Below are 115343 nucleotides of genomic sequence, written 5' to 3' on the forward strand. Positions count from 1 at the left end.
GCCTTAAGGATCACATGCGCAAGCACACCAACGCGCAACTGGACATTCTCAAGATGACGGAAAACCGGATGCGCGACGCACATGGTCAACTGGAGAGGATGGGCTCTGGTGCAGATATCGCACTCGCTTCAACACGCAGAACACTGGTGCTGGTACTCGGGAACGCGATCAGTTGGGGAGTGGGACTGGCTGTCGGTATCGGCAGTCAGGCGCTGGGGGCGGCAGCGCCTGGCGTGGGCAATGTGCTAGGTGTTGGTCTGGGATTTGGTGCCAAGTTTGCTGTAAGCGCGGCGTTTGATTATGTCGCGGACAGATCCGGCATGAGTGCATCAGTCAATCTGAAAACATCAAAACTGACGTCGACGAAAATCATAAAAAAGGCGGAATACAAGCAGATGGACTTTGGCGATTACGTCCAGGCCAAATTGGTCAACATGAATTTCACCAATCAGAAATCTGTGTTGAAGGGCGTTAAGGAGACCACAAAAATAGGCTCCGGGTTGCTCCTCAAAAAATTGCTTACCGAGGTGGGTGCAGAAGGGCTAGGCGCGATCAACAGTGGAATAGGCGTGTTGTTGGGCCTGCCGGAAATCGTTGATGAAACGATCGGCGCCACAAACGAAAAATCAATTGAAAAAATGGAAGCATTCGAAATCGAAGTAGGGAAACTCGCTCAGGATATTGATATGCATATGTCAAAAATCGAGGACTTTGCCACAGCGCTTGATGTCACCCGCATCAGCGGTGTCGACATTCATGAACTGCGTGAGCAGAGCAACAGGGTGATCGGTGCCCTCAACGATCTGTCAGACACGATTCGCACTCATCGAATCGGCCATAGGCACGCGGCATGAGCAAGCCCATCGTTGCATGCTACCTTGCCCCCCCGTCCTGCCGACCCTTCGCCCGGCATGCTGACGACTTCCCGTACCTTGCGTCTGTCGTTGCATACCCTGCTGATCATCGCCGGCGCGGCGCTGGCCGGGCCGGTCGATGCCGGCGCGCGAAAAAAGTGTCTGAAACCATTGAGTCATTTGTACTTGGCAAAGCAGGCGTTCCCGCTGCAAGTGAACTTCTGGCCACCCGCCAAACGATACTGGATGCAGGGTCGGCATTGGCCGGTATACCGGGCATGGATAGCGATGCCCTGGACAACGGCCTGATTCTGATAACTGAACTCCTGGAACGGGATCGCAGCTACGTGAACGCTGCATGCGCCAACCTTGAGATCAACGAATTCTATTCCGAAGGCGTGATGGGCACTCTCAAGCTGGCCTTTGACCTGGCCAATGACAACGTGGGCACCGACAAAGCCCGCACAATAAGCCGCGAACAGATACAGAAGGACATAACGCTGCGTCTGGCTCAAGCCAATCGAGGCCGCGAACTGCTGGCAAGGTATCGCCAATACAGCAAGGAAAAAGCCGCTTAGTCCATGACGAGACATGCGCATGAGCAGATTCGACATTCATGACCTTGAGGGTCGACGCATGAATAAATCAATGCATTTGCGTTCACCTGACCTGGTTGCAAACGACGCTCGTGGATTGCCGGTGCGGCAGGTCGCCTATTTGCGGAGTATTGACGAAGACACTCCAGTGCCGCTCTCATCCCGTCAGCATTACGATGCGAGTGGACATCTGGTGATGCAGTGGGCCCCGCGTCTGGTGGTGCCCAGCCTGACAACGATTTACCGCCTCGACGGCGAAGCATTGAAAACTGACAGCGTCGACGCCGGCTGGCGCCTGCACTTGCCAGGTCTGGCCGGCGAACCGCTGCAACGCTGGGGCAAGGGCGACAACCATTGGCGCACGACCTTCGACACTCAGCTGCGCGTGGTGGCGGTTGCAGAAAACGGCGAGGCCGATGTCGATCTGTTCACCTACGCCGACGCCAGCGCCGACGCTGGTCACAACCAGCGCGGCCAGTTGCTGGAACAGAGCGATCGCGCCGGCACGCTGCGCACCGACAGCTTCGCCCTCAGCGGCGAGCCGCTGTGCGAAACCCGCACCTTCCTCGATGGCCAGGCCTTCACCAGTCGGCGTCTGTTCAGTCCGCTGGGCGCGGTGCTGGAGCAGACCGATGCCGGTGGCCATCGCCAGCAATCTCGCTATGGTCTGGCTGGCCAGCTCAGGCACCTGCAGTTGTTGATCAAAGGCGATACCGACTGGCGAACCGTGTTGCGCGACGCTCATTACAACGCCACTGATCAGCTCATCGAACAACACGCCGGCAACGGCGTGCGCAGTCAGTGGACGTATGATCCGGCCGATGGTCGATTGCACACCCAGTCCAGTCGCAAGGACAACGGTGAAGTGCTGCAGGACTTCGAATATGTTTACGACCGCGTCGGCAACATCACCCGCATCGAAGACCACGCCTTTGCGCCAAGCTGGTTTGCCAACCAGAGGGTCGATGACCATCGCGATTTCAGCTATGACTCGCTCTACCGCCTGATCAGCGCGACCGGCTACGACGACGGCCCGCTGTCGGATATTCCCGGTCTGCCCAAGCCGACCGATCCGGAAGACCGGCGCAATTACACCCAGACCTTCACCTACGACTACGGCGGCAATCTGAAGAAACTGGTGCACGTGCGCGCCGGCGCCGATCACACCGTGCAGATGTGCATCGATTCACTCAGCAACCGCGGCGTGCGCTGCAAACCGGGGGATCCGCCACCGGAGTTCGACAACCTGTTCGACCGCCACGGCAACCTGCTGGCCGTGCAACCGGGCCAGCCGTTGCACTGGAATGCGCGCGACGAGTTGCAGGAAGTCACGCTGGTGACCCGGGACGATGGCCGCAACGACGCCGAGTATTACGCCTACAGTCAGGGCGAGCGGGTGTTCAAACGCCACGAATGGTATGGCGAAAACATCCTGCACTTTCATCAGGTGCGCTACCTGCCGGGTCTGGAAATCCACAGCAAGGACAACGGCGAAGAACTGCACATCATCCAGCTGGGCAATGCGCGCTGTCTGCATTGGATCACGCCGCCGCCCGCGGCTGTCGAGAACAATCAACTGCGCTACAGCCTCGACGACCACCTCGGCTCGTGCACGCTGGAGCTGGATCAGAACGCGCACATGATCAGCCACGAAGGCTATTACCCGTTCGGTGCGACGGCGTGGATGGCTGAAAAACCGGAGACCGGAATCAGCTACAAATTCATCCGTTATTCGGGCAAGGAAATGGACGTCAGCGGCTTGTATTACTACGGCGCACGCTATTACGCGCCTTGGTTGCAGCGCTGGGTCAGTGCCGACCCGGCGGGGGATGTGGATGGGTTGAATCTGTATGCAATGGTGTCGAACAACCCGATGATTTATGTCGATACCGATGGGCGCGGACGGTTCGATTTCTCGCAGCTCGTCGGTGCCTTACGCACCACTGCCAACGTCGCCAGCCAGGCCCATGATGCAGCGACTGAATTTGATGGTCCCGATGACGAAGCCAATGTCAGCCAGGAAACCCGGGAGGGTATGACCTTCCGCCGCTACCTCTTCAACAAAAACGGGATGGCAGCCTTCAGCCTGGGATTCGGAGTCGGATTAGCTGTTGGTGGGGCGGCCGGATCATTCGCGCCGGGAATTGGTAACACGATTGGCGGAATTGTCGGCGGTCTGCTTGGCGGATTAGGAGCTGCCTATATTCGTTATCGCTTTTTCAAGCGCGGCATTCGCGTAACCGAAGCGCTGCACACGGCTGAAGTCCGCGACGCCACACAAACCATTGCGCAGGGTGCAAATGATCTGGCCAATGGCACGCTGCCACAGTCCATTCAGGACGGAATCAACCAGCTCCGGCAAACAGCCACAGAGGCCATTTTGCAAGAGGTTCAGATGATGGCCCCCCTCGATCAGCTTGATTTCGCAAAAATGGTGGACGAGGGCACTTCCGTCGCTGACGCTTACCGCACGGTAATGGCTCAAACCACCGCGCTCATCAACAACACCCGGAACGCACTGGAAACCACTCAAGACATGCTTGATAACCTAAGTGAAGCCGACGGTGTGACTGAACGCCTGCAACAACTGGCACAGTCAATTGCTGACGAGCCACGTCCCAGACCCGTGCCGAAACCACGGCTGAATCTACAGCGTCGACATCAGGTGCAGGAAACGGCCGTATGACCAACGTGGCCGGCGCGAACAGCACGCCGGGCCACCTCGGCCCATGCTATCGTGCCCCCCCGTCCTGCCGACCCTTCGCCCAGCATGCTGCCGACTTCCCGTACCTTGCGTCTGTCGTTGTATACCCTGCTGATCATCGCCGGCGCGGCGCTTGCCGCCACGCTTGCGATCCGCCACGCCGAACGTCAGGCGCTGGAGGAAGACGCCGCCCGCGCCAACCAGCAACTGGCGTTGTACGCCAATTCCCTGCACACCCTGATCGACCGCTACCGTGCCCTGCCCGCCGTGCTGGCGCTCGATCCGCAATTGCGCGCGGCGCTGGCCGGCCCGGTCGATGCCGACGAACAAGCGGCGCTGAACCTCAAGCTGGAAAAGATCAACGGCGCGGCGCAATCCTCGACCCTTGAATTGCTCGACCACACGGGCCTCGCCGTGGCGGCGAGCAACTGGCGCCTGCCCAGCAGTTACGTCGGCCATAACTACGGCTTCCGCCCCTACTTCAGCCAGACCCGCACCCAGGGCACCGGGCGTTTTTACGCGGTGGGCGTGACCAGCGGCATTCCCGGCTACTTCCTCTCCAGCGCGGTGCTCGGCGACCACAACGAGTTTCTCGGCGCGATGGTGGTCAAGCTGGAATTCCCCGAGCTGGAACGCGAGTGGAGTCAGGGCAACGACACGCTACTGGTCAGCGATGCGCGCGGGATCATCTTCATCGCCAACCAGCCCGGCTGGCGGTATCGCTCGTTGCGGCCACTGAGCGCCCGCGACATGGATGAAATCAAAGCCACCCGGCAGTACGACAAGCAGTCGCTGCAGCCCTTGACTCATTTGTCGCTGCGCAGCTTCGATGACAACAGCGATCTGCGCCGCGTCGAAGGCCCGCAAGGCACGGCGGATTATCTGTGGGAATCGCTGCCCCTGAGCGCCGAAGGCTGGACCCTGCACCTGCTGCGCCATCCGCAAGTGGCGTTCGAAGACCTGCGCAACGCCGGGCTGGCCGCTGCCGGGGTGTGGCTGGCGCTGGTGTTTCTGTTGCTGTTTCTCAACCAGCGCTGGCGCCTGTCGAAAATCCGCCAGCGCAACCGCGAAGAACTTGAACAATTGGTGGAAGAACGCACCCGCGACTTGCGCACCGCGCAGGACGGTCTGGTGCAATCGGCCAAACTCGCCGCGCTCGGCCAGATGTCCGCTGCGCTGGCCCATGAAATCAATCAACCCCTGACCGCTCAGCGCATGCAACTGGCGACCTTGCGCCTGCTCCTCGAACATGGCCGTGTCGACGATGCCTATAAAGCATTGAAACCGGTGGACGAGATGCTCACGCGCATGGCCGCCCTCACCGGCCACCTCAAGACCTTCGCGCGCAAGAGTCCCAGCGGCTTGCGCGAACGGCTGGATCTGGCAACCGTGGTCGATCAGTCGTTACAGTTACTCGATGCACGCCTGCGTGACGAGCAGGTCAGTCTGGTGCTGCACCTGACCCGTCCGGCGTGGGTACGCGGTGATGCGATTCGTCTCGAACAGGTGCTGATCAACCTGCTGCGCAACGCCCTCGATGCGATGCAGGGCAAACCGTGCAAGCGCCTGGAAATTCGCCTGGAAGCCGATGAACAACTGTGGCGCCTGAGCGTCAGCGACAATGGCGGCGGGATTGCCGAAGACCACTTGGGCCAGGTCTTCGACCCGTTCTTCACCACCAAACCGGTGGGTGACGGTCTGGGCCTCGGCCTGGCGGTATCTTTCGCTATCGTGCATGAATCCGGCGGACGTCTGAGCGCCGAAAATGGCGACAGCGGCGCCGTGTTCAGCCTGACTTTGCCGATCGATCTGGAGGCACACATCTGATGCTCAATTCAGTGATGGTGGTCGATGACGAAAGCAGCATTCGCAGCGCCGTCGAGCAGTGGCTGAGCCTGTCCGGCTTCGAGGTGCAGTTGTTCAGCCGCGCCGAAGAATGCCTCGCCGCCCTGCCCGCGCACTTTGCCGGGGTGATCCTCTGCGACGTGCGCATGCCCGGCATGGGCGGCCTGGCGTTATTGGCCGAAGTGCAGAAACGCGATGCCGATCTGCCGGTGATTCTGCTCACCGGCCATGGCGATGTACCGATGGCCGTCGAGGCGATGCGCGACGGGGCCTACGACTTTCTGGAAAAACCGTTCAGCCCGGAAACCCTGCTCGGCAGCTTGCGCCGGGCGTTGGACAAACGCCGGCTGATTCTGGAAAACCGTGCGCTGCACGAGCAGGCTGACAACCGCGCGAAACTCGATGCGACGTTGCTCGGCGTGTCCCGTGGTTTGCAGACGCTGCGTCGGCAAGTGCTGGACCTGGCGGCGTTGCCGGTCAATGTGTTGATCCGTGGCGAAACCGGCAGCGGCAAAGAGCTGGTCGCCCGTTGCCTGCATGATTTCGGCCCGCGCTCAGCCAAGCCGTTTGTGGCGCTGAACTGCGCGGCGATTCCTGAGCAGTTGTTCGAGGCGGAGTTGTTCGGTCATGAAAGCGGTGCGTTTACCGGTGCCTCGGGCAAGCGCATCGGCAAGCTGGAATATGCCGATGGCGGCACCTTGTTTCTCGACGAAATCGAAAGCATGCCGCTGGCGCAACAAGTGAAACTGCTGCGCGTGTTGCAGGAGCAGAAGCTTGAACGGCTGGGGTCGAACCAGAGCATTCGCGTCGACCTGCGCATTGTCGCAGCGACCAAACCCGACCTGCTCGATGAGGCCCGGGCCGGACGTTTCCGCGAGGATCTGGCCTATCGCCTGAACGTCGCCGAACTGCGTTTGCCGCCGCTGCGCGATCGCCGCGAAGACATTCCATTGCTGTTCGAAACCTTCGCCCACAATGCCGCTGAACGCCTGGGCCGTACCTTTCCCCCCTTGAGTGGCGCGCAATTGAGTCATCTGCTCAGTCACGACTGGCCGGGCAACGTGCGCGAACTGGCGAACGTTGCCGAACGCCAGGTGTTGGGCCTGGATGAACCGGCGCCGGGGATTGATCCGGGGCAATCGCTGGCGGCGCAGCAGGAAGCGTTTGAGGCGCAATGTCTGCGCGCGGCGCTGACGCGGCACAAGGGCGATGTGAAAGCGGTGCTGGAAGAACTGCAACTGCCGCGCCGCACCTTCAATGAAAAGATGCAGCGGCATGGGTTGAGTCGGGAGATGTTTCTGAGCGAGTGAGTCGGGCTTGGGATTTTCGGTGTGGCTGAGATCTTTCCCCCTCACCCCAGCCCTCTCCCCCAAGGGGTAGAGGGGAAAGGGAGCCGATCTTCGTGCCATTCAAAACCTGAGTTCGACTCAATGTCTCAGGTCGGTGCAACTCGAACAATCCACTCGGTCAGTCCCCTCTCCCCTTGGGAGAGGGTTAGAGTGAGGGGCTTTTGATCTTCGCTCCAATAAGCGGAAATCCGCTCATCAAACCAAATCCTTCGGCGATATTCCGCTCACCCAATCCCGTCTCCCCCTCTAAACCGGCCCTCCCCCCGTTGGCACACCTCCTGCTATAGCCCTCGCAGGCTGCGTTTCGACGCGCTCCACAAAAACAATTAAACGAAGGATCCTTCAATGGATAACTCCAACGCCCTGCCACTTGGGTCGGCTGCTGCGCCGGCCAAAGAAAGAACCACCGCCAGCCGGATCAAATCGATCTTCAGCGGTTCCGTCGGCAACATGGTCGAGTGGTACGACTGGTACGTGTATGCCGCCTTCTCCCTGTATTTCGCAAAAACCTTCTTCCCCGCCGGTTCCACCACCGCCCAACTGATGAACACCGCCGCGATTTTCGCCGTCGGCTTTCTGATGCGTCCGATCGGCGGCTGGCTGATGGGCATGTACGCCGACAAGGTCGGCCGTAAAAAAGCCTTGATGGCGTCGGTCTACCTGATGTGCTTCGGCTCGCTGCTGATCGCCCTCAGCCCGAACTACGAAACGATCGGCATCGGCGCGCCGATCCTGCTGGTGTTCGCCCGTCTGCTGCAGGGCCTGTCGGTCGGTGGCGAATACGGCACCTCGGCGACCTATCTTTCGGAGATGGCGACCAAGGAACGTCGTGGCTTCTTCTCCAGCTTCCAGTACGTGACCCTGATCTCCGGCCAGCTCATCGCGCTGGGCGTCCTGATCGTGCTGCAGAACGTGCTGACCACTGAACAACTGTACGCGTGGGGCTGGCGTATTCCGTTCGCCATCGGCGCGCTGTGTGCGGTCGTGGCGCTGTATCTGCGTCGCGGCATGGAAGAAACCGAGTCGTTCACCAAGAAAGAGAAGTCCAAAGAAAGCGCCATGCGCACCTTGATGCGCCACCCCAAAGAGCTGTTGACCGTGGTCGGCCTGACCATGGGCGGCACCCTGGCGTTCTACACCTACACCACCTACATGCAGAAGTACCTGGTGAACACCGTCGGCATGAGCATCTCCGACTCGACCACCATTTCTGCCGCCACGCTGTTCCTGTTCATGTGCCTGCAACCGATCATCGGCGGCCTCTCGGACAAGATCGGTCGTCGTCCGATCCTGATCGCCTTCGGCGTGCTGGGGACGATCTTTACCGTGCCGATCCTGATGACCCTGCACACCATCCAGACCTGGTGGGGCGCGTTCTTCCTGATCATGGCAGCGCTGATCATCGTCAGCGGCTACACCTCGATCAACGCGGTGGTAAAAGCTGAACTGTTCCCGACTGAAATCCGCGCCCTGGGCGTTGGCCTGCCGTACGCACTGACCGTATCGATCTTCGGCGGCACTGCCGAATACATCGCGCTGTGGTTCAAGAGCATCGGCATGGAAACCGGTTACTACTGGTATGTAACGGCGTGCATCGCGGTGTCGTTGCTGGTGTACATCACCATGAAGGACACCCAGAAGCATTCGCGGATCGTCACGGACTGATCGCGTTTCACAGCCACTGCAACGGTGGCTGTTCCGGCCCTTTCGCTGGCAAGCCAGCCCCCACAGGTTTCGCGTCGTACCCAAGGTCTGTGAACGGCGCTGTCATTGTGGGAGCTGGCTTGCCAGCGATTGGGTCACCGCGTTATCCAGACCTGCATGAAAAATTCCTCACCTGCGCCGCACAGCGATTAATCGCTAATTAATGCTGCCCCCTCATCCTGCAATCACCTGATCGATGACCTGCGCGACGCTCGCTCCGACGACGAAAGCGAATATTCGCGCCGCCCTTAACATCAAGTTAATCGATTGTTTTTAGCATTAATTTGCGCTTTTTAATCAATTTAATTGGCGTAGCATGAAACCCATGCAAGACACACCCGCCAACGAATCCGGAGTAACCGCCATGAAAACCAAACTGATCCTCGCCCTGACCCTGTCCGTACTGGCCGCCAATACCTTCGCTGCCGACGGCTCGGATCGCACCAAATCCGCCGACTTCATCAACGGCGCCAGCGCCGCCATCGAAACCAGCCACTCAAGCGCTTATGCCGCTGACGGTTTTGATAAAACCAGCCTGGGCAAAGCTGTTGCTGCTGATGGTTTCGACAAAACCAACCTGGGTAAAACCGTCGCAGCTGACGGCTTCGATAAAACCGGTACTGCCGCTGCCATCAGCTGAATATCAGCAGCCTTCTCACAGCCCGGCCTCGGCCGGGCTTAGTCATTTCCGGGGGGGAATAATTTTTTGAAACCCACGCGAAACCCTGTGGGAGCTGGCTTGCCAGCGATGACATTTTGTCATTCAAAATCATTGTCGACTGACAGGCCGCCATCGCTGGCAAGCCAGCTCTCACAGGTTTTCCATTGGATGGAATATCAGTGACTGACTGGAAATTGTTTGACTGCACTTGCACTATTGCCCACTGACTCATGCCCTCCAGGAACTTCAGACATGCCCGATGACATCCACTTCTACGAACCCGCCAACGGCCACGGTCTGCCCCACGATCCGTTCAACGCCATCGTCGGCCCGCGCCCGATCGGCTGGATTTCCTCGCAGGATGCCAACGGCCAGTTGAACCTGGCGCCGTACAGTTTCTTCAACGCCTTCAACTACATTCCGCCGATCATTGGTTTTTCCAGCGTCGGGCGCAAAGACAGCCTGAACAACATCGAGCAGACCGGCGAATTCGTCTGGAACCTCGCCACCCGCCCGTTGGCCGAGCAGATGAACCAGAGCTGCGCGATGGTCGCGCCAGAGGTCAACGAATTTGAATTGGCGGGCTTGACGACAGTGGCGTCAAAAGTGATTTCGGTGCCACGGGTCGCCGAAAGTCCGGTGTCCTTCGAATGCAAGGTCACGCAGATCATTCAGTTGCAGCGCGCCGATGGCGAAACCGTGCCGAGCTGGCTGGTCCTCGGCGAAGTGGTCGCCGTGCACATCGCCAAGTGGCTGTTGAAGGACGGCATCTACGACACCGCCGCGGCAGAACCGATTCTGCGCGGCGGCGGGCCGGCGGATTACTTCCAGCTGGGGCCTGAGGCCCTGTTCAAGATGTGGCGTCCGGGCGCAAACAAGTAACGCGTTACCAGATCAACTCGGCGTCGTCAGTGACGCCCTTGAGGTTATCCAGCTCATTGATGGCCGCTTCATCGGCAGCAATCGCGCCGGGGAAGATCTGCTCATTCAACAGTTTGTGAAAGCGTGGTGCACCGCCATCGACCAGGGCCTTGACCGCGATTGCCGCGTGATAGCCCTTGTTGCCGCCCAACTCGACGGGGACGACTGCGGAAACTGCTTCGAAGTGCTCGAACTCTTTACGTGCCATGTCACATATCCCGGCTCAGACAAACAAGCCGGACATTAAACCTTCAACCGACGAGTTTGTGTACCGGTGCCGCGCATTGACCGAGGGCTTGCGCAGCCGTCACGTCTTTGAAGGTGTGGAAATCGAGGCTGTTGACCACCAGCTCCTGCACCAGCTCGGCGAAGATTTCCATCGCCGGGCTGTTGAAATAGTTGGTCATCATTTGCTGGCTGCTCCAGAACCCGCAGACCAGCCACAACTCGGGATCACACTGCGAATGCTGCAAGGCAAAGCTCAGGCAACCGGGGGCGGCGCGGGACGGCTCGATCAACGCGCTCAGGCGTATACCGAGTTCCGCCGAACGCCCGGCGCGCGCTCGAACGAAGGCCATATGACTGACGGGAATCTGCTTGGACATGTTCAACCCTCCCAGGGAGTCGCGTGGCAGCCGGGGGACGGGCTGCGACAGGATCAAAGGTTAAGGGCCGCACGCCAGCCACCGTTAGTCGATTCCTGCCGCCGCGTTGCACAATCCTGCGAGACTGCGCAGAAGACCTGTAACAACCTGTAAAACTGCGTCACACGTCTGTCATGCGCGTTTTGTGTAGGAGCTGCCGAAGTCTGCGATCTTTTGATTTTGCCTTGAAGATCAACAGATCGCAGCCTTCGGCATCTCCTTCAGGGTTGGATCGCGGCAGGCGCGGAAACACCCCGGGGCAGAATCAGGCAAGCATTTCGCAGGATGTGTCTACCGCTGGCGCTTGCACAAACATATGCTCTGCTCCATTCCACCTCCCCTGCCGAGGATGCCGTGCATGACGTCATTCGATCGTTTTCAAGCCGAACCCACCGCTGACATGGAAAAACAGCGCGCGGAACTGGCGGCGATCATCCGCCGCAACACCACCGACGATGGCAGCTACGAGACCGCCATCGGCTCGCTGTTCATGTCGCGCCACACCCGATCCCACGACTTTGCCCCGGTGCTCGCGCAACCAGCGCTGTGCATCATGGCGCAGGGACGCAAAGAGGTGCGGCTGGCCGACGAGTTCTTCAATTACGATCCGCTGAATTACCTGGTCGTCTCGGTTTCGATGCCGCTGAGCGGGCGCGTGGTCAATGTCTCGCCGGAGGAGCCGATCCTCGCCGTGCGCCTGGATATCGACCCGACAGAAATCACCGCGCTGATCGCTGACGCCGGCCCGATGGGCGTACCGACGCGGCCGACCGGGCGTGGTTTGTATGTCGAGCAGATCGACAGTTCGATGCTCGATGCCGTGTTGCGTCTGGCACGTTTGCTCGATGCGCCGAAAGACATCGCCATGCTCGCACCGCTGATTCGCCGGGAGATTCTCTATCGTTTGCTGCGCAGCCCGCAGGGCCATCGTTTGTATGAAATCGCGATTGCCAACAGTCAGAGCCATCGCATCAGCCAGGCAATCAAATGGCTCAACGGCAACTTTGAACAGCCGCTGCGCATTGATGATCTGGCGAAAGAAGTGAACCTCAGCGTGTCGACCTTGCATCACCGTTTCAAGGCGATGACGGCGATGAGCCCGCTGCAGTACCAGAAGCAATTGCGCCTGCAAGAGGCGCGGCGGTTGATGTTGACCGAAGGGCTGGAAGCGTCGGCGGCAGGGTATCGGGTGGGATATGAAAGTCCGTCGCAGTTCAGCCGTGAGTACAGCCGGTTGTTTGGTGCGCCGCCGTTAAGGGATTTGGCGCGATTGAGACTTTCGGTGTGAACTTCAAGAGCCCCACCCTAACCCTCTCCCAGAGGGAGAGGGGACTGAATGGGGAATATTGGAGAGGTTCACCGACCTGAAAGTGCTTTACCGAATCCATAATCAACTGGATTTTTCAGGTCGATGGATAGCGCCTGCTTTGCCGAATCCATAATCGACTCGATCTCTCAGCGCCAGACACCTCGGTCGGCTCCCTCTCCCTTTGGGAGAAGGCTGGGGTGAGGGTTTCTAAGCCCCCAACACCCGACAAGCCTGCGCCGGTAACGTCACCGACACCGGATGGCCAATCCCCAACCCGATCCCCTGACATGGCGTACTCAACGCCGTAAACGTCACTCCGGAACACTCCACCGTCGTCTCGATGGTCGCGCCGATATCACGCACAAACGTCACTTTGCCGAGCAATCGATTGCCCGCCGTCGCTTGCGGTGCGGACAGTTGCAGGTCTTCCGGGCGAATCAGCATCTTCACTTTCTGCCCCACAACAATGCTGCTGCAGATCGGCACTTGCAGCGCGTCGCCGCCCGGCAGGCTGACCTTGCCGTCGCCCAGTGCCGTGGCCGGGAAGATGTTGCCCGAGCCAATGAAGTCAGCGACAAACTCGTTGGCCGGATGCCGATAGATTTCGATCGGCGTACCGACCTGCTGCACCTTGTGTTCGCCCAGCACCACGACAATATCCGCCATGGTCATCGCTTCGCGCTGATCGTGGGTGACCATGATCGTGGTGATGTTCAGGCGCTGTTGCAGTTGGCGGATTTCCACCTGCATCGATTCGCGCAGCTTGGCGTCGAGCGCCGACAGCGGCTCATCGAGCAGGAGGATTTTCGGGTGCGCGGCAATCGCCCGGGCAATCGCCACGCGCTGCCGCTGGCCGCCGGAAAGTTTCGCCACCGGGCGATCGATCATCGCTTGCAGCTGAATCAACTCCAGCAACTCCACCACGCGTTTGTGCTGATCAGCCTTGCTGACGCCGCGCAGTTTCAGCGGGTAGGCGATGTTTTCGCCGACGGTCATGTGCGGGAACAGCGCCAGCGACTGGAACACCATGCCGAAGTTGCGCAGGTGCGCCGGGGTCTGGCCGATGTCTTCGCCGTCCAGGCGAATCTCACCGCCAGTGAGGGTTTCCAGCCCGGCGATCATCCGCAGCAAGGTGGTTTTTCCGCAGCCGGACGGGCCGAGGAAACACACCAGTTTGCCTTCCGGCAAATGCAGGTTGACGTCGTGTACCGCGCACGCCGAGCCATAGAATTTCTCGACGTTTTCCAGAATCAGACCAGTCATGTTGCACCTCAAATCAAAAGGAAACGCCGCCCTCGCCCACCAGCTTCTCCAGCGCCCAGATCAGAACGAAGTCGATCAGCACGATCAGCACGGCAAACGAGAACACGGTAGGGTCGAGCGATGACACGGTGCGGCTGTACATCCAGATCGGCACGGTCATGACGTCGATGGTGTAGAGGAAATAGGTCACGGTGAATTCGTTGAACGAGACGATGAACGCCAGCAGCATCCCCGCCAGAATCCCCGACTTCATCAACGGCACCACCACATCGACAATCGCGCGCAATGGCGAGGCGCCGAGCATCCGCGCCGCTTCCTCGACTTCGCTGCCGATGGAAAGCATCGCCGCCGTGCAGTTTTTCACCACGAACGGCAGCGCCAGAATCACGTGGGCAATCACCAGCCGCGAGGTGGTCAGGTGGAACGGCAGGCTGTCGAACACCAGCAGCAAGGCCAGGCCCAACACCACCATCGGGAACACCAGCGGCAGCGACATCAGTTGCAGCGCCACAGCTTTGCCACGGAACTCGCAGCGGGTCAGCGCATAGGCGGCAGGCACCGCGATCAGCGTGGCAAAAACCATGGTCAGGCACGACACCAACAGGCTGGTGGCCATGGCCTGACCGAGGCTGAGCACGTCGCTGGCGTCCGGCGAAACAAAGGTGTGCCAGGCCGCTTTGTACCATTGCAGGCTGTAGCTGCTCGGCGGGAAGTCGAGGTTCGACGCACCGCTGAACGACATGACGATCATGGTCAGGATCGGCAACACCGCCAGCAGCAGAATGAACCCGGAGAGGATCCCGGCGAACTTGCCGGTTTCGCCGGGCAACAGCGCCATGCGCTTTTTGGTCAGAGCACTCATTGCGAAGCCTCCAGCAGACGCCGACGGCGGCCAGTGATGTATTCGGACAGGGTCATGATCGCCAGCGTGGTGATAATCAGCACGACACCGGCTGCCGACGCGGCGGGCCAGTTCATCAGCGGCGCGATCTGGTCATGCACCATCACCGCCAGCATCGGCACGCGACGACCGCCGAGCAGCAACGGCACCACGAAGCTGCTGGCGTTGTAAGCGAACACCAGCGTTGCGCCAGTGATGATCCCGGGCAAACTCATCGGTAACACCACTTGGCGGAACACCTGAAAACGGCTGGCGCCGAGGGTCGCGGCAGCTTCCTCGTAAGTGCGGGCGACGCCGCGCATGGCACTGGCGATCGGCAGCACCGCGAGCGGAAACGCGGTTTGCACCAGGCCCATCAACACGCCGTTCTGGTTGTACAGCAACATGATCGGGCGCTTGATCAGGCCCAGCCCCATCAGCGCCTGATTGAACATGCCGGCCGGGCCGAGAATCACCAGCCAGCCATAGCTTTGCAGCAACAGGTTGACCAGCAACGGCAGCAGTACCGCCGCGAGGAAAATCCGCCGCAGGAACGGCGAGGTCAGCCGCGACATGGTGTACGCCACCGGGATCGCCAACACCACAGCAATCACCGCGCTGATCAGTGCCAGACGCAAGGTCAAAAGCAAGGATTTCAGGTAATAGGGTTCGAGCAACTGGGCATAACTGGCCAGGCTGAAACCGCTCCACTCCGCGCCTTTGGTGCCGACGCTCATGCGCAGCACCAGCAGGCTGGCGGCGATCAGCACGCCAAGAAACAGCATCGACGGCGTGAGGAAAAACCACGCCCGCGCGGTCGGCGAAACACCGCGCACCGGGCGCACGGCAGTGGCGCCGACCGGTTGGGTCAGGGATTGATGTTCCATAGCAATGATCTCGTCAATGGAAAGCCAAACAACACATCCCTGTAGGAGCTGCCGAAGGCTGCGATCTTTTGATCTTGCTGTTGATCCTCATCTGCTCAGAGAAGATCAAACGCAAAAGATCGCAGCCTTCGGCAGCTCCTACAGGGGGAGTCCGGGTCAGGAAGAAAAGATTTCCGTATAGCGACGAATCCATTGGTCATGCACGGTGGCCAGGAAGGCGTTGTCGTGCATGATCGCCTTCTCGGCAATCTGCTCCGGCGTGAGGATGAACGGACTCTTGCGCGCTTCGGCGGAGATGATCGCCTTGGCGTTGACCGGGCCGTTGAAGATGTCTTCGGCCATCTTGCCCTGCACCAGCGGGTCGAGAGAGTGGTCGATAAACGCGTAGGCCAGATCGGTATCGCCCGGACGGTTCTTCGGCATCACCGAAAGCATCAGGTCGGTGTAGAACCCTTCCTTCATGCCGAACGTGGCACCGAGGCCGTAGTTCGGATCGCGAATCTGCTTGGGGAAAAATGCCGGCGCATACAAGCCGCCCATGTCCAGCGAACCGGTGCGGAACAGCTCGGCAATCTGGTTCGGGTTTTCGCCCAACGTCACCACGCGATCCTTGAGTTCGGCGAGCTTCTTGAAGCCCGGTTCGATGTTGTGTTCGTCACCGCCGGCCAGTTTCGCGGCGATGATGATCAGGTCCATCGCCTCGGTCCAGTTCGGCGGCGGCAGGAAAATATTTGGTGCCAGATCGGCATCCCACAACGCGGCGTAACTGCTCGGCGCTTCTTTCTGGGTGCGGGTGCTGTAGACCAGACTGTTGCACCACAACAGGTAGCCGATGCCGTGACCATTGGCGCCGGTGCGGTATTGTTCCGGGACGTCGATCAGGTTGGGAATGCGGTTGAGATCGGGTTTTTCCAGCAGCCCGGCGGCGGCCAGACCTTCGGCGCCGACGCCTGCCAAGGTGATGATGTCGTACTGCGGACGATCACCGCCGGCCTTGAGTTTGGCGACCATTTCCGAAGTGCTGCCGGTGCGGTCGGCAATGACCTTGGCGCCAGTCTTGGCTTCGAACGTGGCGGCGATGTTGCGCAGTGCCGCGAGGCCGGTGTCATCCGACCAGGTCAGCAAACGCAGGGTCTTGCCGGCGAACCGCGTGTCGCTGGCGCTGGCCCGGATGAAGGGCATGCTCAGGGCGGCCGCCGCCACCGAGGCGACGCCGACGGTTTTAATGAATTGACGCCTGTTCAGATCGTGCTCGCCCATGACGGACTCCCTTTGTTCTTTTAAGTATGAGGTTGGTCGCAACCGTTGCATCCGCGCGGCCGGATCCGCTGCAGGCCTTGTTTTCAAAGGTCTGCAGCGCTGCCGACGGGTTCATCCTGAGGTCGTGCAAAACACCTGACTATCGATAAAAACTCATTGAAGCCATGACGCCGACGCATGCCTCGTTGCGAGGCATGCGCTCACCTTTTTCGGGCGTTCAGAGCGCCCGGATCACGTGTTTGATTTCCTGAAACGCGGCCAGGCCCCACGGCCCCAATTCGCGGCCGATACTGCTCTGCTTGTAACCGCCCCACGCCGCCTGCGGGAAGATCACTTGCGGCGCGTTGAGCCACACCAGCCCCGCCTGCAGGGCATTGGCGACCCGCTCGGCGGTCTCGGCGTTACGCGTCACCACACTGGCGACCAGGCCAAATTGACTGTCGTTGGCCAAGGCGATTGCCTCGGCTTCGCTGCTGAAACTGCGCACGCATAGCACCGGGCCGAAAATCTCCTCGCACCACAGCGCACTGTCGAGGGGCACGTCGGTGAACACGGTCGGCTGCAAAAAATAACCGCGCGGCAGATCAGCCGGACGATTGCCGCCGCACACCAGCTTCGCGCCAGCGCTCAGACCCCGGTCGATGTGACCGAGCACACGCTGGTATTGCGCTTGATTGACCAGTGCGCCCATCTCCACATCCGGGTCGAACGGATCCGCCACACGAATCGCCCGCGCACGCTTATGCAAACGCTCGAGAAATTCCCCCGCGAGTTCCTCGGCGACCAACACGCGACTGGTGGCCGAGCACATCTGCCCGGCGTTGAAGAAACCGCCACCGCAAGCCAACTCGACCGCGAGTTCCAGATCGGCATCGTCAAGCACCAGCAGCGAAGATTTGCCGCCCAGTTCCAGGCTCACGCCCTTCACCGTTTCGGCGGCGCGCTGCATCACCTGGACACCGACGGCGTTACTGCCAGTGAAGGAAATCCTGGCGATGCGCGGATCCGCCGATAGCGGCGCCCCCACCGCCAGACCGGTGCCGCAAACCACGTTGAACACGCCTTTGGGCAGGCCGGCTTCGGCGATGATCGCCGCCAGCTCCAGTTCCGGCAGCGGCGTGACTTCCGACGGTTTGAGCACCACGCAACATCCGGCGGCCAACGCCGGCGCGAGTTTCCACGCGGTGGTGACCATGGGGAAATTCCACGGCACGATCAGCCCGACCACACCACACGGTTCGCGGCGCAGACGTGCGCTGAAATCATCGCTGGGCAGCGGCACATTGCTGTCTTGGCTGGCGTCGAGGCCTTCGGCGAGTTCGGCGTAGTACTCGAATGTGGCGATCACATCGTCGACGTCGATGGCCGCTTCGAACTGCGGTTTGCCGTTGTTGCTCGACTGCAGTTTCATCAAGTGCTCGCGACCGTTGCGCACGCCATTGGCGATGTTGCGCAGAATCGCGCCGCGCTCGACACCGCTGGTTTGTGACCAGTGCTTGAACGCTGCGGTGGCCGCGGCGACGGCTTGATCGACGGCGTGCTCGTCACCGCCATTGACCGTGGTCAGCAGCGCTTCGGTGGCCGGGTTGATCACGCGCAGATGTTCACGGCCGGCCGACCATTGGCCGTTGATGTAGAGGCCGTCGAGTGTGGTTGGAAAATTGATCATTGGGCCACCGCCTGCATCCATTGGTTCTGGTCGATTTCGATCACGGTCGGGCCTTGGCGATCGGTGGCGGCACGCAGCGCAGAGCGCAGTTGGTCCACCGAACGGATCGCTTCGGCGGCGCAGCCGAGGGCCTTGGCCACACCGATGAAATCCGGGGTGTAGATGTCGACACCGACCGGCTCGATGGCGCGGTTAACCATGTATTTCTTGATCTCTTCGTAGCCCTGGTTATTCCACAGCAGGACGATCACCGGGGTACGCGCTTCGACGGCGCTGGCCAGTTCCGGCAGGGTGAATTGCAGACCGCCGTCGCCGATCAGGCACACCACCGGTGGCCGTGCACCTTTATCGGGTTGACCACCGAGCCATGCGCCAATCGCTGCCGGCAACGCATAGCCGAGCGTCCCGTAACCGGTCGACGAGTTGAACCAGCGACGCGGACGCTCCGGATTAAAGGTGAGGTTGCCGGTGTACACCGGTTGCGTGGAGTCGCCGACGAACACCGCGTCAGGCAATTCGTGCAGCACGGTTTCGAGGAAACGGGTTTGCGCCAACGTCGGTGCATCCCAGGTCGCGGCCAGATCCTCACGCAGACGCCCGGCGCGCACCTGCCCCCAATCGTTACGGCGCTCGGCCAGCGCTGTGTGCGACAAGGCACTGAGCAGTGCTTGAGCGGCGTTGCGCGAATCGGCAACCAGCGCAATGTGTGGCGGATAGTTGCGCACGGTCTGATCGGCGTCGATGTCGATGCGCAGCAGCTTGCCGGGAATCTCGAAGCCACCGGCGAAGGTCACGTCGTAATCGGTTTCCGCCAGTTCGGTGCCGATCGCCAGTACCACATCGGCATCGGCGACCAATGCGCGGGTGGCGACCAGGCTTTGCGTCGAGCCGATCAACAGCGGATGCGTCGACGGCAACAGGCCTTTGGCGTTGATGGTCAGCGCCACGGGGGCGTCGAGCAGTTCGGCCAGCTCAGTGAGTTCGGCAGCAGCATCAATCGCACCACCACCGGCGAGAATCAACGGACGCTGGGCGCCGGCCAGCAACTCACTCATGCGGCTCACGGCAGCGGGCGCGGCACCGGCGCGGTCGATGTTGACCGGAACGCTGGCGAGCAGCGCATCGGCGTCCTCCACCAACACGTCCAGCGGAATTTCGATGTGCACCGGACGCGGACGCCCGGCCTGGAACAAGGCAAATGCGCGAGCGAGCACGCCGGGCAATTCCGACGCCGACATCAGGGTGTGGGAGAACGCCGCGACGCCTGCGACCAGTGCGCTCTGGTTCGGCAACTCGTGCAGCTTGCCGCGCCCGCCGCCCAATTGGTTGCGGCTCTGCACGCTGGAGATCACCAGCATCGGGATCGAATCAGCGTAGGCCTGGCCCATCGCGGTGGTGATGTTGGTCATGCCCGGGCCGGTAATGATGAAGCACACACCCGGTTTGCCGCTGGTGCGCGCATAACCGTCAGCCATGAAACCGGCGCCCTGTTCATGCCGTGGGGTGACATGGTTGATGCTCGAACGGGCCAGCCCGCGATACAGCTCCACGGTGTGCACCCCGGGAATGCCGAACACCTGCTCGACGCCATAACCTTCGAGTAACTTGACCAGTACTTCGCCACACGTCGCCATGTCATTGCCCTTTTGTCAGCTAAAAACACAGATTCCTTGTGGGAGCGAGCCTGCTCGCGGAAGCGCTGGATCAGCCAACATCAATGCTGAATGTGAAACAGCCTTCGCGAGCAGGCTCGCCCCCACATGACCTGAACATGGGCTCATTGAACGGTCGGCAGGTAGCGGCAACAATCGATTAAAAGTCATACTAGCCATGTCCTCACGTCATACCTTGGATCCACATGAAACGACTGCCTCCCCTGCCCGCCCTGCATACGTTTCTGATTACCGCGCAGTGCTGCAACTTCACCCGGGCCGCCGAGCAGTTGCACATCACTCAGGGCGCGGTGAGCCGGCAGATCGCCGGGCTGGAAGATCATCTGGGGTATGAACTGTTCATTCGTCTGGCACGCGGTCTGGAGCTGACGGCCGAAGGGCGTGAATGGTTGCCACGGGTGGAGAAGGTCTTTGGCCTGATCACTGAGGCCACCGAGCAGATCGGCCTCAAGCGCGAAACCCTGCAACTCAAAGCGCCGAGCTGTGTGATGCGCTGGCTGGTGCCACGCCTGCTGCAATGGCAAAAGGAACGCCCGGACGTGCCGGTCAAACTGACCACCACCCTCGCCCATGGCGTCGACTTTCAGCGTGAGCAATTCGATGCGGCGGTGATCTACGGAACGGCGCCGGACAACTCCTCCACTGCACTGCATCTGTTCGATGAACAACTGACACCGGTCTGCTCACCGGCACTGTTGAAAGGCCCGCCGACACTGTCCGAACCGGCTGATCTGCAACAGCATCTGTTGTTGCATCCGACCCGCGATATCCACGACTGGAGCGTGTGGCTGACGGCCGCTGAACTGCAATTGAACAACGTGAACATGGGCCAGCATTTCGAAACGCTGGATCAGGCGATGTCGATGGCGTCTCACGGCACGGGGGTGGCGATTGGTGATTGGTCGTTGATCGGCGACGACTTGCGTGCGGGACGGCTGGTGATGCCGTTTGAATTGAAGGTGAAGACGGGGCTGGCGTATTACGTGGTTATGCCGCCGGGAATTGAGGCATTGCCGCCGCTAGAGGAATTGATGATTTGGCTGGTAGAGCAGGCGCATTTGCGGTGAGGCTATTGCCCTCACCCTAACCCTCTCCCAGAGGGAGAGGGGACTGACCGGGTTGTTTGTTCAGGGTACGCCGACCTGCGATACCGAGCCGAACTTCAGTTTTGAAAGGCTTGAAGATCGGCTCCCTTTCCCCCTCGCCCCCTTGGGGAGAGGGCTGGGGGAGGGGAAAGATCTGAAGCCAGACCAATCTCTCAGCATCACCTCATTCAATACCCGACAGTAAACCGCTGACGCGAATGCTTCGGCGTTTCCACTTCATCGATCAGCGCAATCGCGTAATCAGCAAACGTGATCCAGCTACGCCCCTCGGCACTCACCAGCAAATGATCCTGGCCGACACGGAAACTACCCGTGCGCTCACCTTCAACGAATTCCGCCGACGGCGACAGGAAGGTCCAGTCCAGCTCGTTCTCCGAACGCAACGCATCGAGAAACGCCGCGCCAGCGCTGGCCTCGGCTTTGTACTCGGCGGGGAAACCGGCGCTGTCGATCACCCGGGTGTCGTCCGGCAGCAACAGCGAACCGGCACCGCCGACCACCAACAGACGCTTCACGCCTGCCTGCTTCATCGGGCCGACCACGGCACTGGCGGGCACGGTGGCGAAATGCGCGGCGCTGATCACCAGGTCGTGACCGGCCACGGCGGCTTGCAGCGCTGCCGAATCCAGCACGTCGACATTCTTGCTGACCACGCCGGCACGGCTGCCGATCTTCGAGGTGTCGCGGGCGATAGCCGTAACGCTATGGCCGCGACGCAGGGCTTCTTCCAGCAGTTGGCTACCGGCACGACCGGTGGCACCAATGATTGCGATCTTGCTCATGACATTCTCCAGTTGGCTTGAGAGTGCTGCGTTTTCAGATTCGGCTTACCACTGCATTTCGCCCTTGGCGACTTTCGCGCTCAGCTCCAGCGAGCTTTCTTCGCCGAGTGTCGGGTAGCGCTTTTTCATCGCGGCGATCAGTGCAGCGGAATCTTTGGCCTTGGCGGTTTCCGCGTCGAAAGCCTTGATGTAGTCGGCGGTGAATTTCACGCTGGCCAACGAGCGGCTGCTGTCACCCAGGTAATGACCCGGCACCACGGTGTTCGGTTTGAGGGTTTCGATCGAGTGCAACGTTTCCAGCCAGTCGGCGTGGGATTGCGCGGTCTGGGTATCGGCCATCCACACATGGATGTTCTCGGCGACAACCACACCACCGACCACGGCTTTGAGTGACGGGATCCACACAAAACTGCGATCCGGCTGTTTGCCATCGAGGCCGACGACCTGCAATTTCTGCCCTTCGAGCATCAGGCTGTCACCCTTGAGTACGCCCGGCACGATGGTCTTTGCCGGAACGTCGGCGCCCATTTTCGGGCCCCAGAAGGCCAGTTTGCCGGCGACGGTTTTATTGATGTGATCAACCGTCGGTTGCGAGGCCAGTACCTTGGCCTCCGGGAATGCTTGAGTCAGGGTATCGAGACCGAAGTAGTAATCCGGGTCGCCATGGCTGATGTAGATCGTGGTCAGGTGCTTGCCGCTGGCGCGGATCTTTTCCACCACCTGTTCAGCCTGGGACTTGCCGAATTGCGCATCGACGAGAATCGCGTCTTTCTCGCCGCTGACCAGCACCGAGGTCACCGGAAAAATCGCGTTTGTCCCTGGGTTGTAGACGTCCAGGGTCAGGTTGGCAGCCGCTGCGTGCGCGGCGAAACCCAGGGAAGCGGTGGCGAGTAGAACGCGTTTAAGTGTGGTGAAGCCGATCATCTGTTGCTCCGTTGTCCGAATGCCGTGTTTGGCGATGGGACAAAGCTTAGTTGCCTGACTCAGTACAAAAAATGCGATGCTTGGACATAGTTTGTTTCTGAAAGCGGGCAAATCATGGATCGTCTCCAAGCAATGCGGGTGTTTGTCACCGTGGTGGATCTGGGCAGCCAGTCGGCAGCGGCCGATCATCTGGACCTTTCGCGGCCGGTGGTTTCACGTTATCTGGCAGAGCTGGAAGACTGGATCGGCGCACGCCTGATGCACCGCACCACGCGCAAGTTGAGCCTGACCGCCGCCGGCAGCGAAATCCTGCCGCGCTGCCGGCAAATGCTTGAACTGTCGACCGACATGCAGGCCGCCGTCAGCGAACCCCACGACGCCCCGCGCGGGCTGCTGCGGATCAGCGTCAGCACTTCGTTCGGCCAGGCGCAACTGGCCGATGCGATGGCCGCCTACGTCAAACGCTATCCGGGTGTGAGCATCGATCTGCAAATGCTCGATCGCACGGTAAATCTGGTGGATGAACGCATCGATCTGGCGATTCGCACCAGTAATGATCTTGACCCCAATCTGATTGCCCGACGCCTGACCGTTTGTCGTTCGGTGGTCTGCGCCGCCCCGGCCTATCTGCGAGAACAGCCGGCGCCGTTACGGGTCGAGGATCTGAGCAGACACAATTGCCTGACGCACTCGTATTTCGGCAAAAGCCTGTGGCATTTCGAGGAGGATGGCGAACCGGTGTCGGTGCCGGTGCAGGGCAATATCAGCGCCAACGAGGCCAGCACGTTACTGCGCGCCACCCTGGCCGGCGCCGGGGTGGCGATGCTGCCGACCTATCAGGCCGGGGTGCATATTCACAGCGGTGAGCTGGTTCGCCTGTTGCCCCATGCCGAGCCGCGGCAGATGAGCATCTATGCGGTGTACGCCTCGCGCAAACACATGCCGGCGGCGCTGCGCAGCATGCTGGATTTTCTCGTGGAGCGCTTTCCTGACAGTCCGCAATGGGACGTTGATCTGTAAACGGATCCAAAGCGGGAGCGAGCCTGCTCGCTCCCACAAAAGGTTCATCAGCGTGCTGAATGCCGTGGTAAATCCTCAAACGCCCTCGCTGGCAACTCCCCGCCGCTGACCTATGCTGAAAGTAATACCGCAGGGTATGTCGTTCAGAGGTCTACGCCATGAACATCAAAACAAGAAGGTACGTCGCGATTTTCATCACCTGCGCCGCCACGCTGGCGCTGTACGGCACCGCTGCCTGGCGGGTCGAACAGCTGCGACAGCTGCCGCGCGAGTATGCGAGCTGCAACTTCGATCGCTGCATTCCGCACAATGCCACGCTGAACGCGTTGCGCTGAGGCTGGGGGGTGACTCATTACCTGTGGGAGCTGGCTTGCCAGCTCCCACAGGTTTTTGTGGTGTTTATGAAACTACTGTTCGGCCTTCAGACGGTCGCGGAAAGCCTTCGGTGAAATCCCCACCCGGCGCCGGAACAAACGCGTGAAGTTGGTCGGATCGGAAAACCCCAACAACTCCGACATCTCGTAAATCGTCATGCTGGTGTAGGTCAGCAAGCGCTTGGCCTCCAGCAACTGACGCTCGTGCATGATCTGCAGCGCCGGCTGCCCCGCCAGTTCACGGCATGTGCCGTTGAGGTGCGATACCGAAATCCCCAGCCGATGCGCGAGGTCTTCAACCTTGACGTGCTGGCGATAAGTCTCCTCGACCAACTGAATAAAGCCATTGAGGTATTCGCGCTGACGCTGCGGCCGCTGACTGGCTTTGTGCCGCACGATCGCCTGCCGGCTGACCCAGACCATGATCACGCTGACCAGCGAATGCATGAGCATTTCCCGCGCCGGTTGGTGGCCGTTGTACTCGGCCTGCAACGCCGAAAACAGGCTGTTGAGGTAATCACCGTCGTTGCCTGCCGGGTAGTTTTGCGCGCTGGCCAGCGCGTGCACCGAATCGCCCAGTTGCGCCTGCAAGTGATTGATCAGCGGTGTGGCGAGGGTAACGATGAACCCTTCGACGTCTTCGGAAAAACGAAAGCCATGCACCGATAGCGGTGGCAGCACTTGAATCGCCGGGGTCTGGAGTTGCGTGCGCTGCCCTTCGATCTCAAGCTCTGCCTGACCTTTGAAGACGAAGAGCAACTGGCATAAATCAGCATGGCGGTGGGGTTTGATTTCCCACTCATGTTCGCGACTGCGGGAGGAAATGGTTTCACAGTGCAGCAAGTCAGGGGTCGGCCAGTCCAGGCTTTCACCGTAGAGCTTGAACACTGGAATCGAAGGCAGCTCAGGCTTGTTCATCACTTCAATCCAGGCCTCGGGGTTGTGGGCGATAATCGCACCGATTGGCAGAATGTACAGGTATCGGCTCAGTTTTCACCTTCAATTGACAGACCCGCAAGGGAAAAATGCAAGCACTCGATCCATAAAAAACATTCACCGGCGCTTGTCGCGTGAAGCTTGCGAGCCATAAAAACAATGAAAACGCTGAAAACCCAAGTCGCCATTATCGGCGCCGGTCCATCCGGATTGCTCCTCGGCCAGTTGCTGCACAACGCTGGCATCGACACCCTCATCCTCGAACGCCAGACGCCCGATTATGTCCTCGGCCGCATCCGCGCCGGGGTGCTTGAACAAGGCATGGTAGAGCTGTTGCGTCAGGCTGGCGTGAGTCAGCGCATGGACGCCGAAGGGCTGGTGCATGGCGGTTTCGATCTGGCCCTGGACGGGCGTCAGGTGCACATCGATCTGCACGCGCTGACCGGCGGCAAGAGCGTGATGATCTACGGTCAGACCGAAGTTACCCGTGACCTGATGGCCGCTCGTCGGGAGGCTGGCGCGCCAACGATTTACCAGGCGAGCCAGGTCGTTCCTCACGGCATGAAAAGCGACGAAGCGTTTATCACTTTCGAGAAGGACGGCGAAACCTGGCGCGTCGATTGCGATTACATCGCCGGTTGCGACGGTTTCCACGGTGTCGCGCGGCAGTCGATTCCGGCCGATTGCCTGAATGTCTTCGAGCGGGTTTATCCGTTTGGCTGGCTGGGCATTCTCGCCGACACGCCGCCAGTGCATGACGAGTTGGTCTACGCCCGCCATGAACGCGGCTTCGCCTTGTGCAGCATGCGTTCGGCGACCCGCACCCGCTATTACCTGCAAGTGCCGGCGGATGAAAACGTCGACGACTGGAGCGATCAGCGCTTCTGGGACGAGTTGAAAAATCGCCTGCCGGTGGCGCTTGCCGAGAAGCTGGTCACCGGCCCGTCGATCGAAAAAAGCATCGCGCCGCTGCGCAGTTTTGTCGTCGAGCCGATGCAGTACGGGCGGATGTTTCTGGTCGGCGACGCTGCGCATATCGTCCCGCCGACCGGCGCCAAGGGTTTGAATCTGGCCGCCAGCGATGTCAGCACGTTGTTCAATATTCTGCTGAAGGTTTACCGCGACGGCCGCACCGATCTGCTGGCGAAGTACTCGGAAATCTGCCTGCGCCGCGTGTGGAAAGCCGAGCGCTTTTCCTGGTGGATGACCTCGATGCTGCACCGCTTCGATGATCACGACGCTTTCAGCCAGCGCATCAGCGCCTCGGAACTGGACTACTTTGTCAGTTCAGAGGCAGGGCGAAAAACCATTGCAGAAAATTACGTCGGACTTCCTTATGAGGCTATCGAATAGCCTGCTACCGACTTACACTGGCGAGCATCCACCCGCGCGCAATGGCCGCGCGGGTTCATCACTGCCCGCAGGCTCGCCCGTGACCAATCTCAATCACCCCGAAACGCCCAAACCGGCCATTCGCAGCGTGCTGGTCGCGCTGATGATGGCGATCTTTCTCGGCGCGCTCGACCAGACCATCGTCGCCGTGTCGATGCCGGCCATCTCGGCTCAGTTCAAGGACGTCAGCCTGCTGGCCTGGGTGATTTCCGGATACATGGTCGCGATGACGGTGGCCGTGCCGATCTACGGCAAGCTTGGCGACTTGTATGGGCGGCGCAAACTGATGCTGTTCGGTATGGGCCTGTTCACCCTTGCCTCACTGTTTTGCGGCATGGCGCAAAGCATGGAGCAACTGGTGCTGGCGCGGATCCTTCAGGGTATCGGTGCCGGCGGGATGATCTCGGTGAGTCAGGCGATCATCGGCGACATCGTGCCGCCGCGTGAACGCGGGCGTTATCAGGGTTACTTCAGCAGCATGTACGCGGTGGCCAGTGTCGCCGGCCCGGTACTCGGTGGTTACATGACCGAGTACCTGTCATGGCGCTGGGTATTTCTGATCAACCTGCCGCTGGGCCTCGGTGCCTGGTGGGTGGCGCGGCGCAATCTGCGTGGCCTGCCGATTCCGCAGCGCAAACCGATCATCGACTACCTCGGCACGCTGCTGATGATCATCGGCCTGACCGCCCTGCTGCTGGGAATCACTCAGGTGGGTCAGGGCCATTCGTGGCGCAGCAGTGAAGTGCTCGGTCTGTTCGCGTGTGCAGTGGTGGTGTTGGCGCTGTTTGTCTGGCACGAACGCCGGGCGCGGGAGCCGTTGCTGCCGATGCACCTGTTTGCCAATCGCAACGCCCTGCTGTGCTGGTGCACGATTTTTTTCACCAGTTTCCAGGCGATTTCGTTGATCGTGCTGATGCCGCTGCGCTTTCAGAGCGTCACCGGCGCCGGTGCTGACAGCGCTGCATTGCACTTGCTCCCGCTGGCGATGGGGCTGCCGATTGGTGCGTTCTTCGCGGGCCGGCGTACGTCGATCACCGGGCGTTACAAACCGCAGATTCTGACCGGCGCGATGCTGATGCCGGTCGCGATAGTCGGCATGGCGTTCAGCCCGCCCGAGGCGACGCTGGTCAGTGGTCTGTTCATGTTGCTCTGCGGTATTTCCAGCGGCATGCAGTTCCCGACTTCGCTGGTCGGCACGCAGAATTCGGTGGAGCAACGCGACATCGGCGTGGCCACCAGCACCACCAACCTGTTTCGCTCTCTCGGCGGTGCAGTGGGTGTGGCGTTGATGTCGGCGCTGTTGCTGGCATTGTTGCAGGATTCCAGTTTCGCCCAGTTGGCGAGCAGTTCGCTGATGAGCGAAGGGCATTCGGGCAACGTCCTGCTCGATGGTTTGAACGCCGCGCCAGGGGATGCGCAGAACGCCTTGCGTGCGGAACTGCTGGTGACATTCCGGCATTTGTTGTGGGTGAGTGCTGCAGTGTCGTTGCTCGGGCTGGCGGCGGCGATTGCCATGCCGAACAACCTGCTGCGCGGGCGTGAGCACGGCGCCAAATAACCGAAGGCTGCGATCTTTTGATCTTCAAGGGCTGTAGTAACCGACTGCAACGAGGAAATGCCCGGCTTTCTTCAGGTAGGCATGCTTGTCCTCGACCTTGCCGGTTACCGGGTTCTTCCAGCGGTATTCATATTCGCCCTCATCCTGCTTGCCGATCAGCGCCAGAATCGGCTCGCCCACCGGTTTGCCTTCTGGGTCCTTGACCTTGCCGAAGTCGGTGTTGATCAAGCGCAGATTGGTGCCGTGGGCAACGTAGCGCTGGGTGTTCAGATCGACCACAAACACATACAGGTCATCCTGCAAGTAGCCACCCTTGAGCGAATTGATCGCGGTGAGTGTGCCTTTCTCGTCTTTGCCCAAATCGCTGGCCGCTTTGTCCAGCAGTGCTTTGGCCTGCTCCGCCGATGCTCGCGGCAAGTAGTACCCCACCGCCAGAATCCGCTGGCCGATGCGCTGGTAATACACGTGCTTGCGCTCGACCTTGCCGTCGGACCAGTTCTGCCAACGGTATTCGGCCTGCTGGATGCCATTGCCTTCCGGCACTTTCAACGCGTCCTTGAAGGTTTTCTGCAGATCCGGGCCGAGTACTTCACTGACGTCACGACCGATCAACGCCGACGAAGGCCCGCCGCTGGCGAGCATCACACCTTTGGTGTCGACCACGAAAACGTAGCGATCCTTGTCGACGAACTCGCCCTGCCGGCTGAACGCAGCGAACGCCTTGTCGCCGTTGTCGTGGTAATAAGCCAGGGCTTTTTCCAGCAAAGCAATGGCGGCCTGACTGTCATCCTTGGCGGTAGTAGCGGCGCTGGCCTGGCCGAAACCAGCCAGTAACATCACGCCGAGCCAGGCCACTTTATGCAAAAACCCCATAGCGCATCCCTCGTTCTTGTTGGTGTTTCAAGAGCGTAGACGGCTTGGGGTGATGTACGAGTATTCAGAATGATGCAGGGGATTACAGAGCCCCCCTGTGACAAAGGATATCCCCTCGCCACAGGGTTCTCTGTCGACGCAAAGAACCCTGTTTTTCGCTATGGGCGGGCGTTGATCTGCTGCTGCAGGTTCTGGATCTGCGCCTGCAGCGTATTGATGTTGCGGGTCATCTGCCCACGGAACGCATCGAACTCAGCGGTATTACCGCCACCCTGCGGGGCTGCCGGGCGGTTGTCCTGCTCGCTTTTCAATACGACGATTTCCTGTTCGAGGCGATCGATTGCCGCGCTAGGATTGCCCTGCTTCTTCAACGCCGCGATATCAGCGCCGAGGCTTTTGAACTGCGCGTCAAAGGCCTTCAATTGCGTGTCGACCTTGCTGGTGTCGGCCGGTGTGTTTTTCAGCGTCGCCAGTTCCGCGCTCAAGGCTTTGACCTGTGCCTGCAACTGAGTGTTGGCGTTCTGTTGTTCGGTGGTCTGCGCAGTCATCTGCGCCAGACGCTTGTCCAGATCAATGGCTTGCCCCGCGACGCCTTGCTGCTGTTTGCTCTGATCGAGCAGCTTGCCTTCAAGTTGCTTGATTTGCAGCTTAAGGGCTTCGCTGTCGCTGGTAACGTTGGACTGGCTGGCGACAACCTTGCCGGAAATGTCCTGCAAGCGTCCGGCGGCTTCCTCACTGATGCGCGCGAAGCTTTCCTGAGTGGCGACCAGTTGCTGTTCCATCAGCGAAATCTGCTGAAAGCTCCACCAGGCCAGGCCGATGAAGGCGAAAAACAGTGCGCCGACCAAAGCCCACAACGGACCGGTGCTGGCCGCCTTGACCTTGACCACCGGCGGCGTGCGCGAGTGCACGGAGGTGCGGGCGGTGGTCGGAATGTCATCGTCGTCGAAGGTGTCGGCACGCAGGCTCGGGACATCATCGAAATCGTCGTGGGCATCATTACGCATGGACATTGAGGCAACCTTTGTGAAACGCGGTGATGGCTAAATGCTGTGAAGTATAACCGCCGCAGCCGCAGGGATTGACCCCCAACCTGCGGAGCGGTTCATTGCCGCCCGGCCGAATCGTTTCAACGAATGTTCTGAGCTTTCCACCAGGCGCAGAACTCATCCAGCGCCGACCACAGGCTGACTTTCGGATCGTAGTCCAGATAATGCCGGGCACGGCTGATGTCGAGGGTGAAATTTTTTTTCATCACCTGCATGCCCAGCCGCGACAAGGTTGGCTCCGGACGCCCCGGCCAGAGCTTGCAGGCGCCCTCGTTGAGCGCCGCGACGCTGTAGGCCAGACCATACGAGCGATATTGGGTGACTTGCGGCACTTCCATCTTGCGCATCACGTAATTGACCACATCCCACAGCGGCACCGGCACGCCGTTGCTGATGTTGTAAGCCTTACCCAGCGCGGAGCCGGCGGCCAGCAAACTGCTGAGCATCGCTTCGTTGAGGTTCTGCACGCTGGTGAAATCGACTTTGTTCAAGCCATTGCCGATGATCGCCAGACGGCCTTTGCGCTGCATGTTGAGCAGGCGAGGGAAGATACTCATGTCGCCAGCGCCGGTGACGAAGCGCGGGCGCAGGGCGATGGTTTCGAGGCCGAACTCCTGCGCGCCGAAGACCTTTTGCTCGGCCAGGTACTTGGTCGCGGCGTAGGGATGCTTGAAGCGCTTGGGCACCTGCTCTTCAGTCAGATTGAGATGATCGCGACCATCGAAATAGATCGATGGCGAGGAAAGATGTACCAAACGCCGAACGCGCTGCTTCAGGCAGGCTTCGACGACGTTTTCCGTGACCTGCACATTGCCCTGATGAAAGTCCTGATAGCGCCCCCACAGCCCGACGGCGCCCGCGCAATGCACCACGGCTTCAACATCGGAACACAGCTCGCGGACCAGATCAGGATCAGTCAGATCGCCGGGGACAAATTCGGCACCACGGCGCACCAGATGTTCGACGCTCTCGGCCCGGCGACCGTTGACCCGCACGTCCAGGCCTTGCTCCAGGGCGAAACGCGCAAAGCGTCCGCCAATGAAGCCGCTTGCGCCGGTGACCAGAATTTTCATGCAAAACTCCAACAGAAAAGCAGCTACGAACTTCAAGCCCCCAGCTGCAAGTTAAAACGGTGCGCAGCGCTTGTCTTGCCGCTTGCAGCTTGACGCTCACAGCTGCTTTCAAGCCACCAGCCATTGCGCCGATGAACGCACCAATTGCTCAGTCAGCAAGCCCAGCAGCTGACCGCCATTGCGCCAATGATGCCAGTACAACGGCACGTCGATCGGTTTATCTGGCAACAGTTCGCGCAATAACCCGCGTTGCAATTGATCGCGCACTTGCAGTTCCGGCACCAGGCCCCAGCCGAGTCCGGCTTCGGTCAAGCGGATAAAACCTTCCGAGGACGGGCACAGATGGTGCTCGAAACCGCCATCGACGCCCAACGAGGCGAGGTAGCGATGCTGCAGGAAATCGTCCGGCCCGAACACCAGCGCTGGCGTGCGCGGCAATTGTTCGGCGCGTACGCCATCGGGAAAATGCCGTTCAATGAACGCCGGGCTGGCCAGCGCGCGATAGCGCATCGCGCCGAGCAACACACTGCGCGCGCCGGCCACCGGTCGCTCGCTGGCGCAAAGACACGCGGCCACTTCACCGGCGCGCATGCGTTTGAGGCCGACCGTCTGATCTTCGACGATCAGATCGAGCAGCAAATGTTGTTCGGCACAAAAGTCGCCAACCGCTTCGGCCCACCACGTGGCGAGGCTGTCGGCATTCAGCGCGATGCGCAAACGCTCCGGCAGACCCTCTTCGTCCAGCGCCGGCACCAGGGTTTGCAAGTCCCGCTCAAGCAAACGCACCTGCTGCACATGGTTGAGCAGGCGCCGGCCAATCTCGGTCGGCGACGGCGGCGTGCCGCGAATCAACACCGGCTGGCCGACCCGCGCTTCAAGCAGTTTGATCCGCTGCGAGATCGCCGACTGCGACAAGCCCAGCACCTGCGCGGCGCGTTCAAATCCTGCCTGCTCGACCACGGCGGCCAGAGCGGAGAGCAATTTATAGTCGAACATCAGTTTTCCTAATGAGCGATCAGCACTATTGGTTTTTCTTATACAGGTTTCGCCCGGAGAATAGCCAGCAAGCACTCTTTCTCAAGGATCACCCTCATGGCTGGCGAAACCTCTCTCACAACCTTGTTGCGCAGCATGAGCCCGCAACTCAACGCCGGCGAATACGTGTTTTGCACCCTGCGCGACGGTGTGTTGCCAAGCGGTCTGGAGGTTGTCGGCAGCTTCCGCGAACAGGAAGGCTTGACGGTGATTCTCGAACGTTCCCACGCCGAACAGGCCGGCCTCAGTTTCGATTACGTCGCCGCGTGGATCACCTTGAACGTGCATTCGGCGCTGGAAGCCGTTGGCCTCACCGCCGCTTTCGCCACGGCACTGGGCAAGGCCGGGATCAGTTGCAACGTGATCGCCGGCTACTACCACGACCATTTGTTTGTCGGCCAGGCCGACGCCGAACGCGCCATCCAAGTGCTGCGCGATCTCGCAGCCAACGCGGAGTGAATGTTATGTGGCAAAGCTATGTGAACGGCCTTCTGGTGGCCTTCGGGCTGATCATGGCCATCGGCACGCAGAATGCGTTTGTGTTGGCGCAGAGTTTGCGCCGTGAACATCATTTGCCGGTGGCAGCGTTGTGCGTGGTCTGCGATGCGCTGCTGGTGGCGGCCGGGGTATTCGGCCTGGCGACGATTCTGGCGCAGAACCCGACGCTGCTGGCGATTGCCCGTTGGGGCGGTGCGACATTTTTGATCTGGTACGGCAGCCAGGCGTTGCGTCGGGCCTGCTCGAAACAAAGCATGGGTCAAGGCGAGAATCAGACCGTGCGCTCCCTGCGCGCGGTGATGCTCAGCGCTTTGGCGGTGACGCTGCTCAACCCGCACGTTTACTTGGATACGGTGTTGCTGATCGGTTCTCTCGGCGCGCAGCAATCGGTGCCGGGCGCTTATGTAGTGGGCGCGGCGAGTGCTTCACTGCTGTGGTTTTTCACCTTGGCATTGGGCGCTGCCTGGTTGGCACCGTGGCTGGCCCGTCCGAGTACCTGGCGGATCCTCGATCTGGTGGTGGCGTTGATGATGTTCACGGTCGCGGGGCAATTGATATTGGCATCCTGATTTATTCCAAAAGGCTCTGGAACCTCTATCCCACACAGTTGTTGCGTGGTTATGGCGCAACCCCGGTGCTATGATCGAAACCCTGCGCCGCAAAGAGTAAAAACTCGCCGGTGCATTTCTGGCCGCCCGTGATCGGCCTTGCGCTCACCGCAACAGACCTGATTAGGAGAATCATCATGGCTTTCGAATTGCCGCCGCTGCCTTACGCACACGATGCCCTGCAGCCGCACATTTCCAAGGAAACCCTGGAATACCACCACGACAAGCACCACAACACCTATGTCGTGAACCTGAACAACCTGGTGCCAGGCACCGAGTTCGAAGGCAAGACCCTGGAAGAAATCGTCAAGACTTCCTCGGGCGGTATCTTCAACAACGCCGCTCAGGTCTGGAACCACACTTTCTACTGGAACTGCCTGGCGCCAAACGCCGGCGGTCAACCAACCGGCGCACTGGCAGAAGCCATCAACGCTGCTTTCGGTTCGTTCGACAAGTTCAAGGAAGAGTTCAGCAAAACCTCGATCGGCACCTTCGGTTCCGGCTGGGGCTGGCTGGTGAAAAAGGCTGACGGTTCCCTGGCCCTGGCCAGCACCATCGGCGCCGGCAACCCGCTGACCAGCGGCGACACCCCGCTGCTGACCTGCGACGTCTGGGAACACGCTTACTACATCGACTACCGCAACGTTCGTCCTAAATATGTCGAAGCGTTCTGGAACCTGGTCAACTGGAAGTTCGTTGCTGAGCAGTTCGAAGGCAAAACCTTCACCGCTTAAGCTGCGCGCCAGTCAAAAAACCCGGCTTTTGCCGGGTTTATGAGCTGGCCCCGGACACCCTGTAGAGACGATGTCTTTACAGGGTGTTTTGATTTTGGTGTGGGATCACCACAATCGGGTCAGTATTGAACGACGGCATATGCCAGAAAAAACTTTTCTTTCGCAAACACAGTTCCCGCAAAACGCGCCTAAAAATCTCTATATACAAGAAGAACGTCCGCAGCAAGCAGACGCTGATCTGTGTCACTGACTAGAAGCAGAATGGTCATCGCAACTCGATCAAGCGGTCGAGCGCGCTGCTCAACAAGGAACTGCAGATCTACATCTCTTGTAAGCATTCTCTTACACTGAGAAGTCGCGATAACTTACAATTCTTGGCCTGATATTTTCCTGCGAACTGTTGCGGCTAACCGACTGTCGGAGATACGTCATCCTTAGCCATTCCACCCATTGGATTCAGTGTCAATCGGCCATTATCCGTTGACAACAGGGTTGACATGCCGATAATTCGCATCCAAATTTGACTGCATGCGCGAAGTGAAATCTGCTTTGATCGCTGAGTCGTCCAAGGAGGATTTATGACTACAACTGTAATGCAACCCAAAGGAACTTGGGCAAGCCTTACCCTCGCAGCAGCCATCGCGACAGTCTGCGTTGGTATTGCTTATGAACACGATATGCTTGGCCCAAAACCACCACAACCTTTGAACGCTTCGATTGATGAAGAATCTCTTAAAGTTCAATTGTTGGCCGACACCATTAATAAAAAGCTCGCTGAACTTACAACAGCGCTGGAAAAATACACACTTATACTGACACATAATGACGCACCAGAAAGTTTATTTGAAATTAATCACTTTAGTTTGATTGCGGACAATCTTCGATGCGCCGAGCGCACTCTTAAAAATGATAAAATTTCCGCTGATTATAAAACCGAAAGCAAATCAATTTTAAGATCTATCGCAAAAGCGAGGTCCGCAGCTTCTCTAAATGCATCAATTGTAAACCAGCGCTCCGCAGTGCCTGAGTATTACGAAAGCGATGTTGATATGGATGCATTAAAAGCACTGGTGGTGCGCTCGACTGATCGACTCATTCTGTCAGTCAGTTAAATGTCGGTAATTGTCTCCATTCACCCCGAAACTCGGGGTGAACTCTTCGACGACGTCCTGAAAGACTACCCATCACTAGAAAAGTCAATTCTTCAAGACTTTCGTATCTGCATGGAGAGCAAAGGATTAAGGCTGGCTGATTATTTTGGCTGTGATCAACCTTATAGCCATCCTCCGGCGGCACGGTCAGGTCAGTTGCGGCACATACATATTGCGCTACCTCCGCAGACATTTGATCCGAGGAAGGCCCAATGTTATCGAAAGTGTTCTAAAGATCTACCTGAGTTAGATGCAGCACTTGTGTATGTCCAAGGTGTCATGGAAGAAGATCACTATATGATCCTAGCTTTTTTTGCTCCCAACGGTCACGACAAAGCCAAGGTAGAAAAGGTCATGACCAAGTTAGGTATTCTGGCCAAAAAATTTCGAGATGAGCATTGAACCGTAGCGATCTCATATCAAACACCTCGTCTGCGCTCTAGGTATCCCTAATACCCTGTGAAAGCCCTCACTCACAGGGTATTTTTGCTTTCTGAGGACGTCGGCAGTCACAATTCAACAGGCTGTGTACACACTGAAGTGCCGACTGATCGATTAATCTCTGCAGTGTCCCAACATTAATAGTCTCGGCCGATCGATGACCCAGTGCTGAATTGAAAAGTTCTTGATGCATCGGCCCGCTTGGGCGAATGCTGCGCAAGCATTCCCCTCACCCGCAACCTTGAGGACCTATTGCTGGGGTCTATTGCATCGACGCGACCGAAGATTTTTCGCCGCCGTATTCGGCTACGGCGAAACTCATCCGAATTCAAAACGCGCCTCCCAAGCAAATGTAAGCTCAGGCCGCTTGCCGACATGCCACCGCGGGCTACCATCAAAAAGAGGAAAAAATGCTGCGAACCGCTCAAGTTGAGGGGCGAAACTACCGACATAGTACAAATTAGGGCTAATACTCCAGACAGCCGCATTTCGGCCAAGGCCATGGGCAAACCATCCCCGGTCTGATTGTCCCTTTGACTGCCAACTCGGGATTGCCAATACTCATGGCAACTTGACGCTACCCGCACGGAACAAGGAATAACCCTTTGAAGCTGGAACTCAAGAACAGCTTGTCGGTGAAGTTGCTCCGGGTCGTGCTCCTGTCGGCATTGATCGTCGGCGTGGTCTTGAGCTGCGCACAGATCGTTTTCGATGCCTACAAAACCCGCCAGGCCGTTGCCGGCGACGCCGAACGCATCCTCGACATGTTCCGCGATCCCTCGACCCAGGCGGTTTACAGCCTCGATCGGGAAATGGGCATGCAAGTGATCGAAGGCCTGTTCCAGGACGATGCCGTGCGTCAGGCCTCCATCGGCCATCCCAACGAAGCCATGCTCGCGCAGAAATCCCGCGAATTGAAGCAGTCCAACAGCCGCTGGCTGACCGACCTGATCCTCGGCCAGGAGCGCACGTTCACCACGCAGTTGGTGGGGCGCGGGCCGTACAGCGAGTATTACGGCGACCTGAGCATCACCCTCGACACCGCCACCTACGGCGAGGGGTTTATCGTCAGTTCGGTGATCATCTTCATTTCCGGGGTTCTGCGCGCACTGGCGATGGGCCTGGTGTTGTATCTGGTCTATCACTGGCTGCTGACCAAACCGCTGTCGCGGATTATCGAACACCTCACCGAGATCAACCCGGATCGCCCCAGCGAGCACAAGATTCCGCAGATCAAGGGTCACGAGAAAAACGAACTCGGCATCTGGATCAACACCGCCAACCAGTTGCTTGAGTCGATCGAACGCAACACCCATCTGCGCCACGAAGCAGAGAACAGCCTGCTGCGCATGGCCCAGTACGACTTCCTCACCGGCCTGCCGAACCGCCAGCAACTCCAGCAGCAACTGGACAAGATTCTGGTCGACGCCGGCAAGCTGCAACGCCGGGTCGCGGTGTTGTGCGTGGGGCTGGATGATTTCAAAGGCATCAACGAGCAGTTCAGTTATCAGACCGGCGATCAATTGTTGCTGGCACTCGCCGATCGCCTGCGCGCCCACAGCGGCCGACTCGGCGCCCTCGCCCGCCTGGGCGGTGACCAGTTCGCGCTGGTGCAAGCGGATATCGAGCAACCTTACGAAGCAGCGGAACTGGCGCAAAGCATCCTTGATGATCTGGAAGCGGCGTTCGCCCTCGACCATCAGGAAATCCGCCTGCGCGCGACCATCGGCATCACCCTGTTCCCGGAGGATGGCGACAGCACCGAGAAGCTGTTGCAGAAAGCCGAGCAGACCATGACCCTGGCCAAGACTCGCTCGCGCAACCGTTATCAGTTCTATATCGCCAGCGTCGACAGCGAGATGCGCCGCCGTCGCGAGCTGGAAAAAGACCTGCGTGACGCGCTGATCCGCGATCAGTTCTACCTCGTCTACCAGCCGCAGATCAGCTACCGCGATCACCGCGTGGTTGGCGTCGAAGCGCTGATTCGCTGGCAGCACCCGGAACACGGTCTGGTGCCGCCAGACTTGTTCATCCCGCTGGCCGAACAGAACGGCACGATCATCGCCATCGGCGAATGGGTGCTCGATCAGGCCTGCAAACAACTACGCGAATGGCACGATCAGGGCTTCGCCGATCTGCGCATGGCGGTGAACCTTTCCACCGTGCAGTTGCACCACGCCGAGCTGCCGCGAGTGGTCAACAACCTGCTGCAGATGTACCGCCTGCCACCGCGCAGCCTGGAACTGGAAGTCACCGAAACCGGCCTGATGGAAGATATCAGCACCGCTGCGCAACACTTGCTCAGCCTGCGCCGCTCTGGCGCACTGATCGCCATCGATGACTTCGGTACCGGCTATTCATCCCTGAGCTATCTGAAAAGCCTGCCGCTGGACAAGATCAAGATCGACAAGAGCTTTGTGCAGGATCTGCTCGATGACGACGACGATGCGACCATCGTTCGCGCGATCATTCAACTGGGCAAAAGCCTCGGCATGCAGGTGATCGCCGAGGGCGTGGAAACCGCCGAGCAGGAAAGCTACATCATCTCCGAAGGCTGCCACGAAGGTCAGGGTTATCACTACAGCAAGCCCTTGCCGGCACGCGAGCTGGGCGCCTATCTCAAACAGGCACAACGCACTAACGCGGCCATTCTCTAGAAGGTCAAAAGATCGCAGCCTGCGGCAGCTCCTACAGACGAACGCATTTCAAATGCAGGAGCTGCCGCAGGCTGCGATCTTTTGTTCCTGATGCGCGAATAAGAAATATTTCCAAGTACGCCCTTTACACATAATGCGAAAGATTTGCATTATGTCGCAGTTTTGCGCACCCCCGCGCCAGTCCAATCAACTACCGAAGCAGGATGTTCGCCATGATTCGTATGCCTCTGGCTACCGCCAGTCTGCTGGCCATCGCTATTTCCCTCGCCGGTTGCGGCGAAGGCAAAGACAAGGCCGCCGCTCCGGCCGCACCGACGCCAGCCGCCAGCACCACCGCACCTGCGGCGGCGCCTGCCGCTGCCGGTAAAGTCGACGAAGCCGCCGCCAAGGCTGTGGTCGCGCACTACGCCGACATGGTCTTCGCCGTCTACAGTGATGCCGAATCCACCGCGAAAACCCTGCAGACCGCCGTCGACGCCTTCCTCGCCAAGCCGAACGCCGACACCCTGAAAGCCGCCAAGGCTGCATGGGTCGCTGCGCGCGTTCCGTACCTGCAGAGTGAAGTGTTTCGCTTCGGCAACACCATCATCGACGATTGGGAAGGTCAGGTTAACGCCTGGCCACTGGACGAGGGTCTGATCGACTACGTCGACAAATCCTACGAGCACGCACTGGGTAACCCGGGCGCCACTGCCAACATCATCGCCAACACCGAAGTTCAGGTCGGCGAAGACAAGGTCGACGTCAAGGACATCACCCCGGAAAAACTCGCCAGCCTCAACGAGCTGGGCGGTTCCGAAGCCAACGTCGCCACCGGCTACCACGCGATCGAATTCCTGCTCTGGGGCCAGGACCTCAACGGCACCGGTCCTGGCGCCGGCAACCGTCCGGCGTCGGACTACCTGGAAGGCGCCGGCGCCACTGGCGGTCACAACGATCGTCGCCGTGCCTACCTGAAGTCGGTGACCCAACTGCTGGTCAGCGACCTGGAAGAAATGGTCGGCAACTGGAAGCCGAACGTGGCTGACAACTACCGCGCCACCCTGGAAGCCGAGCCGGGCGAAAGCGGTCTGCGCAAAATGCTCTTCGGCATGGGCAGCCTCTCCCTGGGTGAACTGGCGGGCGAGCGCATGAAGGTTTCCCTGGAAGCCAACTCCCCTGAAGACGAGCAGGACTGCTTCAGCGACAACACCCACAACTCGCACTTCTACGATGCCAAAGGCATTCGTAATGTCTACCTGGGCGAGTACACCCGTGTTGATGGCACCAAGATGACCGGCGCCAGCCTGTCGTCGCTGGTGGCCAAGGCTGACCCGGCTGCCGACACCGCACTGAAAGCCGATCTGGCCGCTACCGAAGCGAAGATCCAGGTCATGGTCGATCACGCCAACAAGGGTGAGCACTACGACCAGTTGATCGCTGCCGGCAACACCGCGGGCAACCAGATCGTTCGTGACGCCATCGCATCGCTGGTCAAGCAGACCGGTTCGATCGAAGCCGCCGCCGGCAAACTGGGCATCAGCGACCTGAACCCGGACAACGCTGATCACGAGTTCTGATCACAGCGTCCGATTCAAAAAAGGCGACCTTCGGGTCGCCTTTTTCATGCCTGCCCTACACGGCCCATTGTAGGAGCTGCCGAAGGCTGCGATCTTTTGACTTTGCTTCTAAAAAAGACAGATCAAAAGATCGCAGCCTTCGGCAGCTCCTACAGGGGTTTTGCATTGCTCTTCAGATTTGCGCGATATCAAGCAAACGATAATTCCTCTTATTCAAACTCCTTCGCCCTGTTAGACTTTGCGCCTTCATTTTCGCCCGTCCGCAGGATGTCTGATGCCCTCGCTGCCTCTTCGCTTGTCCGCACTGTTGCTGGCCCTGGGCCTGAGTGCCTGCGATGACGCCCCGCGTTTCACCAAGGCTGAGCCGGGTGAAGCACGTTCGGGCGGTGCAGCGACCGTGCGCAAGACCGATCAGAACGCATTCTCCCTGCCCTCGGCCAACCTGCCACCGTCACGGCGAGTGGACTTCAGTGTCGGCAACAGTTTCTTCCGCAGCCCATGGGTGATCGCACCGTCGACCACCACTGCGCGCGATGGTCTCGGCCCGCTGTTCAACACCAACGCCTGCCAGAACTGCCACATCAAGGACGGTCGCGGCCATCCGCCAACGCCGGATGCCGCCAACGCGGTGTCGATGCTGGTGCGCCTGTCGATCCCTGATGCGCCGCAATTCGCCAAACTCATCGAGCAGGTCGGCGTAGTGCCCGAGCCGGTCTACGGCGGCCAGTTCCAGGACATGGCCGTGCCCGGCGTAGCCCCCGAAGGCAAAGTGCGCGTCGATTACACGCCTGTGCCCGTGCGTTTCAAGGACGGTACCGAAGTCGAATTGCGCAAGCCAGTGTTGCAGATCACCCAACTGGGCTACGGCCCGATGCACCCGGACACGCGTTTCTCGGCCCGCGTTGCCCCGCCGATGATTGGTCTGGGCCTGCTCGAAGCGATCCCCGAAGAAGCGATTCTGGCCAACGCCACCGCGCAAGCCAAAGACAACAAAGGCATCAATGGCCGTCCCAATCAGGTCTGGGATGATGCGTTGCAGAAGACCGTCATGGGCAGATTCGGCTGGAAAGCCGGACAACCGAACCTCAATCAACAGAACGTCCACGCGTTTTCCGGTGACATGGGCCTCACCACCAGCCTGCGCCCCTTCGATGACTGCACCGACGCCCAAACCGCCTGCAAACAGGCACCGAACGGCAACGGCCCGGATGGCGAGCCGGAAGTCAGCGACAACATTCTGCGTCTGGTGCTGTTCTACAGCCGCAACCTCGCGGTACCTGCGCGGCGTGGCGTCAACGATCCTCAAGTGCTGGCCGGCAAGAACCTGTTTTTCCAGGCCGGCTGCCAGTCGTGCCATACACCGAAATACAACACCGCCGCCGACGCAGCCGAACCGGAACTGGCCAATCAGGTGATTCGCCCGTACAGCGATCTGCTGCTGCACGACATGGGCGAGGGTCTGGCTGACAACCGCACAGAATTCCAGGCCTCCGGTCGCGACTGGCGCACCCCGCCGTTGTGGGGCATCGGCCTGACGCAAGCGGTCAGCGGACACACCCAGTTTTTGCATGATGGCCGTGCCCGCAATCTGCTCGAGGCCGTGCTCTGGCATGGCGGCGAAGCGCAAGCCGCACAGCAACAGGTTTTGTCTTTCAATGCCGAGCAGCGCGCCGCGCTGCTGGCGTTCTTGAACTCACTTTAAACACTGAAAAAGAATCGGGAGCCCGACATGTTCCGTCCCAAGCTACTGTTCACCAGCCTTGCCGCGCTCGCCCTCGGTGCCTGCTCGCCGCAGGATCCGCAAGCGGTCACCTCGGCAGCCATCGCCAAATCAGTGATCCTGCCGACCTACACCCGTTGGGTCGAAGCCGACAAGCAACTGGCGGTCAGCGCCCTCGCCTACTGCCAGGGCAAAGAAACCCTGGAAACCGCGCGCGCCGACTTCCTGCATGCGCAGAAAGCCTGGGCCGAGCTGCAACCGCTGCTGATCGGTCCGTTGGCCGAGGGCAATCGTTCGTGGCAAGTGCAGTTCTGGCCGGACAAGAAGAACCTGGTTGGCCGTCAGGTCGAGCAACTGGTGGTCGCCCAGCCGCAGATCGACGCCGCCGCCCTGGCCAAGTCGAGCGTGGTCGTGCAAGGCCTGTCGGCTTACGAGTACATTCTGTTCGACGCCAAGCCTGACGTGGCCAACGCCGAACAGAAAGCCAAGTACTGCCCGCTGTTGATCGCCATTGGCGAACGGCAGAAGCAACTGGCCGAAGAGATTCTGCAGAGCTGGAACAACACCGACGGCATGCTCGCGCAGATGAGCAAGTTCCCCAACCAGCGCTACGCCGATTCCCACGAAGCGATCGCCGATCTGCTGCGCGTGCAGGTCACCGCACTGGACACTCTGAAGAAAAAACTCGGCACGCCAATGGGCCGCCAGAGCAAAGGCGTGCCTCAACCGTTCCAGGCCGATGCCTGGCGCAGCCAGTCCTCGCTGACCGCACTGGAAGCCAGCCTCGCCGCTGCCAAAACCGTCTGGGAAGGTGTCGACAACAAAGGCCTGCGCGCTCTGTTGCCGGCTGAGCAGAAGCCACTGGCGGACAAAATCGACGCTGCCTACGCCGCTTCGCTGAAACTGTTCGACAGCACTCAGCGTTCGCTCGGCGATATGCTCGAAGACGACGCCGGTCGTCAGCAACTGAACGACATCTACGACAGCCTCAACGTCGTCCATCGCCTGCACGAAGGCGAACTGGCCAAGGCGCTGGGCATCCAACTGGGCTTCAACGCCAACGACGGTGACTGATGAGGGCAAGTGCCATGCTGCGACGTCAGGTGCTGACTTTAGGTAGTGCACTGCTGGGAGCAGTGACGCTGGGCGGCTGGACGCTGTTCAAACGCAAGGATCAGAGCCCGCTGTTGCTGTCGGCGCGCGACGACACCGACGGCAAGCACTACGCCGTCGGCTATCGGCTGGATGGCACGCGGGTGTTCGCCACCGAAGTCGGCCAACGCTGCCACGACATCATCAACCATCCGACGCAGCCGATTGCACTGTTCGTCGCACGTCGCCCGGGCACCGAGAGTTACCTGATCGACCTGCGCGACGGTAAGTTGCTGCAGACGGTAACCTCGCAGCCGAACCGGCACTTCTACGGCCACGCCGTGGTGCACAAGGACGGCGAATACCTGTACGCCACCGAGAACGACACCACCGATCCTGGCCGTGGTTTGCTCGGCGTGTACAAGTTCGAAGGGGCGCGGCTGATACACACGGGCGAGATTTCCACCCATGGCCTCGGCCCGCATCAGGTTTCCTGGATGCCTGACGGCGAGACGCTGGTGGTGGCCAACGGCGGGATTCGTACCGAGGCGGAAAGCCGCGTCGACATGAACCTCAATGCCATGGAGCCGAGCCTGGTCTTGATGCAGCGCGACGGCACCCTGCTGAGCAAGGAAACCCTCGCCCAGCAGATGAACAGCGTGCGTCATTTGGGCATCGCCAGCGACGGCACCATCGTCGCCGGTCAGCAGTTCATGGGCGCCTCCCATGAGCGTTCGGAGCTGCTGGCGATCAAGCGTCCGGGGCAACCGTTCGTGGCATTCCCGGTGCCGGAGCATCAGTTGCAGTCGATGGGGCACTACACCGCCAGCGTCGCCGTGCACAGCGATTTGCGTCTGGTCGCGCTGACGGCGCCGCGTGGCAATCGCTTCTTTATCTGGGATCTGGACAGCGGCGAAGTACGCCTCGACGCGCCATTGCCCGATTGCGCAGGCGTCGGTGCGGTGAAGGACGGTTTTGTCGTGACTTCCGGGCAAGGGCGTTGCCGTTACTACGATTGCCGTCAGGATGAGCTGTTGGCCAAGCCGCTGGAATTGCCGGCGGGGCTCTGGGACAACCATCTGCACTTGATGGCGTAAAACAGCCTTAAAAGATCGCAGCCTGCGGCAGCTCCTACATTGGAATGCACTCCTCTTCAGGAGCTGCCGCGGACTGCGATCTTTTTGCGCCTCCTGTAAAAACTGCCAGTTGGAATCCCCCCTGTACTCGGAGTAATGTGCCCGCCTGTCTCACCTGATTTATCCAAGGAACTGGAAATATGCTGCGTCGCCGCATGCTGATCATGTTGGGTGTTGTTTTGTTGATCGTCCTGGTGCTGGGCGGATACAAAGCCTTTTCGATCTACACGATGATCCAGGGCTTTTCCAAGCCGAAACCGCCGATCAGCGTTGCCGTGGCCAATGCCACCGAACAGCCGTGGCAGATGCGTTTGCCCACCGTTGGCTCTCTCAAGGCGCTGCAGGGTGTCGAGCTAAGCCTGGAAGTGGCCGGCACCGTCACCGAACTCAAGTTCGAATCCGGCCAGAAGGTCAAGGCCGGGCAGCCGCTGCTGCAACTCGACAGTGGCGTCGAAACCGCCCTGCTGGAAACCGCCAAGGCTGATCTGGGTCTGGCACAACTGGACTTCGGCCGTGGCGCGCAATTGGTCGACAGCCGCGCGATCTCCAAAGGCGAGTACGACCGGCTCTCCGCCGTGCTGCAAAAGAACAAAGCCACGGTCAATCAGCTCAACGCTTCGCTGGCGAAAAAACGCATCCTCGCGCCGTTCAGCGGCACCATCGGCATCCGTCAGGTCGACGTCGGCGACTACCTCGCCAGCGGCAGCAAAATCGCCACACTGCAGGACTTGAGCAGCCTCTACGCCGACTTCTACCTGCCCGAACAATCGGTGCCTAAACTGGCCATCGGTCAGCCGGTGCAGATCGCTGTCGCCGCGTATCCCAAGCAGAACTTCGCCGGCAAGATCAGCGCGATCAACCCGATCGTCGAAAGCACTACGCGCAACATTCTGGTTCGCGCCACGCTGGCCAACCCGGACGGCAAATTGCTCCCGGGCATGTTCGCCAGCCTCGAGGTGTTGCTGCCCGATCCGCAGAAACACATCGTCGTGCCGGAGAGTGCGATCACCTACACCCTCTACGGCAACTCGATCTACGTGGTCGGGCAGAAGAAAGCCGAGGACGGCAGCGTCGAAAAGGATGACAAGGGCCAACCGGTGCTGATCGCCGAACGCCGCTTCATCGAAACCGGTGAGCGCCGCGATGGCCTGGTGATGATCAACAAGGGCGTGCAGAGCGGCGAACAAGTGGTGACGGCCGGCCAGATCAAACTGGACAACGGTGCTCACATCGCCATCAGCGACGACAAGACCCTCGGCGAGCAGAACAGTCCGCCCCGCGCCGACTGATCAAGGAATTCCCATGGCTTTTACCGATCCGTTCATCCGCCGCCCGGTGCTCGCCACCGTGGTCAGCCTGTTGATTGTGCTGCTGGGCTTTCAAGCCTGGAGCAAGTTGCCGCTGCGCCAATACCCGCAAATGGAAAACGCCCTGATCACGGTCACTACGGCTTATCCCGGGGCCAACGCCGAAACCATTCAGGGCTACATCACCCAGCCGATGCAGCAGAGCCTGGCCAGCGCCGAGGGCATCGACTACATGACCTCGGTCAGTCGCCAGAATTTCTCGGTGATTTCGATTTACGCGCGCATCGGTTCCAACACCGACCGCTTGTTCACCGAACTGCTGGCCAAGGCCAACGAGGTGAAAAACAAGCTGCCGCAGGACGCCGAAGACCCGGTGCTGAGCAAGGAGTCCGCCGACGCCTCGGCGCTGATGTACATCAGCTTCTTCAGCAAGGATCTGAGCAACCCGCAGATCACCGACTACCTGTCACGGGTAATCCAGCCAAAACTGGCGACTCTGCCGGGCATGGCCGAGGCGGAAATTCTCGGCAATCAGGTGTTCGCCATGCGCCTGTGGCTCGACCCGGTGAAGCTCGCCGGTTTCGGCCTCAGCGCCAACGATGTGACCAACGCGGTGCGCCAGTACAACTTCCTCTCCGCTGCCGGCGAAGTGAAAGGCGAGTACGTGGTCACCAGCATCAACGCCAACACCGAACTGAAATCCGCCGAAGCCTTCGCGGCGATTCCGCTCAAGGTCAGTGGCGACAGCCGCGTGCTGCTCAGCGATGTCGCTCGGGTGGAAATGGGCGCAGAAAACTACGATTCGATCAGCTCGTTCGGCGGCACGCCATCGGTATACATCGGCATCAAGGCCACCCCCGGCGCCAACCCGCTGGATGTGATCAAGGAAGTGCGCAAGCTGATGCCGGAGCTGGAAGCGCAACTGCCGCCGAACCTCAAGAGCGAGATCGCCTACGACGCCACGCTGTTCATTCAGGCGTCGATTGATGAAGTGGTGAAAACCCTGTTCGAAGCGGTGCTGATCGTCATCGTTGTGGTGTTCCTGTTCCTCGGCGCATTGCGTTCGGTGGTGATCCCGGTGGTGACCATTCCGCTGTCGATGATCGGCGTGATGTTCTTCATGCAGATGATGGGCTACTCGATGAACCTGCTGACGCTGCTGGCAATGGTGCTGGCCATCGGTCTGGTGGTGGACGATGCGATTGTCGTGGTGGAAAACATCCACCGGCATATCGAGGAAGGCAAAACGCCGTTTGATGCGGCGCTGGAAGGTGCACGGGAAATCGCCATGCCGGTGGTGTCGATGACCATCACCCTGGCGGCGGTGTATGCGCCGATCGGCTTTCTCACCGGGCTGACCGGGGCGTTGTTCAAGGAATTTGCGTTGACCCTGGCCGGCGCCGTGGTGATTTCCGGGATCGTCGCCCTGACCCTGTCACCGATGATGTGCGCGTTCTTGCTGCGCCACGAGGAAAACCCCAGCGGCCTGGCGCATCGCCTTGATCGTATTTTCGATGGCCTCAAGCGCCGCTATCAAAGCATGCTGCACGGCACACTGAACACGCGGCCGGTGGTGCTGGTGTTCGCGGTGATCGTATTGTGCCTGATCCCGGTGTTCCTCAAGTTCACCAAATCGGAGCTGGCCCCGGACGAAGATCAGGGCATCATTTTCATGATGGCCACTGCGCCGCAGCCAACCAACCTCGATTACCTGAGCACCTACACCGACGAATTCATCAAGATCTTCAAGGAGTTTCCGGAGTACTACTCGTCGTTCCAGATCAACGGCTACAACGGTGTGCAGGCGGGCATCGGCGGCTTCCTGCTCAAGCCGTGGAACGAACGCAGTCGTACGCAAATGGAAATCCTCCCGGAGGTGCAAGGCAAGCTGGAAGGTATTCCGGGCCTGCAGATTTTCGGTTTCAACCTGCCTTCCCTGCCCGGCACCGGCGAAGGCTTGCCGTTCGAGTTTGTGGTCAACACCGCCAACGACTACGAACTACTGTTGCAAGTCGCCGACCGGATCAAGAAACGCGCCATGGAGTCGGGCAAGTTCGCCTTCGTCGACCTCGATCTGGCGTTCGACAAACCCGAGGTGGTGGTCGACATCGACCGCGCCAAAGCAGCGCAGATGGGCGTATCGATGCAGGACCTCGGTGGCACCCTCGCCACCCTGTTGGGCGAAGCGGAAATCAATCGTTTCACCATTGAAGGGCGCAGCTACAAGGTGATCGCTCAGGTCGAGCGCCCCTATCGCGACAACCCGGACTGGCTGAACAATTACTACGTGAAAAACACCCAGGGTGAGTTGCTGCCACTGTCGACACTGATCAAGGTCAGCGACCGCGCCCGACCGCGCCAGCTCAACCAGTTCCAGCAACTCAACGCGGCGAAAATCTCCGGTTTCCCGTTGGTGAGCATGGGTGAAGCCATCGACACCGTGTTGCAGATCGCCCGCGAAGAAGCGCCAGCCGGATTTGCTTTCGACTACGGCGGCGCTTCACGCCAGTTCGTCCAGGAAGGCAGCGCCTTGTGGGTAACCTTTGCGCTGGCGCTGGCGATTATCTTTCTGGTGCTGGCGGCGCAGTTCGAGAGTTTCCGCGATCCGCTGGTGATTCTGGTGACGGTGCCGTTATCGATTTGTGGCGCGTTGATTCCGCTGTTCCTTGGCTGGTCGAGCATGAACATCTACACCCAGGTCGGGTTGGTGACGCTGATCGGGCTGATCAGCAAGCATGGGATCCTGATCGTCGAGTTCGCCAACCAGTTGCGTAAGGACAAGGGCCTGACGGCGCGTGAAGCCGTTGAGGAAGCGGCGGCGATTCGCTTGCGGCCGGTGTTGATGACCACAGCGGCGATGGTGTTTGGCATGGTGCCGCTGATTCTCGCCACGGGCGCGGGTGCGGTCAGCCGTTTTGATATCGGCATGGTGATTGCCACGGGGATGTCGATTGGCACGTTGTTTACGCTGTTTGTGCTGCCCTGCGTTTACACCCTGCTGGCGAAACCCGATAAGCCTTGAAAGCAAAAGATCGCAGCCTTCGGCAGCTCCTACACCGCCCCATGTAGGAGCTGCCGAAGGCTGCGATCTTTTGATCTTGCTTGCATAAAAAAAGGCCTCGCATCTGCGAGGCCTTTTATGTGGGCTTCAATCTGCTCAACTTTGTGGCCTCATCCCTTGAGAAAGTCCGAACATGAACAACAACAGATCATGATCAGGTTTGGTCGCCACGGAGGCTTTCGCCACCCGTGGGACTGCGCAGTGGGCGTCGTCTACGGACGCGCCCACCACCTGCATGCGGGGCTGCTCCCAGGCAGCCACCGCCAATGAAGCAACTGCCAAGGCTCCAACCAAAAACAAACCTCGTGCAATTTCTAGTTTCATCGCTATAAACCTTTGATAGCGCTGCCAAACGCCGTCTCATAAAAGTAGACGAGTTTTTTCCAGTCCGCGTCGCGGAACGACGAGTGGCGGCGCAATTGCTTCATGTCGTGGGAAGCGGCGCGATAGGCGGTCAGACGCTGGCGGCATTTCTCCAGATCGATCAAGGCGACCTCGACCTTGGCCGACTCGCCTTCGCCCGTCACGCGCACAAACACGTGTTTGATGTAGATGCAGCTGTGCTGCCAACGGCCCTTGTGCATGCGCGCCAGGTTTTCGGCGAGGTCCTTGAGCACACGCTCATACACCACATCGCCGCACTGATCACGACCGCCGGCGGCCGCCAGCCAGTGTTCCAGTTCCTGGAAACCGTCCAGGGACTTGGTGACCAAAAGTGCACGCCACTTGTGTTGCGGATCAGGCTGAGCGCCGCAGAAAACGATCTCCGGCACGCGAACACCGAGCTTGCTCACGCCGGTCAGCGCGTCAAGCTCACGCAAAACGGTAGGACGGCCAAAAGGGTGCAACCAGCTGCGGTAGATATGACCGGTCTGGCGCTTGGCATACAGCAGTTGACCATCGCGCCCCACGACCCTTTGCACGCCACTTTCCCCGCCACGTCGAACATTGGGTTCTTCCACCCACTCGCCGCGCTGGTTCCAGTAAAAGTCAAAGCGATCTTGCGGAGCGACATCCGTTTCTGCTGCAAATTGCACTGCCATCCTGTTACCTCTTGCGTAATACGTAAACCCGCCACATGGCGTAGAGCGGAATAAAGTCCAGTTGTTCCTGAATCCGAAAACCTGCTTCCTCGAACTCCTTTTCCACCGTAGCGGCCGGTAACACAAAGCGATTCTGATACTCGCGTTTGTCACGGTTGCGCTCGGCTCGCTGGCGTTTCCAGGCTTTGAAATTGCCATCAACCCACAACGAAACGATCACACTGTCGCGGGTGACGCGCTCGAATTCGCGCAGAATCGCCCGGCGATGCTCGGCTTCACCGATGTGGTGGAGCAGACGCATGCAGAAAATGCTGTCGACGGCGTTGTCAGGCAAGGCAATGTCGAAGGCAGATGTGTGCAAGGGTTGTACCCGTTTCACCACATCGGCCGGTTGCGACTGCATGGCCGTCTTGATCATCGATTCGGAATTGTCCGCGCCGATAATCACCCGGTTGGCTTTTTCGCCCAACAGGGGCCAGAAGCGCCCGGCACCGCAAGGCAGATCCAGCACCAGCCCCGGATCGCCAACGGACGCCAGCGCCTTGCGGGCCATCTGTTCGTCACGCCAGTGGGAGAGCCGCCGTCCAAGGCTTTCTTTGTGCTTGCGCAGGTATTTTTGCGCGTGTTGATCGTCGTACTTCTCGGAAAAATCGAGTTTGATCGGACCGGCCATCACCTGAACTCCTGAATTGCTGATGTCACCACCTTAAGGAGCGGTGTGTCAGCGTCAGGTCATCCATTTGTGAAAAAAATGTCCGGTAAACAGACAAATTATTACAGCGTTATACAGGATTTAGACAGGAAGGAGGGAGTAGCATCGAGCCACTCCGTGCGTCAGATTTTGCCCAGATCCACCTCGAAGCGGCAGCCATTGGGTTCCATCGTGCTGAGACTGACGGTCCAGCCCTGGTTCTCGCAGATCCGCTGAACCAGCGACAATCCCAGGCCCAGCCCCTCGCCGCGCTTTTCGCTGCCACGCACGAAAGGCTCGAACATGGCTTCACGTTTTTCTTCCGGAATGCCGACACCGGAGTCTTCCACCACAAAGCCGTTGGCCGTGAGTGTCAGGCGAATAAAGCCCTTCTCGGTGTAGTGACAAGCGTTGCGCAACAGGTTGCCCATCACCGCGGTCAACAACGTTGCGTTGTAGCAGGTGTGTGGCGGATTGCCCGGTTCGAACTGCAAGGTCAGCCCTTTGCTTTCGATCGACTCTCGCCACACACACAACAGGCTGTCCGCGACTTGGGCGAGATTCTGTTGCGGTGCCGAACCGGCATCTTCGCGCTGGGAGCGGGCGAGCATAAGGAAGGTCTGCACCAGTTCGCGCATTTCTTCACTGGCCCGGGCAATGCGCTGGACCTGGTTGCGCCCACGCTGATCGATGGCCGGGTTTTCCATCAGCAATTCGCATGAGCTGGCCAAGACCATCAGCGGCGTGCGCAATTCGTGACTGACATCGCTGGTGAACAGTCTTTCACGCGTCAGCGCCTGACGCAGGCGCCCCAGCGTGGCATCGAACGCCACCGCCAGCTCGCCAACTTCGTCAGCCGCGTAATCCGGCGCCAACGGCGGCGCCAGGCCGAGCAACTGATCGCGATGGCGCACCTGCCGGGCCAGGCGCACCACCGGTGCCATCACCTTGCGTGCGAGCACCCACCCGAGGAATACCGCCAGGGCCAGGCTGAGCACAAAGCCGACCAGCACCACGGCAAACAGTACGCGCTCGCGCTCTTCGAAATCACTTTGATCCTGCAGCAGCACATAACGTCGACCGTCAACGACCTCGACCATCGCGTGATACGACAGCTGCTCGCGGAACACTTCATGGAAACCGGAATCGAGGTGGCGCAGGTCCTTGGGCAGCTCGAAATCCCCCGGCCCGCCACTGAAATAGAACAACTGGTCGGGTTCCGGGCGATGGCTCCAGTCCGAGACGTTGTCCATCAGCAGAAGCCGTTGCAGATCGCCGCCCAGCCCCGCCGAAATCAACTTCTCTTCCACCAGGTGCACGGTCGCGACGATGCCCATCGCGAAGGCGCCGGCCACAAGTGCGCTCATCAAGGCAAAGGCAATGATGATCCGCTGGGAAAGACTTTGCCTGAACTCCATTACACGTCGGCCAGCCGGTAACCCACCCCGTGCACGGTGTGCAGCAGTGGTTTGGCAAACGGTTTATCAATGACTTGTCGCAGTTGGTGAACGTGGCTGCGCAGGCTGTCGCTGTCGGGGCAATCATCGCCCCACAGCGCTTCTTCGAGAATTTCCCGGCGCAGCACGTGCGGGCTCTTCTGCATCAAAACGGCCAGCAGCTTCAGGCCGACCGGGTTGAGCTTAAGCAATTTGCCCTCACGGGTGACCTCCAGCGTATCGAGGTCGTAGCTCAGATCACCGACCTGCAACGCCCGACGACCGCCACCCTGGGTGCGGCGCATCACCGCTTCGACGCGCGCGGCCAGTTCGGACAAGGCAAAAGGTTTGACCAGGTAATCGTCCGCCCCGGACTTGAAACCCTGCAAACGATCGTCCAGTTGATCGCGAGCGGTGAGCATGATCACCGGTGTGTCCCGACGGGCATCTTCACGCAGGCGTTTGCACAGGGTGTAGCCATCGATGCCCGGCAGCATGATGTCGAGCACGATCAGGTCGTAATGCTCGGTGGCCGCCAGATGCAGGCCCGACAGGCCGTCCTGAGCGCAATCGACGGTATAGCCCTTGAGGCCCAGATAATCGGCCAGATTGGCCAGGATGTCGCGGTTGTCTTCGACCAATAGAATTCGCATGGGCACCTCCTCCGTACGGGGTAACGGCCGTCTTGGCCCGCGCAGCTTACGGCCAAGTGTGGCTCAGGGCTAGGCGTGCGTCGGGTTGTCTGGCAAGAAAAACGCTCATTGCGCCTGCCAACGTTTTTTTCACCTTCGGTTAACAAATCGGCGACGCCAGCGCGCGTAGACTCCGCGCGGTTGCGCTCTTCAGACTCCACTTACGACCAAGGAATTGCCCATGGTGTCGACTTCTGCCCGCCCTGCTTCCAGACCGCTGAACCTGTGGCTGTGCCTGGGAATACCCACCATTGCGGCGATCGTTCTGGTGCTGCTTGAACTGACCGACCTGGATATGGATCTGGCCCGGCTGTTCTATGACCCGGTGGCTGGCGACTTTATTGGCCGCCACAGTTTTTTCCTGGAAGACATCCTGCACGATCGCGCCAAACAAGTGGTGATCGCGTTTTCGGTGTTTGCGGTGCTGGGTTTTCTCGGCTCGTTTTTCATCGCCAGACTGAAGCCCTTCAAACGTGAACTGGGCTGTCTGGTGCTGTCGCTGGGCCTGGCAACCTCATTCGTTACCCCTGTCAAAGCCGTGACGGCGGTGCAGTGCCCATGGAGCCTGGAACAATTCGGCGGCCATGAAACCTACAGCAAACTGATGGAACATCGTCCTCAGACCGACAAGCCCGGACGTTGCTGGCCCGGTGGTCATGCGGCGACGGGGTTCACCTTGTTTGCGCTGTTCTTTGTCCTGCGTGATCGCCGTCCGCGTCTGGCCCGTCAGGCGTTTATCTTTGCCTTTGCGCTGGGTTCGGTATTTTCGATCAGCCGGATGATGCAGGGTGCGCACTTCTTTTCGCACAACGTGTGGACGGCGATTTTCTGCTGGCTGATTTGCCTGGGGTCGTATTACTGGGTGCTGTATCGCCCGGCGGTGAAAACCGAGGGTGTCGTCCAGGCACAACCGGTCAGCGTCTGATCTGACGCGATCGCTGGCAAGCCAGCTCCCACAGGATTGGTGTCGAGCACACATTTTGTGAACGCCTGAATCACTGTGGGAGCTGGCTTGCCAGCGATGAACGATTACTCGGTCTTGCGCCAACACTGAATCAAAGGCAATAAAAAACCCCGCTGGCTTGCGCCTGCGGGGTTTTTCGTTACAGGGACAAGGCTGGCTTACATCATGCCGCCCATGCCACCCATGCCGCCCATGTCTGGCATACCGCCGCCAGCTGGTGCATCTTCTTTGATCTCAGCAATCATGGCTTCAGTCGTAATCATCAGGCTGGCGATTGACGAGGCCGCTTGCAAAGCCGAACGAGTCACTTTTGCCGGATCCAGGATGCCCATTTCGATCATGTCGCCGTATTCACCAGAAGCCGCGTTGTAACCGAAGTTACCCGACCCCTGCTTGACCTTATCGACAACCACGCTCGGCTCGTCGCCGGAGTTGGCAACGATCTGGCGCAGAGGTGCTTCAACAGCGCGACGCAACAACTGGATACCAACGTTTTGGTCTTCGTTGTCACCTTTCAGGTCAGCAATGGCTTGCAGCGAACGCACCAACGCGACACCACCGCCCGGAACAACGCCTTCTTCAACGGCTGCACGGGTCGCGTGCAGAGCATCTTCAACGCGGGCTTTCTTCTCTTTCATTTCTACTTCGGAACCAGCGCCAACCTTGATCACCGCTACGCCGCCGGACAGCTTGGCCAAACGCTCTTGCAGTTTTTCACGGTCGTAGTCCGAAGAAGTTTCAGCAACCTGGGCACGGATCTGAGCAATACGCGCCTGGATGTCTGCTTCAACGCCAGCACCGTCAACGATGATGGTGTTTTCCTTGGACAGGGTTACGCGCTTGGCGTTACCCAGGTGCTCCAGGGTGGTGCTTTCCAGGCTCAGGCCGATCTCTTCGGAGATAACGGTACCGCCGGTCAGAACAGCGATGTCCTGCAGCATGGCTTTGCGACGGTCGCCGAAGCCTGGTGCCTTGACGGCAGCAACTTTAACGATGCCGCGCATGTTGTTCACAACCAGCGTCGCCAGGGCTTCGCCTTCAACGTCTTCAGCCACGATCAGCAGTGGACGGCCGGCTTTGGCAACGGCTTCCAGCACTGGCAGCATTTCGCGGATGTTCGAGATCTTCTTGTCGACCAGCAGGATCAGCGGGCCGTCGAGCTCGGCAACCATGGTGTCCGGCTTGTTGACGAAGTACGGGGACAGGTAGCCACGGTCGAACTGCATGCCTTCAACAACCGACAGTTCGTTTTCCAGGCCCGAGCCTTCTTCAACGGTGATCACGCCTTCTTTACCGACTTTTTCCATGGCTTCGGCAATGATGTCGCCAATGGAATTGTCGGAGTTGGCCGAGATGGTGCCGACCTGAGCGATCGCTTTGAAGTCAGCGCATGGCTTGGACTGGGCTTTCAGCTCTTTGACGATCGCGATGGTCGCTTTGTCGATACCGCGCTTGAGGTCCATCGGGTTCATGCCGGCAGCGACGGCTTTCAGGCCTTCGTTGACGATGGCCTGAGCCAGAACGGTCGCAGTGGTCGTACCGTCACCGGCGTCATCGTTGGCACGGGAGGCAACGTCTTTGACCAGCTGCGCGCCCATGTTTTCGAAACGATCTTTCAGCTCGATTTCCTTGGCAACGGAAACCCCGTCCTTGGTGATGGTCGGAGCGCCGAAGCTTTTCTCGATGATCACGTTACGGCCTTTCGGGCCCAGGGTCGCTTTTACCGCGTCAGCCAGAACGTTGACACCAACAAGCATTTTCTTGCGGGCGGAATCGCCGAATTTAACTTCTTTAGCAGCCATGATCGATATTCCTTAAATACTTTGTAGTAGCGGGAAAATGAACGGGGTTATCAGCCTTCGATAACAGCGAGGATTTCGTTCTCGCTCATTACCAGCAGGTCTTCGCCGTCGACTTTCACTGTGTTGCTGCCGGAGTAAGGACCGAACACAACCTTGTCGCCTTCCTTGACGGACAGTGCGCGCACTTCACCGTTTTCCAGAGCTTTGCCCGGGCCTACAGCGAGAATCACACCGTGGTTGGCTTTTTCAGCAGCCGAACCTGGCAGGACGATACCGCCAGCGGTTTTCTTTTCTTCTTCGCTGCGACGGATAACGACGCGGTCATGCAGAGGACGAAGCTTCATTGTCGATCTCTCCTAATTGTGGTTTTCATCGGCCGGTGTAGTCCCGGCGGGTTTAACAAATCCGGCCTGCGCCGGTTGCGATTCGTCGAGCGAACCGCGGAAGTCTGTCCGGTTCAATACCGGAAACCTTTCGGTGACCGATACATAAGGGCGCATAAGCTTATTACAAGGGCGGGGCGAAAAATTTTTCACTGATGTTCTGCACAAAAGCAGTCCATAAACGAACACGGCACCCGAAGGTGCCGTGTAGAGAGAGGCGTTACTTGCTGTCGCGATGTTCGAACTCGCCTTCGATCACATCACCCTCGCGGCCCAGAGGCTGACGCGGTGCGGGACCGCCACGGGGTTGCAGGTCGTCGGCGAACGCACGCTGGCGCATGGCCTGTTCTTCGGCGCGCTGGCGCATCTTGTTTGCCAGCAACCGGCGGCTGATGGGCAGCAGCATGACCAGACCGACCACATCGCTGATGAAGCCCGGCAGGATCAACAGGCCACCGGCCAATGCCAGCATCAGCCCTTCGAGCATGGTTTGCGCGGGCAATTCGCCGCGGTTCAGGCTTTCACGGGCACGCAGGGCCGTGGCCAGACCGGCGACGCGCAGCACGAACACGCCGAACATCGAGCCGAGAATGATCAGCAGCAGGGCCGGGAAAAACCCGATAGAGCCTGCCACTTTGACGAATACGAACAGCTCCAGCACTGGAAACAGCAGAAAGAGCAACAGAAAAGGGCGCATCAAAGTTTCCTCAACGCAAGAAATGCCTTGCAGTAAGCCCTAGATGACGTCGCCCTTTCGTGAATTCAAGCGTCGGCCACTTCATTTTTTGGCCAGACCTCGGCGTGAGCCAATGAAACCAAGGCTTCGCGCACTTGTATCGGCGTATGACAAGGCGCCGGAAACGGCAGCCAGTACAGCGCCTGACCGATGCGCAGGTGCATGCCTTCGGTGTCGATCCCGGCCAGTTGCGCCGGCACGCTTTTCGGCAGACCGGCGAGGTCGACGTAGTGCGCGATGGCTTTGGCGTGGTCACTGTTCATGTGCTCGACCATGCTGATTTCAGCCTTGCCGGCGAACGGGTTGGCCAAGGTCAGTTGATCGACCCAGTGAATCGCGCCGAAACCGCCGATGTAGCGGTGACGCACCGGGTTCAGCACCCAGAAGTCGAAATCGTGGGCCTTGTGGTAATTCTGCGAATCCGGGAAATAACGGTAGTAACGCTCGGCGGCGGCTTCGATGGCAGCCGCGTCTTCAAGCTTTTGCGCTTCGGCCAGATAAGTGAGGCGCCCCACCGCTTGTACGTCGTCAGCCTCGCGCTCGCCGACGAGCATCGAGCACTTCGGGTCTTTTTGCAGGTTGTGGGTGTGCTGTGCAATGCGGCTGATCAGGATCAGCGGCCGGCCCTGCTCGTCCAGGCAGTAAGGCACCACGGAGCCAAAGGGAAAACCGGGCATCGATTTCGAGTGCGTCGACAGCACTCCACGGTATTCCTTGAGAAGCAATTCTCGGGCATTCTTGGCCACTTCAACGCTCAATTTATGACTCCTTAAATAGAATCCGTCGAAAAAACGGACAGGCGCCCGGGATCAAGTCCCCGTCACGCCGGCGGGCAATTCTCATGTGCACTCCAGCCACGGCCGGTGCAGATCGGGCGTTGCTGAAAACAAAAACGACTCAGACCAGCTATCGGGGCATGCAAATGCAACTCAACGACAAAGTAATCATTATCACTGGCGGTTGCCAGGGTTTGGGCCGTTCCATGGCCGAGTATTTCGCCGGCAAAGGCGCCAGACTCGCGCTGGTCGACCTCAATCAGGAAAAGCTCGACGACGCGGTCGCGGCCTGCAAGGCCAAAGGTGTCGAGGCGCGCAGTTACCTGTGCAACGTGGCCAATGAAGAGCAGGTCGAGCACATGGTCGCTCAGGTCGCCGCCGACTTTGGCGCGATCCACGGCCTGATCAACAACGCCGGAATCCTCCGTGATGGCCTGCTGCTCAAGGTCAAGGACGGCGAAATGACCAAGATGAGCCTGGCACAGTGGCAGGCGGTGATCGACGTCAACCTGACCGGCGTGTTCCTTTGCACCCGTGAAGTGGCGGCGAAAATGGTCGAGCTGAAGAATAGCGGCGCGATCATCAACATCTCGTCGATCTCGCGTGCGGGCAACGTTGGCCAGACCAATTACTCGGCGGCCAAGGCTGGTGTGGCAGCAGCCACGGTGACCTGGGCCAAAGAGCTGGCGCGCTATGGCATTCGTGTGGCGGGCATTGCACCGGGCTTCATCGAAACCGAGATGACCCTGGGCATGAAGCCGGAAGCGCTGGAGAAAATGACGTCGGGAATCCCGCTCAAGCGCATGGGCAAGCCGGAAGAGATCGCCCATTCGGCGGCGTACATCTTCGAGAACGACTACTACACCGGGCGGATTCTGGAGATGGATGGCGGCTTGCGCATCTAACCCCCCCCACTACAAAACCAAATGTGGGAGCGAGCCTGCTCGCGAATGCGGTGTGTCATTCAACCCTTTGGTTGTCTGATCCACCGCATTCGCGAGCAGGCTCGCTCCCACAGTTTTTTTCAGTGTTGCTGAGTCATCAATCGTCGCTGATGGTGATATTCGGCATCGCCGGCGTCGCCGCTTCCTGCAACACGATCCGCGCGCCAACGTGGCGGGCCAGCTCCTGATAGACCATGGCAATCTGGCTGTCCGGCTCGGCGATCACCGTCGGCTTGCCGCCATCGGCCTGCTCGCGGATCAGCATCGACAGCGGCAGCGAGGCCAGCAGCTCAACGCCGTACTGGGTCGCCAGCTTCTCGCCCCCGCCTTCACCGAACAGATGCTCGGCATGCCCGCAATTCGAGCAGATGTGCACGGCCATGTTTTCCACCACGCCCAGCACCGGAATGTTGACCTTGCGGAACATTTCTACGCCTTTGCGCGCGTCGAGCAAAGCCAGATCCTGGGGTGTGGTGACGATCACCGCGCCGGCCACCGGGACTTTCTGCGCCAGGGTCAGTTGAATGTCGCCGGTGCCTGGCGGCATGTCGATGACCAGATAATCCAGATCGCCCCAAGCGGTTTGCGTGACCAATTGCAGCAGCGCTCCGGAGACCATCGGCCCGCGCCAGACCATCGGCGTGTTGTCGTCGGTGAGGAACGCCATCGACATGACTTCAACACCGTGGGCCTTGAGCGGCACGAACCACTTCTGGTCCTTGACCTCCGGGCGGGTGCGTTCAGGGATGCCGAACATGATGCCCTGGCTCGGACCGTAGATATCGGCGTCGAGAATACCGACCTTGGCGCCTTCGCGGGCCAGAGCCAGAGCGAGGTTGGCGGCGGTGGTCGATTTGCCCACGCCGCCCTTGCCGGACGCCACGGCGACCACGTTCTTGACGTTGGCCAGCCCGGGAATCTGCGCCTGGGCCTTGTGCGCGGCGATCACGCTGGTCACTTCAACCTTGGCGATAACCACGCCGTCAAGGTTTTCGATGGCCAGTTGCAGCAGTTGCGCCCAGCCGCTCTTGAACAGACCGGCGGCGTAACCGATTTCCAGCTGCACGTTGACGCGGTCACCGACGATCTCGATGTGCTTCACGCAACCGGCGCTGACCGGGTCCTGGTTCAGGTAAGGGTCGGTGTATTGGCTGAGGACGGCTTCCACCGCTGCGCGAGTGACGGCGCTCATGGGCAACTCCGATAACAAGACTGGGAATAGATGGCGGGTATCGTACCTGAAAAAGATCGCCGTCTTCGGCAGCGCCTACAGGGGATCATGTGCAGGAGCTGCCGAAGGCGGCGATCTTTTGATCTTTGCTGTTGCTCATCCAATGAAACAGGCGCACAGGGTGAAAATTATGCGCCAGCGCTTTATAGTGGCCGACCTCCGTTTCATCAAGTAGCGAAGCCCCACATGTCCGAACCACGCAAGATCCTCGTCACCAGCGCCCTGCCCTACGCCAACGGTTCGATTCACCTTGGCCATATGCTGGAATATATCCAGACCGATATGTGGGTGCGCTTCCAGAAGCATCGCGGCAACCAGTGCATTTATGTCTGCGCCGACGACGCCCACGGTTCGGCGATCATGCTGCGCGCGGAAAAAGAAGGCATCACCCCGGAACAGTTGATCGCCAATGTGCAGGCTGAACACAGCGCCGACTTTGCCGAGTTTCTGGTCGACTTCGACAACTTCCACTCCACTCACGCTGAAGAAAACCGTGAGCTGTCGAGCCAGATCTACCTCAAGCTGCGTGACGCCGGGCACATCGCACAGCGCTCGATCACCCAGTATTTCGACCCGGAAAAGAAAATGTTCCTGGCCGACCGCTTCATCAAGGGCACCTGCCCGAAATGCGGCACTGAAGACCAGTACGGCGACAACTGCGAAAAATGCGGTGCGACCTACGCCCCGACAGACCTGAAGGATCCGAAGTCGGCGATCTCCGGCGCCACCCCGGTGCTCAAGGATTCCCAGCACTTCTTCTTCAAGCTGCCAGACTTCCAGCAAATGCTGCAGACCTGGACCCGCAGCGGCACTCTGCAAGATGCCGTGGCCAACAAGATCGCCGAATGGCTGGACGCCGGCCTGCAGCAGTGGGATATCTCCCGCGATGCGCCGTACTTCGGTTTCGAGATCCCGGGCGAGCCGGGCAAATATTTCTACGTGTGGCTGGATGCGCCGATCGGCTACATGGCCAGCTTCAAGAACCTCTGCGACCGCACGCCGGAGCTGGACTTCGACGCGTTCTGGGGCAAGGACTCCACCGCCGAGCTGTACCACTTCATCGGCAAGGACATCGTTAACTTCCACGCGCTTTTCTGGCCAGCCATGCTCGAAGGCGCGGGCTACCGCAAGCCCACCGGCATCAACGTGCACGGCTACCTGACCGTCAACGGTCAGAAGATGTCCAAGTCGCGCGGCACCTTCATCAAGGCCCGCACGTATCTGGATCACCTGTCGCCGGAATACCTGCGCTACTACTACGCGGCCAAGCTGGGCCGTGGCGTTGATGACCTCGACCTGAACCTCGAAGACTTCGTGCAGAAGGTCAACTCCGACCTGGTCGGCAAAGTGGTCAACATCGCCAGCCGCTGCGCCGGTTTCATTCACAAGGGCAACGCCGGCCTGCTGGTCGACAACAATGCCGCGCCGGAACTGACCGAGGCCTTCCTCGCTGCTGCGCCAGGCATTGCCGATGCCTATGAAGCCCGTGACTTCGCCCGCGCCATGCGTGAAACCATGGCCCTGGCCGACCGCGCCAACGCCTGGATCGCCGACAAGGCGCCATGGTCGTTGAACAAGCAGGAAGGCAAGCAGGATGAAGTCCAGGCGATCTGCGCCACCGGCATCAACCTGTTCCGCCAATTGGTGATCTTCCTCAAACCGGTACTGCCGTTGCTGGCCGCCGATGCCGAGGCGTTCCTCAACGTCGCGCCGCTGACCTGGAACGACCACACCACGCTGCTGGCCAACCACCAGTTGAACGAATTCAAACCGTTGATGACCCGCATCGACCCGGTAAAAGTGCAAGCCATGACCGATGCCTCGAAAGAAGACCTGACCGCCAGCCAGACCGACACCGGTGCAGCCGCCCCGGCGGGCAATGGCGAACTGGCCAAGGATCCGCTGTCGCCGGAAATCGACTTCGACGCCTTTGCGGCGATCGACCTGCGCGTCGCCCTGATCGTCAAGGCTGAACACGTCGAAGGTGCGGACAAGCTGCTGCGCCTGACACTGGACATCGGTGACGAGCAACGCAACGTGTTCTCCGGGATCAAGAGCGCTTACCCGGATCCGTCGAAACTCGACGGGCGCCTGACCATGATGATCGCCAACCTCAAGCCACGGAAAATGAAGTTCGGTATCTCCGAAGGCATGGTGATGGCGGCCGGCCCTGGCGGTGAAGAAATCTACCTGCTGAGCCCGGACAGCGGCGCCAAGCCGGGTCAACGCATCAAGTAAGGCCCTGCAACAAATCGATCCCACCGGCGTGTCCCGCATGCCGGTGGGATTTTTCATATCTGGCCCACCCTTCGCGGGTGCCGGATAATGCCTAACCTTATGACACAGCCGCCCGTTTCCCTGGCAGAACCATGACCGAACTCGTGCTTACGCTGATCAGTACTGCGCTGCTCAACAACTTCGTGTTGCACTGGCCGCTGGGCGTCGATCCGCTGCTGGCGGGCAGTCGTCGTCAGGTGCATGCGTTGGGGTTGGCGACGTTGTGTGTGATGCTGGTCGTCGGTGTAGGCGGTTACGTGATCTGGCATTGGTTGCTGGTGCCGTTTCACCTTGAAGCCCTGCGATTGTTCGTATTTCTGCCGTTGAGCGTTTTGCTGATCGCGCCACTGCTGAAACTGTTGGCGCGCGGCTTGCCTAATCTGCCCTTCGAAGGTTTGTGGCCGTTATTGCTCGGTAACGCCGGTGTCCTCGGGCTGACGCTGATCAACGCGCAAAACGACCGAGGTCTGCTGCAGGCGACAGCGCTGAGTCTCGGTGCCGGGCTGGGTTTCTGGCTGGTGCTGAGCCTGTTCAGCGATTTGCGCGAGCGCACAGCCGACAACGATATACCCCTGCCCTTTCGTGGCCTGCCGATTGATCTGATCGGCGCTGGACTGATCGCAGTGATTTTTCTCGGATTCAGTGGATTGATCAAAACATGAGTCTGATTCAACGCATCGATGCCCTCCTGCCGCAGACCCAATGCGGCAAGTGCGGCCATCCCGGATGCAAACCTTACGCGCAAGGCATCGCCGAGGGCGAGCCAATCAACAAGTGCCCGCCGGGTGGTGACGAAACCATCGCCGCGCTGGCCGAGCTGCTGAAAGTGCCGGCGCTGGAGCTGGACATCAGTCGCGGCTCGGCACCGCCGCAAGTGGCATTCATTCGTGAAGCCGAATGCATTGGCTGCACCAAGTGCATTCAGGCCTGCCCGATCGACGCGATTGTTGGCGCGGCGAAACTGATGCACACGGTCATCATCGACGAATGCACCGGATGCGATCTGTGTGTCGCACCGTGTCCGGTGGATTGCATCGAAATGCATCCATTGCCGCCGAGTACATTGCCGGTCGTCGGCGGCCTCGCCTTCAGTCTCGACGAACAACGTGCTCGCGCAGCCAAACGCGATCACGCGCGTCAACGCTTCGAGCGCCGCAACGAGCGCTTGCACCGCGAAGAACAACAGAAACAGGCGGAACGTGAAGCGCGGGCGAAACGGGCAGCGCAGCCTGAAGTGACCGCGACTGATCCAGTGCAGGCAGCATTGGAACGAGTGCGGGCGCAGAAAGCCGCCACCGTCGACGCGGCGCTGAAGAAAGCCAAGATCGATGTAGCGATGAGCCGTGCGCAATTGCACAAATCGTTGAAAGCTTTCGGCCATCCGCCGACCTTCGAGCAGCAGACACAGTTGATGGTGTTGCAGCAGCAGTTCGAAGCGGCCGAACAGGCCTTGGCGAAACTTGAAAGCAGCGCAGCGCCTGCCCCGGCAGTCACGGTCCCGGCGAAGGACGCCGACTTGAAGCGGGCTAAAATCCAGTTGGCCATGCGCCGCGCTGAACTGAAAAAAGCCCAAACCGCCGAAGCAGCACCCGAGCAGATCGCCGCGCTGGAACAAGCACTGCGCGATGCCGAGCAGACTCTGCACGCCGCCGAAGCCACAAGTGATCAGCCATTGCCTGACCTGGTGCGCGTCGAAAAACGCCCGATCGACAGCCAGCTTCGCCAGTTGAAAACCGAATTGGCCTACGCCCGCGCGGACCTCAACAAACTCGAACGGCGTGCCGACACCCCCAACGAAATCCTCGACAAGGCCCGCGCCCGCCTGCAAGACGCCGAGCGCCAGGTGCAAGATCATGTTGCCCCTTGAGGCACCGGACAATCGCCTGCAACAGGCAATGAAGCTGGTGCTGCTGGCCGCTTTGCCGGGGCTGCTCGCACTGTTCTGGCTATACGGTTGGGGCGTGTTGATCAATCTGCTGCTGGCTATCGTTACCGCGCTGATGGTCGAGGCAGCCGTCCTGCGTCTGCGTCGACAGCCCCCGCAGCCAGCGCTGAGCGACGGCAGTGCGCTGGTCAGCGCGACATTGCTGGCTGCCGCCCTGCCACCTTATTGCCCCTGGTGGCTGACGGTAACGGCCATTGCTTCGGGTCTGCTGTTCGGCAAGCACGTGTACGGCGGCGTCGGCAAAAACCCGTTCAATCCGGCCATGCTCGGGTTTGCCTTGGCCATGGTGATGTTCCCGCAACCGATGACTCAATGGCCGGCCCACGGCCTGGATCTGTCAGCAGCGTTTCAACAGGTATTCGGCGCAGGTCAGGCACCGGATGCCTGGGCGCAGGCGACGGTGCTGGATAGCCTGCGCATCAACAAAAGCCTGACCATGGACGAATTGTTCGCGAGCAATCCGGCCTTCGGTCGCTTTGGCGGACACGGTGTGGAATGGGTGAATCTGGCATTCCTCGCCGGCGGAGTGTTTTTGCTGCAGCGCCGGGTCTTCAGTTGGCATGCGCCAGTGGGCATGCTCGCCAGCCTGTTTGTCATCAGCCTGCTGTGCTGGAACGGCTCAGGGTCGGACTCGCATGGGTCACCGCTGTTCCAACTGCTCAGTGGCGCGACGATGCTGGGGGCGTTCTTTATCATCACTGAACCGGTCTCTGGCGCTAAAAGCGCACTTGCCCGTCTGCTGTTCGGAGTCGGCGTCGGGCTACTGACTTACGTGATTCGAACCTGGGGCGGATACCCGGATGGCGTGGCGTTCGCGGTGCTGCTGACGAATCTTTGCGTGCCGGCGCTGGAGCGATTTGCCGCGGCCCGTCAGTCAGAGGTGAGCGCATGAATCGCACGGCCAGCGCGTTTATTGTGCTGCTGTTGGCGATCATCGGTGTTGCTGCGACCTATGCTGTATACCGCAGTACTGCCGCGCAAATTGCCAACGAGCAGCGCATTATCGAAAGCCGCAAGCTGCTCGACCTGCTCCCGCTCGATGCTTACGACAATCAACCGCTCGAACAGCCCCTGGCCCTTGCAGAGATGACCTTAGCCCATAGCACCTTGACGAGCGGCTATCGCGCGACCAACCGCGGCCAGACCGTAGCGATCCTGCTGCGCAGTCAGACCCAGGGTTATGCGGGCGCCATCGAACTGTTGATCGCTATTGATGCCAACGGCAAATTGTTGGGGGTCAAAACCCTCAAACAAAGCGAAACACCAGCACTCGGCGGGCATCTGGGGGACTGGCCGAATGCCTGGCTGCAATCGTTTATCGGCACATCGAGCAATGAGCCGACAGATGCCGGTTGGGCGTTGAAAAAGGATCAGGGACAATTCGATCAGATAGCCGGTGCGACCATCACCTCGCGCGCAGCCATCAGCGCGATCCATGATGCCCTGCGCTACTTTGATGAACATCGCGCGGCACTGCTGGGGAGCGGGTCATGAACCGAACGGCAGCCCTCTCGAACACGTTGATGCTGACCCTGCTGCTTGGCACCACTGACTCATTGGCAGGTGCACTGGGGACACTATTGATGTTCGCCACTGTCGTCGGTGTTTATGGTTTGTGCATGTCTGTTTTGCGGCCACGACTCACAGAAAACAGCGTATTGCTCGCCAGCGTGTTGCTCGCTGCGACCTTCAGCGGTTGTGCAGACCTTTTCACGCAACGCTGGTTTCTGTCCTGGCAGCAGACCTTCGGCCTCTATACCAGCCTGATCGCCTTGCAATGCGTGATGCTGGAGCACAATGGTTTCTGGCGCCAGTCGCGGGCCGAGCGCTTCAAACGCTGCGGCATGTTCGGCGGACTCATGCTGGGGCTCGCCGGGCTGCGCGAACTCATCGGCCACGGCAGTCTCGGCCGGGGACTGTTCGAACACTGGTCAGGTTTTGTTGTATTTAGCGAAGGGCTGCACCTGATCACGTTGATCCCCGGTGCTTTTATTTTGTTGGCGCTGCTGTTGGCGGCGCGTCAGGCGATGATTCGCCCGAACTCGATATCCAAGGAAACGCATCGCCCATGAATGCTGCAAAACGTCTGGAGATTTTCCGCCGCCTGCACGAAGACAACCCGGAGCCGAAGACCGAACTGGCCTACTCCTCGCCGTTTGAATTGTTGATCGCGGTGATTCTTTCGGCGCAGTCGACGGACGTTGGCGTGAACAAGGCCACGGCCAAGCTGTTCCCGGTTGCCAACACGCCAGCGGCGATCCATGCACTGGGTGTCGAAGGTCTATCCGAATACATCAAGACGATCGGCCTCTATAACAGCAAGGCCAAGAACGTCATCGAGACCTGCCGCTTGCTGGTCGAACGCCATGGCAGCGAAGTCCCGCAAACCCGCGAGGAGCTCGAAGCCTTGCCGGGAGTCGGGCGCAAGACCGCCAACGTCGTGCTCAACACGGCTTTTCGCCAACTGACCATGGCCGTCGACACTCATATCTTTCGGGTCAGCAACCGCACCGGCATTGCACCGGGCAAAAATGTGGTCGAAGTGGAAAAGAAGCTGATGAAGTTTGTACCCAAAGAATTCCTGCTCGACTCTCATCACTGGCTGATTCTTCACGGCCGCTACGTGTGTCTGGCCCGCAAGCCACGCTGCGGCAGCTGCCGGATCGAAGACTTGTGCGAGTACAAAGACAAAACATCGGACGATTGACCCGCTATTGGAATAATTGATACGTCGATTGAAAAAATCTTTTTTACCCGCCGCAGGAATGTCGATATAAGGGGCGCCAAAGGCATTCTTAGCCGGGAGTTAGCTGATGAGTAGCGACAAAGAACCACTGGATGTAGATGACGATATCGCTGCGGAAACTGATGACGCCGAACCTGTGATCGAAGTCGCCAAGACCAATCTCAGCAAGCGCCGTACCATCGATAACCTGCTTGAGGAGCGCCGACTGCAAAAGCAATTGGCCGATTACGATTTTGATGACTGATATCTGAAAGCCTCCCGAAATGGAGGCTTTTCACTTTCTGCGGCTAGCTGAGTTCGACCGGCCCATGACGCTGTCAGCTATCAATATATTCAAACCAGACCATTACGCTGCGCCAACTCGATCAGATCAACCAGAGAGCGTGCATTGAGTTTCAACAAAAGGCGTGTCTTGTAGGTGCTGACGGTTTTGTTGCTCAGAAACATGCCATCGGCGATTTCCTTGTTGGTCTTGCCCCGCGCCAACTGCTGCAACACCATCATTTCCCGACCGGACAGACGATCGACCATGTCGGCTTCACTGGCATTACCCAAACTGGTGCGCACGGTGTGCAACGCCTGATTGGGAAAATAACTGTAGCCGGACAATACCGCTTTGATTGCACTGAGCAGTTCGGTCAGGTCCTGTTGTTTACAGACATAACCCGCCGCCCCCGACTGCATGCAGCGCATTGAAAAATGTCCAGGCGCTTGAGAGGTCAACACCAGCACTTTAATAGGCATGGCCGTTGAAGTCAGGCGCGCAATAACTTCCAACCCATCGAGTTTCGGTATTCCAATATCCAGAATGACAATATCCGGCATTTGTTCGCGCGCAAGTTGTAACGCATCCACACCATTATCAGTTTCTGCGATGACTTCGTAGCCATGACGTTCCATCAGCATACGTACCGCAAGACGAATGACAGGGTGATCATCCACGATCAGCACTTTATTCATGGGCAAGTCCAGTTTCGCTGTTCGAATTTTTAGAACACGCACAATAGCCCAGTCACTTGCTCTATGGCATATCAGGGTTTACACGCACTTGCATCGAGAGACATACCCTACAGTCATTGCGGATTAATCCTACAAAAAGCCTCTACCCGCACTAAACATCCGACGTTACTCCTTCCTCATCTCGCAAAAATATTTCACTTTTAACTTGTTACAGACTACGACTGACGACGCATGAATCGTGACTCGCCCATCAGACGATCCACGCAGAGCGCACCTGACACCTTTGAATCTGCGCCCCGCAGAAGACATTGATTATCGAAATGGAAATACACGGCAACAGCTCACGCACACATCCTATGACACCGAGCAAAATATAAACACTTGAAACAAGATATTTATACCCGACCTAATACTTTTGCTATAAACATAAACAGGCACAACCAACTACCAAAAAACTTAAATCAACATAAACTTACCAACCATGAGAAAGATCAGAAAAAAGAGCACAAACATGCTGAAAATAAAAAACAAAATCACTAACCCGATGACAGTCATTGCCATATTCGCAGCCATCTCGGAAACATCAGCCGCCATTTCCCTGCCTTTCCTCGACAACAAAGACAGAGAGATCTACGTATGGTTTCTAATCAGCTTTCCATTTTACTTGCTGTTTCTCTTCTTTATAACTTTAAACTTTAACTATCGCTCCCTCTACTCACCCTCGGATTTCGGCAAGGACAAAAACTTTCTTAAAGTAATCGACAACAACGATCGCGAAAACAAACGAAATACCCCGTCCCCAGAGCCAGCGACGCAGGGCACATTTGGACTATCAAGTTGTATCGTGCCCAGCGAATCAGGTACTGCCGAATGCAAAGACGCGTGCAAAGTCCACAACGCGCCTGACCCGCCCTCGGCTATCAACTCAAAATCGAACCTGATTATTCAGCACAACATTCAGTTGCCCGCGTGGGTCAGTGACCTGCACCTCATCGACGTTCGGGATGTCGATGCATCGAGAGAGTTAGCCACGATTCTGGAAAACATCCGGAACCTGGATCGGAAAACTCCCCGGGTGGTGGTGTTTCTTTCCAATCATGTATCGGACGTTTTACTGACGCAGCATTCATTGCTGAAGATCAGACACGTCAGGAAAGGCTCAGGCAAAACGCTTTGTATTGTTTATAACCTTTGCGCACAGGCGGTAACGCTGCTGGGACGGGCATGAAAGATGAGTCGTAGCCACAGGTGCCAGGACCAGGCTTCAATCAGACGCAGACAAAGAATCATGCAAAAAGGGCGACCTTGTCTCGATAGACAAGGCCGCCCTTTTCATTACGCGTCAGACAGGGACGCTTAGAACAACTTGCGGCCCTTGTTGGCAGCAATACGCATGCGCAGCGCGTTGAGCTTGATGAAGCCCGCCGCGTCAGCCTGGTTGTAAGCACCGCCGTCTTCTTCGAAGGTCGCGATGTTGGCGTCGAACAGCGAATCGTCGGACTTGCGGCCGGTGACGATCACGTTGCCCTTGTACAGTTTCAGGCGCACAACGCCGTTCACGTTGACCTGCGAAGCGTCGATCATCTGTTGCAGCATCAGACGCTCAGGGCTCCACCAGTAACCGGTGTAGATCAGGCTGGCGTATTTCGGCATCAGCTCGTCTTTGAGGTGAGCGACTTCGCGGTCCAGAGTGATCGATTCGATGGCGCGGTGAGCGCGCAGCATGATGGTGCCGCCCGGGGTTTCGTAGCAGCCACGGGACTTCATGCCGACGTAACGGTTTTCGACGATGTCGAGACGTCCGATACCGTGAGCACCACCGATCTTGTTCAGCGTCGCCAATACGGTGGCCGGGGTCATCTCGACGCCGTCCAGCGCAACGATATCGCCGTTACGGTAGGTCAGTTCCAGGTACTGCGGGGTGTCGGGAGCCTTCTCCGGGGAGACGGTCCAGCGCCACATGTCTTCTTCGTGCTCGGTCCAGGTGTCTTCCAGCACACCGCCTTCATAAGAAATGTGCAGCAGGTTGGCGTCCATCGAGTACGGGGACTTCTTCTTGCCGTGACGCTCGATCGGGATCGCATGCTTCTCGGCGTAGTCCATCAGTTTCTCGCGGGACAGCAGGTCCCACTCACGCCAAGGAGCAATCACTTTCACGCCTGGCTTGAGCGCGTAGGCACCCAGTTCGAAACGCACCTGGTCGTTACCCTTGCCAGTGGCGCCATGGGAAATGGCGTCAGCGCCGGTTTCGTTGGCGATTTCGATCAGACGTTTGGCGATCAGCGGGCGCGCGATGGAAGTACCCAGCAGGTACTCGCCTTCGTAAACGGTGTTGGCGCGGAACATCGGGAACACGAAATCACGCACGAATTCTTCGCGCAGGTCGTCGATGTAGATTTCTTTGACGCCCATGGCCTGAGCCTTGGCGCGGGCCGGCTCGACCTCTTCGCCTTGACCGAGATCAGCGGTGAAGGTCACCACTTCACAGTTATAAGTATCCTGCAGCCACTTGAGGATCACCGAAGTGTCCAGGCCGCCGGAATACGCCAGAACGACCTTGTTTACGTCCGCCATGCCATCACTCCACGGGGTTCTACGGAAAGCCGAGGAGTCTACCGCTCAAACGCGATAATTTACAGAGGCGCGACAGCTTAAGACGACAAAGCGACAGAATCTGTCGAGAGCGCGACGATGACCCGTGGGTCAGGAAGTCGCCGCAGTACTGGCTGGCGTACTCGCTTGCGGTGCCGGCACCGTGACTGGAGTCACCCGCGCCAGTTTGACATTGACCCGGCGGTTCTTCGCCCGGTTGGCCGCATTGGTGTTCGGCACAATAGGATATTGCTCGCCATGGAAACGCACGGTGATCTGCGATTCCTGAATACCGTTGGCCTTGAAGAAGTCGACCACCGCCAGCGCCCTGCGGCGCGACAGTTCACGGTTGGTCAGGCGATTGCCGCTGTTGTCGGAATGGCCGTCGAGTTCGATGTGATTGACCGTCGGATCGGCCTTCATGTATTCGAGCATCACTTGCAGCTTGGCCTTGGCAGCGGCGTCCAGGTCAACGCCCTCGCCGGGAAAGCCGATCTGCGACTGCTTGATCTGATCGAAATTCTGCGGCAGCAGTTTCGCCACACATGTCTGGTAATCGTTGAACGCTTTGCTGAACTTGACCGGCAACAGGCGCACTTCCGAGACACGGCCATCGCCAGACGCGCGGCGCACCACCGGGCTGCGACCGTCCAGCAGACCACTGATCAGACCACCGGCCTGAGACTGCGAACTGTTGAACAAGACGTTACCGCTGCCGAGTCTTACAGACCCCAGGTTGATATCACCACGGCCCGGCTGCCAAGGCGCAGCCGCCGCCAGCAACGTCGCTGAACCGCCGCCGAGCATGGCGTTGTAGGCGTTCAGACGGAATATCGCCTGCTCGCCCGCCTTGCGCACGAACTCGCCCGAGCCGAAATCAGTGATCGGCTGGGTCAGACGACATTCGAACTTGTCGCCGGCGACCGTCCACTCAATGTTCTCCAGACGGGTCTGGTACGTGAGCGCCATCGCCGGAAGGCTGGCAAACACACTGAGCAAGGCTAAATAACGCTGGCGCACGGGAGGCTCCATTGGCTTCTGAAACACAAAGACCGATTCACACTATGTTTACGGCATACCTACGGGATATCGGAAGGTTCCCGTAAAACTTGATAGCGAGTGCCTGCAAGAGTCTTTTCCGGTAGCATTCGCCTCAGTTTGACCCGCCTGGAATCCCCTCATGTCCGACCGCCTGACCCTGCTGCGTCCCGACGACTGGCACATTCATCTTCGCGATGGTGCCGTGTTGACCAATACCGTTGCCGATGTAGCGCGCACTTTTGGCCGCGCCATCATCATGCCCAACCTGGTACCGCCGGTGCGCAACGCCGCTGAAGCCGACGGCTATCGCCAGCGGATTCTCGCTGCCCGCCCGGCCGGCAGTCGCTTCGAGCCGCTGATGGTGCTGTACCTCACCGACCGCACCCAGCCCGAAGAAATTCGTGAAGCCAAGGCCAGCGGTTTCGTGCACGCAGCCAAGCTGTACCCGGCCGGCGCGACCACCAACTCCGATTCCGGTGTGACCAGCATCGACAAGATCTTCCCGGCGCTGGAAGCCATGGCCGAAGTCGGCATGCCGCTGCTGATCCACGGTGAAGTCACCCGTGGCGACGTCGATGTGTTCGATCGCGAAAAGATCTTCATCGATGAGCACATGCGCCGTGTGGTCGAGCGTTTCCCGACGCTGAAAGTGGTGTTCGAACACATCACCACCGGCGACGCCGTGCAGTTCGTCAACGAGGCTTCGGCCAACGTTGGTGCAACGATCACCGCGCATCACCTGCTCTACAACCGCAACCATATGCTGGTGGGCGGGATTCGGCCGCACTTCTATTGCCTGCCGATCCTCAAACGCAATACGCACCAGGAAGCCCTGCTCGACGCGGCCACCAGTGGCAGCGCGAAGTTCTTCCTCGGCACCGACTCGGCGCCGCATGCCCAGCACGCCAAGGAAGCCGCTTGCGGCTGTGCCGGCTGCTACACCGCATACGCCGCCATCGAGTTGTATGCCGAAGCCTTCGAACAGCGTAACGCGCTGGACAAACTCGAAGCCTTCGCCAGCCTCAATGGCCCGCGCTTCTACGGCCTGCCGGCGAACACCGATCGCATCACCCTGGTTCGTGAAGAATGGACTGCCCCGACCAGCCTGCCGTTTGGCGAGCTGACCGTTATCCCGCTGCGCGCCGGTGAAAAACTGCGCTGGCGCCTGCTGGAGGAACACGCGTGAGTGAAGACCATTTCGACGACGAACTGGACGGTCAAAGTGGTGGTGGCGGCTCCCGTCACCCGATGGCAGCACGCTTTCGCGGCTACTTGCCGGTTGTCGTTGACGTAGAAACCGGTGGCTTCAACTCGGCCACCGACGCTCTGCTGGAGATTGCCGCGACCACCATCGCCATGGATGAAAAGGGTTTTGTTTACCCGGATCACACCTACTTCTTCCGTGTTGAGCCGTTCGAAGGCGCCAACATCGAGGCGGCGGCGCTGGAGTTCACCGGGATCAAGCTGGACCATCCACTGCGCATGGCCGTCAGCGAAGAAACCGCACTGACCGATATCTTCCGTGGCATCCGCAAGGCGCTGAAAGCCAACGGCTGCAAACGCGCGATTCTGGTCGGCCACAACAGCAGCTTCGACCTCGGCTTCCTGAATGCTGCGGTTGCGCGCCTGGACATGAAACGCAACCCGTTCCACCCGTTCTCCAGCTTCGATACCGCGACGCTGGCCGGTCTGGCATACGGTCAAACCGTACTGGCGAAAGCCTGCCAGGCCGCCGACATCGATTTCGACGGCCGTGAGGCGCACTCCGCGCGTTACGACACCGAGAAAACCGCTGAGCTGTTCTGCGGCATCGTCAATCGCTGGAAGCAGATGGGCGGCTGGGAAGATTTCGACGACTGATGGATGGTCGTCGGGTAACTCCCGCGCATGAAAAAACCGGCCACGTGGGCCGGTTTTTTTGTACCTCGACGTTGCGCCTTACAGGGCAGCAGCGTTCTCGGTCAGGTAAGCCGCAACGCCTTCTGGCGAAGCGTTCATGCCTTTGTCGCCTTTTTTCCAGTTGGCAGGGCAGACTTCGCCGTGCTCTTCGTGGAATTGCAGAGCGTCGACCAGACGGATCAGCTCTTCCATGTTACGGCCCAGCGGCAGGTCGTTGATGATCTGCGAACGGACAACGCCTTTGTCGTCGATCAGGAACGCGCCACGGAAAGCCACGCCGCCTTCGGACTCAACGTCGTAAGCCTTGGCGATGTCGTGCTTCATGTCGGCAGCCATGGTGTATTTCACCTGGCCGATGCCGCCATTGTTCACTGGAGTGTTGCGCCAGGCGTTGTGAGTGAAGTGCGAGTCGATCGACACAGCGATCACTTCAACGTTGCGTGCCTTGAAGTCAGCCATACGGTTGTCCAGAGCGATCAGCTCGGACGGGCAGACGAAGGTGAAGTCCAGTGGGTAGAAGAACACCAGGCCGTATTTGCCTTTGATGGCCGAGGACAGGGTGAAGCTGTCAACGATCTCGCCATTGCCGAGTACGGCCGGGACGGTGAAGTCAGGGGCTTGTTTGCCTACGAGTACGCTCATTGATATCTCCTGGTGTAAAAACTTGAAGTTCAGGGTCCGCGCCAGCCTGCCACCCTCAGGCGACAGCCCTGTGACACGAACCCCCTTCGCAAGGGCCGACCATCATACACTGCGAATTTCGCCTGTCCTTAACGGTTTTTCAAAGCAGGCGAAGAACGGCGCTGCATTTACGGGGCCAGGCAAATCGCCAGCAAATACCGTTCGTCAGTCACGGCTGAGAATCAGCAGAAGCCTTCCGAAAGCACTTTGACAATCATTCTCGTTAACATTAAGATCCATCGCAATTGAGTCACAACCAGCGACGGTTCTCACTTATGTATGTTTGTCTCTGCACTGGCGTCACCGACGGACAGATCCGCGATGCGATCTATGAAGGTTGCTGCAGCTATAAAGAAGTCCGCCAGGCCACCGGCGTCGCCAGCCAATGCGGCAAATGTGCGTGCCTTGCCAAGGAAGTCGTTCGCGAAACCCTGACCAAGCTGCAAACCGCTCAGGCTGCGATCCCTTACCCTGTAGAATTTACCGCTGCTTGATTGCCCCCATTTCAAGGAACCGGACTTATGTCCGGTTTTTTTATGCCTTTAAATCAACTGCTTAGCGCTCAGACGCGGAACACAAACATTCTTATTCCGATTAATTTTCATATATTATTCAATAACTTAGGTTTGACACTTATAAGTACGAAGCTCAAACTCCGCCGTATATACAGTTAATACAGGGCAGGACTCCGATCATGAAAGGCGACATTACAGTCATCCAGCATCTCAACAAGATCCTTGCCAATGAGCTGGTCGCGATCAATCAGTACTTCCTGCATGCGCGCATGTACGAAGATTGGGGTCTGAACAAGCTCGGCAAGCACGAGTACAAAGAATCCATCGACGAGATGAAACACGCGGACAAGTTGATCAAGCGCATCCTGTTCCTCGAAGGTCTGCCGAACGTGCAGGACCTGGGCAAGCTGCACATCGGCGAGCACACCAAGGAAATGCTGGAGTGCGACCTGCGTATCGAGAAGACCGGCCACGCTGACCTGAAGACCGCCATCGCCCATTGCGAATCCGTTGGCGACTTTGGCAGCCGTGAATTGCTCGAAGACATCCTTGAGTCCGAAGAAGAACATATCGACTGGCTGGAGACCCAACTGGGCCTGATCGACAAAGTCGGCCTTGAGAACTATCTGCAATCGCAGATGGGCGAAGAGTGATCTGACACTCGCAAGACACTAAAAAGCCCCGCCCTCTTTCGAGGTGCGGGGCTTTTTTACAAAAGCGAATCAGGCTTCGGACTTGTTCGCAGCGGCCGCTTCAACAGCAGCCTTGATGGTGCTTTGCAGCGAACCGTCTGCAGCCATCTCAGTCATGATGTCGCTACCGCCGACCAGTTCACCGCCGACCCACAGTTGCGGGAAAGTCGGCCAGTTGGCGTACTTCGGCAGGTTGGCGCGGATTTCCGGGTTCTGCAGGATGTCCACGTACGCAAACTTTTCGCCACAAGCCATCACAGCCTGCGCAGCTTTCGCAGAGAAGCCACACTGTGGGGCATTCGGCGAGCCTTTCATGTAAAGCAGAATGGTGTTGTTGGCAATCTGCTCTTTAATCGTTTCGATGATATCCATGGAGCACCTCGGCTGAACTTTCCGACTCATGGGTCGGCACGGTGACGCATTGTAACGGAATCCCGAGCGCCATGCTCGGTCTCCCCGACGGTCACGTTCAGGCCGCCGCCACCGTCACCGGCACACCATTAAGCGCGGCGTTACCCGACAGTTCATCAAGCTGACATTCATCGGTCAGATCGTTTGCGCTCGACCCAGGCTGACTACTGGCTATCGCCATTTGCACGCCCGGACGCGCATGCCCCCAACCGTGCGGCAGGCTGACCACACCTTTCATCATGTCCAGACTGCCGATCACCTCGACCTCGATCTGCCCCACCCGCGAACTGACGCGCACCAACTGCCCATCGTTGAGGCCACGACTGGCGAGGTCATCCGGGTGCATCAATAGCTGATGGCGCGGCTTGCCCTTCACCAGACGGTGATAGTTGTGCATCCACGAGTTATTGCTGCGCACATGACGGCGGCCAATCATCAACAGCTCATCGGCGGCCGGCGCCTGCAATGCGGCAAAGCGTGCCAGGTCAGCAAGGATCTCTGGCGGAGCAGCCTGCAGGCGCTGATTCGGCGTTTTCAGGCGCGCAGCCAGGTTCGGCTTCAACGCGCCCAGGTCAATCCCGTGGGGATGATCGAACAACGTCGCCAACGAAAGCTTTTGCTCGGACGCGTCACCGTAGAGGCCCATGCGCAGGCCCATGTCGATCATCTTCGCTGGTGGCATGGTCGGTTTCAGTTCCTTGCCGGTCTTCTCGGCAAAGGCCTTGGCCAGGCCCACGAAGATCTCCCAGTCATGCAAAGCGCCCTCGGGTTTGGCGAGAATCGCGCGGTTGAAGCGGGTGACGTTGCGCACCGCGAACAGGTTGAACGTAGTGTCGTAGTGATCGTTTTCCAGTGCCGAGGTCGACGGCAGAATCAGGTCGGCATAGCGCGTGGTTTCATTGATGTACAGGTCGATGCTGACCATGAACTCGAGGCCATCCAGCGCCTGCTCCAGTTGCCGCCCGTTCGGCGTCGACAACACCGGGTTGCCAGCGACAGTGATCAACGCGCGAATCTGACCCTCGCCTTCGGTAAGCATCTCTTCGGCCAGCGCCGAGACCGGTAGCTCGCCGCCGTACTCGGGACGCCCGGAAACACGACTCTGCCACTTGTTGAAATGCCCGCCCGAGGTCGACGCCACCAGATCCACAGCGGGTTCAGTGCACAGTGCACCGCCGACGCGATCAAGATTACCGGTGACCAGGTTGATCAATTGCACCAGCCAGTGGCACAAGGTGCCAAAGGCCTGCGTCGAAACGCCCATGCGCCCGTAGCACACGGCACTCGGTGCGGCGGCGAAATCCCGGGCCAGTTGGCGGATCTGCTCGGCAGGAATCGCACACAACGGGCTCATGGCTTCAGCCGTGAAACCAGCGACGGCGGCGCGCACGTCGTCCAGCCCATCAACCGGCAAATGACTTTCGCGGGTCAGGCCTTCGCTAAACAGGGTGTTGAGTACGCCGAACAACAATGCCGCATCGCCACCGGGACGCACGAACAAATGCTGATCAGCCATGGCCGCTGTCTCGCTGCGCCGTGGATCAACCACCACCACTTTGCCGCCGCGCGCCTGAATCGCTTTCAAACGCTTCTCGACATCCGGCACGGTCATGATGCTGCCGTTGGACGCCAGCGGATTACCACCGAGAATCAGCATGAAGTCGGTGTGATCAATATCCGGAATCGGCAACAGCAGGCCATGGCCGTACATCAGGTAACTGCTCAGGTGATGCGGCAACTGATCGACCGAGGTTGCCGAGTAGCGATTGCGCGTCTTGAGCAAACCCAGGAAATAATTGCTGTGGGTCATCAGCCCGTAGTTATGCACACTCGGGTTGCCTTGATAAACCGCAACGGCGTTCTGGCCATGACGCTCCTGAATCGCCGCCAGCTTCTCGGCCACCAGCGTAAAGGCCTCGTCCCACTCGATCGGCAGCCATTCACTGCCCACACGGCGCATCGGCTGGCGCAGGCGATCCGGATCGTTCTGGATGTCTTGCAGAGCCACAGCCTTGGGACAGATGTGTCCGCGACTAAACGTGTCGAGCGCATCACCCTTGATTGAAGTGATCGCAACGTTGCCATCGGTTTCGGTGGTTTCGATGGTCAGCCCGCAAATGGCTTCACACAGGTGGCAGGCACGGTGATGGAGAGTCTTGGTCATGGCCAGTCTCTGTCTTGTTCTGGGCAGGCAATCAGGCCCGCGGGAACAAAACTATGGCCCCGGCGTCGATCCTGCGCCAGCGACGTTTGTCTTGTGAATCGACGGTTATCAGGCGAGCCGATAAACCGCCATGATCAGCTCGACGGCAGCTGCGGCGGCGCGGCCAACTGAATTTCCTGGATGGTTTCGATCTGCTCGTGGGCGACATGTACGCCGGTGAGTTCGCCGATCAATCGCCAGTGCTCGTCGAGCCCGGCACTGATCGTCGCCATGCGATCGATCATGTGACGCCCGGCGCTCTTCACCACTTCGTCTTCGCTGCGCAGCAGTTCGAATGACATTGAAGTGACTGAGGCGGTGAGATGGGTCAGTGAGCGAGCCGTGTGGCCCAGCAGTTCCATTAACAGTTTTTCTTTCGATTCCATGCGGAGGCTTCCTGCGTCGCTCGAAACTTATTTATAACCCAGCACTTTGCTTTAGCAAATGTTTCAGCGTGAGCATCCGACCAAGTGATGGCATGGCGCCACGGTCGTAAACCGACCCAAGCGACGCGATCCCCGCCACGTCGCATTGCCAAGCCAGGCGAGGCCAGTGTACAAAGGGGCTCGCTGCTGTCCTGAACCCGGCTTCAAATGCGCAACTGCAACATCCAGTGCGCCCTCCGAAACCCGCAAAAACCGTAGCCTATTGGAAAAACGCGACATTTAGTGTCAATATCGCGCCTTCCCCTATTTCGTCGCCCCGTGCGGCTTACGCCGCAGGTCTCGCCCGTTGTTCCGTTAAACAAGGCTTTGAGCATCTGCGGTCTGTAGCAAAAAGGTAGTCAATGATGAGCGCAAGGCACTTTCTCTCCCTGATGGATTGCACGCCCGAAGAGCTGGTCAGCGTGATCCGTCGAGGCGTTGAGCTCAAGGACCTGCGTAACCGCGGCGTACTGTTCGAGCCTCTGAAAAACCGTGTATTGGGGATGATCTTCGAAAAATCCTCGACCCGCACCCGCATCTCGTTCGAGGCCGGCATGATCCAGCTCGGCGGCCAGGCGATCTTCCTGTCCCCGCGTGACACTCAACTGGGTCGTGGCGAGCCGATCGGCGACTGCGCCATCGTCATGTCGAGCATGCTCGATGCGGTGATGATCCGTACCTTTGCCCACAGCACCCTGACAGAATTCGCCGCCAACTCACGCGTACCGGTGATCAACGGCCTGTCCGATGACCTGCACCCGTGCCAGTTGCTGGCCGACATGCAGACGTTCCTTGAGCACCGTGGCTCGATCCAGGGCAAAACCGTGGCCTGGATCGGCGACGGCAACAACATGTGCAACAGCTATATAGAAGCGGCGATCCAGTTCGACTTCAAGTTGCGCATTGCCTGCCCGGAAGGCTACGAGCCGAACCCTGAATTCGTGACCAGGGCCGGCGATCGCGTGACCATCGTCCGCGACCCGCAAGACGCCGTGCGCGGCGCGCATCTGGTGAGTACCGACGTCTGGACTTCGATGGGTCAGGAGGAGGAAACTGCCAAGCGCCTCAAGCTGTTCGCGCCGTTCCAGGTCAATCGCGCCCTGCTCGACCTCGCTGCCGAGGACGTGCTGTTCATGCACTGCCTGCCGGCGCACCGTGGCGAAGAAATCAGCCTCGACCTGCTTGATGACCCGCGCTCCGTCGCCTGGGATCAGGCAGAAAACCGTCTCCACGCACAGAAGGCCCTGCTCGAGTTCCTTGTTGAACCGGCATATCACCACGCATGAGCCATGAATTACTGCTGAACCTGCGCAACCTCGCTTGCGGCTATCAAGATCAACGTGTGGTGCAGAACCTCAATCTGCACCTTAACGCCGGTGACATCGGCTGCCTGCTCGGCTCGTCAGGCTGCGGCAAGACGACTACCCTGCGCGCCATTGCCGGATTTGAGCCGGTGCACGAAGGTGAAATCACCCTCGGTGGCGAAACCATTTCCAGCGCCGGTTTCACCCTCGCCCCGGAAAAACGCCGGATCGGCATGGTGTTTCAGGACTACGCACTGTTCCCGCACTTGAGCGTCGCCGACAACATCGCCTTCGGCATCCGCAAGCATCCGCAGAAGGATCGCGTGACCGAAGAGTTGCTCGAACTGGTCAACCTGAAGAACCTCGGCAAGCGCTTCCCGCACGAGCTGTCCGGCGGCCAGCAACAGCGCGTCGCCCTCGCCCGCGCCTTGGCGCCGGAGCCGCAGTTGCTGCTGCTTGATGAGCCGTTCTCCAACCTCGATGGCGAACTGCGCCGCAAGCTCAGCCATGAAGTGCGCGACATCCTCAAATTCCGTGGAACCAGCGCGATTCTGGTGACCCACGATCAGGAAGAGGCTTTTGCTGTCAGCGATCACGTTGGCGTGTTCAAGGAAGGCCGACTGGAACAATGGGACACGCCGTACAACCTTTATCACGAACCGGCAACGCCGTACGTGGCCAGCTTCATCGGTCAGGGTTACTTCATTCGTGGTCAGCTCGGCAGCCCGGAATCGGTGCAGACCGAACTGGGTGAACTGCGTGGCAATCGAGCCTATACGTGGCCGATTGGCGGCGCGGTGGATGTGTTGCTGCGCCCGGACGACATTGTTTATGCGCCGGACAGTGCGTTGAAAGCACAGATTGTCGGCAAGACGTTCCTCGGCGCTTCGACGCTGTATCGCCTGCAACTGCCGACGGGTGCACAGCTGGAATCGATTTTCCCGAGCCATGCTGATCACCAAGTGGGGGCGGAGGTGGGGATTCGTGTTGCCGCTGAGCATCTGGTCTTGTTCCAGGCTTCCGGCAGCACCGCCGCACAAATCCCGGCAGTAGAAAACGGCGTCCGCCGCTACAGCACCGCGCTTTAAAGATCAAAAGATCGCAGCCTTCGGCAGCTCCTACAGGGATCAATGCAGGAGCTGCCGAAGGCTGCGATCTTTTAGCTTTTAACCGAGGATAAGGGTACCGCTGGCAACCAGCGTCGCATTGCCGCCGATCTTCACCCGCTCCCCCTCCAGACGACAGAACAACTCCCCACCTCGCGCCGAACGCTGGCACGCCGTCAGACTCGACCTGCCCAGACGCTTGGACCAATACGGAATCAGGCTGCAATGCGTCGAGCCGGTCACCGGATCTTCATTGATGCCGATCGCCGGCGCGAAATACCGCGAGACAAAATCGTGCTGATTGCCGGGCGCGGTGACGATCGCACCCAGCCACGGCAATTTGGCCAGCGCGACCATATCCGGCTTGCAATCGAGCACCGCCTGCTCCGACTCCAATACCACAAACAGTTCTTTGGAGCCGAGCACATCGACCGCTTCAACCCCCAGCGCTCGCTCGACATCCAGTGTCACGCCAATTTCCGAGGGCACGATCGACGGGAAGTCCAGCCACAAACGGCCCTCTTCACGGCTGACACTCAAAGGCCCGGACTGGCTGGTGAAGTCGATACGCTCGGCGCTTTCCTTGTAGATTTCGAACAGCACATAAGCACTGGCCAACGTGGCGTGCCCGCACAACGGCACTTCAGTGGTCGGGGTAAACCAGCGGATATGCCAAGCCTGACCTTCGCGCACCAGAAATGCGGTTTCCGCCAGATTGTGCTCAGCGGCGATCTTCTGCATCAACTCATCCGCGAGCCATGCCTCCAGCCGATAAACCATCGCCGGATTACCACTGAACGGCCGATCACTGAACGCGTCGACCTGATGAAATTCGAGCTGCATAACTTTCTCCCTGAGTCAGTCGGCAGAGCATGCAGCCACGATATGACCAACGCCAGTGACAGAACCGGTCAATTTTTTACATACAGCAATAACAACTAAGGACGGCCGATGTCGGCAAATTTCGCCTGGGTATGTTCGGCGAGCACCGCGGGCGCCAATTCGACCTCCAGCCCACGCCGACCGGCGCTTACATAAATAGTCGCAAAACCCTGAGCGGAGTTGTCGATGAACGTGCGCAGGCGCTTCTTCTGCCCCAACGGGCTGATGCCGCCCAACAGATAACCGGTGGCGCGCTGGGCGGCTGCCGGGTCAGCCATCTCGGCTTTTTTCACGCCCGCGGCATGGGCCAGACCTTTGAGGTCGAGGCTTCCGACGACCGGCACCACCGCCACCAGCAACTCACCTTTTTCGCTGGCTGCCAGCAGGGTTTTAAACACCTGCGCCGGCTCGAGCGCCAGTTTCTCTGCAGCCTCCAGGCCATAGGACGCGGCCTTCGGGTCATGTTCGTAACTGTGCACGCGATGTTCGGCACGAACTTTTTTCAACAAGTCCAACGCAGGGGTCATGGCAGCTCCAGGCTCGGCAATGGCGAAAATATCCTCCGCCGGATTCTAGGTGATCAGCTCCCAAAAGGCTCTATCCCAAGCCGCGATTCCCGTGGCTTGCAGTCATTCCGCAGACGTCGGCGCGCCTCGACCTCAAAGGATCATTCACCCAGCGAATAGTTTTATTGTGACCGACGGTTCACTTTCGACCTTTGACAGGTTTGTTTCTTGTCTATATTTTTTCGAATCTGAATAATGTAAGAATTGTCGTCACAGCGGCACCCAGCAGTAAACCGGGAACGGAATGGGGATTCCTACTCGGGGAAAATCGCGCCTTGCCCTGTCGGCAAAGCGCCAGACAACAACAAAAAACGAGGTTTTCAATGACAACTGCTTTACAGCAACCAACGCTCTCGAGCCAATGCATGGCCGAGTTTCTGGGTACTGCACTACTGATCTTTTTCGGCACTGGCTGTGTCGCCGCGCTCAAAGTCGCGGGCGCCAGCTTCGGCCTGTGGGAAATCAGCATCATCTGGGGCGTCGGCGTGAGCATGGCGATCTACCTCACGGCCGGGGTTTCCGGCGCGCACCTGAACCCGGCCGTGAGCATCGCGCTGGCGATCTTCGCCGACTTCGAAAAGCGCAAACTGCCGTTCTATATCCTTGCCCAGATCGCCGGCGCGTTCTGCGGCGCGCTGTTGGTTTACACGCTGTACAGCAATCTTTTCTTCGATTACGAACAAACTCACCAAATGGTTCGTGGCTCTACTGCCAGCCTTGAGTTGGCCTCGGTGTTCTCGACCTTCCCGAATCCGGTGCTGTCCACCGCTCAGGCATTCCTGGTCGAGATGATCATCACCGCAATCCTGATGGGCGTGATCATGTCACTGACGGACGACAACAACGGCCTGCCGAAAGGCCCGTTGGCGCCGCTGCTGATCGGTTTGCTGATCGCAGTGATCGGCAGCTCGATGGGGCCGTTGACCGGTTTCGCGATGAACCCGGCGCGTGACTTCGGTCCGAAACTGATGACTTTCTTCGCCGGCTGGGGTGAAATTTCCTTCACTGGCGGCCGCGATATTCCGTATTTCCTGATTCCGATTTTTGCACCGATTGTCGGTGCCTGCCTCGGCGCTGCCGGGTATCGCGGGCTCATCGCCCGTCACCTGACCGGCGCCACACCTGCTACAAAGGATGCAGAACCGGCCATTGACGGCAAACCAAGAACTTCTTGAAACAGTCGGCGCAAGCTCCTGCCCAATAGAGCCTGCGCCCCGGCCCACTCTCCCTTATTTAGTCCAAGGCAATCGACATGACCGACATTCAGAATAAGAACTACATCATTGCCCTCGATCAGGGTACAACCAGCTCCCGCGCGATCATTTTCGACCGTGATGCGAACGTGGTCTGCACCGCGCAGCGCGAATTCGCTCAGCACTACCCGCAAGCCGGCTGGGTCGAACACGACCCGATGGAAATCTTCGCCACCCAGAGCGCGGTGATGGTTGAAGCGCTGGCCCAAGCTGGCCTGCATCACGATCAGGTGGCTGCCATCGGCATCACCAACCAGCGTGAAACCACCGTGGTCTGGGACAAAACCACCGGCCGCCCGGTGTACAACGCCATCGTCTGGCAGTGCCGCCGCAGCACCGAGATCTGCCAGCAGCTCAAGCGCGATGGCCACGAAGACTACATCCGCGACAACACCGGTCTGGTCACCGACCCTTACTTCTCCGGCACCAAACTGAAGTGGATCCTCGACAACGTCGAAGGCAGCCGCGAACGTGCGCGCAACGGCGAACTGCTGTTCGGCACTGTCGATAGCTGGCTGATCTGGAAATTCACCGGCGGCAAGGTGCACGTCACCGACTACACCAACGCCTCGCGCACCATGCTCTTCAACATTCACTCGCTGGAGTGGGATTCGAAGATGCTGGAGATCCTCGACATCCCTCGCGAAATGCTGCCGGAAGTGAAGGCTTCTTCGGAAATCTACGGTCGCACCAAGAGCGGCATCGCCATCGGCGGTATCGCTGGCGACCAGCAAGCGGCGCTGTTCGGGCAGATGTGCGTCGAGCCAGGCCAGGCGAAAAACACCTATGGCACCGGCTGCTTCCTGCTGATGAACACTGGCGACAAAGCGGTGAAGTCTCAGCACGGCATGCTCACCACCATCGCTTGCGGCCCGCGTGGCGAAGTGGCTTACGCACTGGAAGGCGCGGTGTTCAACGGCGGTTCGACCGTACAGTGGCTGCGCGATGAACTGAAGATCATCAACGACGCCCACGACACCGAATACTTTGCCAATAAAGTCAAAGACAGCAACGGCGTGTACCTGGTACCGGCCTTTACCGGTCTGGGCGCTCCGTACTGGGACCCGTATGCCCGTGGCGCGCTGTTCGGCCTGACCCGCGGCGTACGTGTGGATCACATCATCCGCGCCGCGCTGGAATCGATCGCCTACCAGACCCGCGACGTCCTCGACGCCATGCAACAGGACTCCGGCGAACGCCTCAAGGCCCTGCGCGTGGACGGCGGTGCGGTAGCGAACAACTTCCTCATGCAGTTCCAGGCCGACATCCTCGGCACCCAGGTCGAGCGCCCGCAAATGCGCGAAACCACGGCACTCGGCGCGGCGTATCTGGCGGGCCTGGCGTGCGGTTTCTGGGGCAGCCTGGACGAACTGCGCGGCAAAGCGGTGATCGAGCGCGAGTTCGAACCAAGCCTGGACGAAGTCGAGAAAGAGAAGCTGTACAAAGGCTGGAAAAAAGCCGTCAGCCGCACCCGTGACTGGGCGCGTGAAGACGCTGAATAAGCCAACCTTCAGATCCAGATAGGCATCTAACTGGTAGGGAGCGGATTCCTGCGGCATCATGGGCAAATTTTGCACGGCAGCCCAAAGGAAGCCCCATGAATCTGCCTCCCCGTCAGCAGCAAATCCTCGAGCTGGTCCGCGAACGCGGCTATGTGAGCATCGAGGAAATGGCCACGCTGTTCGTTGTTACCCCGCAAACCATCCGCCGCGACATCAATCAGCTCGCGGAAGCCAATCTGTTGCGTCGCTACCATGGCGGCGCGGCCTATGATTCCAGCGTTGAAAACACTGCCTATGCGATGCGCGCCGACCAGATGCGCGATGAAAAACAACGCATCGGTGAAGCCATCGCCGCACAGATTCCCGATCACGCCTCGCTGTTCATCAATATCGGCACCACCACCGAATCGATTGCCCGTGCCCTGCTCAATCACAATCATCTGAAGATCATCACCAACAACCTGCATGTGGCGTCGATGCTCAGTGCCAAGGATGATTTCGATGTGCTGCTGACCGGCGGCAATGTGCGCCGTGACGGCGGCGTGGTCGGTCAGGCGAGCGTCGATTTCATCAATCAGTTCAAGGTCGATTTCGCGCTGGTCGGGATCAGCGGTATTGATGAAGACGGCAGTTTGCTGGATTTTGATTATCAGGAAGTGCGGGTCTCGCAGGCGATCATTGCCAATGCGCGGCAGGTGATTCTGGCGGCGGACTCGAGCAAGTTCGGCCGCAATGCAATGATTCGCCTCGGCCCGATCAGCCTGATCGATTGCCTGGTCACGGATCAGCAGCCGGTGCCGGCGCTCGCGCAATTGTTGAGTCAGCACAAGATTCGCCTCGAAGTCGTCTAACTCCCGCAAGATCAAAAGATCGCAGCCTACGGCAGCTCCTACATGAGTTCACTTGACCTGTAGGTGCTGCCGCAGGCTGCGATCTTTTGCTTTTAATGTTCGAAAATTTTCTTTTAATCGCCCTTCGATGAGTTTTTTCAATCGAACGCGACTGGCTGCGCGCGTGTTTATGGGCTACCATTTTCGCAAATGAACATTCATGTTCGATTTCCAATATAGAAAATCAAAAGAACCCGAGGCCAGCCGATGTCCACCTCTACCTTGCGTACGCCCCCTCTCTCCGAGATCTACGACATCGCCGTTATTGGCGGCGGGATCAATGGCGTGGGGATCGCAGCGGATGCCGCCGGTCGCGGGCTTTCGGTGTTCCTTTGCGAAAAAGACGACCTGGCCAGCCACACCTCGTCGGCCAGCAGCAAACTGATCCACGGCGGCCTGCGCTACCTCGAACATTACGAATTCCGTCTGGTACGGGAAGCACTGGCCGAGCGCGAAGTGCTGCTGGCCAAGGCCCCGCACATCGTCAAACCGATGCGCTTCGTGCTGCCGCACCGCCCGCACCTGCGCCCGGCGTGGATGATCCGTGCCGGCCTGTTCCTTTATGACAACCTCGGCAAGCGGGAAAAACTGCCGGGTTCGAAAAGCCTGAAGTTTGGCGCCGACAGCGCATTGAAGAGCGAAATCAAGAAAGGTTTCGAATACTCCGACTGCTGGGTCGACGACGCCCGCCTGGTTGTACTCAATGCCATGGCCGCCCGCGAAAAAGGCGCCCACGTGCACACCCAGACCCGTTGCGTCAGCGCCCGTCGCACCAAAGGCCTGTGGCACCTGCATCTGGAACGTGCCGACGGCAGCCTGTTTTCGATCACTGCCAAAGCACTGGTGAACGCCGCCGGCCCATGGGTCGCCAAGTTCATCCGTGACGACCTGAAAATGGAATCGCCGTACGGCATCCGTCTGATTCAGGGCAGCCACATCATCGTGCCGAAGCTGTACGAAGGCGATCACGCGCACATTCTGCAAAACGAAGATCAGCGTATCGTGTTCACCATTCCGTACCTGAACCATTTCACCCTGATCGGCACCACCGACCGTGAGTACACCGGTGATCCGGCGAAAGTGGCAATCACCGACGCCGAAACCGACTACCTGTTGAAAGTGGTCAACGCTCACTTCAAGAAGCAGCTCAGCCGTGACGACATCCAGCACAGCTATTCGGGCGTACGCCCACTGTGCAACGATGAGTCCGACAACCCGTCGGCCGTCACCCGCGACTACACCTTGGCGCTGTCCGGCAGTGCAGAAGAAGCACCGTTGCTGTCGGTGTTCGGCGGCAAGCTGACCACCTACCGCAAACTCGCCGAGTCGGCGATGGCGCAGTTGATGCCGTTCTTCACCCAGATGCGCCCGAGCTGGACCGCCACCGCCACGCTGCCCGGCGGTGAAGACATGACCACGCCACAGGCCTTGAGCGCGCTGATTCGCGACAAGTTCGACTTCGTGCCAACCGAGATCGCCCGTCGCTGGTCCACCACTTACGGCAGCCGCACCTGGCGCATGCTCGAAGGCGTGGAAACCCTGGCCGACATGGGCGAACACCTCGGCGGCGGGCTCTACACCCGTGAAGTCGATTACCTGTGCAGCGAAGAGTGGGCGACCACTGCCCACGATATCCTCTGGCGTCGCAGCAAACTCGGTTTGTTCACCACGCCGGCAGAGCAGGAAAAACTCGCTGCTTATTTGGGCAAGGTTGAGCAGAACCGCAAGATCGAAGCAGCCTGATCTGCGGAACGTCGCTTAAACGAAAGCCCCTGAATTGAGAGATTCAGGGGCTTTTTGTTGTGCCAACAAGATCCAGCCCCCCTCACCCCAGCCCTCTCCCCACAAGGGGCCAGGGGGAAAGGGAGCAGATCGGCGGAGATTTCCAATCCTGAGGTCGACTCGATATTTCAGGCCGGCATCACTCGCAAGGACCACGCGATTACCCCTCTCCCTCCGGGCGAGGGGAAAGGGAGCAGATCGGGAGGCTTTTCCAATCCTGAGGTCGACTCGATATTTCAGTTCGGCGTAACTCGCAGGGACAACACGATCAATCCCCTCTCCCTCTGGGAGAGGGCTAGGGTGAGGGGCTTTTGGGCCGGTATCACTGCGCCAGATGCAACAACAGAAAATCAATAAACGCCCGCGACTTGTGCGGCAAGTGAGGGGTGTTGGGAAATACCACATTGATCGACTGCGAAGGCAGCGAATACTCCGGCAGCAAGCGCACCAGACGCCCGGCGGCAATGTCATCTGCCACCACCCAGGCAGGCAGAACCGATACGCCCAGTGAAGACAACGTCATCGAGCGAATCGCCGTCGACGAGTTCGATTCGAAGTGACTGGTGCCGCCGACTTCGACGCCCTGCCCTGGCCCATGGCGCAATGTCCACTGGGTCGGCGCCTGCAAATTGCTGTTGGCGATCCACGGCACGCTGTTCAGGTCCTGCGGTTCCCGCACCGGATGCCGGGCGAGAAATGCCTCGGTGGCCACCAGCACGATTTCATAATCGGCCAACTTGCGACTCTTGAATGCCGAGTCCGCCAAGTTGCCCAGACGGATCACCAGATCAAGCTTTTCCGCAACCAGATCATTCAACGAAGAATTGAAGTTGTAGCACAGGCGAATTTCCGGATAACGCTCGGAAAACAGTGGAATCAACGGCAGGATATACTTTTCACCGTATTCACTGGTTGAACTAATTCGCAACTTTCCAGAAACCCGATTATTACCCTTCAGGACATTATCAAACGCATTATCGATGTCAGCGACAATACCTTTGAATTCCTCATAAAACTCCTGACCTATTTCGGTCAGCGATATATTCCGGGTATTGCGGATCAACAGCGTCGCCGACAAAACTTCTTCCAGCGCCTTGACATGCAGGCTGGCCATGGCTTTGCTGATACTCAGATAATTAGCGGCCTTGGTGTAAGAACCAAAATCCACCACCGCAAGAAACGTCTGAACCCGATTAAGATGAGAGTGCATGGCGCTATGGCTCACTGTTAAATCCTGTCAAACATTGTTTTAAGCATAGTCGTATCGACACTTCAAGTCCATCGCCCCTATGCTGCGCGGCAAAGGGGATACAACATGAACTATCGCTATAAGATCGCGCTGATCTTTCTGATCGGCTTCTTTATTGACTGTATAAATATATTTATGTCGGCTGTGGCATTGCCCAGTATATCGGCAACTTTACAGGTCAGTACTTCATCCGTGGCGTGGGTCGCCAATGCTTATATTCTTGGCCTGACCCTGATTATTCCGGTCAGCACCTGGCTGGCAGGGCGTTTCGGCAGCCGCGAGATTCTGACCGCTTCGATGCTGGTCTTCACCGGCTCTGTGTGGATGTGCGGCATGGCTGACAGTTTCCACGAACTGGTGATCTGGCGGTTCGTTCAGGGCATCGGTGGTGGCTTGCTGATCCCGGTCGGTCAGGCGCTGACCTTCAACCTGTTTCAGGGCGAGCAGCGGGCGAAAATATCCACACTGGTGATGGCTGTCGCGCTGATTGCCCCGGCCATTTCGCCGACGGTCGGCGGCATCATCGTCGACAGCAGCTCCTGGCGGTGGGTGTTCTACAGCAACATCCCGTTCTCGTTGATCGCCGCCGGGCTGTCGTGGTTCTGGATCAAGGAAAGCAAACCGACCGACCTGCCACGCCCGGACATCAAAGGCCTGCTGCTGGTCAGCGCTGCACTCGCCAGCCTGCTGATGGGCATGTCGCTGTACGGTGGTGACTATCCGGCACTGGCCGCGTTGATCTGCGTCGCGGCAGGCCTGCTGTTCATCGCGCTGTACCTGCGGCACTACCGCCGCTGCAGCAACGCGATCATCGAACTGAGCCTGCTCAAAAGTAAAAAACTCAGCACCTCGATCTTCATCTATTACGCAATTCCCGGCGTGTTCACCGGGGTCAACCTGATGAGCATTTTCTTCCTGCAGAACACCCTGCACTTCAGTGCCCGGCTGACCGGGATGTTCATGATCCTCTACGCCATCGGCGCTTTCATTGCGATGACGATTTGTGGCCGGGTCTACAACCGCGTCGGCGCGAAACGCCTGTTCACCCTCGGCATGCTGCTGCACAGCGCCGGCATCGCGACGCTGATGCTGGTCAATGACCCGGCGGACCTGTGGGTGATCGTCATCGCTTACAGCCTGATGGGTATCGGTGGCGGCATCGGCGCCAACACCGCGCAAACCACTTCACTGATGGATTTTGCCGGCGGCGATACACACAAAGCGAGCGTGATCTGGAACATCAATCGGCAGATGTCGTTCAGCCTCGGTGCCGCGTTGCTCCTGATGATCTTCAATGTGCTGCTCAAGCAGTTCGACACCACGCAGGCCTACCACGCGACGTTCGCGATTGCCGCGCTGGTCGGGCTGTTCCCGCTGTTTCAGATGAGTCAATTGAACCCTCCAAAGGAATGCCATGAACAACAACCTGGTTGAACGAGCGCAACACAGTATTCACCACGTGCACGAGCTGATTCACCGCGCCTTTACCGACGCCGACGGGGCCGGCGCAGACGCCATCGCGCCGCTGATGGAGGTGTTTGCCGAGCACTTCAGCATGGTCACCACCTCGGCCGCCGTGGTCGGTCGGGCGCAAGTCGAGCAACTGTTCAGCGGCGCCGTCGGTGCCCGCAAAGGTCTGGAGATTCTGATCAGCGACCTGCACACGGTCTGGCACGAAGGTTCGACCGTGGCCCTGCGTTACAAGGAAACCCATCGCCTGAATCAGAGCGAAACCTCGCGTATTTCGCTGGCGATCCTTCGCGTGCAGCACCACGACGTCCAGTGGCTGTACCTGCATGAAACACCGATGAGCCAGGAAAGACCTGCATGAAATACACCGTCACCCACTGCCGAATGCTCTCGGCGTCGATCAAGGAAGTCACCGTCAGCGGTCCGGCCTCCCTGTCGGATATGACCCATGCCGGTGCGCATTTCAAATGGCTGATCCCGGGTCTGGATGACTGTCGTCATTACTCGACGGTGCATGTGAACGCGGTTGAGGATGGACAGTTCACCTTCGCCATCCGCCTCTCGCCGGACTCCGCCAGCAGTCAGTACATCCGTGGGTTGGCTGTAAATGACAGCGTGGAACTGGAAGGCCCGTTGAACACCTTCAACTACCCGCTCAGTGCTGACAGCGGACGTGATATCGCAATTGCCGGCGGCATCGGCATCACGCCGCTGACCGGTATTCTGCGCCACCTGGACGCGTTGAACCGCCCTGCGCACTTGCATTACTTCGCCAGAAGCGCCGACGACGCGGTCTACACACGGCACCTGCAAGAACAACTGCAAGAACGCCTGCAACTGCACCTCTCCGGCAGTCGCCCGGCGATCAGCGAAGTGCTCGCCGATCTGCGCGCCGATGACCGCCTGTATGTCTGCGGCCCGGCAGCGCTGCTCAGTGCAGTGCTCAACCACGCCGAAGTTGTCGGCCTCGCTCGTGAGCAGATCCATCTGGAGGTGTTCAATGTTGCCCGCGATGACGCCGCGCAAGGCTTCGTCATCGAGGCGGTCGACTCCGGCGTCAGCGTCAATGTCGGCCCGCAACAATCGTTGCTCGAAGCGTTGGAAGCAGCCGGACTCGATCCGCTTTACGACTGCCGTCGTGGCGAGTGCGGGGTCTGCGCGCTGGACGTACTGGAAGGCGATGTCGATCACCGCGACTTCATCATGAGCGAACAGGAAGCGGCGTGCAGCGCGCGGATTTATCCCTGCGTCTCCCGCGCCAAAAGCCCGCGCCTGAAACTGGCGATCTGAAAGAGGACACCCCGTTGGACAACTATTTCAATGGCAGGGAAGTGCATAAATCTCTGTTCCTTGATCAGGCGCTTTTCGACCAGGAGCAGCAGCGCGTGTTCGCCGCGAGCTGGTGTTACCTGGGTCACGACAGCCTGATTCCGGAGACCGGCGACTACTTCACCACCACCCTCGCGCAACAGCCGCTGGCGATGGTTCGGCAGAAGAACGGCGCCATCGTCGTGCTGCACAACCGCTGCCCGCACAAAGGCGTGAAAGTGCTGGCCGAAGCACGCGGCAATGTCGGCCGCTTCATGCGTTGCCCGTACCACGCCTGGACATTCAAGACTGACGGCGAACTGCTGAGCATTCCGGTGAAAAAGGAATACGACGACTGCGACCTCAGCAGCTGTTCCGCACATAAAGGCATGCGCCCGGTGAACGCGGTGCACAACTATCGCGGCTTCGTCTTTGTCCGCCTGACCGAAGAAGGCATCAGCTTCGAGGAGTTCTTTGGCGAGTCGCTGTCGACACTCGACAACATGGTCATGCGCTCGCCGCAGGGCCAACTGAAAGTAATCGGCCAGCCATTGCTGCACCGCCATCGCTGCAACTGGAAAATGGTCGTCGACAACCAGACCGACACCTGCCACCCGATGATCGCACACGAATCTTCCGCCGGCGAAGCCATCCGCCTGTGGCAGGAAACCGGCGCTCAGGGCAAGCCACCGATGGCCGTCGAACTGTTCTCGCCGTTCATGGCCTCTTACGACTTTTTCGCCGGCATGGGCATTCGGGTCTGGCCCAACGGCCACGGGCACACCGGGGTCAGCAATTCGATCCACAAGGCCTACACCGACATTCCCGGTTACTGGGACTTGATGGTCGAAAGCTACGGTGAAAAGCAGGCCCGGGCGATCCTCGACGACACGCGTCACAACACCGTGTATTTCCCCAACCTGATGGTCAAGGGCCCGATCCAGACCTTGCGCGTGATCAAACCGGTCAGCGCCCGCGAAACCATCGTCGAATCGTGGATCTTCGAACTGCAGGGCGCTCCCGTGCAGTTGCTGGAAAGAACCGTGCAGTACAACAACCTGATCAACTCGCCGTGCTCGATGGTCGCCCATGACGACGTGGAAATGTACGAACGGGCCATGGAAGGCCTGGGCAGCGACGCCAACGAATGGGTCAACGTCGCCCGCCTGTTCAGCCCGAACGAATCCTATGCGCAGACCCAAGTGGTGTCCGGCACCAGCGAAATGGCCATGCGTAATTTCTATAACAGTTGGCAGCACTTGATGCGGGACGACCATGCAACACGATCAATCTAATCACCACGCCATCGAGCAACTGATCGAGACCGAACTGCACTTGCTCGACCAGCAGGATTTCGACGCCTGGCAACAGCTGCTCAGCGATGACTACCACTACTGGATTCCCATGACCCGTGAGCAGGTCAGTCCGTTGCACGAATCATCGCTGGTGTACGAAGACCGTTTTCTGACCACGCTGCGGATCAACCGACTGGCCAATGCGCGCAACTTCTCCCAACAGCCCAAGAGTCGCAGCCTGCATATCGCCCAGCGCCCGCGGATCACCCTCGACGCAGCCTCGTTCAGCGCCTTCGCCAGTTCCAACATGCTCTATTGCGAAGCCCGCGGCGACAACGAATGGCACTACCCGGTGACCGTCGAACATCAACTGATCAACATCGATGGCACGTGGAAGATTCACGGCAAGAAGATCCTGTTGCTCAACCCCGCACGCGCCCTTGAAAGCCTGCAACTCATTATCTGATCGATCGAGAAGTCTCCCTGTGAACGCTATTCCCCATGATTCCAGTCAGGCGTCCGCGTGCCTGTCATTTCCCTACGTCGATCTGTTGTATGACTACGGCCAGTTCCTGCGCAATGCCGAAGAGGCCATTGGATATCTGCCGGCGGAAACCGCCGAGAAACACATCGGCATCGTCGGCGCCGGCCTCAGCGGGTTAGTGGCCGCCTACGAATTGCTACGCGCCGGTGCACGTCGCGTCACGTTGTTTGAAGCCGAACCCGAGCATGTCGGCGGGCGTCTGCTGACCCAGTGTTTTGATGAAGAACAACCGCAATTCATCGCCGAAATGGGCGCCATGCGCTTTCCGCCGAGTGAGGTCGGGCTGTTTCACTACCTCAATCGCTTCGGCATCCAGACCACCGAAGCGTTTCCCGACCCCGGCATCGTCGACACCGAAATCCACTACCGCGGCGAAGCCCATCACTGGGCAGCCATGCAGCCGCCGCCAGAGCTGTTCAGCACCGTGCACCAGGGCTGGGTCGCCTTTCTCAATGAAGGCGTCACCCTCGATGACGGCACATGCCTGGCGCCACCACTGCTGATCACCGAGCTGCTCAAACAGCACAATTACTGCGAGGTGCAGCCCGAGTGGCAACGCTACCTCGACTGCTTCGGCGATAGCTCGTTCTACTCGGCGATGGTGCGCATCTTCACCGGCAAAAACCCGCCGGGCGGCAAGCCGTGGCGCAAACCCGAAGACTTCCATCTGTTCGGCTCGCTGGGCATTGGTTCCGGCGGTTTCCAATCGGTGTACCGCGCCTCGTTCACCGAAATCCTGCGGCTGGTGGTCAATGCACTGGAGGTCAATCAGCGCCTGGTGCCCAACGGCATTTCCTCGCTGGCCGAGCGGATTGCCGACACCTCGTTCAACGGCATTCAGCTGCGCGACATGATTTGCCGCACACGCATCGAATCGATCAACAAAGGCGCACACGGCGAGATTCTGCTGGCCGGCAGCAATGGCGAAACCTACGCCTGCGACCGCGTGATCACCACCACCACGACCCGCGCCCTGCAAGTGAACCTCAAGCTCACGCAGAACCAGGCGTTCGTCAATCGCGACGTCGCGCGGGCGATCAACGAAACGCACATGGTCGGCTCATCCAAGCTGTTCATCCTGACCAAAGACAAGTTCTGGCTCAAACATGGCCTGGCGCAAAACATCCAGACCGACACCCTGGTCAAAGGCGTGTATTGCCTGGACTACGCGCCGCAAGATCCGGATTCCTGGGGTGTGGTGCTGATCAGTTACACCTGGGAAGACGACTCGCACAAAATGGTCTCGATGACCGACAAGGTGCAACGCTGCCTGCGACTGGTCGATGAACTGGCAATGAGCGCGCCGGAATTTGCCAGCCATTTGATCCCGCTGGACGGTGACTACCAGCGCTACGTTCTGGAATACGACTGGCTGACCGACAAACACGCGCTCGGCGCTTTCAAGCTGAACTTCCCCGGCGACGATATTTACTCAGAGCGCCTGTTCTATCAGTTCCGCACGGCTCTCGACCCGCAACAGGACACCGGTTTGTACCTGGCCGGTTGCGGCGCCTCGTTCACCGGAGGCTGGGCCGAAGGCGCGATTCAAACCGCGCTGAATGGCGCGTGCGCGGTGATCAGCAGCCTGGGCGGCGACCTGATTGCCGGTAACCCGCTCGATGACCTGCACTCGCAGTACCGCTACTGCTGAGCCAGTCCCTTTTAATGCCGAGAATCATCCATGTACAACCAGCTTTCCATTGAACAGCTCGTCAACGGATTTCGCAGTGGCCAACACTGCCCTGACACCTGGCAGCAAGCCTTGCGCGAGCGTCATGTGCAGATGCAACACCTGAACAGTTTCATCACCTTTGACCCGTCGGGGTTCAAGGCAAATGCCTTCGGGCGCGACAACGCACTGTATGGCCTGCCCGTGTCGTTCAAGGACAACATCAACGTCAGCGGCCTGCCGACCACCGCCGGTACGCCCGGGCTGGCCGACTATGTGCCGCAGACCGATGCCGGCATCGTCGAGCGCTTTCGGCAATTGGGCGCGCAGATTGTGGGCAAGAACAACATGCACGAATTGTCGTTCGGCGTGACCTCGGCCAACCATTCCCATGGCGCGGTGATCAACCCTGTCAACGAACGCCACAGTGCCGGTGGCAGCAGCGGCGGCTGTGCTGCCGCCGTCGCTGCCGGACTGGTGGCGTGCGCGGTCGGCACCGACACAGGGGGGTCGGTACGGATACCGGCGGCGTTCTGCGGGATTGTCGGGTTTCGCCCCACCATCGGCGTTTATCCGGTCGACGGCATCGTCCCGGTGTCGCAAACCAAAGACACTCCGGGCTTGTTGACCCGCACCGTGGAGGATTGTCAGTTCGTTCACACGCAACTGACCGGCTGCCTGCATCAGCCAGAAACCCGGTCGCTGCGCATTGGCATTCCCGAGCGTTTTCTCTGGACCGACCTCGCTGACAACGTGCAACGCGCTTGCCGCACGGCCATCGATACCTTGGCCGATCGCGGTGTGATCATCGTGCCGGTCGACGATGCCGTGATTGGCGAGATCAACGAGAGCATTCAGTTTCCGTTGCCGATCTATGAGTTTTTCATCGATTTTCCGCGGTTCCTGATGAAAGCAGGACGCGGCGCGCAGTTCCTCGACATCCTCGCGCAGATCCGTGATCCGGCGATCAAGAAAATCCTCACCGCCCAACTGGAAAGCCCGGCAATTTCCTACACCGATTACGTGCAGGCATTGATGAGCAAACTGCGTCTGGAGCAGGAATACCACGCTCTCTTCAGTCGCCATCAACTGGATCTGCTGGCTTACCCGACCGTCACTTGCAGCGCGCCGCTGCTCAGCGATTGCTCGGATGAAAGCAACTTTGAAACGTTCGTGCGTAATACCGACCCGGCGAGCAATCTGGCGGCGCCGAGCATCAGCGTTCCGGTGGCGGCGGCGGGTGCGTTGCCGGTGGGCTTGTCGTTCGATGCGCTACCGGGGCAGGACGACTTTTTGCTGGCGAACGTGCGGCATCTGACGCACCTGTTCAACATCGGTTAAACCACGATCCCTGTGGGAGCGAGCCTGCTCGCGAAGGCGTCGTGTCGGTCGACATCAGCTTCGTCTGCCACACCGCTATCGCGAGCAGGCTCACCCTCTACAGGGGCTCTGCATCAATGCACCTGTAACAATTCAAATTGCGGGCCTTGCCATGCGTGTCACCTCAATATCCTCCGCTCCCGCCGTCGAACGCTCGCCGTCGATTCTCGGCGGCGCCATGATCATCGGCGGCACCATCGTCGGTGCCGGCATGTTCTCACTGCCGGTAATCATGTCCGGGCTGTGGTTCTACGGCTCGGTCGCCGTGCTGCTGTTTGCCTGGTTCTGCACGTTGCACTCGGGCCTGATGATTCTTGAAGCCAATCTCAACTACCGTGAAGGCGCGAGTTTTTCCACCATTACCCGGGATCTGCTGGGGCGTGGCTGGAGCCGCTTGAATGGTTTGAGCATTGTGTTTGTCCTGTACACCCTGACGTACGCCTACATTTCCGCCAGCGGTTCGGTGATTCATCACACGGCGCAATCACTCGGGCTTGCGCTGTCGTCGCGAACCGGTGGTTTGTGTTTCACCCTGGTGGTGGCATTTATCGTCTGGCTCAGCACCACGGCGGTCAGTCGCATGACCACGCTGGTGTTCGGGGCAAAAATTCTGGCGTTCTTTCTGACCTTCGGCGGTTTGCTGGGCCATGTGCAAAGCACCACGCTGCTCAATCTGAATAGCGGCGACAGCCATTACTGGCCTTATCTGCTGGTGACCCTGCCCTTCTGCCTGACTTCGTTCGGTTTTCACGGCAACGTGCCGAGCCTGATGAAGCATTACGGCAAGGACCCGCAGCGGATTCGCGCTTGTCTGGTCGGCGGCACCTTGATCGCACTGGTGCTGTATCTGGTGTGGATGCTGTGCAGCATGGGCAACATTCCCCGCGACATATTCAAGGACATCGCCCAGCGCGGCGGCAATATCGATGTGCTGATCAGCGCCCTGGGGGCAAGACTCAACAGCGCCAATGTCGATCTGCTGCTGACGTTTTTCTCCAATTTCGCCGTGGCCTGTTCGTTTCTCGGGGTGACCCTGGGTTTGTTTGATTACCTGGCCGATGTGCTGAAGTTCGACGACAGCCCCGTCGGTCGTCTGCAGACGGCAGCCGTGACGTTCGGGCCGCCGATGCTCGGTGGTTTTCTGTGGCCGGAAGGTTTTCTGCATGCCATCGGTTTCGCCGGGTTGGCGGCGACATTGTGGGCGGTGATCACCCCGGCGCTGCTGGCACGCGCTTCGCGCAAGCGCTTTGGCAGTCCGCGCTATCGCGTGTGGGGCGGCACGCCAATGATCGTCCTGGTGCTGTTTTTCGGAGTGATCTGCGCGGTGTCGCATTTGCTGTTCGTATTTGATTGCCTGCCGGTGTGGCGCTGAAGCGATGCGTTCGGTTTTCCGAACGCGACTTCACGGTCGATTCGGTTAACCGGATCAGTTGCGCTGAAAAGCACCGCCACAAAAGTTTAATAAGCTTACAAAACAACGATTTAACTATCTGCGGCGGGTCTGGCACGACTCATGCTCTACACTCTCTCGACGAATGCCTGCTGTGCCAACACTTCAGGAGCCGTCAGGCATTCGAAGCACAAAAGGGCCGACGAACTGGCTCCATAAAAAAAACAATTCGAGGAAAATTTGATGCGCATCGTTCCCCATATCCTGGGCGCAGCCATTGCGGCCGCTCTGATCAGCACGCCAGTTTTCGCCGCCGAACTCACCGGCACCCTGAAGAAAATCAAAGAGTCCGGTGTGATCACCCTGGGCCACCGCGACGCCTCCATTCCGTTTTCCTACATTGCGGATGCTTCCGGCAAACCCGTCGGTTACTCCCACGACATTCAGTTGGCCATCGTCGAAGCGATCAAAAAAGACCTCGACCTGCCAAACCTGCAAGTCAAATACAACCTGGTGACCTCGCAGACCCGTATCCCGCTGGTGCAGAACGGCACCGTGGACGTCGAGTGCGGCTCCACCACCAACAACGTCGAGCGTCAGCAGCAGGTTGACTTCTCCGTCGGCATCTTCGAAATCGGTACCCGTCTGCTGTCCAAGGCTGACTCCAAGTACAAGGATTTCGACGATCTTAAAGGCAAGAACGTCGTGACCACCGCTGGCACTACCTCCGAGCGCATCCTCAAGGCGATGAACGCCGACAAGCAGATGGGCATGAACGTCATCTCCGCCAAAGACCATGGTGAATCCTTCCAGATGCTGGAATCGGGTCGTGCCGTAGCGTTCATGATGGACGACGCACTGCTGGCCGGCGAAGCCGCCAAAGCCAAGAAAGCCACCGACTGGGCCGTGACCGGCACTCCGCAGTCCTATGAAATCTACGGCTGCATGATGCGCAAAGGCGACGCACCATTCAAAAAGGCTGTCGATGACGCCATCGTCGCGACCTACAAATCGGGCGCAATCAACAAGATCTACGAGAAGTGGTTCATGCAGCCGATTCCACCAAAAGGCCTGAATCTGAACTTCCCGATGAGCGACGAACTCAAGGCCCTGATCGCCAATCCGACCGACAAAGCGGCTGACGACAAGAAATCCTGATTTCTGACTAACCTTATCCCTTGAAGAGGCGCCTGCCTTTTCAGGGGACGGTCACTCCCTGCTGGCATTTTCTGGAAACACTCGAACCGGTGGCTGTCGAGCCGATCGCGTGTGCCTGACCGTCAAGGTCAGGGAGGGAACGGAGTTTCCCCAGGCGGGCACTTGTACATCGATCGAATCGAGGGGAGACCCTAATGAATTACAACTGGGACTGGGGCGTGTTCTTCAAGTCCACCGGCGTCGGCAGCGAGACCTATCTCGACTGGTACGTCTCCGGTTTGGGCTGGACCATTGCCATTGCCATCGTGGCGTGGATCATCGCCTTGCTGCTGGGCTCCATTCTGGGGGTTATGCGCACGGTGCCAAACCGCATCGTATCGGGCATCGCCACCTGCTACGTCGAGCTGTTCCGTAACGTACCACTGCTGGTGCAGCTGTTCATCTGGTACTTCCTGGTACCCGACCTGCTGCCGCAAAACCTGCAGGACTGGTACAAACAGGACCTCAACCCGACCACCTCGGCTTACTTGAGCGTTGTCGTGTGCCTGGGCCTGTTCACCGCCGCCCGTGTCTGCGAGCAAGTGCGTACCGGCATCCAGGCGCTGCCACGCGGCCAGGAATCCGCCGCCCGCGCCATGGGTTTCAAGCTGCCGCAAATCTACTGGAACGTGCTGCTGCCCCAGGCCTACCGGATCATCATTCCGCCGCTCACCTCGGAATTCCTCAACGTCTTCAAGAACTCCTCCGTGGCGTCCCTGATCGGCCTGATGGAACTGCTGGCGCAAACCAAACAGACCGCCGAGTTCTCGGCCAACCTGTTTGAAGCCTTCACCCTGGCCACGCTGATCTACTTCACCCTGAACATGAGCCTGATGTTGCTGATGCGCATGGTCGAGAAGAAAGTCGCAGTGCCCGGCCTGATCTCCGTGGGGGGTAAATAATGGACTTCGATTTCAGTGGCATCATCCCCGCCATTCCGGGCCTGTGGAACGGCATGGTCATGACCTTGCAGTTGATGGTCATGGGTGTGGTCGGCGGCATCGTGCTGGGAACCATCCTCGCACTGATGCGCCTGTCGTCGAGCAAACTGCTGTCGCGGGTGGCCGGCGCTTATGTGAACTACTTCCGTTCGATCCCGCTGCTGTTGGTGATCACCTGGTTCTACCTGGCGGTGCCGTTCGTGCTGCGCTGGATTACCGGCGAAGACACGCCGATCGGTGCGTTCACCTCCTGCGTCGTGGCCTTCATGATGTTCGAAGCCGCGTACTTCTGCGAAATCGTCCGGGCCGGTGTGCAGTCGATCCCCAAAGGCCAGATGGCCGCCGCGCAAGCGATGGGCATGACCTATGGCCAGACCATGCGTCTGATCATCCTGCCCCAGGCGTTCCGCAAGATGACCCCGTTGCTGCTGCAACAGTCGATCATCCTGTTCCAGGACACCTCGCTGGTCTACACCGTGGGCCTGGTGGACTTCCTCAACTCCGCCCGTTCCAGCGGCGACATCATCGGTCGATCCAACGAGTTCCTGATCTTCGCCGGTGTCGTCTACTTCATCATCAGCTTTTCCGCCTCGCTGCTGGTCAAGCGTCTGCAAAAAAGGTTCGCCGTATGATCTCTATCAAGAACATCAACAAGTGGTATGGGGACTTCCAGGTGCTGACTGATTGCAGCACCGAGGTCAAAAAAGGCGAAGTGATCGTGGTCTGTGGCCCGTCGGGTTCCGGCAAATCGACCCTGATCAAATGCGTCAACGCGCTCGAGCCGTTTCAGAAAGGCGACATCGTCGTCGACGGCACCTCGATTGCGGACCCGAAGACCAACCTGCCGAAACTGCGCTCGCGCGTGGGCATGGTGTTCCAGCACTTCGAACTGTTCCCGCACCTGACCATCACCGAAAACCTGACCATCGCGCAGATCAAGGTGTTGGGCCGCAGCAAGGAAGAGGCGACCAAGAAAGGTCTGCAACTGCTTGAGCGCGTCGGTCTGTCGGCGCACGCCCACAAGCACCCGGGGCAACTGTCCGGCGGCCAGCAACAGCGCGTGGCAATTGCCCGTGCGTTGGCGATGGACCCGATTGTCATGCTGTTCGACGAACCGACCTCGGCGCTCGACCCGGAGATGGTCAACGAAGTACTCGACGTGATGGTGCAACTGGCCCACGAAGGCATGACCATGATGTGCGTGACCCACGAAATGGGCTTCGCGCGCAAAGTGGCCGACCGCGTGATCTTCATGGACGCCGGCAAGATCATCGAGGACTGCCCGAAAGAGGAGTTTTTCGGCGACATCAGCGCCCGCTCCGAACGCGCGCAGCACTTCCTCGAGAAAATCCTGCAGCACTAAAACCAACACACCTGCCGGGGCATTACTCCATCCCTGTGGGAGCGAGCCTGCTCGCGAAGAGGCCATTACATTCAGCCTGGAGGTTGAATGTCAGTCCGCTTTCGCGAGCAGGGTCGCTCCCACAAGGGCCGGCGGTGCCCTCGCGACAAGTGTTGTGGTTGACCCAAGGCAACTGTGATGAAATGCGACCCCACTCTCTATCGCGCCGCGCCGCCATCACTTGCCGTGAAGCCTCGTCTGATTCGTCATCTGTTCCTGCCGCCGCTGGTCATCATCCTGATGATCGGGTTGGGTTATGCCGGCTTCTGGACCAGCGAGCATTTCGGCATTCGCAGCCTCAGCGAAAGCGGCCAGCGTCAGCTCGAACTGAACGCCCGCGCCGTCGAAAGCGAAATCAGCAAGTACACCTATCTGCCCAGCCTGCTGGAACTCGAAACCAGTGTGTCGCAGCTGCTGGCCGACCCGACCCCGGAACACCGGCAAACGGTCAACGATTACCTTGAAGGCCTGAACCGGCGCAGCCGCAGTCGGGCCATCTACGTCATGGACACCACCGGTCGCGTCATGGCCACCAGCAACTGGCGCGATGTCGACAGTTACCTCGGTGAAGACCTGTCCTTCCGCGCCTACTTCCAGAAAGCCATCCGCGGCGAGCCGGGCCGTTTCTACGGTATCGGCAGCACCAACGGCGAACCCGGTTATTACCTCGCCCACGGCCTCGAAGAACACGGCAAGATCATCGGCGTCGCCGTGGTCAAAGTGCGCCTCGAAGCCATGGAAGAACGCTGGCAACGCGCGCGTCTGGAAGCCTTCGTCAGCGATGAGAACGGCATCATCATTCTCTCCAGCGATCCGGCTCGTCGCCTCAAATCGGTAATTGCACTGAGTGACGAAATCAAGGAGAAACTCGCGCGCAGCCTGCAGTACTACTGGTTCCCGCTCAACGAACTGCAACCGCTGGCACGGGAAACCCTGTCCGAAGGCGTAGAGAAACTCACCTTCCCCGCCAACAGCGAAGTGCGCTCCGACGATGACGACATCAGCTATCTGGCACAGACCCGGCCACTGAGCGACACACCGTGGAATTTCACCCTGCTCACGCCGTTGCAGGACCTGCGCCGCGAAGCCATCAACCAAGGGATTCTGGTGGCGGTCGCGTTTGCGCTGGTGGCGTTCCTGTTGATCGCCTGGAACGAGCGGCGCAAGGTCATCGCCACCCGCCTCGCCGCCCGCGAAGCCTTGCAGGAAGCCAACAATCAACTGGAGCGTCGGATTACCGAACGCACCACCGACCTACGCGCCAGCAACGAGCGCCTGAAGAGCCAGATCCGCGAACGCCGTCAGGCCGAAGAGACATTGCGCCGTGCGCAGGATGAACTGGTTCAGGCCGGTAAACTCGCCGCCATCGGCCAGATGTCGACCAGCATCGCCCACGAATTGAACCAGCCGCTGGCGGCGATGCGCACGCTGTCGGGCAACACCGTGCGCTTCCTCGAACGCGGTCAGCTCGATGTCGCCAGCACCAATCTCAAGACCATCAACGAGCTGATCGACCGCATGGGCCGGATCACCGCCAGCCTGCGTTCGTTTGCCCGGCGCGGTGACAATCAGGGCCAGGCCAGCCTCGGCAAAGCCGTGGAGGCGGCGCTGCAACTGCTCGGGGCACGCTTGGAGAGTTCGGCGGTCAACATCCACCGCCAGTTCATTGATGTCCAGGTGCAGATCGACCAGACCCGCCTCGAACAGATTCTGGTCAACCTGATCGGCAACGCCCTTGACGCCATGCAGGCGCAACCGCTGCCCGAACTGTGGCTGGAAGGTGAAGAATTCAACGGCAAATATCGCCTGCGCGTGCGAGACAACGGCCACGGCATCGACGCCGAAGCGCGCAAGCATCTGTTCGAACCGTTCTTCACCACCAAACCCGGCGAACAAGGCCTGGGTCTTGGCCTGACCCTTTCCGCCAGCCTCGCGGCCGCCACCGGCGGGCATCTGGGTGTTGAACACCCGGCCAGCGGTGGCACCACCTTCGTCCTCAGTTTACCGTTGGTAAGCCCTACTCCTGCCGAGCCAATATGAACCACGACCTTAGTGTGCTGATCGTCGAAGACGACCCCCATGTGCTGCTCGGCTGCCAACAGGCGCTGACCCTCGAAGACATTCCCTGCGTCGGCGTCGGCAGTGCCGAAGAAGCGCTGGAGCGGGTCGGCGACAACTTTGCCGGCATCGTCATCAGCGACATTCGCCTGCCGGGCATCGATGGCCTGGAACTGCTGACCCGCCTCAAGCAACGCGATCGCAGCCTGCCGGTGGTGTTGATCACCGGCCACGGCGACATTTCCATGGCCGTCGGCGCGATGCAGAAAGGCGCCTATGACTTCATGGAAAAACCGTTCTCGCCGGAGCGTCTGGTCGACGTCGCGCGGCGTGCGCTGGAGCAACGCAGCCTCGCCCGTGAAGTCTCTTCGCTGCGCCGGCAACTGGCCGAACGCGATTCCCTGGAGGGGCGGATCATCGGCCGCTCGCCGGCGATGCAGAACCTGCGCGAACTGATCGCCAACGTCGCCGACACCTCAGCCAACGTGCTGATCGAAGGCGAGACCGGCACCGGCAAGGAACTGGTTGCCCGCTGTCTGCACGATTTCAGCCGTCGCCACAGCAAGCAATTCGTCGCGCTGAACTGCGGCGGCCTGCCGGAAAACCTTTTCGAAAGCGAGATTTTCGGCCACGAGGCCAACGCCTTCACCGGTGCCGGCAAACGCCGTATCGGCAAGATCGAACACGCCGACGGTGGCACGCTGTTCCTCGACGAAGTGGAAAGCATGCCACTGCCGCTGCAGATCAAACTGCTGCGCGTGTTGCAGGAACGCACCCTCGAACGCCTCGGCTCGAACCAGAGCGTGGCCGTGGATTGCCGGGTGATCGCAGCGACCAAATCCGACCTCGACGAAGCGAGCAAGGCCGGTGAGTTCCGCAGCGACTTGTACTACCGCCTCAACGTCGTGACCCTGGAACTGCCGCCACTGCGCGAGCGCCGCGAAGACATCCTGCAACTGTTCGAACACTTCACCCAGCAGTCAGCCCTGCGTTTCGACCGCGCACTGCCGGAACTGGACAACCAGACCCTGTCGAACCTGATGAGCCACGACTGGCCGGGCAACGTACGCGAACTGCGCAACGTCGCCGAACGGTTTGCCCTCGGCCTGCCAGCATTCAAAAAGTCCGGCGCCAGCAGTGGCGGACAAGGCCTGGCGTTTGCCGAAGCGGTGGAAGCGTTCGAACGCAACCTGCTCAGCGACGCCCTGCAACGCAGCGGCGGCAACCTGACTCAGGCCAGTCTTGAGCTGGGCATGGCCAAGACCACGCTGTTCGATAAAGTTAAAAAGTACGGGTTGAGCCACTGATGGATCTGATTCTGAAGGCCGCTATCGGCGCCGCGGTGGTGCTGATCCTCGCGGCGCTGTCGAAAACCAGAAACTACTACATCGCCGGATTGGTGCCGCTGTTTCCGACGTTTGCACTGATTGCGCATTACATCGTCGGCAAGGGGCGTTCGGTTGATGATCTGAAGACCACAATCGTGTTCGGCATGTGGTCGATCATTCCGTACTTCATCTATCTGGCGACTTTATATGTGATGGTTGACCGGTTGCGGCTGGAGGCGTCGCTGGCGGTGGCGGCGGTGGCATGGTTGATGGCGGCCACCGTGTTGGTGACCGTTTGGGTTCGCCTGCACAGCTAAGGTCAAAAACCACCCTCATCGGAACGCCGCCCGCCCAGCCCTCTCCCTCCGGGAGAGGGCGCCGACCGAGGTGTCTTGCGTCTGACATTGACCTGAAAGATCCAGTCGATTATGGATTCGCTACAACACGCTCAGGTCGGCGTATCACTCCAGCATCCCCCAATCAGTCCCCTCTCCCTCCGGGAGAGGGCCAGGGTGAGGGGCTTTTAGCTTTTCAGTTGACAGTGCCGCCCTTGGACTCAGCCATGATCTGCCGGATCGCCCCGACAAACGTCTCCACCGGTTGCCCGCCGGTCACCGCGTACTGACTGTTGAACACAACGGTCGGCACCGAACTCACCCCGCGCTGCAACCACAATTGCTCTTCTTCACGCACCTCATCGGCAAACTCGTCCGACGCCAGAATCGCCTCGGCTCGCTGGCGATCCAGCCCGACGCTTTCAGCAATCTGCACCAGTTGTCGATGATCCGACGGATTGCCGCCATCGCTGAAATAGGCCTTGAACAGCGCCTCTTTCAGCGGCAACTGCAGACCTTCAAGTCCGGCCCAATGAAGCAAGCGGTGCGCATCGAAAGTGTTGTAGATACGGCTGTTGCCGTCAGTGCGAAAGGCAAACCCGAGTTCAGCGCCACGGGCACGAATGGCTTCGCGATTCTTCTGCGATTGCTCAGGCGTCGAGCCGTATTTCTCTTGAATGTGCTCGGCAATGTTCTGTCCATCGGCGCCCATTTTCGGATTCAGTTCGAACGGCTGAAACCGGATCTCGGCCTGCACTTCGTTGCGCAGGATCTCCAGCGCCTGTAACAGGCCACGCAAACCGACGACACACCAGGGGCAGGAGACGTCGCTGACAAAGTCGATGTTCAAGGCAGAACTCATCACACACCTCGCGGGGGGAAATCGTGCGGGAAAGTTTGCACGATACACCTGCTTCAGATTTTTGGTGACCATAGCGGCCCCTTCGCGAGCAGGCTCGCTCCCACCCTTGGAATGCGTTCCCTGTGGGAGTGAGCCTGCTCGCGAAGAGGCCCGCTCAGACAACACAAATACCTCGGTTACAGCAGATTCCCACCCACCACCGGCTCAACCTGCGCCCAATGCGAGGTGTCTTCACGATGCGCCTGCAAATACGGCAGCACCGCCGCCAGCAACGGCGCTTTGAACGCCTCTTGAAAACGATGCGCCAGACCAGGAATCAGCTTCAACTGACTGCCGCGAATATGCGCCGCCAGATGCACCCCGTGCATCACCGGCAACAACGGATCCGCCGTGCCATGCACCACCAGCGTCGGCACTCGCAATTGATTGAGTAACGCCACCCGGCTCGGCTCGGCAAGGATCGCCATGATCTGCCGCTTCACACCTTCGGGGTTGAACGCACGGTCGTAGGACAGCGCGGCCTGATGCAGCAAGGCCTGACGATCATCGGTGACCGTCGGGCTGCCCAACGCGGCGAGCAGGTCAGCCTGTTGCTCCAGCGCCACCTGTCGATTCGGTGCGCCGCGACGCGACAACAACTGCACCAGTGCCGCGCTCGGTGCCGGCAGGCCTTCGGCGCCCGAGGTGGTCATGATCAATGTCAGGCTCTCGACCCGCTGCGGTGCCATTGCCGCCATGTGCTGGGCAATCATCCCGCCCATGCTTGCGCCTAGCACATGGAATTGCTCAACATGCAGCGCGTCCATCAAGCCCAGCGCATCGTCTGCCATATCCGTCAGGCTGTAGGGCGCCGCCACCGGCAGACCGAGTTTGTAGCGCAGCACTTCAAAGGTCAGATTGGCCTCCGCCGGCGCCTGACGCCAGGTCGACAAACCGACGTCGCGGTTGTCATAGCGAATCACCCGAAAGCCCTGCTGACACAGCGCGACCACCACTTCATCCGGCCAGTGGATCAACTGACCACCCAGGCCCATGACCAGCAACAACGCCGGATCCGACGTGCGACCAATGCTCTGGTAAGCCAGGCTCACCTGCTGCAGATCAACATGCTCGGTCGGCACATTGACGTCGCAACGCGCCGCCGCCCATGCCGACGATCCGAAAAAAATCGCGGCCAGAACAGCCGCGACCGATAAAAATCCCTTGACCATGAAAAACACCGAAACGCAGAACCCCAGTAGAGCGCGAGTCTGATGAAGTTTGTTCAAGCGCGCTGCCACACTTCCATGACAGTTTGATGAAGAGTGCCGAGCGGTCATCGACCGTTGATGCAAACAATATCTATGTACCGCCATCGCCTTGCGCGATTTCTCTTGAATGACCCGCTCAGGGACGGATTCCCCGCCCCGCCAATGCGAGTCACACCACCATGCCCGAGCGCCTTATTCCGGATGAACTCCCCGCACCGTCACCGTTGCCCGAGACCGTCGAGCACTTGCCGAAAACCATTGATGACAGCCTGTTGCTGCAGGCCTGCCAACGCTGGCGCGCCAGCAGCGAGGGTTTACGCGACCTGTTTGCCGCCAGCCCGGCCCTGCGCGACAGCATCAATGAACTGCTGCGCCAACAACTGCAACTGGACGGTGAAAAAACCGGACTGCGCTTTGCTGCCACCGATGGCCAGCCGGAACACTTCGTCAGCCTCACCGACGCCTGTGCCTTCGTCGTTCAACAGCCGACGCTGGAAACCGATCTGGATCAGCATTGTGTCCTCTCCGGCCTACGCGCCAACCATCCGTTGTACGCCTTGAAGCCGCTGCAACTCCTGGAAAAACTCAAAGCCCTCGACCCACGCAAAAGCCACGAGATTCGCTGGGCAGAATTCTGGGATGCGCGGGCGCCGCGCACGCCCGTGTCGCGACGTACCCGCGCCACGCAGCTTTACCGTGCGCATTTCGAAGCCACTGCGCACATGGCCCTCGCCCACCAGGCCATTACCGCGGCGCAACTCAAAACCCTGCAACTGATCATTGATTCAGGTGACGGCGTGCTGACGATCGATGGCCAGCCTGTGCACACGGAAAAACTGGCACTGGTGCTGAGCAATGGCAGCAGAATCAAACTCCCCGGTGCCTGGGTCATCAGCGTCGGCGATTTGGCCACGGCCGCTCCGTTGCTTTATCTGCCCGGCAACGCCACATCGATCCAGGCTTTCACCACTCGCGCAGACATGCAGACGTGGCTGGCCGGTCAGGTACAGATTCCCACCGGACTGCCCAAGACCATCCAGCGCGTTGACTACAGCGCAGCGCTCGAGCCGATGGTCACCGGCGCCAGCGATCTGTTCGCCAACCGCCACCACGCGCAGCTCTACGCCTTGAGCAATACCAACAAGGGCCATCCCGGGATCAGGGCGCATGGCGCGCGCTCACTGGTGCACGTCGACCTGATCGATCATCAGCGCAGCAGCGCGATCATCGTGGCGACGCCGCCAAAACCGCTTACGTCCACCAGCGATGTCGAGACGGACGAGACACCGCTGTTCGGCAGCCTGTCGGCCGGGATTCCACTGGCCATGCGCCACGCGGCGCTCAAACGCCAGCGCGAAGCGCTTGAGCGCTTGCAGGACAATGACAGCGACGGCGCTCGATACCGAGAATGCCAGGACGCCCTCGATGCGCTGGAAACCGCCGAACAAGCCGGCACGACCGCTGCCACAACGCTGCTTTACCGCGAAACGGCCCTCGACGTGAGCACCTTCAATACGGCGTTCAGTGCCCTGCGCCAGGCACACCTGGACGGCTTGTATGCCGAAGGCAGACTGCAAGCGGCGCTGGGCCAACTCGACAGCGGCGAACATGACCTGCTCAAAGCCGTGCTGGATAAGCCCGTCGCGGCCGAACGCGACGCGGACATCACGGCGGCCAGCCTGACCTTGTCACTGAGCGAAACCCAGGACGGGGTCACGACAACGCAGAGCGAAGTGCTCCGGGGCGCGCTGGTCATCGGAGCACAAGCCGCACTCGCCGACCGCACCGCGACTTCCAGTCTGATGCTCTACTGGCCGGGCAATGGTGGGGGCCTGCAACGCTTTGCTGATCGCCGCACGCTGGAGTGCGAGGTGTTCCGGATTCTGGATCACGACAGCAACCTGACCCTGCAACTGAGCCCCATCAGCACAGACCCGTTACATCACTGCCTCAATGAGCTGGTGACCGACTTCGAAGCAAAAGCCACACCCCTGCGCGGTATTCCCGAGCAGGCCGATGCACTGGTAATCCTGCGCCAGGGCTACCTCGCCCATCTGCAGGTTCCGCTGCACGCCGCCAGACAACTGGCCTTTGCTCATCTGCAGGAACAGGAACGCAGCGGCACCCTCGCCGGGCATCTGCCGGGCTGGCTGGTCACGCTCAAAGAGAACGAGCGCAGCGCGTTGAAACAGAACATCGAGGCGTACATTGCGGCGATGCGCCAAAGCCACGCGCTGATGACGCTTGCGCTGGAGCCCCGTGACGACTTCACCCGACGTCACCTGCACGCACGCCTGCGCAAGGACTTTTCCCTTGATGGCGACTTTTCCATCCTGGTTGAACTGCCCGACTCGACCACCACCGAACAGGTGCCCGAGGCTGGGCCCGGTGGCATCAGGAAGACGACCAACATTGTGCCCAGCAAAGCACACAGCAAAATGTCACTGGAGGACCTGGCCCAGCTCAATATCGATAACGTGCAATCGGTGCTCAATGACTCGCTTTCACAACGCCTGGTCTTCCTGCGCCTGGAGATCACTGCGACGCACAGGACAGATCGCACGCGCCTGCTCAACGGCATCAACCTGACCTATCTGCGCAGGGTCCTGCCGGAACTCGACCTGCCCAAAGCCTATGAGCAGAAGATCCGTGACGCCTTTCAGGGCGCCGCCAGCGAGTCGGCATTCGTCAGACAACATCGCCGGGAAAGCCTGATCGAGCCCTGGCGCCTGATGCTGAAAATACAGAGCGAAAATGCACGCCTGCAAAAACACCTCAGCCCTGATGAAGCAGTGCTGCTGAACACCGCTATCGATGCCGACACCCCACAGGCGTGGCAAGCCAACGGCAAGCGCCTTGTGCTGTTGCCGGTGTCGCTGAAAGTCGGTGGCAAGGACACCCCCGGCGAAGGCCCGGTGACGCTGTCCGGCGTCAGCTTCATCCAAGAGCAGATCAGCGGCGTCACCCTGCTGTACCTGCCGGACAGCCACGACGGGCAGTTTTTCCGCCGCTACGACACGCTCGAGGCGGCGCGCAAAGGGCTGTTCACTTTGTGCGCAACTGACAAATGGATCGACTACCTGGCAGGCAGGACCTTGCAGGGCAACGTCAGGGCCCATGTCCGGCGTATCGGTCAGGCCGTGGAAAAAAACTTCGATGCCATTATCGAAGTCGGCGTGCGCTGGCCGGCCAGTACTTCGCTGGCCGCGCACCTGCTCGACGCGCACATGGGACGCTTGATCGAAGCCCATCGCGGCACGTCGCGCTCCAATGATGACTTGTTCTTCGAGCGTTACGCCCTGAAAGGCCCGCGCGCTTTCAACTACATCAAAATGGCCTTGGGCATGGTGCCCTTCGTCGGCAGCGTACTGGCCCTTTACCAGGCCTGGACCGCTGCCAATCAGGCGACCGCCGCATTCTTGCGCGGCGATGTGGCCGACGGTCTGGTGGAAATCGAATCGATGCTGTTGTCGTTGATCGACGCGTTCATGGATCTGCTTCCGGGCGAAGCCGCGGCCTCGACGCTGTCGCAGACGACCCGCGCGTTGACGCGGGCGCGTCAGCTTCACACGGTGGTGCGCAATATGGCGGCACTGCAGATCAAGTCGCAGCGTCACGCCCGGCATGTGCTGGCGCGCTTCAAGGATTACGAATATGAAAAACCGATTTCCCTGGCCGCCACAGAGCCGGTCGGCCACGGCCTCTATCGCGGGATCTACCGGCATGCAGACGGTGACTTCATCGAGCGTCAGGGTCGCCTCTACCAGGTAGAGCTGAGCCGCGATTCGCGCAGCTGGCGTCTGACCGGCAACTCGCGAAAAACCTACAAGCAGCCGATCGCACTGGATGAAAGCGGGCAGTGGGACACCTGGTTCGGCGTCCACGGCACAGCCCTTGAAGGCGCCGTGGTGGGGGGTGGCAATGTCGTCGGGCGTGTCGCCGATACGCTCGAGCCTTACTGGCCACCGGTGATTCGCCAACGCTTGCCGCGCTGGCTGGTGGATCGACACTTCCGCCGTCACCATCAACTGACCGCCGCGGCTAACGAACTGGCCGGCCAATTGCAACGCAGGGGAGCAAAAAGTGACCGGGTGATCAATGCCTACGGCGAAGCCACGGACGCGCAACGCCTGACCATGTTGCCAGCGGTCGAAGCCGCTTGTGTTGGCGATATCAAATTGGCCAGGCAGCGTTATGAGGCGTTGACCGAGTTGACTGCGCTGACCCAGGGCAGAAAACGCAGGGCTGTCGCCCAGATGCAAAGCAGGACCGCATGGCTGTTGACTGATCGTTACCGGCGACGCGCCATTCACCTGTCGCATAAATTTCTCGACACGACACGAGCAATCAAGCGATTGAAGCAACTGCACAATGCGCTGCCAGGTAATGCTGTGGCCGAACGTTTGAAACACATTGAAGACATACACAGGTTGCGTGTCGAGGTCATCAACCAGCTCGATCAGTTGGGCGAACTCAAGGATCAGGTCAATCACTGGTATGAACGCATGCTGGCTAAAGACCGGCCGAAAATTTCGGCGCTGGTCGATAACACGAACAGCCGTCACAGTGAAGCCGTGTTGCTGTACCTGAAAACCTCCCAACGCCTGGAACTCGTCAGAAAACCCGGCAGCCCTGACGATGCCTCATGGCGCTATTTTGTGACGATGGCAGAGCCCCTGCGCAACAGAATCGATCTGCGTCTGTACCGCCAGTACGACTTGCCGAACATGCAGAACACGACCGCCCAACGTAATCGCATTCTTCAGGAAAGCATCGACGCTTGCGTCGAGTATCGGCGCGAGATGACGGTATGGACCGCCAGCTATCCGCAATTCTTTCATCTGGACGTAGTCGAGCCCTTGCTGGAAGGCGTTGATCGCCTGGCGGATCGAGCGCGTGCCGCTATCAACAGGCCACCCGAGCCGAGGGTCGCGGGGCAACCTCTGCAGCGCGTGTTCATCACTGATGACAACCAATTGCGCCACGGCGTGGAGCAATGGGACAACGTGACCAACGCCCGTCAATACAGAAGCACCGGGATTGGAGGCTATGAAGAGATCTGGGAACATGGCGCCGATGGCGTCGTGCGCCTGACCAACCCGCAAAACCTGGCAGTTCCCTCCCCCGCCGAGCTGAGTCTGGCCACCCTGGTAACCGAGGCACAGCAACGTCTGGAGAACGTGGCCGCTTACCGCACCACGGTGCAGAGCAACGCCAACCGCGGCATGCTGCCCGTCGACCTGCAGCACATGATGGACAGTCAGGCGAGTGAACTCACCACCCGTGCCGACAGTATCGCCGCCAAATCGGCAGAGCAGCCGATCATTCAGCAATTGCGCGATCAGGCCGCCGCGCTGATCGTCGAAGGCCGGACCTTGCGCACCCAACGCTCATTGAGCAGTCAAAAGCCTACCGACGGCATGCTTGATGACCTCATCGGTCAAAACGCGGTGGAGATCCGCAAACCCCTTGCGATCCGGCAACTGGCGGATCATCAGGGTCGCCCCAACTACCTGCAGGAATATGAAGTCTGGAACATCACGCAGGAGCCTGCGCAATTGCTCTGGTACGTGCATTTCCATTACCGCTCGGCGACCCGGCCCTTGCGTCAATTCGAAAGGGCTCACCTGAAACTGCCGGCGCATCGCAAGCTGACTCACGCTGACGACCCGACCCTGCTCGACTCCAGAATCACCGAACAGTCGATTGTTCTGCAGCATTTCGAAGGGATTTGAATCCGCGCTCTGCTACCGCCCGTCGCTACTGTCAGATCTGACAGTAGCGCGGCCAAGTGTTTGCGCAGCCAATGGATCGACGACGGAACTCATGGTGAACCGTCGATACGATCAAGGGATGGCAGACATGAATAAAAACCTTCTTCAGAACGGCGACTTCGACACGGGCGAGTTTGATCCTTGGGAGGTACACGCATTCCAAGGCGAAGCCAGCGTCATTCAGCATAATCGCAGCGTCCAGGCCCAGGTGCTGCCCGGTGTAAACAACGGCGTAGTGCTGTTGAACCGATTCAATGCCCAAACCGGTGCCTTTACCTTGCAGATCGATGCATCCGCGCCTGAGGCCAAATACCATCAGGATCCGCCGAACATCGACACGCACGCGATTCTGGTTCTCTTCATCACGGGCTATGCAAAGGACGGTAGACCAGTCCAGTACGACGTCGGTAGCTGGTGGCTGAAACCTGCACAAAAGTCTTTCAAATACTCCGGCGTCATGTTGGACGGCGTAGTGGAGGCCCAGATTCAAGTGTCCTTTCCTTCTGATCCTCTCAGGGTCAAAGGCCCGCTCTACATCGATAACGTCAGCTATACGCTCGATCCACCCGAACACGTTCGCGAAACCCGATGGAGTCAGTGAACGGCGAACCGGCGCCACTGCACAAGGACGTGCGGCGCTCCACAGATTAAAGAGGTGTAACGGTCGACAGCTCACGCAACTTGAGACAAACTCACCATCTTTGCGTTGATCACAAGTTTTCCTCATGGAGCCTTCGGTGCTTGAAATCCGTCACCTGAAAACCCTGCACGCCTTGCGTGAAGCCGACAGCCTGGTCGATGCCGCCGACCGTTTGCACCTGACGCAGTCGGCGCTGTCCCACCAGTTCAAGGAGCTTGAGGAACGCCTGGGCATGGCCCTGTTCGTGCGCAAGACCAAACCGGTGCGTTTCACCAGTGCCGGTTTGCGCCTGCTGCAACTGGCCGACGCGACCCTGCCGCTGTTGCGCGCCGCCGAACGGGATATCGGTCGTCTGGCCGGTGGCACCGCCGGGCGTTTGCACATGGCCATCGAATGCCACAGCTGCTTCCAGTGGCTGATGCCGACCATCGACCAGTTCCGCGATGCCTGGCCGGAAGTCGAACTCGACCTCGCCTCAGGCTTCGCTTTTGCACCGTTGCCGGCCCTGGCCCGTGGTGATCTGGATCTGGTGGTGACGTCCGATCCACTGGAAATCGCCGGCATCACCTATGTTCCACTGTTCACCTACGAAGCCATGCTCGCCGTGGCCAATCAGCATGCTCTCGCGGGTAAACCGTACATCGTCCCCGAAGACTTGCTGACGGAAACGCTGATCACCTACCCGGTGGAACGCGACCGCCTCGACATCTTCACGCGCTTTCTGGAACCGGCCGACATCGAGCCGGCACAAGTGCGCACCTCGGAGCTGACGGTGATGATGATGCAACTGGTCGCCAGCGGCCGAGGCGTCTGTGGCATGCCGCACTGGGCGCTGCACGAATATAGCTCGCGCGGTTATGTGAAGGGCAAACGATTGGGGGAAAAAGGTTTGTTCGCGACTTTGTACGCGGCGATTCGCACCGACATGCTCGATGCCCCGTACATGCGCGATTTTCTGCTGACGGCGAAAGACACCTCGTTCTCGACCCTGGACGGCGTCAGCGCGGTTCGCTGAGTCACTTGTGGGAGCGAGCCTGCTCGCGAAAGCGATGTATCAGACACGAAAATAGTGACTGTCAGATTGTCTTCGCGAGCAGGCTCGCTCCCACAGGGATCAGCGCAATATCAGAGCTGTCGCCACATGTGGATCTTGTCGAAATAGTCTTCGCCCACCCGCACCGCCAGCGGTTCGAGGCCGAACTGGATGAAGCCGCAGCGTTGGTAGAGATTGAACGCGGCGTCATTGCCGGCGGTAACGGTGAGTTGCAGCAGTTTCAGCGCCGGGTGGTTTCGCGCTTCGGCGATGGCTGCCTGCACCAGTTCATGGCCCAGGCCGTGCTGACGAAAATCTGCCGAGACGTACATGCCGAACAATGTGGCCTTGTGACGAGCCTTCTCGCGAGGTTCGAAGGCCAGGCCGACGATGCCGGCCAACGTGCCGGTTTCAAACGCGCCAAGCACCACATCGAGCTTGCTGGTCAGGCGCCCTTCCCACCAGCTCAACGGCATCACCGCGCGTTCGCGCACGCTTGAGGTGAAGGCCTGCGGATGACGGTCATAGGCTTCAAGCATCAGTTCGCGGTAAGCCAGGGCATGACTGGCGTCCAGCCGTTCGATCCACATGCTCACGCCGTCCTGCGTTGTTCAAGCATCAGCCGCACAGCGAGGCCGCCGAGGACGAAGCCCATGAAGTAACGCTGCAGCGCCAGCCACGTCGGGTTACGCACAAACCACGCAGCGATGCCCGCCGCGAACAGCGCGATCAACAGATTGACGCAGAAGCTGACGCTGATCTGGGTCAGGCCGAGAATGATGCTTTGGGTGAACACCGAGCCGTGTTCAGGGGTGATGAATTGCGGAAAGACCGAGAGGTAGAACACGGCAATTTTCGGATTCAGCGCGCTGGTGAGAAAGCCCATGGTGATCAGCTTTCGCGACGAGTCCGGGGGCAACTGCTGCGCCTCGAACGGTGAGCGCGCGCCCGGTTTCACTGCTTGCCAGGCCAGCCACAGCAGGTACAGCGCACCGGCCCACTTCAGTACTTCATAGGCCATCGGCACCGCCAGAAACACCGCGGTCAAACCTGCCGCCGCCGCGAACATATGCACAAAGAATCCACTGACCACGCCGAGCAACGAGGTGACTCCGGCCTTGCGCCCCTGACAGATCGAGCGCGAGATCAGGTAGATCATGTTCGGCCCCGGCGTCAGCACCATCAACAGCGCGGCAGCAGCAAAAATCAGCAGGTCTTGCAGCGGGATCATGGCAAAGTCCTTTGCGTGGATGATCAGACGATGGCCGTCAGCGAATTGCGATAAAACGGCAGGATCAGGTCGCGTGTCAATGGCGCCAGTACGACAGCAGGATCAGTGGCCGGATCGACCCAGATCACTTCCTCGATTTCCGCCGCCGGAGTGACGTCGGCCGCGATCGTCAGTTGAAAGATCTCGGCCTGGACGACAAACCCCGGCTCGTTGGCCGCAGGCGCCGAGAACTGGCCGAGAAAGCTGGCCTGCGCAGGATCGATCCGCAGCCCCAGCTCTTCTTCCAGCTCCCGGGCCAGCGCGTGCACCGGC

Annotated in this window: 104 protein-coding genes and 1 pseudogene (1 of these 105 running past the window's edge); 65 read left to right on the plus strand and 40 right to left on the minus strand. The window is 59.4% G+C overall.

What is annotated here, in order from left to right:
* The 8 genes and pseudogenes from QZR14_RS22835 to QZR14_RS22870 form a co-directional block, all read left to right on the plus strand.
* Positions 1–854: pseudogene (locus tag QZR14_RS22835) on the plus strand (toxin); the annotation flags it as partial.
* Complete coding sequence (locus tag QZR14_RS22840; protein WP_311997812.1) at positions 851–1432, plus strand: hypothetical protein; 582 nt, start codon at positions 851–853, stop codon at positions 1430–1432. The pseudogene QZR14_RS22835 and the gene QZR14_RS22840, both read left to right, overlap by 4 nt.
* Before the next feature lie 19 nt (positions 1433–1451).
* Positions 1452–4136, plus strand: coding sequence for an RHS repeat-associated core domain-containing protein (locus tag QZR14_RS22845; protein ID WP_311997813.1), 2685 nt, complete (start codon positions 1452–1454; stop codon positions 4134–4136).
* Between the two features lie 84 nt (positions 4137–4220).
* Positions 4221–5981: an ATP-binding protein gene (locus QZR14_RS22850; RefSeq protein ID WP_311997814.1), complete on the plus strand. Its 1761-nt coding sequence runs from the start codon at positions 4221–4223 to the stop codon at positions 5979–5981.
* Complete coding sequence (locus tag QZR14_RS22855; RefSeq protein WP_311997815.1) at positions 5981–7309, plus strand: sigma-54-dependent transcriptional regulator; 1329 nt, start codon at positions 5981–5983, stop codon at positions 7307–7309. The genes QZR14_RS22850 and QZR14_RS22855 overlap by 1 nt, the downstream gene beginning before the upstream one ends.
* 384 nt (positions 7310–7693) lie before the next feature.
* The gene (locus QZR14_RS22860; protein WP_093430526.1) at positions 7694–9013 is read left to right on the plus strand and encodes an MFS transporter; all 1320 of its coding nucleotides are present in this window, start codon (positions 7694–7696) and stop codon (positions 9011–9013) included.
* Between the two features lie 403 nt (positions 9014–9416).
* On the plus strand, positions 9417–9692 hold the full coding sequence (locus QZR14_RS22865; protein WP_311997816.1) for a hypothetical protein: 276 nt from the start codon (positions 9417–9419) through the stop codon (positions 9690–9692).
* 273 nt (positions 9693–9965) lie between these two features.
* Entirely contained in the window at positions 9966–10595 is a 630-nt protein-coding gene (locus QZR14_RS22870; protein ID WP_116030009.1) for a flavin reductase family protein, read from the plus strand.
* Between the two features lie 4 nt (positions 10596–10599).
* Here QZR14_RS22870 and QZR14_RS22875 read toward each other — a convergent pair whose 3' ends face one another.
* Complete coding sequence (locus QZR14_RS22875; RefSeq protein WP_311997817.1) at positions 10600–10842, minus strand: hypothetical protein; 243 nt, start codon at positions 10840–10842, stop codon at positions 10600–10602.
* 43 nt (positions 10843–10885) lie between these two features.
* A complete protein-coding gene (locus tag QZR14_RS22880) occupies positions 10886–11239 on the minus strand; it encodes a putative quinol monooxygenase (protein ID WP_311997818.1) in 354 nt (117 codons plus the stop codon).
* Between the two features lie 397 nt (positions 11240–11636).
* Between QZR14_RS22880 and QZR14_RS22885 the strand changes: the two genes are divergently transcribed.
* Complete coding sequence (locus tag QZR14_RS22885; protein ID WP_250608159.1) at positions 11637–12566, plus strand: AraC family transcriptional regulator; 930 nt, start codon at positions 11637–11639, stop codon at positions 12564–12566.
* A 228-nt stretch (positions 12567–12794) separates the two neighbouring features.
* Here the strand turns inward: QZR14_RS22885 and QZR14_RS22890 are convergent, their stop codons facing one another.
* The 6 genes from QZR14_RS22890 to QZR14_RS22915 all read right to left on the minus strand — a co-directional run bounded on the left by QZR14_RS22890 (position 12795) and on the right by QZR14_RS22915 (position 20180).
* On the minus strand, positions 12795–13850 hold the full coding sequence (locus QZR14_RS22890) for an ABC transporter ATP-binding protein (protein ID WP_250608161.1): 1056 nt from the start codon (positions 13848–13850) through the stop codon (positions 12795–12797).
* A gap of 13 nt (positions 13851–13863) precedes the next feature.
* Entirely contained in the window at positions 13864–14712 is an 849-nt protein-coding gene (locus QZR14_RS22895; RefSeq protein ID WP_093430532.1) for an ABC transporter permease, read from the minus strand.
* Complete coding sequence (locus tag QZR14_RS22900; RefSeq protein WP_311997819.1) at positions 14709–15617, minus strand: ABC transporter permease; 909 nt, start codon at positions 15615–15617, stop codon at positions 14709–14711. The genes QZR14_RS22895 and QZR14_RS22900 overlap by 4 nt, the downstream gene beginning before the upstream one ends.
* Before the next feature lie 156 nt (positions 15618–15773).
* A complete protein-coding gene (locus QZR14_RS22905; protein WP_311997820.1) occupies positions 15774–16877 on the minus strand; it encodes an ABC transporter substrate-binding protein in 1104 nt (367 codons plus the stop codon).
* Between the two features lie 217 nt (positions 16878–17094).
* A complete protein-coding gene (locus QZR14_RS22910) occupies positions 17095–18543 on the minus strand; it encodes an aldehyde dehydrogenase family protein (RefSeq protein WP_311997864.1) in 1449 nt (482 codons plus the stop codon).
* A complete protein-coding gene (locus QZR14_RS22915; protein ID WP_311997821.1) occupies positions 18543–20180 on the minus strand; it encodes a 5-guanidino-2-oxopentanoate decarboxylase in 1638 nt (545 codons plus the stop codon). The genes QZR14_RS22910 and QZR14_RS22915 overlap by 1 nt, the downstream gene beginning before the upstream one ends.
* A 224-nt stretch (positions 20181–20404) precedes the next feature.
* Here QZR14_RS22915 and QZR14_RS22920 point away from each other — a divergent pair, with 224 nt between their 5' ends.
* A complete protein-coding gene (locus tag QZR14_RS22920) occupies positions 20405–21286 on the plus strand; it encodes a LysR substrate-binding domain-containing protein (RefSeq protein ID WP_311997822.1) in 882 nt (293 codons plus the stop codon).
* 206 nt (positions 21287–21492) lie between these two features.
* On the opposite strand, the gene QZR14_RS22925 is transcribed toward QZR14_RS22920, so the two are convergent.
* Positions 21493–22107 carry an NAD(P)-dependent oxidoreductase gene (locus QZR14_RS22925; protein ID WP_311997823.1) on the minus strand — a complete coding sequence of 205 codons (615 nt, stop codon included), beginning with the start codon at positions 22105–22107 and terminating at the stop codon, positions 21493–21495.
* 45 nt (positions 22108–22152) lie between these two features.
* Positions 22153–23031: an MBL fold metallo-hydrolase gene (locus QZR14_RS22930; protein ID WP_250606384.1), complete on the minus strand. Its 879-nt coding sequence runs from the start codon at positions 23029–23031 to the stop codon at positions 22153–22155.
* Positions 23032–23145: 114 nt separating this feature from the next.
* On the opposite strand from QZR14_RS22930, the gene QZR14_RS22935 reads away from it, so the two are divergent.
* Together QZR14_RS22935 and QZR14_RS22940 are read left to right on the plus strand one after the other, a co-directional pair.
* The gene (locus tag QZR14_RS22935; protein WP_311997824.1) at positions 23146–24051 is read left to right on the plus strand and encodes a LysR family transcriptional regulator; all 906 of its coding nucleotides are present in this window, start codon (positions 23146–23148) and stop codon (positions 24049–24051) included.
* Between the two features lie 158 nt (positions 24052–24209).
* A complete protein-coding gene (locus QZR14_RS22940) occupies positions 24210–24386 on the plus strand; it encodes a hypothetical protein (RefSeq protein ID WP_311997825.1) in 177 nt (58 codons plus the stop codon).
* A gap of 72 nt (positions 24387–24458) precedes the next feature.
* Here the strand turns inward: QZR14_RS22940 and QZR14_RS22945 are convergent, their stop codons facing one another.
* Complete coding sequence (locus QZR14_RS22945) at positions 24459–25343, minus strand: helix-turn-helix domain-containing protein (protein WP_250606382.1); 885 nt, start codon at positions 25341–25343, stop codon at positions 24459–24461.
* Between the two features lie 177 nt (positions 25344–25520).
* Between QZR14_RS22945 and pobA the strand changes: the two genes are divergently transcribed.
* A complete protein-coding gene (gene pobA / locus QZR14_RS22950) occupies positions 25521–26714 on the plus strand; it encodes a 4-hydroxybenzoate 3-monooxygenase (protein ID WP_311997826.1) in 1194 nt (397 codons plus the stop codon).
* 79 nt (positions 26715–26793) lie between these two features.
* On the plus strand, positions 26794–28311 hold the full coding sequence (locus QZR14_RS22955) for an MDR family MFS transporter (RefSeq protein ID WP_311997827.1): 1518 nt from the start codon (positions 26794–26796) through the stop codon (positions 28309–28311).
* Positions 28312–28335: 24 nt separating this feature from the next.
* Here the strand turns inward: QZR14_RS22955 and QZR14_RS22960 are convergent, their stop codons facing one another.
* The 4 genes from QZR14_RS22960 to QZR14_RS22975 form a co-directional block, all read right to left on the minus strand.
* Positions 28336–29184, minus strand: coding sequence for a cache domain-containing protein (locus tag QZR14_RS22960; protein WP_250606379.1), 849 nt, complete (start codon positions 29182–29184; stop codon positions 28336–28338).
* Between the two features lie 158 nt (positions 29185–29342).
* The gene (locus QZR14_RS22965; protein ID WP_311997828.1) at positions 29343–30197 is read right to left on the minus strand and encodes an ATPase; all 855 of its coding nucleotides are present in this window, start codon (positions 30195–30197) and stop codon (positions 29343–29345) included.
* A gap of 116 nt (positions 30198–30313) precedes the next feature.
* Positions 30314–31306 carry an NAD-dependent epimerase/dehydratase family protein gene (locus tag QZR14_RS22970; protein ID WP_311997829.1) on the minus strand — a complete coding sequence of 331 codons (993 nt, stop codon included), beginning with the start codon at positions 31304–31306 and terminating at the stop codon, positions 30314–30316.
* Positions 31307–31414: 108 nt separating this feature from the next.
* A complete protein-coding gene (locus QZR14_RS22975; protein ID WP_311997830.1) occupies positions 31415–32302 on the minus strand; it encodes a LysR family transcriptional regulator ArgP in 888 nt (295 codons plus the stop codon).
* Positions 32303–32398: 96 nt separating this feature from the next.
* On the opposite strand from QZR14_RS22975, the gene QZR14_RS22980 reads away from it, so the two are divergent.
* From QZR14_RS22980 to QZR14_RS23035, 12 genes are all read left to right on the plus strand, one after another.
* Positions 32399–32800 carry an ACT domain-containing protein gene (locus QZR14_RS22980; protein WP_250606375.1) on the plus strand — a complete coding sequence of 134 codons (402 nt, stop codon included), beginning with the start codon at positions 32399–32401 and terminating at the stop codon, positions 32798–32800.
* A 5-nt stretch (positions 32801–32805) separates the two neighbouring features.
* Positions 32806–33408 carry a LysE/ArgO family amino acid transporter gene (locus QZR14_RS22985; protein ID WP_250606374.1) on the plus strand — a complete coding sequence of 201 codons (603 nt, stop codon included), beginning with the start codon at positions 32806–32808 and terminating at the stop codon, positions 33406–33408.
* A gap of 176 nt (positions 33409–33584) precedes the next feature.
* The gene (locus QZR14_RS22990; protein WP_007918933.1) at positions 33585–34181 is read left to right on the plus strand and encodes a superoxide dismutase; all 597 of its coding nucleotides are present in this window, start codon (positions 33585–33587) and stop codon (positions 34179–34181) included.
* A gap of 578 nt (positions 34182–34759) precedes the next feature.
* Positions 34760–35293 (plus strand): hypothetical protein, encoded by a 534-nt coding sequence (locus tag QZR14_RS22995; protein WP_311997831.1) that lies wholly within the window; start codon positions 34760–34762, stop codon positions 35291–35293.
* Positions 35294–35734 (plus strand): type II toxin-antitoxin system YafO family toxin, encoded by a 441-nt coding sequence (locus QZR14_RS23000; protein WP_250606372.1) that lies wholly within the window; start codon positions 35294–35296, stop codon positions 35732–35734.
* A 644-nt stretch (positions 35735–36378) separates the two neighbouring features.
* Positions 36379–38430 (plus strand): putative bifunctional diguanylate cyclase/phosphodiesterase, encoded by a 2052-nt coding sequence (locus QZR14_RS23005; RefSeq protein ID WP_311997832.1) that lies wholly within the window; start codon positions 36379–36381, stop codon positions 38428–38430.
* Between the two features lie 212 nt (positions 38431–38642).
* The gene (locus tag QZR14_RS23010) at positions 38643–39989 is read left to right on the plus strand and encodes an imelysin family protein (RefSeq protein WP_016986681.1); all 1347 of its coding nucleotides are present in this window, start codon (positions 38643–38645) and stop codon (positions 39987–39989) included.
* A gap of 274 nt (positions 39990–40263) precedes the next feature.
* Positions 40264–41691, plus strand: coding sequence for a di-heme oxidoreductase family protein (locus QZR14_RS23015; RefSeq protein ID WP_311997833.1), 1428 nt, complete (start codon positions 40264–40266; stop codon positions 41689–41691).
* 27 nt (positions 41692–41718) lie between these two features.
* Entirely contained in the window at positions 41719–42783 is a 1065-nt protein-coding gene (locus tag QZR14_RS23020; RefSeq protein ID WP_250606369.1) for an imelysin family protein, read from the plus strand.
* A gap of 14 nt (positions 42784–42797) precedes the next feature.
* Positions 42798–43898, plus strand: coding sequence for a DUF1513 domain-containing protein (locus tag QZR14_RS23025; protein ID WP_250606368.1), 1101 nt, complete (start codon positions 42798–42800; stop codon positions 43896–43898).
* Positions 43899–44077: 179 nt separating this feature from the next.
* A complete protein-coding gene (locus QZR14_RS23030) occupies positions 44078–45226 on the plus strand; it encodes an efflux RND transporter periplasmic adaptor subunit (protein WP_311997834.1) in 1149 nt (382 codons plus the stop codon).
* A 13-nt stretch (positions 45227–45239) separates the two neighbouring features.
* A complete protein-coding gene (locus QZR14_RS23035; protein ID WP_250606367.1) occupies positions 45240–48266 on the plus strand; it encodes a multidrug efflux RND transporter permease subunit in 3027 nt (1008 codons plus the stop codon).
* A 135-nt stretch (positions 48267–48401) separates the two neighbouring features.
* On the opposite strand, the gene QZR14_RS23040 is transcribed toward QZR14_RS23035, so the two are convergent.
* The 5 genes from QZR14_RS23040 to colR all read right to left on the minus strand — a co-directional run bounded on the left by QZR14_RS23040 (position 48402) and on the right by colR (position 52128).
* Complete coding sequence (locus QZR14_RS23040; RefSeq protein ID WP_034153490.1) at positions 48402–48629, minus strand: hypothetical protein; 228 nt, start codon at positions 48627–48629, stop codon at positions 48402–48404.
* A gap of 2 nt (positions 48630–48631) precedes the next feature.
* Entirely contained in the window at positions 48632–49348 is a 717-nt protein-coding gene (locus QZR14_RS23045) for a lipopolysaccharide kinase InaA family protein (protein WP_007916599.1), read from the minus strand.
* Between the two features lie 4 nt (positions 49349–49352).
* Entirely contained in the window at positions 49353–50021 is a 669-nt protein-coding gene (locus QZR14_RS23050; protein WP_250606366.1) for a class I SAM-dependent methyltransferase, read from the minus strand.
* A 161-nt stretch (positions 50022–50182) separates the two neighbouring features.
* The gene (locus tag QZR14_RS23055; protein ID WP_250606365.1) at positions 50183–51457 is read right to left on the minus strand and encodes a sensor histidine kinase; all 1275 of its coding nucleotides are present in this window, start codon (positions 51455–51457) and stop codon (positions 50183–50185) included.
* Complete coding sequence (gene colR, locus QZR14_RS23060) at positions 51457–52128, minus strand: two-component system response regulator ColR (RefSeq protein ID WP_250606364.1); 672 nt, start codon at positions 52126–52128, stop codon at positions 51457–51459. The genes QZR14_RS23055 and colR overlap by 1 nt, the downstream gene beginning before the upstream one ends.
* Before the next feature lie 220 nt (positions 52129–52348).
* Here colR and QZR14_RS23065 point away from each other — a divergent pair, with 220 nt between their 5' ends.
* Positions 52349–53092 carry a phosphatase PAP2 family protein gene (locus QZR14_RS23065; protein ID WP_250606363.1) on the plus strand — a complete coding sequence of 248 codons (744 nt, stop codon included), beginning with the start codon at positions 52349–52351 and terminating at the stop codon, positions 53090–53092.
* 197 nt (positions 53093–53289) lie between these two features.
* On the opposite strand, the gene groL is transcribed toward QZR14_RS23065, so the two are convergent.
* From groL to QZR14_RS23085, 4 genes are all read right to left on the minus strand, one after another.
* Positions 53290–54933 (minus strand): chaperonin GroEL, encoded by a 1644-nt coding sequence (groL, locus tag QZR14_RS23070; RefSeq protein WP_311997835.1) that lies wholly within the window; start codon positions 54931–54933, stop codon positions 53290–53292.
* A gap of 50 nt (positions 54934–54983) precedes the next feature.
* Positions 54984–55277, minus strand: coding sequence for a co-chaperone GroES (locus tag QZR14_RS23075; RefSeq protein WP_007916610.1), 294 nt, complete (start codon positions 55275–55277; stop codon positions 54984–54986).
* A gap of 259 nt (positions 55278–55536) precedes the next feature.
* Positions 55537–56013, minus strand: a complete 477-nt coding sequence (locus tag QZR14_RS23080; RefSeq protein WP_123453763.1) for an FxsA family protein — start codon at positions 56011–56013, stop codon at positions 55537–55539.
* A gap of 65 nt (positions 56014–56078) precedes the next feature.
* Positions 56079–56810, minus strand: a complete 732-nt coding sequence (locus tag QZR14_RS23085; RefSeq protein WP_250606361.1) for a HugZ family pyridoxamine 5'-phosphate oxidase — start codon at positions 56808–56810, stop codon at positions 56079–56081.
* Between the two features lie 164 nt (positions 56811–56974).
* Here QZR14_RS23085 and QZR14_RS23090 point away from each other — a divergent pair, with 164 nt between their 5' ends.
* On the plus strand, positions 56975–57733 hold the full coding sequence (locus QZR14_RS23090) for an SDR family oxidoreductase (protein WP_123453767.1): 759 nt from the start codon (positions 56975–56977) through the stop codon (positions 57731–57733).
* A 136-nt stretch (positions 57734–57869) separates the two neighbouring features.
* Here the strand turns inward: QZR14_RS23090 and apbC are convergent, their stop codons facing one another.
* Entirely contained in the window at positions 57870–58964 is a 1095-nt protein-coding gene (apbC, locus tag QZR14_RS23095; RefSeq protein ID WP_311997836.1) for an iron-sulfur cluster carrier protein ApbC, read from the minus strand.
* Between the two features lie 225 nt (positions 58965–59189).
* On the opposite strand from apbC, the gene metG reads away from it, so the two are divergent.
* The 8 genes from metG (at position 59190) to QZR14_RS23135 (ending at position 66215) form a co-directional block, all read left to right on the plus strand.
* The gene (gene metG, locus QZR14_RS23100) at positions 59190–61241 is read left to right on the plus strand and encodes a methionine--tRNA ligase (RefSeq protein WP_250606358.1); all 2052 of its coding nucleotides are present in this window, start codon (positions 59190–59192) and stop codon (positions 61239–61241) included.
* 131 nt (positions 61242–61372) lie between these two features.
* Positions 61373–61942 (plus strand): electron transport complex protein RnfA, encoded by a 570-nt coding sequence (locus QZR14_RS23105; RefSeq protein WP_250606357.1) that lies wholly within the window; start codon positions 61373–61375, stop codon positions 61940–61942.
* Positions 61939–63147: an electron transport complex subunit RsxB gene (rsxB, locus tag QZR14_RS23110; protein ID WP_311997837.1), complete on the plus strand. Its 1209-nt coding sequence runs from the start codon at positions 61939–61941 to the stop codon at positions 63145–63147. The genes QZR14_RS23105 and rsxB overlap by 4 nt, the downstream gene beginning before the upstream one ends.
* Positions 63134–64117, plus strand: a complete 984-nt coding sequence (locus QZR14_RS23115; protein ID WP_250606354.1) for an RnfABCDGE type electron transport complex subunit D — start codon at positions 63134–63136, stop codon at positions 64115–64117. The genes rsxB and QZR14_RS23115 overlap by 14 nt, the downstream gene beginning before the upstream one ends.
* Positions 64114–64719 (plus strand): RnfABCDGE type electron transport complex subunit G, encoded by a 606-nt coding sequence (locus QZR14_RS23120; protein ID WP_250606353.1) that lies wholly within the window; start codon positions 64114–64116, stop codon positions 64717–64719. Before QZR14_RS23115 ends, QZR14_RS23120 begins: the two co-directional genes overlap by 4 nt.
* The gene (locus QZR14_RS23125; RefSeq protein ID WP_311997838.1) at positions 64716–65297 is read left to right on the plus strand and encodes an Rnf-Nqr domain containing protein; all 582 of its coding nucleotides are present in this window, start codon (positions 64716–64718) and stop codon (positions 65295–65297) included. Before QZR14_RS23120 ends, QZR14_RS23125 begins: the two co-directional genes overlap by 4 nt.
* Positions 65294–65932: an endonuclease III gene (gene nth / locus QZR14_RS23130; protein WP_008079405.1), complete on the plus strand. Its 639-nt coding sequence runs from the start codon at positions 65294–65296 to the stop codon at positions 65930–65932. The genes QZR14_RS23125 and nth overlap by 4 nt, the downstream gene beginning before the upstream one ends.
* A 106-nt stretch (positions 65933–66038) precedes the next feature.
* The gene (locus QZR14_RS23135; protein ID WP_250606351.1) at positions 66039–66215 is read left to right on the plus strand and encodes a PA3496 family putative envelope integrity protein; all 177 of its coding nucleotides are present in this window, start codon (positions 66039–66041) and stop codon (positions 66213–66215) included.
* An 89-nt stretch (positions 66216–66304) separates the two neighbouring features.
* Here the strand turns inward: QZR14_RS23135 and QZR14_RS23140 are convergent, their stop codons facing one another.
* Positions 66305–66931 (minus strand): response regulator transcription factor, encoded by a 627-nt coding sequence (locus QZR14_RS23140; protein WP_007916656.1) that lies wholly within the window; start codon positions 66929–66931, stop codon positions 66305–66307.
* A gap of 511 nt (positions 66932–67442) precedes the next feature.
* Here QZR14_RS23140 and QZR14_RS23145 point away from each other — a divergent pair.
* Positions 67443–68159, plus strand: coding sequence for a hypothetical protein (locus tag QZR14_RS23145; protein ID WP_250606350.1), 717 nt, complete (start codon positions 67443–67445; stop codon positions 68157–68159).
* Between the two features lie 128 nt (positions 68160–68287).
* Here QZR14_RS23145 and QZR14_RS23150 read toward each other — a convergent pair whose 3' ends face one another.
* The gene (locus tag QZR14_RS23150) at positions 68288–69505 is read right to left on the minus strand and encodes an argininosuccinate synthase (RefSeq protein WP_027612065.1); all 1218 of its coding nucleotides are present in this window, start codon (positions 69503–69505) and stop codon (positions 68288–68290) included.
* Between the two features lie 129 nt (positions 69506–69634).
* A complete protein-coding gene (locus QZR14_RS23155; RefSeq protein WP_311997839.1) occupies positions 69635–70543 on the minus strand; it encodes a flagellar protein MotY in 909 nt (302 codons plus the stop codon).
* A gap of 160 nt (positions 70544–70703) precedes the next feature.
* Between QZR14_RS23155 and pyrC the strand changes: the two genes are divergently transcribed.
* Both pyrC and rnt read left to right on the plus strand, forming a co-directional pair.
* Complete coding sequence (pyrC, locus tag QZR14_RS23160) at positions 70704–71750, plus strand: dihydroorotase (protein WP_095190451.1); 1047 nt, start codon at positions 70704–70706, stop codon at positions 71748–71750.
* Positions 71747–72424: a ribonuclease T gene (gene rnt / locus QZR14_RS23165; protein WP_007916667.1), complete on the plus strand. Its 678-nt coding sequence runs from the start codon at positions 71747–71749 to the stop codon at positions 72422–72424. The genes pyrC and rnt overlap by 4 nt, the downstream gene beginning before the upstream one ends.
* 78 nt (positions 72425–72502) lie before the next feature.
* Here rnt and QZR14_RS23170 read toward each other — a convergent pair whose 3' ends face one another.
* On the minus strand, positions 72503–73105 hold the full coding sequence (locus tag QZR14_RS23170; protein ID WP_003227723.1) for a peroxiredoxin: 603 nt from the start codon (positions 73103–73105) through the stop codon (positions 72503–72505).
* 314 nt (positions 73106–73419) lie between these two features.
* On the opposite strand from QZR14_RS23170, the gene QZR14_RS23175 reads away from it, so the two are divergent.
* Together QZR14_RS23175 and bfr are read left to right on the plus strand one after the other, a co-directional pair.
* Entirely contained in the window at positions 73420–73638 is a 219-nt protein-coding gene (locus QZR14_RS23175; protein ID WP_093430580.1) for a bacterioferritin-associated ferredoxin, read from the plus strand.
* Positions 73639–73838: 200 nt separating this feature from the next.
* A complete protein-coding gene (gene bfr, locus QZR14_RS23180; RefSeq protein WP_250606347.1) occupies positions 73839–74312 on the plus strand; it encodes a bacterioferritin in 474 nt (157 codons plus the stop codon).
* 69 nt (positions 74313–74381) lie between these two features.
* Here bfr and grxD read toward each other — a convergent pair whose 3' ends face one another.
* The 3 genes from grxD to QZR14_RS23195 form a co-directional block, all read right to left on the minus strand.
* A complete protein-coding gene (grxD, locus tag QZR14_RS23185; RefSeq protein WP_016773402.1) occupies positions 74382–74723 on the minus strand; it encodes a Grx4 family monothiol glutaredoxin in 342 nt (113 codons plus the stop codon).
* A gap of 97 nt (positions 74724–74820) precedes the next feature.
* Positions 74821–76926, minus strand: a complete 2106-nt coding sequence (locus QZR14_RS23190) for a molybdopterin oxidoreductase family protein (RefSeq protein ID WP_311997840.1) — start codon at positions 76924–76926, stop codon at positions 74821–74823.
* Between the two features lie 134 nt (positions 76927–77060).
* The gene (locus QZR14_RS23195; protein WP_007916677.1) at positions 77061–77351 is read right to left on the minus strand and encodes a hypothetical protein; all 291 of its coding nucleotides are present in this window, start codon (positions 77349–77351) and stop codon (positions 77061–77063) included.
* A gap of 404 nt (positions 77352–77755) precedes the next feature.
* Between QZR14_RS23195 and argF the strand changes: the two genes are divergently transcribed.
* Both argF and QZR14_RS23205 read left to right on the plus strand, forming a co-directional pair.
* Positions 77756–78676 carry an ornithine carbamoyltransferase gene (gene argF / locus QZR14_RS23200; RefSeq protein WP_311997841.1) on the plus strand — a complete coding sequence of 307 codons (921 nt, stop codon included), beginning with the start codon at positions 77756–77758 and terminating at the stop codon, positions 78674–78676.
* Entirely contained in the window at positions 78673–79782 is a 1110-nt protein-coding gene (locus QZR14_RS23205; RefSeq protein ID WP_311997842.1) for an ABC transporter ATP-binding protein, read from the plus strand. Before argF ends, QZR14_RS23205 begins: the two co-directional genes overlap by 4 nt.
* A 78-nt stretch (positions 79783–79860) precedes the next feature.
* Here the strand turns inward: QZR14_RS23205 and QZR14_RS23210 are convergent, their stop codons facing one another.
* Complete coding sequence (locus QZR14_RS23210; protein ID WP_311997843.1) at positions 79861–80643, minus strand: PhzF family phenazine biosynthesis protein; 783 nt, start codon at positions 80641–80643, stop codon at positions 79861–79863.
* A 95-nt stretch (positions 80644–80738) separates the two neighbouring features.
* Positions 80739–81209, minus strand: a complete 471-nt coding sequence (ybaK, locus tag QZR14_RS23215) for a Cys-tRNA(Pro) deacylase (RefSeq protein WP_250606342.1) — start codon at positions 81207–81209, stop codon at positions 80739–80741.
* Between the two features lie 362 nt (positions 81210–81571).
* Between ybaK and QZR14_RS23220 the strand changes: the two genes are divergently transcribed.
* The 4 genes from QZR14_RS23220 to glpD all read left to right on the plus strand — a co-directional run bounded on the left by QZR14_RS23220 (position 81572) and on the right by glpD (position 86636).
* Positions 81572–82423: an MIP/aquaporin family protein gene (locus tag QZR14_RS23220; protein ID WP_250606341.1), complete on the plus strand. Its 852-nt coding sequence runs from the start codon at positions 81572–81574 to the stop codon at positions 82421–82423.
* Between the two features lie 77 nt (positions 82424–82500).
* Positions 82501–84003 (plus strand): glycerol kinase GlpK, encoded by a 1503-nt coding sequence (gene glpK / locus QZR14_RS23225; RefSeq protein ID WP_016986644.1) that lies wholly within the window; start codon positions 82501–82503, stop codon positions 84001–84003.
* A gap of 95 nt (positions 84004–84098) precedes the next feature.
* Positions 84099–84854: a DeoR/GlpR family transcriptional regulator gene (locus QZR14_RS23230; protein ID WP_007916700.1), complete on the plus strand. Its 756-nt coding sequence runs from the start codon at positions 84099–84101 to the stop codon at positions 84852–84854.
* 246 nt (positions 84855–85100) lie between these two features.
* Positions 85101–86636: a glycerol-3-phosphate dehydrogenase gene (gene glpD, locus QZR14_RS23235; RefSeq protein WP_311997844.1), complete on the plus strand. Its 1536-nt coding sequence runs from the start codon at positions 85101–85103 to the stop codon at positions 86634–86636.
* A 361-nt stretch (positions 86637–86997) separates the two neighbouring features.
* Here glpD and QZR14_RS23240 read toward each other — a convergent pair whose 3' ends face one another.
* A complete protein-coding gene (locus tag QZR14_RS23240) occupies positions 86998–87885 on the minus strand; it encodes a LysR family transcriptional regulator (protein ID WP_250606339.1) in 888 nt (295 codons plus the stop codon).
* Between the two features lie 105 nt (positions 87886–87990).
* Between QZR14_RS23240 and QZR14_RS23245 the strand changes: the two genes are divergently transcribed.
* The 15 genes from QZR14_RS23245 to QZR14_RS23315 all read left to right on the plus strand — a co-directional run bounded on the left by QZR14_RS23245 (position 87991) and on the right by QZR14_RS23315 (position 104223).
* A complete protein-coding gene (locus QZR14_RS23245; RefSeq protein WP_311997846.1) occupies positions 87991–89358 on the plus strand; it encodes an MFS transporter in 1368 nt (455 codons plus the stop codon).
* Positions 89339–89755, plus strand: coding sequence for a DUF4440 domain-containing protein (locus QZR14_RS23250; RefSeq protein WP_311997847.1), 417 nt, complete (start codon positions 89339–89341; stop codon positions 89753–89755). Before QZR14_RS23245 ends, QZR14_RS23250 begins: the two co-directional genes overlap by 20 nt.
* Positions 89752–90684: a flavin reductase family protein gene (locus QZR14_RS23255; RefSeq protein WP_311997848.1), complete on the plus strand. Its 933-nt coding sequence runs from the start codon at positions 89752–89754 to the stop codon at positions 90682–90684. The genes QZR14_RS23250 and QZR14_RS23255 overlap by 4 nt, the downstream gene beginning before the upstream one ends.
* Before the next feature lie 14 nt (positions 90685–90698).
* A complete protein-coding gene (locus QZR14_RS23260; RefSeq protein ID WP_311997849.1) occupies positions 90699–91997 on the plus strand; it encodes a Rieske 2Fe-2S domain-containing protein in 1299 nt (432 codons plus the stop codon).
* The gene (locus QZR14_RS23265; RefSeq protein WP_095122369.1) at positions 91978–92463 is read left to right on the plus strand and encodes an aromatic-ring-hydroxylating dioxygenase subunit beta; all 486 of its coding nucleotides are present in this window, start codon (positions 91978–91980) and stop codon (positions 92461–92463) included. The genes QZR14_RS23260 and QZR14_RS23265 overlap by 20 nt, the downstream gene beginning before the upstream one ends.
* Before the next feature lie 19 nt (positions 92464–92482).
* Positions 92483–94192: an NAD(P)/FAD-dependent oxidoreductase gene (locus tag QZR14_RS23270; protein WP_311997850.1), complete on the plus strand. Its 1710-nt coding sequence runs from the start codon at positions 92483–92485 to the stop codon at positions 94190–94192.
* Between the two features lie 30 nt (positions 94193–94222).
* On the plus strand, positions 94223–95551 hold the full coding sequence (locus QZR14_RS23275) for an amidase family protein (RefSeq protein WP_311997851.1): 1329 nt from the start codon (positions 94223–94225) through the stop codon (positions 95549–95551).
* A 151-nt stretch (positions 95552–95702) separates the two neighbouring features.
* Complete coding sequence (gene mtr, locus QZR14_RS23280) at positions 95703–96962, plus strand: tryptophan permease (protein WP_311997852.1); 1260 nt, start codon at positions 95703–95705, stop codon at positions 96960–96962.
* Between the two features lie 261 nt (positions 96963–97223).
* Positions 97224–98138 (plus strand): glutamate/aspartate ABC transporter substrate-binding protein, encoded by a 915-nt coding sequence (locus tag QZR14_RS23285; RefSeq protein WP_311997853.1) that lies wholly within the window; start codon positions 97224–97226, stop codon positions 98136–98138.
* Positions 98139–98332: 194 nt separating this feature from the next.
* Positions 98333–99079 (plus strand): amino acid ABC transporter permease, encoded by a 747-nt coding sequence (locus tag QZR14_RS23290; RefSeq protein ID WP_038369085.1) that lies wholly within the window; start codon positions 98333–98335, stop codon positions 99077–99079.
* On the plus strand, positions 99079–99750 hold the full coding sequence (locus tag QZR14_RS23295; RefSeq protein WP_003227756.1) for an amino acid ABC transporter permease: 672 nt from the start codon (positions 99079–99081) through the stop codon (positions 99748–99750). Before QZR14_RS23290 ends, QZR14_RS23295 begins: the two co-directional genes overlap by 1 nt.
* Positions 99747–100481, plus strand: coding sequence for an amino acid ABC transporter ATP-binding protein (locus QZR14_RS23300; RefSeq protein ID WP_007916729.1), 735 nt, complete (start codon positions 99747–99749; stop codon positions 100479–100481). Before QZR14_RS23295 ends, QZR14_RS23300 begins: the two co-directional genes overlap by 4 nt.
* Before the next feature lie 177 nt (positions 100482–100658).
* On the plus strand, positions 100659–102560 hold the full coding sequence (locus QZR14_RS23305) for a sensor histidine kinase (RefSeq protein ID WP_311997854.1): 1902 nt from the start codon (positions 100659–100661) through the stop codon (positions 102558–102560).
* Entirely contained in the window at positions 102557–103885 is a 1329-nt protein-coding gene (locus tag QZR14_RS23310; RefSeq protein ID WP_007949592.1) for a sigma-54-dependent transcriptional regulator, read from the plus strand. Before QZR14_RS23305 ends, QZR14_RS23310 begins: the two co-directional genes overlap by 4 nt.
* Positions 103886–103893: 8 nt before the next feature.
* Entirely contained in the window at positions 103894–104223 is a 330-nt protein-coding gene (locus QZR14_RS23315; protein WP_250606394.1) for a GlpM family protein, read from the plus strand.
* Between the two features lie 214 nt (positions 104224–104437).
* Here QZR14_RS23315 and QZR14_RS23320 read toward each other — a convergent pair whose 3' ends face one another.
* Positions 104438–105103 (minus strand): DsbA family oxidoreductase, encoded by a 666-nt coding sequence (locus QZR14_RS23320; protein WP_311997855.1) that lies wholly within the window; start codon positions 105101–105103, stop codon positions 104438–104440.
* Positions 105104–105279: 176 nt separating this feature from the next.
* The gene (locus QZR14_RS23325) at positions 105280–106314 is read right to left on the minus strand and encodes an alpha/beta fold hydrolase (protein ID WP_311997856.1); all 1035 of its coding nucleotides are present in this window, start codon (positions 106312–106314) and stop codon (positions 105280–105282) included.
* A 218-nt stretch (positions 106315–106532) separates the two neighbouring features.
* On the opposite strand from QZR14_RS23325, the gene QZR14_RS23330 reads away from it, so the two are divergent.
* From QZR14_RS23330 to metR, 3 genes are all read left to right on the plus strand, one after another.
* Complete coding sequence (locus QZR14_RS23330; protein WP_311997857.1) at positions 106533–112088, plus strand: dermonecrotic toxin domain-containing protein; 5556 nt, start codon at positions 106533–106535, stop codon at positions 112086–112088.
* A gap of 127 nt (positions 112089–112215) precedes the next feature.
* Complete coding sequence (locus QZR14_RS23335) at positions 112216–112728, plus strand: hypothetical protein (RefSeq protein ID WP_311997858.1); 513 nt, start codon at positions 112216–112218, stop codon at positions 112726–112728.
* A 136-nt stretch (positions 112729–112864) separates the two neighbouring features.
* Positions 112865–113782: a transcriptional regulator MetR gene (gene metR, locus QZR14_RS23340; protein WP_250606324.1), complete on the plus strand. Its 918-nt coding sequence runs from the start codon at positions 112865–112867 to the stop codon at positions 113780–113782.
* A gap of 110 nt (positions 113783–113892) precedes the next feature.
* On the opposite strand, the gene QZR14_RS23345 is transcribed toward metR, so the two are convergent.
* The 3 genes in view from QZR14_RS23345 to QZR14_RS23355 are tightly spaced (at most 23 nt apart) and all read right to left on the minus strand, a layout consistent with a single transcriptional unit that may run on beyond the window.
* The gene (locus QZR14_RS23345; protein WP_250606323.1) at positions 113893–114390 is read right to left on the minus strand and encodes a GNAT family N-acetyltransferase; all 498 of its coding nucleotides are present in this window, start codon (positions 114388–114390) and stop codon (positions 113893–113895) included.
* Between the two features lie 2 nt (positions 114391–114392).
* A complete protein-coding gene (locus QZR14_RS23350; protein ID WP_250606322.1) occupies positions 114393–115031 on the minus strand; it encodes a LysE family translocator in 639 nt (212 codons plus the stop codon).
* 23 nt (positions 115032–115054) lie between these two features.
* Positions 115055–115343, minus strand: the 3' portion of a protein-coding gene (locus QZR14_RS23355) for an NUDIX hydrolase (protein ID WP_250606321.1). It continues 146 nt past the right edge of the window; the window shows 289 of its 435 coding nt (coding positions 147–435); its start codon lies off the right edge, out of view; it ends in the stop codon at positions 115055–115057.

The sequence above is a fragment of the Pseudomonas sp. rhizo66 genome, from assembly GCF_031931925.1.
In the GTDB taxonomy this organism is placed as follows: domain Bacteria; phylum Pseudomonadota; class Gammaproteobacteria; order Pseudomonadales; family Pseudomonadaceae; genus Aquipseudomonas.

Coding starts and splice junctions, on each gene's coding strand:
- QZR14_RS22840 (WP_311997812.1), top strand. CDS start 851: ATGAGCAAGCCCATCGTTGCATGCTACCTTGCCCCCCCGTCCTGCCGA.
- QZR14_RS22845 (WP_311997813.1), top strand. CDS start 1,452: ATGAGCAGATTCGACATTCATGACCTTGAGGGTCGACGCATGAATAAA.
- QZR14_RS22850 (WP_311997814.1), top strand. CDS start 4,221: ATGCTGCCGACTTCCCGTACCTTGCGTCTGTCGTTGTATACCCTGCTG.
- QZR14_RS22855 (WP_311997815.1), top strand. CDS start 5,981: ATGCTCAATTCAGTGATGGTGGTCGATGACGAAAGCAGCATTCGCAGC.
- QZR14_RS22860 (WP_093430526.1), top strand. CDS start 7,694: ATGGATAACTCCAACGCCCTGCCACTTGGGTCGGCTGCTGCGCCGGCC.
- QZR14_RS22865 (WP_311997816.1), top strand. CDS start 9,417: ATGAAAACCAAACTGATCCTCGCCCTGACCCTGTCCGTACTGGCCGCC.
- QZR14_RS22870 (WP_116030009.1), top strand. CDS start 9,966: ATGCCCGATGACATCCACTTCTACGAACCCGCCAACGGCCACGGTCTG.
- QZR14_RS22875 (WP_311997817.1), bottom strand. CDS start 10,842: ATGGCACGTAAAGAGTTCGAGCACTTCGAAGCAGTTTCCGCAGTCGTC.
- QZR14_RS22880 (WP_311997818.1), bottom strand. CDS start 11,239: ATGTCCAAGCAGATTCCCGTCAGTCATATGGCCTTCGTTCGAGCGCGC.
- QZR14_RS22885 (WP_250608159.1), top strand. CDS start 11,637: ATGACGTCATTCGATCGTTTTCAAGCCGAACCCACCGCTGACATGGAA.
- QZR14_RS22890 (WP_250608161.1), bottom strand. CDS start 13,850: ATGACTGGTCTGATTCTGGAAAACGTCGAGAAATTCTATGGCTCGGCG.
- QZR14_RS22895 (WP_093430532.1), bottom strand. CDS start 14,712: ATGAGTGCTCTGACCAAAAAGCGCATGGCGCTGTTGCCCGGCGAAACC.
- QZR14_RS22900 (WP_311997819.1), bottom strand. CDS start 15,617: ATGGAACATCAATCCCTGACCCAACCGGTCGGCGCCACTGCCGTGCGC.
- QZR14_RS22905 (WP_311997820.1), bottom strand. CDS start 16,877: ATGGGCGAGCACGATCTGAACAGGCGTCAATTCATTAAAACCGTCGGC.
- QZR14_RS22915 (WP_311997821.1), bottom strand. CDS start 20,180: ATGGCGACGTGTGGCGAAGTACTGGTCAAGTTACTCGAAGGTTATGGC.
- QZR14_RS22920 (WP_311997822.1), top strand. CDS start 20,405: ATGAAACGACTGCCTCCCCTGCCCGCCCTGCATACGTTTCTGATTACC.
- QZR14_RS22925 (WP_311997823.1), bottom strand. CDS start 22,107: ATGAGCAAGATCGCAATCATTGGTGCCACCGGTCGTGCCGGTAGCCAA.
- QZR14_RS22930 (WP_250606384.1), bottom strand. CDS start 23,031: ATGATCGGCTTCACCACACTTAAACGCGTTCTACTCGCCACCGCTTCC.
- QZR14_RS22935 (WP_311997824.1), top strand. CDS start 23,146: ATGGATCGTCTCCAAGCAATGCGGGTGTTTGTCACCGTGGTGGATCTG.
- QZR14_RS22940 (WP_311997825.1), top strand. CDS start 24,210: ATGAACATCAAAACAAGAAGGTACGTCGCGATTTTCATCACCTGCGCC.
- QZR14_RS22945 (WP_250606382.1), bottom strand. CDS start 25,343: ATGAACAAGCCTGAGCTGCCTTCGATTCCAGTGTTCAAGCTCTACGGT.
- pobA (WP_311997826.1), top strand. CDS start 25,521: ATGAAAACGCTGAAAACCCAAGTCGCCATTATCGGCGCCGGTCCATCC.
- QZR14_RS22960 (WP_250606379.1), bottom strand. CDS start 29,184: ATGGGGTTTTTGCATAAAGTGGCCTGGCTCGGCGTGATGTTACTGGCT.
- QZR14_RS22965 (WP_311997828.1), bottom strand. CDS start 30,197: ATGTCCATGCGTAATGATGCCCACGACGATTTCGATGATGTCCCGAGC.
- QZR14_RS22970 (WP_311997829.1), bottom strand. CDS start 31,306: ATGAAAATTCTGGTCACCGGCGCAAGCGGCTTCATTGGCGGACGCTTT.
- QZR14_RS22975 (WP_311997830.1), bottom strand. CDS start 32,302: ATGTTCGACTATAAATTGCTCTCCGCTCTGGCCGCCGTGGTCGAGCAG.
- QZR14_RS22980 (WP_250606375.1), top strand. CDS start 32,399: ATGGCTGGCGAAACCTCTCTCACAACCTTGTTGCGCAGCATGAGCCCG.
- QZR14_RS22985 (WP_250606374.1), top strand. CDS start 32,806: ATGTGGCAAAGCTATGTGAACGGCCTTCTGGTGGCCTTCGGGCTGATC.
- QZR14_RS22990 (WP_007918933.1), top strand. CDS start 33,585: ATGGCTTTCGAATTGCCGCCGCTGCCTTACGCACACGATGCCCTGCAG.
- QZR14_RS22995 (WP_311997831.1), top strand. CDS start 34,760: ATGACTACAACTGTAATGCAACCCAAAGGAACTTGGGCAAGCCTTACC.
- QZR14_RS23000 (WP_250606372.1), top strand. CDS start 35,294: ATGTCGGTAATTGTCTCCATTCACCCCGAAACTCGGGGTGAACTCTTC.
- QZR14_RS23010 (WP_016986681.1), top strand. CDS start 38,643: ATGATTCGTATGCCTCTGGCTACCGCCAGTCTGCTGGCCATCGCTATT.
- QZR14_RS23015 (WP_311997833.1), top strand. CDS start 40,264: ATGCCCTCGCTGCCTCTTCGCTTGTCCGCACTGTTGCTGGCCCTGGGC.
- QZR14_RS23020 (WP_250606369.1), top strand. CDS start 41,719: ATGTTCCGTCCCAAGCTACTGTTCACCAGCCTTGCCGCGCTCGCCCTC.
- QZR14_RS23025 (WP_250606368.1), top strand. CDS start 42,798: ATGCTGCGACGTCAGGTGCTGACTTTAGGTAGTGCACTGCTGGGAGCA.
- QZR14_RS23030 (WP_311997834.1), top strand. CDS start 44,078: ATGCTGCGTCGCCGCATGCTGATCATGTTGGGTGTTGTTTTGTTGATC.
- QZR14_RS23035 (WP_250606367.1), top strand. CDS start 45,240: ATGGCTTTTACCGATCCGTTCATCCGCCGCCCGGTGCTCGCCACCGTG.
- QZR14_RS23040 (WP_034153490.1), bottom strand. CDS start 48,629: ATGAAACTAGAAATTGCACGAGGTTTGTTTTTGGTTGGAGCCTTGGCA.
- QZR14_RS23045 (WP_007916599.1), bottom strand. CDS start 49,348: ATGGCAGTGCAATTTGCAGCAGAAACGGATGTCGCTCCGCAAGATCGC.
- QZR14_RS23050 (WP_250606366.1), bottom strand. CDS start 50,021: ATGGCCGGTCCGATCAAACTCGATTTTTCCGAGAAGTACGACGATCAA.
- QZR14_RS23055 (WP_250606365.1), bottom strand. CDS start 51,457: ATGGAGTTCAGGCAAAGTCTTTCCCAGCGGATCATCATTGCCTTTGCC.
- colR (WP_250606364.1), bottom strand. CDS start 52,128: ATGCGAATTCTATTGGTCGAAGACAACCGCGACATCCTGGCCAATCTG.
- QZR14_RS23065 (WP_250606363.1), top strand. CDS start 52,349: ATGGTGTCGACTTCTGCCCGCCCTGCTTCCAGACCGCTGAACCTGTGG.
- groL (WP_311997835.1), bottom strand. CDS start 54,933: ATGGCTGCTAAAGAAGTTAAATTCGGCGATTCCGCCCGCAAGAAAATG.
- QZR14_RS23075 (WP_007916610.1), bottom strand. CDS start 55,277: ATGAAGCTTCGTCCTCTGCATGACCGCGTCGTTATCCGTCGCAGCGAA.
- QZR14_RS23080 (WP_123453763.1), bottom strand. CDS start 56,013: ATGCGCCCTTTTCTGTTGCTCTTTCTGCTGTTTCCAGTGCTGGAGCTG.
- QZR14_RS23090 (WP_123453767.1), top strand. CDS start 56,975: ATGCAACTCAACGACAAAGTAATCATTATCACTGGCGGTTGCCAGGGT.
- apbC (WP_311997836.1), bottom strand. CDS start 58,964: ATGAGCGCCGTCACTCGCGCAGCGGTGGAAGCCGTCCTCAGCCAATAC.
- metG (WP_250606358.1), top strand. CDS start 59,190: ATGTCCGAACCACGCAAGATCCTCGTCACCAGCGCCCTGCCCTACGCC.
- QZR14_RS23105 (WP_250606357.1), top strand. CDS start 61,373: ATGACCGAACTCGTGCTTACGCTGATCAGTACTGCGCTGCTCAACAAC.
- rsxB (WP_311997837.1), top strand. CDS start 61,939: ATGAGTCTGATTCAACGCATCGATGCCCTCCTGCCGCAGACCCAATGC.
- QZR14_RS23115 (WP_250606354.1), top strand. CDS start 63,134: ATGTTGCCCCTTGAGGCACCGGACAATCGCCTGCAACAGGCAATGAAG.
- QZR14_RS23120 (WP_250606353.1), top strand. CDS start 64,114: ATGAATCGCACGGCCAGCGCGTTTATTGTGCTGCTGTTGGCGATCATC.
- QZR14_RS23125 (WP_311997838.1), top strand. CDS start 64,716: ATGAACCGAACGGCAGCCCTCTCGAACACGTTGATGCTGACCCTGCTG.
- nth (WP_008079405.1), top strand. CDS start 65,294: ATGAATGCTGCAAAACGTCTGGAGATTTTCCGCCGCCTGCACGAAGAC.
- QZR14_RS23135 (WP_250606351.1), top strand. CDS start 66,039: ATGAGTAGCGACAAAGAACCACTGGATGTAGATGACGATATCGCTGCG.
- QZR14_RS23140 (WP_007916656.1), bottom strand. CDS start 66,931: ATGAATAAAGTGCTGATCGTGGATGATCACCCTGTCATTCGTCTTGCG.
- QZR14_RS23145 (WP_250606350.1), top strand. CDS start 67,443: ATGCTGAAAATAAAAAACAAAATCACTAACCCGATGACAGTCATTGCC.
- QZR14_RS23150 (WP_027612065.1), bottom strand. CDS start 69,505: ATGGCGGACGTAAACAAGGTCGTTCTGGCGTATTCCGGCGGCCTGGAC.
- pyrC (WP_095190451.1), top strand. CDS start 70,704: ATGTCCGACCGCCTGACCCTGCTGCGTCCCGACGACTGGCACATTCAT.
- QZR14_RS23170 (WP_003227723.1), bottom strand. CDS start 73,105: ATGAGCGTACTCGTAGGCAAACAAGCCCCTGACTTCACCGTCCCGGCC.
- QZR14_RS23175 (WP_093430580.1), top strand. CDS start 73,420: ATGTATGTTTGTCTCTGCACTGGCGTCACCGACGGACAGATCCGCGAT.
- bfr (WP_250606347.1), top strand. CDS start 73,839: ATGAAAGGCGACATTACAGTCATCCAGCATCTCAACAAGATCCTTGCC.
- grxD (WP_016773402.1), bottom strand. CDS start 74,723: ATGGATATCATCGAAACGATTAAAGAGCAGATTGCCAACAACACCATT.
- QZR14_RS23190 (WP_311997840.1), bottom strand. CDS start 76,926: ATGACCAAGACTCTCCATCACCGTGCCTGCCACCTGTGTGAAGCCATT.
- QZR14_RS23195 (WP_007916677.1), bottom strand. CDS start 77,351: ATGGAATCGAAAGAAAAACTGTTAATGGAACTGCTGGGCCACACGGCT.
- argF (WP_311997841.1), top strand. CDS start 77,756: ATGAGCGCAAGGCACTTTCTCTCCCTGATGGATTGCACGCCCGAAGAG.
- QZR14_RS23205 (WP_311997842.1), top strand. CDS start 78,673: ATGAGCCATGAATTACTGCTGAACCTGCGCAACCTCGCTTGCGGCTAT.
- QZR14_RS23210 (WP_311997843.1), bottom strand. CDS start 80,643: ATGCAGCTCGAATTTCATCAGGTCGACGCGTTCAGTGATCGGCCGTTC.
- ybaK (WP_250606342.1), bottom strand. CDS start 81,209: ATGACCCCTGCGTTGGACTTGTTGAAAAAAGTTCGTGCCGAACATCGC.
- QZR14_RS23220 (WP_250606341.1), top strand. CDS start 81,572: ATGACAACTGCTTTACAGCAACCAACGCTCTCGAGCCAATGCATGGCC.
- glpK (WP_016986644.1), top strand. CDS start 82,501: ATGACCGACATTCAGAATAAGAACTACATCATTGCCCTCGATCAGGGT.
- QZR14_RS23230 (WP_007916700.1), top strand. CDS start 84,099: ATGAATCTGCCTCCCCGTCAGCAGCAAATCCTCGAGCTGGTCCGCGAA.
- glpD (WP_311997844.1), top strand. CDS start 85,101: ATGTCCACCTCTACCTTGCGTACGCCCCCTCTCTCCGAGATCTACGAC.
- QZR14_RS23240 (WP_250606339.1), bottom strand. CDS start 87,885: ATGCACTCTCATCTTAATCGGGTTCAGACGTTTCTTGCGGTGGTGGAT.
- QZR14_RS23245 (WP_311997846.1), top strand. CDS start 87,991: ATGAACTATCGCTATAAGATCGCGCTGATCTTTCTGATCGGCTTCTTT.
- QZR14_RS23250 (WP_311997847.1), top strand. CDS start 89,339: ATGAACAACAACCTGGTTGAACGAGCGCAACACAGTATTCACCACGTG.
- QZR14_RS23255 (WP_311997848.1), top strand. CDS start 89,752: ATGAAATACACCGTCACCCACTGCCGAATGCTCTCGGCGTCGATCAAG.
- QZR14_RS23265 (WP_095122369.1), top strand. CDS start 91,978: ATGCAACACGATCAATCTAATCACCACGCCATCGAGCAACTGATCGAG.
- QZR14_RS23275 (WP_311997851.1), top strand. CDS start 94,223: ATGTACAACCAGCTTTCCATTGAACAGCTCGTCAACGGATTTCGCAGT.
- mtr (WP_311997852.1), top strand. CDS start 95,703: ATGCGTGTCACCTCAATATCCTCCGCTCCCGCCGTCGAACGCTCGCCG.
- QZR14_RS23285 (WP_311997853.1), top strand. CDS start 97,224: ATGCGCATCGTTCCCCATATCCTGGGCGCAGCCATTGCGGCCGCTCTG.
- QZR14_RS23290 (WP_038369085.1), top strand. CDS start 98,333: ATGAATTACAACTGGGACTGGGGCGTGTTCTTCAAGTCCACCGGCGTC.
- QZR14_RS23295 (WP_003227756.1), top strand. CDS start 99,079: ATGGACTTCGATTTCAGTGGCATCATCCCCGCCATTCCGGGCCTGTGG.
- QZR14_RS23300 (WP_007916729.1), top strand. CDS start 99,747: ATGATCTCTATCAAGAACATCAACAAGTGGTATGGGGACTTCCAGGTG.
- QZR14_RS23305 (WP_311997854.1), top strand. CDS start 100,659: ATGAAATGCGACCCCACTCTCTATCGCGCCGCGCCGCCATCACTTGCC.
- QZR14_RS23310 (WP_007949592.1), top strand. CDS start 102,557: ATGAACCACGACCTTAGTGTGCTGATCGTCGAAGACGACCCCCATGTG.
- QZR14_RS23320 (WP_311997855.1), bottom strand. CDS start 105,103: ATGAGTTCTGCCTTGAACATCGACTTTGTCAGCGACGTCTCCTGCCCC.
- QZR14_RS23325 (WP_311997856.1), bottom strand. CDS start 106,314: ATGGTCAAGGGATTTTTATCGGTCGCGGCTGTTCTGGCCGCGATTTTT.
- QZR14_RS23330 (WP_311997857.1), top strand. CDS start 106,533: ATGCCCGAGCGCCTTATTCCGGATGAACTCCCCGCACCGTCACCGTTG.
- QZR14_RS23335 (WP_311997858.1), top strand. CDS start 112,216: ATGAATAAAAACCTTCTTCAGAACGGCGACTTCGACACGGGCGAGTTT.
- QZR14_RS23345 (WP_250606323.1), bottom strand. CDS start 114,390: ATGTGGATCGAACGGCTGGACGCCAGTCATGCCCTGGCTTACCGCGAA.
- QZR14_RS23350 (WP_250606322.1), bottom strand. CDS start 115,031: ATGATCCCGCTGCAAGACCTGCTGATTTTTGCTGCTGCCGCGCTGTTG.